Below are 106,911 nucleotides of genomic sequence, written 5' to 3'. Positions count from 1 at the left end.
ATGGGCGGCCACGGCGACACGATGGTTTCCATCATGGAATGCGTCTCTGTCGGCGGTATCCCGGTTTCTCAGCTCATGAGCAAGGAAAAGTTTGCTGAACTTGCAAAGCGTACCGCTGGTGCAGGTGGCGAAATCGTGAACCTCCTCGGTCGCGGCTCCGCTTTCTACAGCCCGGCTACCTCCGCTATTCACATGGCTGAAGCTTACCTCCTCGACAAGAAGAGCGTGTTCTCTTGCGCTGCCAAGCTGAACGGCGAATACGGCGTGAACGGCCTCTACTGCGGCGTGCCGGTTGTCGTTGGTGCAAACGGTGTCGAAAAGATTCTTGAAGTCAAGATGAGCGCCGAAGAAAAGGCTGCATTCGACAAGTCTGTCGAAGCTTGCAAGAAGAACGCTGAATGGGTCGACGCTCACACGTAATAAGCCCCCCGCGATTGCGCGGCTCTATCACGTTAAATAAGAACTAAAAATCCCTCGGTTAGACCGAGGGATTTTCTGTACATTAAGACTGTCTTCAAGGCTGTGGTCCGGGTCGCTGCGCTGACCTCATTCTTGATTCCTGACACCTGTTTCTGCTAGAACTCAAAATCTACGGCGCGGCGTTCGGTCACGACTTTCTTCACGAAAGAGACGATGGCCAAATGCTCGGGATGGTTCTGGTAGATGTCGAGGGCTGCCTTGGTGTGGAACGTCGTATCGAGGGCGACGTCGTATTCAATGTCACCGTTGCCGGTTTCTGCCTTGTTGAAGTTCAGGCCCGATTCGATGCTCAGAAGGCCGGGAATCTTTCCTGCAAGGGCGTGGAATGCATCGACCATCTTTTGACCGTTCTCCTTGGCGGAGGCGCCTTCGGCTTCGGCTTTCAATTTCCAGAATACAATGTGACGGATCATTTTTTCCTCTTTTGGTTGTAAATTTGTTTATAAAGTTCCAGTTGGCGCTTGAAACAGTCGTTCCAGCTGAATTTTTCGGCATAGGCGCGAGCTTTTTCTTTCATCGCTGCCATGTCGGAGTGATAAAGTTCTACGATGGCGTTGGCGAGCGCCTGCGGAGTGCGTTCCCTGAGGACGATTCCTGCTCCCGATTCGGTGATGTGTTCGGCGGCGGCCCCGGTTGAGGCTCCAATCTGGGCGTTTCCGCAGGCCATGCTTTCAAGAATCGAAAGCCCGAAGGTTTCCCAGCCCGAAAGGGCGAGTCCCAGGTCGACGCTTGCGTAATGTCTAGCCATTTCGTCGATGGACGAGATGAATCCTGCGTACTCGATATGCTTATACTTTTCGACGGCGTCCTGTACTTGCGGCAGGTACGGCCCCGTACCTGCAAAGATGAGTGCCGGTTCGCATCCGAGTTTTTCGCAGAGAATGGGGTAGGCGCCGAGTAAAAGTTCGATTCCCTTTTCTTCGCAGAACCGGTGCGGGAAAAATATCGTGAGTCTATCGGGGTTGCCGTCTTTCAGTTTTTGCACCAGGGCGTCGTCGCGCTTGGCGGGTGAAAACATCTGGATGTCGCATCCGAGCGGAATCCAGTGGCTTGTCGGGAGCTTGTGTCTGTCGAGCCTCCTCAGGACTTCGTTGCAAGAAACCTGGATGCCGTCGAAACGTCTGAATTCCTGCCGTGCGTACCAGAAGGCTGCGTTCTTGCAGAAATTCCCCAACGCCTTGCCGAACTTGTTTGCAACGGGGCGCTGCACGTAGGTCACCGGAAAGTCTGCGTGCCAAAAACTCAGCAAAACGGCTTCGGGGACAATTTTTTTTGCGGCCCTGCGGACCATGGTCGGGAGCAGGTAGGGTGACCCCACCTCGATGACCTGGGGCTTGTATTTTTTGAGAATCGGCTCGATTTGCGAAGGTCTCCAGATAAAGCGGTATTCCCACTTGCCCGGAAAACGGTAGGCTTCGACATGCTCGATAATCAGGTTTTCGCTCTTTTTCTCGGTATAGGTCTTGGAATCCGGCATCACGAAAACCGAAAGCACGTCCGTTTCGGCGGCTCCTTTCGAAAGGTTCTCGTAAAAGGCCATCTTTTGCAGATGGTAACGACGGACGCCTCCGCCCGAAGGACTCCAGAAGTTGTTGAAATCGACAATGGTAAACATGGCGATTAGTCGATGGAGTTCCAGGGCTCTTCTTGCATTTTGTTCGAAAGCTGATCGATCAAAAGGTTTCCTTCGTAAAGCTGGTTGCTGCCGAGGCGCTTGGAATCGACCGTGAGGAAGAGGTTTCCACCCTTGGATTCCAGCCAGTAGATGGCGTCGGCATCGCGCAGGTAGGCGCGCGGCCCTACAAGGCCCTGTTCCGAATCAATCAGTTCGCCTCCGACAAAGATGGGAATATCGAGCGCCTTGTACAGGTCCAAAATGACTGAGGAGCGGCGTTCATGGATATCCGAAAGGTCGATATGGTCGGAAACCTTCAGGTGGTCGATGCCGTCGATAATGACGACCAGGTTCGGGTGCTCGCGGACTTCTTCTTTCAGCGTATTCAACAGTTCGTGGTTGTCGAATGCGGGTTGGTCTTCCCAGATTTCAAGGCGGTTGCCCCGCACGTAGGCCATCAGGTCGCGGGTTGCTTCCAGAATCTTTTGGTTCACCGCTTCGTCTTCGCTTTGTTTGCGTACGGTCAGTACCGATTCGCCAATCAGCATCGCGACGAGCCTGTCAAAAATTTGGCGGCGCGGAGTTTCAAGGGCGATGTAGATCAGCTTTAGTTTCGGATTGCTTTGGAGCAGGTCCAGGGCGAAGCTAGAAAGGAGCGTTGTCTTGAGACCGAACGGTTTGGACGAAACGTAGAAACAACCAGATTGGATACCGTCGATTTCCTGCGTGAGTTTCGGAAACGTGTTCAGCGCATAGCCCACGCTTACGTCTGGGGGGCATCCCATGGCGGTGTCGAAGTTTTCCTTGATGTCTTGCAAAAGCATGGAGCGGCGGTGGGTGTGAACCGTATCTTCTTCGGTCTGAGCCACCAGCGAAATAAGCTGGTCGGCGCCGTTCTTGCGCACTACTTCGTCTACTGTTTCGCCCTTCGGAAGAACAATCGACTTGAACTTCAGATCGAGTTGTTCTGCCATTTTCAGGTATTTCTGGATGCGGAATTCCTGCTCCCGTCTGTCCTGTTCGCGACGCAAGATGACGGTTACCGATTCGGCCCCGCAAGCTTTCAGCTTGTAGAGGTGGCTCAGGCTAATTTCCTGGTACAGCGTCGAAACGACTCCGGGAATACCGGCGAGGTCGGCGGTAAGAGCATCGAAGAATCCTTCGACAATGACAGGCTTTTCGATGTCTGGCTGAATGTTGAAGGGAATGTCGCTTGGTCCCGATGCGTACGAAACATAGGTGTGCGGACTGTCGGAATCGTCCAGGACGCGTCCGTAAACGGAGTGGATTAGCCCCTTGGAATTGCGAGCGGGAATGGTGATGCGCGGTTCGTGGTAGGCTTCGAGGTTATCCAGGTAGAAACTGATCTGGTGGCGTTCGATACCCGACATCATGCAGTAGCTGATAAAGGGTTCCGGGTCGCCGCTGTAGTAGCCGAGTCCGTAAAGCTGGGCCTGTCCAATGTTCCAGCCGCGTGCCGCCAAGAATTCAGCCGAAGAGGGGCTCTTGCAGGCGGCCCAGTGGCAGTAGCGCACGAAGTTTTCGAGTACCTTGGATTTTTCCCCGCCGATTTCCTTTATCCACGGATGTTCTTCCTGGGGTTGAGTATCGTGGTCCTGCTCCAGTGAACCTAAAAAGTCGACCGCCTCGGCCCTTGCCGAAGGTTCGTCCATTCCGTTGAATCGGCTGCGCATCACGAATTCGACCAGGTCGCCTTCGCTTCCGCACTGTAGGCAGCGGTAACGCCAGTAGCCAAGTGCATCGTAAAAGAACAGCGATGTTTCTTCGGGAGAATGGAATGGGCAACATGCAATCAGGTTCCTGCCCCAGCGGCTTAGGGGAATCCCCAGCTGGCGCGGATGAGTTTTCGCTCGCATAATGATTCCTGCATGTTCTTGATCGATAAGCATAAGGACCCTCGTATTTTCTAGTAGATAATCTAGTTTTTTTTTACTTTTTAGACTATGATTATTCTCGGGATTGACCCCGGTTCCATAACAACCGGCTATGCATTTTTAGAGACGGACGAAAAAAAAGTTCGCGTTCTTGAATATGGGGTGCTTCATGCACCGGCGGCAAACGCACTTGAAGACCGCTTGCTGCATATTGTATCGGAATTGGAACGCCTGCTCGATAAATACCATCCGGTGTCGCTTGGCATGGAAGGTGTCTTTTTTGCAAAAAATGCGCGGAGTGCCCTGGTGCTTGGGCATATTCGCGGGGCCATTCTCGTAGCCTGCCGCAAACGAGGACTCAGCTATAGCGAATACAGCCCGCGTGTAGTTAAACAGGCGATAACGGGTGATGGCGGGGCTTCCAAGGAACAGGTGGCGAATATGATTTTTGCCCGCCTGGGAATAAACGGTGGCGACCTTCCGCTCGATGCTTCCGATGCCTTGGCCATTGCGTGGACCCATGCGAACCCGTCGCCGTTGAACGATGCCGTGTCGCAGGTGATCGGCAAGAAAAAGACGGTTTCCCGGAAAAAGAAGGCAACGACAAAACTGTGGCTTGATTTGATCGAAAAGATGGGAGGGCATGTTTGATGAATTTTGATATACCGGAAAAGGCCCGCGCTTGCTATGGTTTGCGACCGGTAGACTGCTCCGATTTTGTAGAAGTCGACGGCTATATTGTAGACAAAGGAATTCTTGGAGACTTTAACAAGTTGAAGGAATCGTTTGCCCGCGAAGGTTTTGCGCTACGTATTGAATCGGCTTACCGCCCCTTTGAACGGCAGCTTTCGATTTGGAACCGCAAGGCAAGCGGCGAACTCAAACTGCTTTCCGCCGAAGGACTCCCCATGGAGCGCCCTGCAGACGAAGAGCAGCTGATGTATGCCATCCTCACGTGGTCGGCGCTCCCTGGAGCAAGCCGTCACCATCTCGGAACCGACCTCGACGTAGTTGACGCAAATGCCTGTCCGGTCGGTTACGAGGTCGAATTGACGCCCGCTGAATGTGACGGCATGTTCCGCCCCTTTCATGAAAAGCTCACGGAACTGATCGGGGCGGGGGAGTCCTTCGGCTTCGAGCGCGTCTTTGTGCCTGGCCGTGGAAAAATTCAACCCGAAAAATGGCACATCGCGCATCTGCCTACGTCGCGGAAATACCTTGAAGAATTTTCGCTGAAGGACCTCCGCAGCATCTATGAGAAAACCGATATCGCCTGCAAGTCGGCGCTGCTTGATAACTTGGACAAACTTGCAAAGGAATACATCTACCCCTATTTTATTTAGAACTTAGATTCCTATGCGTTCCTCTCTCCTTCTCCCTTTTTCTGAATACGGTCGCTCTGCTCTCGGAACGGCGCTTCGCTATATTCCCTGTACTGGCCCGTGCAGTCTGTTGGTTATCGCTGGAATCCACGGAGAAGAACCCGAGACAACGTTTCTCCTGAGTCGTTGCCTCCGTGCATTCGATAACCCGTTCAAGTCCGTGGCCTTTGTCCTTTGCGCAAATCCCGACGGCATGACGCTTGGCACCCGTTGTAACGCGAACGGGGTAGACCTGAACCGCAACTTTCCGACATCCAACTGGAGTGCCGAGGCGGTTTACTGCAGGTCCGTTCTGGAAGCTCCTCGCGATACAAGGCTTTCTCCGGGTATCGCTCCTGCGAGTGAACTCGAAACGGTAGCTCTGCTCAACCTCATTGAAAAACTTTCGCCCGACACCATCCTTTCGATGCATGCACCAATCGCTTGCGTCGATGCTCCCGAGCGTACTCCCTTGGTAGAGTCCCTTTGTGAAACGTTCGGACTCCCGTGGCGGCCCGATATCGGTTACCCCACGCCGGGTAGTCTTGGAACCTGGTGCAAGGAAACTTGTCTCCCCGGCAAACAAAAAAGTCCAGAGTGCATTACCCTGGAACTTCCTCGAATGTCGCTAGAAGCGTTATTTGACCGCTACGGCGAGAATTTTATTTCCCTTCTTTCGCTTCTTCGATAATCTTCTTGCGCTGCACAAGGCCCATGCCAAAGCCTACGACCAGGTAGGTGGAGCAGAGGACCAGCAGGTATTCGGTGATGAACGGGATCTTGTCCGAAATGAACATGAAACCGCAGATGTAAGTAATCACAATCAGGATTGCCTGGCCGATATTCAGCAGCTGATTCTTGCGGGGCTGGAGCTTGGGGAGGAAAAGCGGGCAGACCATCAGGATGCCGGTCACAAGCATCACGAATACGGGCAGGAACATCTGGACCCCGTTCGGATCGTCAAAGAATCCGTGCGACTTGAGATGGACAATCAGGATTGCGTTGATTGCTCCGGCAAAGGTAGATGGAAGTCCGGAAAAGTGATGATGGTAGGTGTCGCTGTCGCAGGCGTTGTACTTTGCAAGACGCATGGCGGCGCAGAGAACGTAAATCGAGAAGGTTACAATCAGGAGGGCACCGTTTGCCTGGAACCAATCCGGGGAAATGGTCTTGTAGGCAAAGAAAATCGTAAAGGCGGGAGCAAGGCCAAATGCAATCAGGTCGGCAAGGCTGTCAAACTGCGCTCCGAATTCAGAACTTGCGTTCACGAGTCTTGCTGCAAAACCGTCGAGTTTATCCAGCAGAACGCTCAACAAAATGAAATAGGCTCCGGTGCGGATAGGGTCGGCGCTTGTAAAAGACGTGAATGCTCCGGTTACCCAGCATATCGCAAATACACCGAGCAGAAAATTCATGCTAGTAAAAGCGTTCGGCAAAATAAAACGAGACTTACCCATAGGGTCCTCCACTAAAAGTGTCGCGCTAAAAATAGATTATTTCTGGCTTCGAGGGGGTGGCTGTATAAATGAAAAATTAAAAATGAAGAATGAAATATGCTCATTCTTCATTTTCGTTGCGAAAAAACTCTACTTCGCGGGCTTGATGCTCCAGAGGGCCTTTACGCCGGCGGCAACGACCAGACTCTGCGGAGGTGCGTAGGGATTTTCTTCGGTGGGGAAGTTTTCCCAATGCTTGGTCGAGAACTGGTAGTATTGCGTGGGGCGGTACATCACGGGGAGAACCGGGATGGTTTCCATGAAAATCCGGTTCAGTTCGCGGTAGGCATCCGCCAGTTCCTTTTCGTTCGAAAGGGTAGGAATCTTCTGGATTAGTTTGTCTGCGTCGTCGTTCTTGTAGCGGCCCTGGTTCGCAAATGTTTCTTCACCGGTGGGCTTATAGGCGGCAGATCCCATCACCTGTTCAAAGCGGTTCCACGGAGAGGCGGCAGAAAGTTCTGCGGTCTGCGTCTTCATGGCGAGGTCGAAGGTCCCAAGGCGCAGGTCCTTGTCCCATTCGCTGTAGTCGACGAACTTTTCTTCGGCCGAGAAACCGACTTCGTGCAGGGAGCCGACGATCACCTTGATCGCATCTTCCCAGTCGGTCCAACCTTGCGGACATTCGATAGAGAAACTGCGGACGGGTTCACCCTTCTTGTCGAGCAGTTTCCCGTTTTCGTCCCAGCTGTAGCCTGCGCTACTCAAGATAGATTTCGCCTTTTCGATGTCGTAGGAGTAGCCGTATTTTTCGGCATCTTCCTTGTTGAAATACTTGGATTCAGTGCCGAAAGGCAAGATGAACCCCGGCTGGATAACCGGTGTGTAGTTGGAAACCGCGCGAGACTTGATCTTTTCGAAGTTGATGGCATGCATCATGGCGCGGCGAAGCGCGACATCGTTAAAGGGCGGACGTTGGTGCGCAATGAAAAGGGTCGTAATAGAGCCCGGCTGGTGGTAGGGCTCGTTTCTGCTCCAGGCACGGATGGAGTCCTTGGACTTGTCCCAGATGCGCGGCAGGAACACGGACGAAATGTCCAGGTTGCCCTTGGTCATAGCGCTGTTAAAGTGGTTGTTTCCGTTGTAAAGGGAATGAATGATGTACTTGGGGGCGGCTTTCTTTCCACCGTACTTGACGTTTCCCCAGTAGTTGTCGTTGCGTTCCAGTACAATCTGGTCGGGAGAATAGGTCTTGATGTTATACGGTCCTGAAACCACCGGTACCGAATCGTTCTTGAACTCGGTGATGCGGTTCATGTCGTAACCCTTGCCGGACTTTGCCCCTTGGATGAGCGGCTCGAAAACGGATTTGGGAAGAATGGATGTTTCGGCGAGTGCGTTCAAAAGGATAAGGGGGTTCTTGGTCTTGCCAAAGTAGAAGGCAATGTTGTTGTCGCCTTCGCTTGTAACCTTGCTCAGGAATTTCCAGTTGCCATGGCGCGGCGTCGGGAGCAGGGAGTCAATCTTGAAGGTGTAGAGGACGTCGTCAACCGTAACCGGGGTGCCGTCGCTCCACTTGGCGCGCGGATCGAGGTGCACCGAAATCTTGTCGTCGCTAATGGTGTAGCGGTCGGCAAGCATCGGTTCCAGCTTACCGTCGAGCTGGTTGTAGACCAGCAGGGCTTCGTAGGTGATTCTGCAGTTTCCGTCAATCGGGAAGTTCGGATCGTGATCCAGCGGATTAAACGTAGAAGGAGGAGCCCAGTCGAAACCTCCGATATACAGAGTCTCGCTGCGGTCATATTCCGATTGGGTCGATCCGTCGGACGACTTGTTTTCGTCTTTACAAGCTACAAACGTGGCAACCCCTGCTACAGAGAGACAGACCGCTGCAATCCAATAAATCTTGTTCATTTTTTTTACCAAATTCATCCTCTTTCTTCCCTGGGGATACAACGATAAAATTTAGTGTGTTTTTAATAAAAAAACCACCAAATTTTATTTACAAGGGCTAAAATTTACAGCTAAAAGGGGTATGTTTAGAAAATTTATAATGAAAATCCGTACAAAAGACGCTTAGGCGATGCGCTAAAGAGTGTTTTGTTCATAATGAATGGTGTTCCGGCTCCGCCCGGTGTACTGAATTTTCGTTCGACCTTGCCCGTCTTTAGGGAGATAGCGACCACTTCGTTTCCTTGGTCAATCCATGCAAAGCCATCTTTTACGAATGGCTTCGGAAAAATGGAATTCCTGCTCTTGAATTTCCACAAAGGAGTCCCTGTTTCTGTATAAAGTAATATGGACTGGTCGGCAAGTCCTATCATGATCATTTTCTGACCTTGGCCTTGAACGGCTTGTAGCGAAGAAATGGATTCGTCCATGATAATTTGGAGCGGAGGGGCTTCCCTGCGCAGTTGGTTGAACAGGTATAGGCGATTGTTTCCCGAGGCTACCGCAACAATGGAGTCGGTGCTGATCATCTGCGTTACCTGTCCGGGGAACCTGCGCGATGAATTTTCCTTGACCGTTCCGGCTTCGTCATCCAAGGCGACTAATTCTCCTTCGAGGTTGCAGGCGTAAAGGTTCTTGTTTTCATGGGTGAGCAGGAAGGGGACTGCAAAAATCTTGCGGGACCAGGCGAGCTTGTTGTCGGGTTTCAAAATCTTGAGCAAGAAACCGTTCCACGTCGAAACGTAGATTGCGCTTTCGGTCACTTTCGTTTCGAACGCTTTTCCCGGCAACTGTATGGTAAGGGCGTTTCCTTCGCGGTTCAAGTCGTAAATGGACAAGTTGTACCCCGAAGCGATGGCGAGAGTGTTTTCGTCGTTGTCTATCGCCGGGCTGTTGTCGAGCGTTCCGATTTTCTTGTACCACCGGAGTTCGCCGTTTTCGGCGTTGATGCAAATGAGGCGCCCTGCCGACGGGTCGATGGTGTAGAGGTATTTTTTTCCACTGAAGAATTGCGGGTAGAGCGTCTTGGGGGAAATGGGGAGCTGGCGGACAAATTTAGCTCCGATGACCTTGCTGTATCGGTTTAGAATAAGCGAAGTCACCTGAGGGTTGCTTATGGAATGGCGGACTGCTTCTGACCAAGCCTTTTGTTTTTCGTGTTCATTGCCATTCTGGTTTTCGAGATACAGGGCCTTGAAGAACCATCCCTTGGCGTTTCCCGGTTCGAGCTTGAAAAGCGAGTCGAGAATAGGGGGGAGCTCTTCCCAGTCTTCGTTTTCGGTAACGCTTGCCGCAAGCCCCGCATAGACTTCTGATTGAAGCTTCTTTTTCCCGTAATAACGCGGGGAAAGGGCGGTGAGCTTGTTGTCACCAAAATCAAGGTAGATGTTGCCGTTCGTGTGGATGGGAGCGCGTTCGATAGGCTTTGCAAAATTGAAATGCCACAGCGGTACTAGGGCCGTATCGACAGCCGTAATGGCGCCCTCGATTGAAAATAGTCCGAGCGTTCCCATGGCGAGGGGGTAAATGAACGAGGCCTCGCTGCGGACAGCCACCTGAATGAATCCAGATTTCTTGTCGATGAGCGACATCTTGCCCGATGCTTCGAGAAGGGCGATGCTGTTTTCAAAGGGCATCATGCTTTCGACTTTGTTGACGGGCTGTTTCCATAGGGGCGTCATGCGTTGTTTCGGAAAATAGCAGTACAGGAAATTTCCCGAAATCAGGTACAGGAATCCCTTGTCAATCAGAATGTTCTTGATGACGTCGAACTGGGCGAGGGTTCTCTTTTCAGAGCCGTCTTCTGAAGAAATAAAATGCAGGGCGTTGTCGGTACAGTTCAGGATAAATTCGCTCGTGAGAGGGTAGAAACCTTCGGGAACGCATCCGCTATATTTGTCTGCAATCTGGGCTTGAATGCCCTTGCTGTTCAGAAGGATAAGGTCGCGTTCGGTTTGGACGGCAATCTTGTCGCCTTGGGCGTAAAGCTGAATGAGGTTTGTGATCGGGTAGCTTCGATTGGGCTTGTTTGCAAAAAATGAGCGGAAGACGAGGCTGTCCTTTTCTGCGGATTGGAACCAGACTCCTTGAGGGTCGATGTTGAAAATCTGGATTCCTGCGGGTAGGTCGCTAGCCACGTTGACAAGGGCGTTATCTTCTATTTTTTGAATGGTGCCGTCGCGGAGCAGCAAATAGGTGGGGTTATTTCCAAATGTCTTTGCAATCTTGCTTTTGAGGTGGAGCGGAGCGCGGACAAGATTTTCGGCATTGTTGCTGGTGGTGGCTTCCCTTTCCGAAAGCCAGTAGGCCTTGGCCGTTTCCGAGGTGCGGTTCAGGCTTTGATTGTAGTAGAAGTTTGCGGAGGTCTTGTTTCCCGAAAGGTCCTGAATTTTTCCGAGGTAGAAATAGGCCTTTTCCTTGTCTTCTTCGTCTCCCTGGTTGGCGGCGTTTTCCAGAATTTTGATTGCCTCTGAAATTTCGCCCTTCATTTCGAACATGTAAAGGGCTTCCTGGATGTTGGCTTCCATCTTTTCGGCGAAAGCAAGTGACACAAGCCCGCATAACCACACGAGTAAAGTTACCGTGCTCAGAGGATGAAACTTATGGAAAACGTTAAGGCTCATTTTTATTCGTTTCAGTCATTCTCGACCGAAGGGTGGGTATCCAGTGCTGGATTCCGTCCCCTCTTCGAGGGTCTAGGATGACGCTCCTATTTTACGCATCAAACTTATATCCTGCTCCTCTTACAGAGATAATGATTTTCGGATCGGCGAGGTCGTCCTCGATTTTACGGCGCAAGTTGGCGATGTGGTTATCTACCGTGCGCGTCGAAGGCATGTTCTCGTCGGTGTAGCCCCAGATTTCCTTGAGCAAGTCTTCGCGCAGAATGACTTCGCCGCGGTGTCCCCAGAAATACTTGAGAATCAGGTATTCGCGGGTGGTGAGGTCCAGCGGAACGCCGCCCTTGGTGGCTTCGAATTTCTTGACGTCGACCTTGATGTTTGCAAATTCCAGAACGTCGGGAACCGCAACGGCCGTGGCGTTGTTCTGCGGCTCGATGCGGCGCTTGAAGGCTTTCACGCGGGCAAGGAGCTCCAGAATCGAAAACGGCTTGGTGACGTAATCGTCGGCACCCATTTCAAGGCCTGCCACCTTGCTCGTTTCTTCGGTCTTTGCCGTGAGCATAATGATGTAGGTTTCCGGGTGCTTGTTTCGGATATAGCGGCAGACTTCGAATCCGCTCTTTTTCGGAATCATCAGGTCCAGTAGCACCAGGTGCGGCTGGTAACTGTCGGACTTTGCAATCGCCTCTTCACCGTCGCAGGCCGTTTCTACGGTGTAGCCTTCCATTTCGAAGTTGTCCTGTAGCCCCAGACGGATAATTTCTTCGTCTTCTACAATCAGGATTTTGAAATTCTGTGACATAGTTATTCTGCCTTTTTAAACTTGACGGTGAATGTAGAGCCTTTGCCCGGTTTGCTGTTGAGGGAAATGGTTGCCTTGTGGGTTTCCGCGACCCTTTTCACGGTGGCAAGCCCAAGCCCCGAACCCTTGGTGCTTCGGGTCATTTCGTCGCCCACCCGGTAAAAATCGTTAAAGATGTTCTTCTGTTCCGACGAGGGAATCCCGATGCCGGTATCGGCGACCGAGAATACAATCCAGTCGTCTTCGCTTTTTACGTTGACGGTAATGTCGCCGGGCGCCTCGGTGTACTTGATGGCGTTGTCAATCAGGTTCTGCACAAGGCTGTAAAGCGCCGTGTAGTCGCCCATCACAAATACGTTGGGTTCAAAGTGCGTGTAGAAGGTGAGTCCCTTTTCGACGCCGATATCTTCGACCGCATCGAAAACTTTCTTTGCGCAAATCGAAAAGTCTAGCTTTTCCCACTTGAATGCGCCTGTCCCGTGTTCCATGCGCGTGTAGTTGAGAATGGCTCCAATCAGGTTCTCGAGTCTCGAAGCCTCTTTTCCGATAAGGGTTGAATATTCCTGCACCTTTTCGGCCCGTTGCATACGGCCGCGCGCCATCATCTCGGCAAACATCTTGATCGAGGTAAGGGGAGTCTTTAGCTCATGAGAAACGCTCGAAAGGAAGTTTGTCTTCATCGAAAGCAGCTTGCGTTCCTGCGTAATGAAACGGAACATAAAGAAAGACCCGAATATGACGGTGATGAGGGCAAAAAGCATTAGCCCGTACATCAAGAACATCCGGTGCCTGGTTTCTTTGCGAATGTCCTGCATGTCCTTTTCGTAGAGTGTGAATTCCCAGTCGAGAGCCTCAGAAATGCTGTATTGCTCGATAATGGGGGCGTTTTCGGGAATTTCACCCAGAAGAACCTTGTTGTTGTTTTCGGTAATGGAAAAGGGAATGTTCTTGAAACTCTGGGTAACGTTTTTGAGCCTGCTTAAAAGCCTGTTCCTGTAGGTGTTGGGGTCTATTTTTGCGATAACCACCTGGTCTCCGGAAAGGTACGGATACGACATTTTGAACAAGGTAATGTCTTCGCCATTCAGGTAGAGAATGCCTTCCTTGTTGGTGGCGTCATCGTCGAAAATTTCCTGGAACAGTTCCTTGTGCTTATGCAAAATGTCCATGTACCCCAACTGGCGGTTGAAGTTTTCGCGCAGGTTCCAGAAAGCCTCTCGCTTGTCCTGGCTGAGTTTTTCGAATGAAAGAATTTGCGTGAATGCCGATTCGAAGAAAAACTTAGAGGACGAGATGTCGTCGATGTTCTGGTCGTCGAGGAACTTGGCGAGTACCGAAAGACAGTATTCCTGAGCTTCCTCGTGCCTGTGTTCCTTGACAAGAATCTCGAAATGCAAGAGGTTCACGGCGCGGGTAAGGTCGGCGTGGAGATACCCCTGCGGGTGGTGCATGCTTTCGAGCAGCTCCAGAAGCTTTAGGGTCTCGGCGTATTTCTTGGACTTGTAATAGAAACGGATAAGTCCGAGGATATTCTGGATGCGTTCTTCGCTAGACTCGAAAAAGAAGTGCGAAGGCGAAAGGCTCTTGCCCCGCTGGTTCAGGTAGATTTTTCGTGAAACGCTGTCCTTGAGTCCCCGTCTCTCTTCTTGGAAAAGCACCTTGTCTTGGATGGTGGCTGTTCCGGAAGGAAAATCGGGCGACTTGAAAAAGTTTCGCGAAGACAGGTCCGGGTAGACCAGTTTGCCCTTGTTGAATAGGAAAATGGCCTCGATTCCTTCGACGGACTTGAATTCGGTGGCATGCCCGAAATCGAGAAGCCCCTGCGGCTGTTCGTAAAGAAACAGGGAGGCGGCCTTGGTTTCCTGGTATATCTTCGAAAGTTCTTTGTCTATGGCGTCTGAAACTTCGCTCTGGAACGAAGAAAGGTTCTCGTCGAAATTCTTTTGCGCCAGAAAAATTTCGTTCTGGATATTCCTGAACGAAAGAATCGACAAAATGGCCGTAGGAAGGACAATCCCGCCGGCAAACAGAAGGACGAATAGCAGATTATTTCGCGAAACCTGCATTGCCGGTCCTTACTTCGGAATTGCCCATCACCAAGGGATTGGGTTACTTTACGATGTTGGCTCGGTGCGTGACCGAAACTTTATGGCCGACTTCAATGCGACGGCTGTTGGAATAGAGCTCGCGAATGAGGACGGACGATTCGTTGTCTCCGGCGCGTGCAATGACTCCACGGCCCAGAAGGCGCGGAGGAAGCGTAGCGTCGGTGCGGTCTTCTTCCCAGATGGCGACTGCATCACCCGTGTTGTAGCCCTGGGCGGCGCCTTTGTCGACCAGCACGTAGGAATACGTACCGATGATAAGCATCGGGTCCATGGCGTAACGGATCATGGCAAGAGAATCCATACGGGCAACGGAATCAGCCGTGTATCCTGAAACGTTGATCGATTTCAGGGGCTGCTTCATTCTTGCCTTTGACTGGTTGATCTTGATTTCGCGGAAGCTGGTGACGATCTTTGCCCTGGAAAGGGTGTCACCAATGGCGGTAATCTTTGCTATGCCACTCAAGCGAAGCAGGGCGTACTTCGCAAAGCCGTGTCCCTTTGCGGCGGGAACTTCGATGGGCTTTGCGTCCATGATTTCGATCAGGTCGCCTTTCTTGAGCTTGTCGTTATTCTTCTTGCCGATTCCCACGACGACTTCGGATTCAGGAATGTGGATAATGGGTTCCTTCTTTTCGCCGGAACGGATCGAAACGAACCTTGCATCCTTCTTGATAGAATCGAGCGTGTAGATTTCGGGGGCGTGCAACTGGTAGTAGCCGTTGAAAATCTTCGGAGCCGGACGCTGCTGGTAATAGTAGGCGTCTTGTACCTTGGGCTTCTTCTTGTTGTTCTTGTCCTTGTCGCGGAGGTTCCCGAGCATGCTTTCGAAGTCGGAATTGCGTTCGTCGCCGTTGTCGCAGCCAGCGTTAGTCACGGAGTAACCCTTTCCCTTGGGGAGGGCGGAGTCCGAAACGGCCGCGTTACAGGGGTACTTGTTGCGTTCGACCTGGATGACGTTTCCTTCCTGGATGCTGTCGCCCAGATAAATGGAGTCGCCCGGGTAAATCCAGTGCGGATCCTGAATGTGACGGTTGTTTTCCCAAAGGTCTGGCCAGGCGAAGGGGTCCTTGAGGAATTCGTCACTCAGGTCCCAAAGGGTGTCGCCTTCCTTGACTATATAGGCGGAGGCGATCAAGGCGGAAAGTCCCAGACAGATGGATGCACATTTTAAAAGTCGCATAATAATCCTTTACAGGCTGATTATACCCATAATTTAACCTTTTCTTTGCTTAAAAGTAGGGGCTTTTTGGCTAAAATGCGGAATTTCTTGCGTTTTTTGCGCAGAAACGCGTTCTTTGGGGCGCTGAATGGTTCTTGAACGCTGCTTTTGTGCGGGGTTCTGGCCTAGAATTCCTACCCGGTCGGGCACGAACAGGAACATCACCTCGAATTTGCCGCTACCCGGTTCCAGGTAAAGCGGAATGTTCTTGCGAAGCATGTAGCCTTCGTTCCTAAATTGCCTAATAGTCCTTGCTGCCACTTCGAGGTTCGAGGTCTGCAAGAGAATTCGTTCGGGGCGTGAAAAGGCGACTGCCTGCGCGACTCCCTGGGCAAGGGGTTCGTCACCGGGCAAGTTGAAGTAGAACGTCCACCGTCCTTCGTTTTCGGGCTTGCCGAAGAATTTCGGGAAAAATTCCTGCTCCACGTGGCTGCGGACAAATTTCATGTTGTCGTCCACGGTATTGCGGGCATTCAGGCGCGAAGACATCATGGCGTATTCGCGGCAGTCCATCGAAACGACCCGCTTGAACTTGCTTGAAAGCGATGCGCTGACAAAGGAACTTCCGGAGTAGAATTCAAAGAAACAGTCTTCGGAATTGGGGTGGATAGCATCTTCTATCCGTTTCGGAAGGTTCATCCATGCATCGCGGATTCTAGGTGTCCAGTCAAGCACGTGCATGCTGATACCGGTTTCTCCAATCGGCATAAAGTCGCTACCGAAGGCGCTTTTCGCCTCGACCTTCATCGGAGTGGTTCCGGCTGGGTCAAAGGGAAGGTCGGGCATGCATTGAATGTGGTGGCAACTGATGACCTCGGGACAGTTTCTTTGAACAAAATCTATGAAGGTCTTGTAGCCGTGAGCGGAAAAACGCCCCTTCAGGTTCACCTGGACAAGCATGGCGTAGCGCCCGTCACCAATGGCGCGGAACCAGATTTGGCGAAGGGCCTTGCTGAAAATGTGCAGGTGTTCCTTTTTGAGTTGCTGGAATACGCGGGTGACAAGTTCCGGGGCTTCCATGTCGCGGGCGGGGGCTTCTATGGTAAGCGACTCCTGCTTGCCGCGATAGGTCTTTAGAATGCGCCAGTCGGCGTGTTCCGGGTTTGCATCGGCTGTAAACCATGCCTGGAATTTTCCGGGGATGCGTTCGTTTTCGGCCCATGCCGCAAGTTGCTGCTTGATATCCTCGAAGGAAAGCGTTACCTTGCATACCGGCTTTTCTTCTTTCGGGGGTTCTGCCTGTGGCTTCCCCTGACGTACGTTGTTTATGCGCGGACTGTTACTTCTTTTTCTAAAATCGTTTCTCATTTTTTTCACTTTTAATTAAACCAGGAATCTCGGGTAGATCCACGAGCATTCTCTTGCAAGCATCTTCGGGAATTCGCGGAAGGTTCCGTTAATCTGGTAAAGGTTCAGGCTGCCTTCCACTGGCGAAAGCTTAATCAGCGAGTCGGCACGTGCTTCGAGGTAGGGGTATTCGTCCAGGTTACAGGACGACACCACGGCGCACCCTGTGAGGGCGATAATCGTGTCGACCATCTGCATCAGGATCTGGTGCGGAGCCCCGTTCAGTCGGGTGGATTTCGGATTGTGCAGCACGGCCGAAATCGGGTCGATAATCACCACGCGGTAATCGTGGTTTTCGAGTCGCTTTGCCCCCTGGATACGCTTTGCAATCAGCTGGGCGGTTTCGATCGGCGAAAGTGCCGTTCCGCGCAGGTTCAGGAAACCGAATTTCGGGGTACTCGCGTTCAGGTTGCGCTTGCCGCCAAGTAGGTACAAGCGGTTCAGGAAAACGGATTTTGTCAGTTCAAAATTGATAAACAGGACGTCGCTCGACGAGGTCGTATTTCCGAACCAGTCTTCGCCATAGCAAATGGAAAGGCCTAAGTCCATTAGCGCAAGGGACTTTCCGCTTTTCGGAGGTGCCGTGAACAGGAAAAATTCACCTGCGCGGAGCATATTTTCGACAATGGTCTGGTCTTTCTTCGGGGCTTCCTCGGTGTCGCTTGCAAGTTCTATAAGCGGCTTTCCGTCAAGGGAGTATTCCACCCATTCTTGCCATTCCTTGAAGTTCTTGGCGCCTTGTTCCAGGCCAATCAGGTACTGCTGCTTGCCTCCGCGGAGCACACCCGGCATACGCACCATCATGTGCGGGTTTCGGTTGCTCGGGTCTACCTTGAACCCCTGCGAGTCGAGCGTCTTGAAAAGGAAGTCGACGCGTTCGTTGTATTCTTCTTCGTCGTTTGCAAAAATCTTGACCCAGGCTTGCACGGAGTTTGCACCCGTATTCACGAGAGCGGCACAGGGGAGGTTCAGGGCCTTGTAGTAGGCGAGCTGCTTGGCCAAAGACATCTTTGGGTTGTCGACGACCACGTAGCGGAAATGGTACGATTCGTCGGAGGTGTCTTCGCCACCCTTGACCGCGTTGATGCAGAGGAGCGCACCTTCGGGGCTGTCAAGACTCTTCATGATTTTCTTGATGGAGTCGTCTTGCCCGATGATGTTAGAAACAAGTTCTTCGGTGCTTTCGGGAGTGTTCGATACCTTGAAGGCGATGGTTTCGTCGGGGTCGAAGGTTGCTTCCAAAAGTTTTGCGAGGTCCTTTCGCCAGTCTGCGGCGGGCCATGGAATCGAAAGCGCTTCGGGGTCAATCTTGAAGTTCTGCAACAGTTCCAGGGACTGCGTATCAAGCCCCATGGCAAGCATCTGTTCCATCGAAATCATGTTTGCCGAAAGCGGCGTAATGATTGGCATGGCAACGGTTTGCGGGGTGCCGGGGGCGTGAGCCTGGGCAGGTGCAGCCCCTTCTGCGGGGGCCTGTGTTGCTGCGGGGGATTCTTCGGGGCGTTCCGAGGAGCGTTTTTCGGCAGAAAATGCGCGGCGGAGAGTCTGTTCGACTTCTTCTCCGTCCATACCGTCGTCACGGGCCTTGCCTCCTAGTTGGAAGCTTGCGTCCATGAACGTCCAGCCTTCTTCCATGGCGGCAACGCCGGCCTTGTAGAGCTCTGCCTTGAGTTCGTTTGGGCTGCTGAACGTGTTTTTTAAGAACAGGTTAATGGTCTTTTTTGCGTTTTCCATAGGCGCCTCGGTTTACTATATACCACCGAATGTAGCTTTTTTTTACAAAAATAGACAAAAAAAATAGAAAAAGACCTCTGCGTAGGGCTTTTGGGGAAAGATTATGTGCTAACAAACTATTCCAGCTTGGATTATTGAATGAGTGTGATTTTAAGCATTTCGTAAACTTTTTGCTTGACAATGCATTTTTATTTGTTTATAATAATGTTATGAAACTCAAAATTTACATCATCCCTAATGGAGGCTTAATATGAAAAAGATTCTCACTGCACTCGCCGTCGCTGCTTTCCTTGCTGGTTGCGCAAGCACCCCGCAGGAAAAGTCTGCTAGCGTTCTTATCGAAATGCAGATGAAAAAGACTAACCTGGTCAAGAAGGACCATATTCCGGCTGGTCTTGGCATTGGCGTTTCTAAGGACGAACAGATTGCTTTGGAAAAGGCGGACCAGAATGCTCGTGTTGATCTTGCCAAGGAAATCGACGTCCACATGAAGGCCTTGACCAAGAACTTCAAGGAAGAAGTGGGTGGCGATGTCGCTGAACATTTCCAGTCTGCTTCCAAGACGGTCGTGGATACTCGCCTGAATGGTGCGACCCTTACCGACGTGAAGATTGAAACCACCGATGACGGTCAGTTCAAGATTTACGGCATCATGACGCTCAACGTGGACCTCGTGGCCGAATACCTGAAGTCTATTCAGGATACCGATGCCGCAAACGAAGCGATGAAGAACAAGATTCGTGCTGCAGCCGAAAAGGCCTACGCCGAAATCGATGCTGAAACCGCTAAGTAAGGCGCCAGACGCGTTTGCAAAACAGTGAACAAGCAACTTGTTCACTGTTTTTAACTTCGCGCAACTACGAGGTCCGACAGGGCCGAAGCAATCTCTAGTTGCATATAAAAGGTAAAATGATGAATTCTAAACTGGTCTGTATTTCTCTTGTGTCGTTCGGGTTAGCTCTTTCTGGGTGTGCATCCAAGGAAGTAACTCAAAACCCACCTCCGCCACCGGCCCCGAGGGTTCCTGTATCGCAGGAACTGAATGTGCTGGTCTGCCCCGAGGGTGAACTGCGCGGTTCTGGACTTGCAGGGGATTACGACCAGGCCTTGAACTATGCGGTCACGCAGATTGCAACCCAGATTCAGAGCTCCGTTGTTTCGACAAGCGCGATGCAGGCCAAATCAGATGTTTCTGCCGATGGAAAAGAAAGCGTAACATCTTCTTTCGACAGAAAGTCTACGGTGACTGCCGAACTGCGTAACCGTCAGGATGTCAAGGTTCTTGAAACCATTGCACACGACGGTGTCGTAGGGGTGGTCGCCTGTATGTCTAAGAGTGATGCGGCAAAGCCCTACCGCGAAGAATATCAGAGTGCCCGCGATGCCTTGGTTTCTTCGGTGGCGGTGCTTACCATGACGACGCACCCGTTAGACAAGTTCAGCAATTACGAAAAGATGACGGCGGCTTATGCGAAGTACAGGGAATCCCTTTCGGTGTTGCAGTCGCTCGGCTTTAACGAAACTTCGGCTGAAATTGAAAACAATTATGCAAAGGCCGTAGAACACTTTATTGAATTTAAAAGCAAGTACAAGATTTATATAGACGGCGCCATCGAAAGCGAAGAAGGAAAAATCCTCTTTGAACAAATCTCGGGCGACGTGAAGGTCCAGAGTCTGGAAGATTCCTGCGAGGTGGGCCTGGTGCTTGAACTTGAAGTTTCCGCTCCTACCTGTAAGGAAGGCGGTCTTGGCGTTTCTTGCTCCGAGGTGGTGGCGCTGAACGGAAAATCTTGCCGTGGCGAAACCTACTTTACCCTGGGTGGTTCGCTCAAGGGAGTCGGTCGCAAGGACGAAGACGAAGCGAAAGAAAAGCTTTTGAAGAATGTGGCGCGGAATGAATTTGTTGCCGAATGGAAAAAGGAAATCGAACGCTGGATTGTGAGGTAGAGTGTATGAAGATCTTTTTGAAAACGTCATTGCGAGCTTGCCGTAGGCAAGCGTGGCAATCCATAGTTGCAATCCTGTTCTTTGCGCTTTCATCGTTTGCTGCAGACGCCTCTGCAAAGTCCGTAAAGATTCCGCTTCCACCCGCCATTTCGGATTCCCTTCCGTGGTTTGCCGTTTTTGAACTTCAAAACGAAAATTCCCCCTTTACGCGTAACCATCTGAGTAAACTAGCTTCTTCTTCGGAGCGGGTTGCCTTGGTTTATTATGCAACGTGGTGCATTCCTTGTCGCGAAGGCCTTCGCCAAATTTCTGAAAATGCGGCGGCTCTTGCCGAAGCCAAGACGAAAATTGTCCTGGTGAATGTCGGGGAGCGTGAAAAGGATGACATCACGAGATTCTTGAGTAAATTCCTGCTCGAAAAGACCCCTGCGGTCATAGATCCGTTCGGACGCATGACCGAAGGTTTTGGACTGATGAAAGAAGGCGAGAACATTGACCTTCCGCGAACGATTGTCGTGGACAAGTCGATGCATCCGAGCTTTATGATTGGTGCCGAGGGCGCCGATTATATTCAAATACTGAAGGGTGAATTATGAAATTGGTGAATACGATATGTAAGTCATGGCGAGGTAGGGCAGAAACGTCATTGCGAGCTTGCCGTAGGCAAGCGTGGCAATCCATAGTCGCATTCCTTTTTCTGGCATTCCCCGCGCTTGCTACTCATGTGGCTGTTCTTGAAACGACCGCCGCAAAGGGCGTGATTACTCTCGAAGAAAAACAGTACCTTACGGACGTTCTGCGTTCCGAGGCCGTGAAGGCGCTCCCGGCCGAACAGAACTACACGATTATGACCCGCGAAAACATCAGTATGATGCTTCCGCCGGGCAAGGCTGTCGAAGATTGCGAAGGCAGTTGCCTTGTGGAAACGGGTAAAAATATTTCGGCAGACTACATTGCCCAGGGGCATGTGGGCCGCTTTGCCAATAACCTCACGATCACGGTGGAACTTTACGAAACTGCCGGGAACAAGCTGATGGGAAGCTTCAGCACCAAGGCTCCCGATATCGAATCGCTCGAAGTGGAAATTCGCCAAAAGTCGTTTGGACTTTTCTCCAAGATTACGGCGTCTTCTTCGGGTAAAATTAACTTGCAACCGTCTTTGACCGACGGTATCGGTGCTGAATCTGAACTGACGGTTACGATTGACGGCGAAACGCAAAGGAACGGCCGCAAGTATGGACGCGGAGAATGGAAGTTCTCGCCGGGACCGCATTATGTGGAATTTAACCACCGTTGCTACGAAACGCAAAAGTTCAAGGTGAACGTGATGAGCTCCAAGACGATTCTTGTAGATAACGTCATGGAACCTACGAAGGGAAATATTACCATTCAAACCGAATATAAAAATGCTCCTCGCACAGTGAATTTGTATGTGAATGGAACGAAGCTTGGAACGACTCCTTATACGGGAACGATTCCTCTGTGTGCCCGAGTGGAAGTCGGTGAAGACGACTATCGCGAAATTGTCCTAGTCAACTGGGTCGACAACAAGGCCGATATGATTCACGGAATGCTCAAGGTGAAACCTACTGCCGAAGAACTCCGTGCCGATTCCATTAAGGCTGCAGAAGAAGCCAAGGCTCGCGAAGCGGAAATGGCTGCCCAGGCGGCAGAAGCGGCGCGCCTTGCTGCCGAAGCGGATAAAAAGAAAATGAACATTTCTAAGCCGGTTTCTATAGCTTTGTTCGCTTTGGGATTGGTGAGTGTCGGTGCCGGTGTGTATGAAAACAAGATTATGAATGACAATCGCAAAAAATACAACGATGTCCGTTCGGAAAATCCTTCTGATTACGATGATGCGTGGAAAAAGGCCGACCAGGCGAAAACGATGCGAAATATTTTGTATGGTGCTGGCGGCGGCATGATGGCTGTCGGAACGTTGGTGTTCTTTGTGTTCTAGGGGGCGTGAGATGAAATTAGAATTTATGAAATTGAAATTCGAAACGGGTCTTCGTATGTCATTGCGAGGACCGATAGGGACGAAGCAATCTCTAGTAGCATTCATTCTCTTGGCATTCCTCCTTTCCGCCTGTAGCTCTCTCGGTGAACGCGATAACCCGACTGACCCCGAGGCTGACAATTACAATGCCGCTATCTTGAACGGTTCTTCTGCGGGGAGCCTGGTGACATCTTCGGCTAGCGAAGAGTCTAAATCGACTCGAAAGTACCTGAATCCAGAAATCACTTATGGTGAAATTCAGGACGAACGTGACGGACAGGTGTACGCGACCGTTTCTATTGGTTCTTCGGTCTGGCTTGCCGAAAATATGAACCTTTCGGGTTTTGGCGTTTGCTACGACGATGACCACTCGCTTTGCCGCAAGTACGGACATCTGTATAACTGGTACGAGGCGACGGAAATTTGCCCAGAAGGATTCCACTTGCCGACCAAGGCGGAATGGAACGAAATTCAGGGGAATGTCGCTCTGTTGTCGCTCAAGGGTTGGGCTCTTGATGATGGCGCCGTGGGTGGTACCGATGAATACGGGCTTGCTTTGCTACCGGGCGGCTTTGGCACTGGAAATTCCGAAGACGGATTTTCCTATGAAGGGGCGTCTACCGACGCGATGCTTTGGACGGCTACCGAATTCAAGAGCGATAGCGCTTATGGCATTTTTGTGAATTCAACGCAAAGGGAAACTCTCCGCCATGCGAGAAATAGCTATATGGCTGTTCGTTGTGTAGGGGACAAGGGAACTGAATTGATTATCCCGTCCAGCGATTCATCTGGCGAAGATAATACGGACCCCGAAAGTAGTAGCTCCGATAAGTCCAAGAACAGCTCAAACAGCTCCGGTAAGAACAGCTCTAGCAGCGCGGGTAAGGGCAAAAACGGCATTGTTTGTGGAGACCTGTGGTGCGGAGCAAGGCATGAATACACCGTCAATACGGGATATAAAGATGGCGGATACTGGGTGGTGTACAAGGACGATGGAAATGGTGGAGATTCCTATTTTGAATGGCTTGCCGAAGATGTCTTGTATCCTGACATGTCTGCAAATATTGATGATTGCGATGGAGTGTGCGGGATTGCACACATGGGGTTCAGTTACGACTACCCGTATGTTGATGTAGGCTTTGCTATAGACGAAGGTAATTCCCCTGTCGATATTTCATCTTGGGACGGTATATGCGTTGTCTATGATGCCGAACAAGATTTCTATGCTTCGTTCCAGCCTGACGAACCTTTCCAAATAGAGATGGAGTATGACGATTATGTGTACTTGATGAAAAAAGGAACGAATGTGACGGTCGATATTCCGTGGACTGAATTTGATCAGGCCGGATGGGGTGTGGCTCGTGACCGTGACGAGGTGCTTTCCAGGGTGGCGGCTATCGTATTTGTGTTCAAAGGTTATGGTTATGGAGAATCCGTTTCTTTCAACATCAGGTCTGTTGGACGTCTAGGAACTTGTAAGTAAGGAGGGTGTGACTATGAAATTCTGTTTAAGACTCCTCTTGATTTTTGCAGTGGCGCTTCTGTGGAACGCTTGTTCGGATTCTTCGGGGTCCGGCGAAACGATTGAAATGACGGTGGCCGCGAATGTTGAAGTGGTCAAGGACAAAAAGTCGTTGCCATCTTGTACGAGTGATTTACAGGGGCAGGAATATTATGTTACTAGCGAAAACGCCATTTACGCCTGTATCGACAAGGCGTGGGTAATGACATCGAAGGTCAAGGAATGGGAAACGTATGCATCTATGGTGTGTACGACAAAACCGCTCAAGGACAATTCCGGTGTACAAATCCTTTGTGGCGATTCCCTGGTGGCAAAGATTTACAACGGTGAAAAAGGTAAAACGGGCGTTAAAGGCGAAAAGGGTGAAGTGGGCGAAAACGGTGCCGACGGAGCGGATGGCGCAAAGGGCGATCAGGGTGATAAAGGCGAACCTGGCGAAAAGGGTGTCGCCGGTAAAGATGGCGAGAACGGAATGAACGGTAAAAAGGGCGCTCCGGGCGAAGACTGCTCCGTAGAAACCCTTCTTGAGGACGATAGTACCGGAGTGCCGGTGCCAAGAGGCCTGACGATTACCTGTGGATCCACGGTAAGAGATATTTATAACGGCAGCGATGGTGTTGATGGTGAAGATGGATCCAATGGTGAAAATGGTGAACCAGGAAGCGATTGCTATGTAAGAGAAATTGATGGAGGCATAGAGCAATATTGCGACGGTAATTTCGTCAATACGGTTTACAATGGAAGAACCGGAGAAAATGGCAGCAATGGCGATGATGGCACGAGTTGTCACCTGGAAACCATGGAAGTGATGGGACTCAGGGTGATTTGCGGTGTGGACTCTATCGGAACGCTTTTCAGCGCCATTAACGGCGTAAACGGCAAAAATGGCATCGATGGAACGAGCTGCTATGCGGTAGAAAACGAAGACGGTAGCGGCTATACGATCATCTGTGGTGGCAATTTTGCTACCGCGGGATACGAAAAGCCCTCTTGGCAGTTCCTGAACCCCGATGTAGAATATGGAACGTTTGTCGATAGCCGCGACAATCAGATTTATAAGATGGTGAAAATCGGCTCGCAGGTATGGATGGCCGAAAACCTGAACTATGCGGATAGCGTAAATTATCCAAGCATGAAAAAACGTTCGCGCTGCTATGTAGATAATGCGGATTCCTGTGCGAAATATGGTCGCTATTACAGCTGGGCTGCAGCAATGGACTCCTTGAATACGGGTTGCGGTTATGGTAAAAACTGCTCGCCGACATACCCGGTACAGGGCGTTTGCCCCAACGGTTGGCACCTGCCGACCAAGGCCGAGTACGAAACGCTTGTGGAGGCTGTCGATGGGCGTGGAAATATGCTGAAGTCGATGAATGCGGGGTGGCCCGAAGCCTCCGATGATTATGGGTTTTCTGTGACCCCGACTTCGGGCTTTGATGTGACTGGAGAGCCTCATCCTGATTATTGGGGTGTTGACGCTAATGTGTGGTCTGCAACACAGTCCAGTAAAACTGGTGCCTATTACCTGTACTTTGTTGATTATAGAAATGTTGCTGAATTATGGGATGGAGATGGTGAAAAAAATATTGCACGTTCAGTCCGTTGCCTAAAGGACGATTCCCAGATGACAACGGTGGTGCAGCTGACAAACGGCAAGAACGGCAAGAATGGTACGAACGGTATTGATGGCAAAAATTGCTCTATCGAAAAGAATGACGATGGCTACACGTTTGCCTGTGGCGGAGATTATGTGGGGACGGTGACCGAGAAACCTTCGTGGCAGTTCCTGAATCCTGATTATGAATATGCGATGTTTGTCGATGGCCGCGACAACCAGGTCTACAAGGCGACAAAGATCGGCTCGCAGGTGTGGATGGCCGAAAACCTGAACTATGCCGATAGCGTAAACTTCCAAAGCATGAAAAAACGTTCACGCTGCTATGCAGATAAAGTGGATTCCTGCGCGAAATATGGTCGCTATTACACCTGGTCTGCTGCAATGGACTCCTTGAATACGGGGTGCGGTTTTGGAAAAAAATGTTCACCGACTTACCCGGTGCAGGGCGTTTGCCCCAACGGTTGGCACCTGCCGGCCAAGGCCGAGTACGAAACGCTTATCGAGTTTGTGGATGGGCAGGGAAATAGGCTGAAGTCGAAGAACGCGGGGTGGCCCGAGGCCTCCGATGATTATGGCTTCTCAGTGGCACCGACGGGGACTGCTTCGATGAATGGAGGATTCAACTATTTTGGAACTGACGTTAATATGAATACCGCTTCGCCGTCGAGCGAACCGGGCCCCTATTTCTTGTACTTAGTTGATTATAGAAATGTTGTTGAAATATGGGATGGATATGATGAGGATTATGAAAAAGATATCGCAAGGCCTGTCCGTTGCCTAAAGGACGATTCCTCGATGGAAACCATGTATCAGATGACAAATGGCTCTGACGGAAAGGATGGCAAGAACGGCACTGACGGTAAGAATTGCTCTGTCAACAAGAATGGCTATGGCTACGCGATTACCTGTGGCGGAGATTATGTGGGGCCTGTGACCGAGAAACCCTCGTGGCAGTTCCTGAATCCTGATTATGAATACGCGATGTTTGTCGATGTCCGTGACAACCAGGTTTACAAGGCGACTAAAATCGGCTCGCAGGTATGGATGGCCGAAAACCTGAACTATGCGGATAGCGTGGCGATGCCCTCTCTCAAGGGGAATACGGCTTGTTACCCGGATAATAAACCTGAAAGTTGTAAAACGTATGGTCGTCATTATTCTTGGGCGGCGGCGATGGACAGTGTAAATACTGGGTGTGGATACGGAACGAAATGCCTTTCGGAGTATCCAATACAGGGGGCATGTCCCAGCGGTTGGCATGTTCCGACAAACGATGAATGGAACACCTTGATTGATTTTGTGGGCGATGATGCGGGGACCAAGTTGAAATCGGCTCTTTTCAACGATGGCTCCAATATTTATGGTTTTTCTGCATTTGCTGCAGGAAACTGGGATGGTAGCAATTTTAGCAGTGATGCAACGGAATATGCCGATATTTGGACCTCTACTCCTTATAGCAGCAAAAGTGGTTCCGCGTATTACAGGTATTTCTCGGGTAGTGACGTTGGCTTGCAGGACCGTTCCAAACTTGGTGGCATAAGCCTTCGTTGCCTAAAGGACGATTCCTCGATGGAGACCATGTATCAGATGACAAATGGCTCTGACGGAAAGAATGGATCCTCTTGTGTCACGGAACCCACGGCAGATGGTTCTAAGCTCAAGGTGATGTGCCCGAAGGAATCGGGTGGCGTAATCGTATATGATTCTGTTGGCGTAATTACCAATGCCGCCGAAGGTACGTATTGTGCCATGGTGCCTGTTTGGAATGCTCCAAAAGACTCTCGTCTGATGTGCGGACTCAAGAAAGGTGACCCCAAACCGGAATATGCAAAAATTCCGTGGTCCTATATGAATCCGCTGATAAAGTATGATGTCTTTATTGACGAACGCGATGGTCAGCCCTATAGAAGCGTGACGATTGGAACGCAAGTCTGGATGGCGGAAAACCTGAATTATGCGGACAGCGTAAAGACTCCGAGCCTAAAGAATCGCTCCTGGTGCTACAATGATTTGCTAGGCTATTGCAAAACACGCGGACGTTTGTACTCTTGGGCGGCTGCCATAGATTCAGTCAAACTCTATGATAATGGTGAAGGAATTATTTGTGGAGATGGCAAAACTTGTACGCTCCCGGAGAGAGTTCAGGGAATTTGTCCAGAGGGTTGGCATCTGCCTAGCAGGGGTGAATGGGAAACGCTTTATGCTGCTATGGGTAAACAAGAGAGTAGTATGCAGTCCATGAACTATAGCGAATGGTATTATGCTAAAGATAAGTACGGCTTTTCTGCGGTTCCTGGTGGCTACGCATCTTCCGGTGGCTTTGGAAATGGGGAGTCTGTAGCGTACATTTGGAGCTCAACTGAATCTACTAATCGGGGGGCCTATCTATGGCGATTGGCATTCAACTCTGCCTATATTCAGGGTGATGATAAAAATGAAGGCTTCTCCGTCCGCTGCGTTCAGGACTAATTTAACGAGGTTATGCTTATGAAAAAGTGCGTGAAAATTTTTGCGATGCTCGCTTCTGCGGCAACCTTGTTTACGGGATGCCTCGAAAGTTCCAGCTCTAACGAAGCTACATTAGAAAAGTTGTCGATTAAGTCGGTGAAGTCTTTGAGCGCCTTGCCTACTTGCGACAACAACAATGTCGGCGAAGAAATCTATGTAGAAAAGGAAGAGGCTTCCTATGTATGCGTGAACAAGAAATGGCTTGCCTCGGCAACCGTGAATACGCATAATGTCAAGGTGTCTACCTCTTGTACCACCGAAGGTGTTGCCGATGGTTCTGGCGTGAAAATCGTTTGCGGAGGCGATTCCGTAGGCGTTGTGTTGAATGGTGCCCGTGGTGACCAAGGGGCTCAAGGTAAGAAAGGGGAGTCGGGACAACCGGGTGCCGATGGCAAAGCCGGTGAAAAGGGCGATAAGGGTGATAGGGGCGACCGTGGTGAAACGGGTGATTCCGGTAAAAATGGTGAGAACGGAGACACTGGCGCCAAAGGCGATCCGGGAGCGGGCTGCACCGTAGAAGCGCTTACGGACAATAGCGGCCTCAAGCTTATTTGCGGCGGCGATTCCGTGGGGGTGGTGCTCAACGGAAAGAATGGAAAGAACGGCAAAGACGGAAATCCGGGTGAACCCGGTGAGCCGGGAAGAAGCTGCGTTATGGAAACCCTTGAAGATGGAACGGGGCTTCGCGTGCTTTGCGGTGGCGATACGTCGGCTGTGATTCTGAATGGTATCGATGGCACCAATGGTACAAATGGTGAAAACGGAACGAGTTGCACGGTAAAGCAACTGAAAGATAAGTCGGGCTACAAGTTGCTCTGTGACGGGGATTCTGTGGGCGTTATCAAGAACGGTACGAACGGAGAAAACGGAACGGATGCCAAAAATGGAACGAGCTGCACGGTAGAAAAGCTAGAGTCGGACGGTTACAAGATTCTTTGTGCAGGGGATTCTGTAGGTGTTATCCGGAATGGCGAAAAAGGTACAGACGGCTTGGATGCTAAAGACGGCGTTAGCTGTACGGTGGCTCAGTTGAAAGACGAATCGGGTTACAAGATTCTTTGTGATGGCGATTCTGTGGGTGTTGTGACGAATGGTAAAAATGCCGAGAACGGTACAGATGGCCGCGATGGCGATAGCTGCACTGTTGCTGAACTGAAAGATAAGTCGGGTTTCAAGGTTTTGTGCGGTCACGATTCTGTGGGAGTGGTGAAGAACGGCTATAACGGTTATAACTGCGAGACGACTCCGCTTGCTGACAATTCTGGCTACAAGGTGGAATGCAACGGCGATTCTATCGGCGTGATTTTGAATGGCTACAGTGGCACTAACTGCACCATGGAACCCCTTGAAAATGGCCTTGGCCTAAAGGTGATGTGCGGTGGCGATTCGGTGGATGTGCTACTCAATACGCTTGGAACTTGCACCGAATGGCGCGAAGGAATTCTTGAAACGGTCAACTCCGTGGATTATGCTTGCAGCGAAGGTGACTGGATTGCGCTTTCGGCCTGTGCAAGTGGAAATGTTGGTGTGGTTGAACTTTACGGCGCTCATTTCTATACCTGCACTGCTGGCGGCTGGGTTTCTTCGACGCCTGTGGAATACGACACCTATGGGGTGGCTTGCAGCAAGGAAGGAACCGTAAAGACGGGTAAGGTAAATAAGAAGATTTATTACTACTGTAACGGTACGGCCTGGCGTGAAGCGACCGACATTGAATACGATACTAACGGAAAAGTTTGCGATACCGATGCCAAGGCTACAGTCGTTGCGGGCAAGGTGAACAAGGACGCCTATTACTACTGCACGGGAACAGAATGGCGCGTGGCGACCGAACTGGAATATGCCACCTACGGTTTCCCTGCCGATACTACTGACGGAGCACTGAAAAAGAGCGACGTTAACGGGAAAAAGTACTTGTACGATGCCGAAGATGAACAATGGCGTGAGCCCTCGTATATAGAGGCTGTGCTTGGCGGTTGTAACGAAAATAACAACAAGGTGGTCGATCACATTACGACGACTTACTATATCTGCTACGGCAATGAGTCGCGTAAATGGTATAAAGCTGCAATGACGGACTACGATTTGTATGAGCGAATTTGCACCTCGGATAACGAAGGCGAGGTGATTCGTGGAAACGTGACCGATACGGCCTACTATATTTGCAGTAGTGGTAAGTGGAAGACGGCTACCATAAATGAACGTAATGTTTATGGAAAAACTTGCACCGGAGACGGCGCGATTGTTCCGGGTGAGGTTGTGGATTCCATTAAGTACGTGTGCGATGGAGGGAGTTTTAGGGAGGCCACCGTGCGTGAACTTGAATTAGGACTGGGTTGCACCTCTTATAATCAGGAGGCTACGCGTGAAGAACATTATGGAAATGTTTGGTATGCGAATAATCTGTGTACTATGGTAAAATCTTCTCCGACATGGAGAATTACGGACTTTGCCGAAGAAACGGGATGGAAGTACGGCACGATGACGGATTCTCGTGATAAAAAGGTTTATAAGACCGTTGTCATTGGCGAAGGTGCTGATGCACAGACCTGGATGGCCGAAAACTTGAACTATGCGGATACGGCAAGTAACAGAACTTTAGGGAGTGATACCAGTCGTTTGTCTTGCTATGGCAATGATTTGGAAAATTGTAATAAATACGGTAGGCTTTATTCGTGGGCGGCGGCGATGGACAGTGCCAATTATACGGATGGATGCGGATATGGAAAAACCTGTGTCGTAGAAAACCAGATGAAGGGGTTGTGCCCCAAGGGCTGGCATGTGCCGAACAATAGTGAATGGGATCGTCTGTTCATAAATATTGGCAAGTTGGCGACAGAATCTAGGTGGGAAAAGAAACTACTTGAAGTGGGAAAGAACCTCGCCGGAAAGATGTTAAAGTCGACGTATGATTGGAATTTCTACGATTACAATGGTGTTGTTTCGGGGGATGATCTCTTGGGCAAGGATGTCGTTGGCTTTACGGCGCTTCCGGGTGGCTATCAGAATGGCTTGAAAGGAGGCTTTTCTAGCTTGCTTGAGGTTTGCCCCTTCTGGTCTTCTACAGAATATGGAAGTGGCTATGCCTATTTCTTGGATTTGTACAGTCATACGAAGTATGTGAATTTTTCATACGGAGATAAGAATATCCTTAGGTATCTCCGTTGCGTCAAGAATAAATGATTTTTATGGATGTTAAAAGTTTGTCAAGGAAGTCGCTTATGTTGAAATGCCTAAAATCCCTTGCGATGTTGATGCCTCTGGCTTTGCTTGCGGCATGTTCCGAATCCGCCTCTGACGAGGCGGTTAAAGTCATTGAAAAAGAACAACTCCAGGTGGCCGAGTCCTTCGATAACTTGCCCGCCTGTTCTGCCGAAAACGAAGGTGTCCAATTTTATGTGAGTGATGAACGTGTTAAGCGAATTTGCGTCGGTGGCGTATGGCGTTCCGTAGGGGGCTCTAGCCTAGAAACTGTCTACGAAACGGTCAAGTGCCATACGGAGACTCTTGCGGACTCGAGTGGCGTAAAGATTGTTTGCGGGAGTGATTCCGTGGGCGTTGTGCTGAACGGCTTGCAGGGTGAGCAAGGCTTGCAAGGCGAACAGGGTGATGCAGGAAAAGATGGTGCCGATGGTGCAAAGGGGGTAAAGGGGGATCCGGGCGATAAGGGACCGGATGGTTATGCCGGAAGCGACGGCGAAAATGGTCTCCCCGGTGAACGCGGAAGCAAGGGAGATGATGGTAGCTATTGCTATATGGAAAGGGACTATGACGAGAATCTTAATGTCTTTTGTAAAAATAGCTCGGGTTCCTGGGTGCAAATGGGGACGATTCTGGATGGAGCTAACGGTTCCAATGGTGAAAATGCCGATGATGGAGATGATGGGGCCCCGGGAAAGGTGTGTTCTCTGAGCGAAGTCTATGATGAAAACGAAAACTTTATTGTAGGTGTTACGGTGTATTGCAACGGTGATTCCGTGGGCTTTATCAAGAACGGAAAAGATGGCACAAAAGGTACCGATGGTAAGAATGGAACCGCTTGCGTGACCGAAGAACTTGGTGACGGAAGTGGCTACAAGATTCTTTGCAATCATGATTCGGTAGGAGTCATTTTAAATGGAACAGATGGCAAGAATGGAAAGAACGGTGAAAATGGTACGACCTGCTGGATGGAACCCTTGAAAGAGGGAAATGGCAACAAGATTCTTTGTGATGGCGATTCCATTGGAGTTATCTTGGATGGCGAAGACGGCAAGGATGGAAAAAATGGCGAAGATGGGACGGCCTGCTGGATGCAAACCGTAGATAGTACCGGAAGCAAGATTATTTGCGACGGCGATTCCGTTGGTTTTATTTGGAACGGAACGAATGGTACAGACGGTCGAGATGGTGACGATGGCACGGCCTGCTGGATGTTACCTTTGAAAAATGGCAACGGCAATAAGATTCTTTGTGATGGAGATTCCGTGGGCGTTATCTTGAACGGAACAAATGGAACTGTTTGTACGATGAAGGCCTTGACGGACAAGTCCGGCTATAAGATTATCTGTGATGGGGATTCTGTGGGTAAGGTGGTGAACGGTACCGAGGGTTCCTCTTGTACGCGCGAACTGCTTTCGAATAAGTTGGGCTATAAGCTTGTGTGCAACGGCGATTCCGTTGGCGAATGGTACGACGAATTGGGGCTTTGTACGGAACTGAGGGAATCGGATATTGCAACGCAGAATGGCAGTTACTTTATCTGCCAGAGCAAGGTTTGGGCGACGGCTACGGTAGAACAGTACGACCACTATGGGCAAACTTGCACCAAGAGTGATTCTGGAACGGTGGTGCGTGGCGTGGTGCGTGATACGGCCTATTACTTCTGCAATGGAACAAAATGGAGTGTGGCAACGATTTTCCAGAGAAATACATACGGATTGCCTTGTAATAGGAATGGTGAACTTTTGAAAGGACTTGTTGTGGATACGGCGCAGTATGTGTGCGAAAAGGATACCTTCAGGGTGGCTTTGCAGTTGGAGCGAAACATTGGCCTTGGTTGTGTTTCTTATACGGCAGATGTACAACGAGATTCCGTATATAGTGCATTTGCTTACGGTGTATATGATTGCAAGAAAAAGTCTTCTACATCGTATGTGTGGGAACTGGGTAGCTATGAATACCCCGATACGGCAAAGTACGAAACGATTACTGATGAACGTGACAACAAGGTTTATAAAATTGTAAAGATTGGTTCGCAGACCTGGATGGCCGAAAACCTGAATTTCTCGGATAGCGTAATGTACCCGGGGCTTTTAGGCGGACGTTCGAGTTGTTATGAGGGCTTTGACCAAAAATGCGAAAAGTATGGTCGCCTATACCATTGGTCTGCTGCCATGGATAGTGCTGGGGTGTTCTCTACGAATGGCAAAAATTGTGGTCGCGAATCGATATGCACTCCGACCTACCCTGTGCGAGGTATTTGCCCCGAAGGTTGGCATTTGCCAAACAACGATGAGTGGAATACTTTGTTCGCTGCTGTCGGAGGTTCTTCGAATGCTGGCATACTGTTGAAGTCCAGGTTTGGATGGAATCTATATTCTAATAACACTCAATACCTTGGCAGGGATGTCTATGGTTTCTTGGCTCTCCCTGCAGGCAAGAAAGCTGGCGACAGTTACGTCGACGATGGCAAAGGCGCGTTCTTCTGGAGTTCTTCTGAGGAAGGTTACTATAATGCCTATAATCTAGGCATGGTCTACAGTAATTACGGAGCTTATTACGTCGGCGACACGAACAAGGGCGACTACGAAATTTCAGTCCGCTGCATAAAGGATACGGAGTAGTTAGGGGCTATTCCCTCAGATTCTTCGAATAAGTTGGCGAAATTTTCGCTGGAAATGAAAACGGCTTCCCGAAGGGAAGCCGTCATTTTATATAAAGTTGCTTCTGAGTTTTTGAGGCTCGAATTACTTGGACGGGTTGAAGGAATCCTTCAGGCCCACGGTGCGGTTGAACACCAGGTGACCCGGCTTGGAATCTTCGCTATCGAGGCAGAAGTAGCCCTGGCGCATGAACTGGAAGCGGTCTTCGAGCTTTGCGTTGGCGAGGCTCGGTTCCACCTTGGCCTGCTTGATGACCATGGATTCCGGGTTCAGGTAGTCGTGCCAGTCTTCGCCTTCGGGAACTGCCGAGGGGTCTTCGAGCGTGAAGAGGTTGTCGATCAGGCGTACTTCGGCGTCCACGGCGTGAGCGGCGGAAACCCAGTGGATGGTGCCCTTGACCTTGCGGCCATCGGGAGTTTCACCACCCTTGCTCTGCGGGTCATAGACGCAGTGAATGACCTTCACCTTGCCGTCGGCGTCCTTTTCGACACTCTTGCAAGTCACGAAGTAGGCGCCCTTCAGGCGGACTTCGCCTTCGGGTTTCAGGCGGAAGTACTTCTTCGGCGGTTCTTCCATAAAGTCGTCGGCTTCGATGTAGAGTTCGCCGCTGAACGGTACCTGGCGCGTGCCTGCGTTCGGGTCGTTCGGGTTATTTTCCACTTCGATCATTTCAACCTTGCCCGCTTCCCAGTTGTCAATCACGAGCTTGACCGGATCAATCACGGCCATCACGCGATTGGCGGTCTGGTTCAGTTCTTCGCGGATGCAGAAGTAGAGGAGGTTCACATCGACCATGGAGTCGGCCTTGGAAACGCCGATACGGTCGCAGAACTCGCGGATGGAACTCGGGGTAAATCCGCGGCGGCGGTAACCGCAAACCGTCGGCATACGCGGGTCGTTCCAGCCCATCACGGCCTTCGTCTGCACCAGTTCCAAAAGCTTACGCTTGCTCATCATGGTGTAGGTGAGGTTCAGGCGGGCAAATTCAATCTGCTGCGGGCGATTGTCCAGGCCCAGTTCAATCAGGAACCAGTCGTATAGCGGGCGGTGCGCTTCGAATTCCAGCGTACAGATGGAGTGGGTAATGCCTTCGATCCAGTCGCTAAGCGGGTGCGCAAAGTCATACATCGGGTAGATGCACCACTTGTCGCCGGTACGGTGGTGGGTGCAGTGCTTAATGCGGTAGATGACCGGATCGCGCATGTTCATGTTCGGGCTAGAAAGGTCCACCTTGGCACGGAGGCACTTTTCGCCGTCGGCATACTTGCCGTCGCGCATTTCGCGGAAGAGCTTCATGTTCTCTTCGACGCTGCGGTCGCGGTAGGGGCTCGGACGGCTCGGCTTGCCGGCGTCGTTGCCGCGGTATTCCTGCATCTCGTCGCGGGTCAGGTCTTCCACGTAAGCCTTGCCCATTTCGATGAGCTTTTCGGCAAAAGCGTAAATCTGGTCGTAGTAGTCGCTTGCGAAGTATTCGCCGCCCTTCCATTCAAAGCCGAGCCACTTCACGTCTTCGCGGATGGAGTCCACGTATTCCACGTCTTCTTTAGTGGGGTTCGTGTCGTCGAAGCGGAGGTTCGTGACGCCACCGAAGTCCTTGTACTTGTTTGCCGTACCGAAGTTCAGGCAGATGGACTTGGCGTGTCCGATGTGGATGTAGCCGTTCGGTTCAGGGGGAAAACGGGTGTGCACGTTCTTGCGCTTGCCCGTGGCGAGGTCGTTTACGATAATGTCCTGTACAAAATTCGAGGATTCGGGAATATCCATGGTGGTTTCCTTTGAAAATTTACGGCATAAATTTAGAAAAAAGATATGCTCGGTACTTTTACGATTGTGTACAAAAATCTTGAAAAAATACAGATTGCCCGAGTGAATCTTGTTTATTTTTACATTAGATTGTTTGGCGGATTGGACCGCCTCTAAACCAAAGGATGGATTCATGATTGACGTTAAGGGCAAATGGACCTTGATTACCGGCGGCTGCCGCGGCGTAGGCCGTCTTACCGCTATCGAAATGGCAAAACTCGGTGCAAACATCATTTTGCAGGGGCGCGATAAGGCTCACGCGGAACCAGTGATTGCCGAACTCAAGAAATACGGTGTTGAAGTTCGCGCCGTGGGCTGTAACCTGGAAAGCGAAGCTGAAATTGATGCCGCCCTCGCCGAAATCGATAGCTGGGGTGTCCAGGTTGACCTGGTGTTCAATAATGCGGGACTCATGAGCCATTACTTTAGCGACTACCTGACCAATACGATGGATGATTTCCACCATGCCATGGCGGTGAACTTCTTTGCTCCGGTAAAAATTGCCTACCACTTCTTGCCGGGGATGATCCAGCGTGGCTTTGGCCGTATGCAGCTTACCACAAGCGGTATCGCCAATGAACCGGAACTGATGGGATATGCCTGCGCTAAGGCTGCTTTAACGAAGTTTGTTAAAGATTTTGCGTGTAAATTAAATGGAACGGACGTGATGATGAACGTGATGGATCCGGGGTGGTTGCGTACGGATCTCGGTGGCCCGAATGCCCCGAACGCTCCCGAAAGTGTGATTCCGGGTTCCATGGTGTCTGTGCTTCTGGACGACAAGAAGAGCGGCCGCTGGTTCAGCGCTCAGGAATTTACCGGTATGACCCTTGCCGATGCCGTTGAAAAAGGTAAGTCGGTAGAATAAAATCGGCAGTCCTAATAGATGTCATTCCCGACTTGGTCGGGAATCTCCTTTCCTAGATGCGAACGACTATTGCAAATCTCGTTGCAATATTTCGCACTTTTCCTTCTTCCATTCCTCGAAGGTATCGTCGGCGATGTGCTGCTTGGCTTCGCGCATCAGGTGCAGGTAGAAGTGTAGGTTGTGGATGCTTGCGAGCGTAAACCCGAGCGATTCTCCTGCATGGTGCAGGTGACGCAGATAGGCGCGGCTAAAGTTTCTGCAACAGTAACAGTCGCAATTGGGGTCGACCGGCTTGTCGAATTCTTCGGCATGGCGGGCGGCCTTGTAGCGTAGAACGCCTTCGCTTGTAAAGAGCATTCCGTTGCGGGCGTTGCGGGTGGGCATTACGCAGTCGCACATGTCGACTCCGCGCTCGATAAGTTCGAGCAGGTTCCACGGTGTTCCTACGCCCATCACGTAGCGGGCGTGGTCCTGCGGCAAGATGTCTGTGCAGAAGTCGGCAATTTCGTACATGGTTTCGGTGGGTTCGCCCACGGAAAGGCCCCCCATGGCGTAGCCATCGGGGCCGAGTTCGGCGATGCGTTCAATCGCTTGCTTGCGCAGATCTTTGTGCATGCCGCCCTGAATGATTCCGAAAAATTGCTGGTCGTAGCCGTGAATGGGCGGGTGTTCCTTAAGCCACTGCATGGCTTCGGCGGTCCACTTGAGCGTGAACTTGAGGCTGTGTTCGGCTTCCTTAGCGGTGCTTGGGAACGGGGTACATTCGTCGAGCGCCATGATGATGTCGGCGCCGATTTCGCGCTGGGCGTTCATTACGCTTGCGGGGCTGAAAAAGTGCTTCGATCCGTCGAGGATGCTCCTAAATTCAACGCCTTCGGGGGTGATTTTGCGAAGATCCTTGAGGCTCCATACCTGGAATCCACCGCTGTCCGTAAGAACGGGACCGTCCCAGCCCATGAACTTGTGGATGCCGCCCGCTTTTGCGATGCGGGGCGTGGTGGGGCGCAGATACAGGTGGTAGGTATTGGCGAGAATGATTTCTGCCTTGATGTCCTTCAGCTGGGCGGGAGTGACTGCCTTGACGGTCGCTTCTGTACCTACCGGCATAAAGATGGGGGTTGTCACGTCGCCGTGATCGGTGTGGACGACGCCCAGTCGGGCCTTGGATTTTTTCGATGTCTTTAAGAGTTCAAAGCGGTTCATTCTTTAGTGTCGGTAGGAAGTATGCGTTAAGGTAAAAGATAGATTTATTATCCGCAGACGATTTTTCCGATGGCGATGATTGCGGCGGTGCGCGCCCGGAGCCGTGTGTTTCCGAGTTTCATGGCGTGGACCGCCCCGTTGCTGAAATTCTTGATGGCCTCGATTTCTTTCGGGGAAAATCCGCCCTCGGGGCCCACAAGGAGCGTCGTGGGGGAGGCTAGGGTTTCGAGGGCGGGAGCACTTGTCCCGTCGATGTCGCAGAGGACAAGGTCGCCCTTGTAGCTTTTGAGCCATTCCGAAAATTCGATGGGGCCTTCGATGTGCGTCATCCAGGGCTTTTTCGACTGCTTGAGGCTCACGAGACTCTTGAGTTCGGCGCGGCGAACCGTCTTTTTCAAGTCGGAATTCTTCGGTTCCTGCGAAAAATCCGTACGCAGAAAAACGATGCTGTCAATTTCTGTCTGCGCGGCGTGAAAGACGACTTCTTCCAAGGCGTCGTCCTTGAGGCAGGCGATCCCGAGCGACACCTTGGGCCGCGGATCCTTTGCTTCGATGACCTCGTCTACCCGAACCACACACGCTTTTGCGTCGGCAACTTCGATGACGGCATCGGCGAAATGCCCAAGTCCATCGGACAACTGCAGCGTGTCGCCCGCACACGCCCTGCACACGCGCACGGCGTGGCTACTCTCGTTTTCGTCCAAGGTAATGGTGCCGACCGAAATCAGCGGGCAATAAAAGCGACTATCAGGTGTCTTCATAGCACAAAAATAAAAAAGTTATTGCTTCGTGATGCTTCGGGGGCGTTACGGGGGGAACCCCCGTAGTGAGGGTAGCGAAAGACTTGCGCCGAAGTTAAGGCCGACTGCGAGATTTGTGACGAATGAGCCCCGGTGTAACCGGTTAGCGAGTGAGTGCAAATATCGTAAGGAGGCCTGCGCTGGATTTGGCAAGGCTTTCGCGAGGGGGAAACTTCCCCCTTCGGCAGGCTCAGGGACCTTATTCAACTAGAGATCCTTCGACTTCACTTCGTTTCGCTCAGGATGACACGCTCGAGTCATTTCCTACCGTCTGCTAATTACTATATTCATTCATATGACGAAACGCACTCCCGTAAAAGCTGTTGTGTTTGATCTCGACGGTACGTTATACCTGAGTGGTCGTCCGTACCCCAAGGCCGTCAAGACTGTCTGCCGAGTGGCGCGTCAGGTGCCCGTCTACTACCTGAGCAACAACACCAGCAAGTCGCCCGTGTTCTACGAGAACCGTCTCAAGGTCATGGGGCTTCCGCTGTCCGACGATGCGATTATCTCGGCCTTGTACCATTCGCTCGACGCCATTCACGAAGAAGGAATCAAGAACGTTTTCTTTTTCGCGAATCCCGAAGTCACGGAGTGGTTTGCTGCGCAGGACCCGACGCTCAACCTGCATCCTGATGTCGCCGACACCGAACTGGTGCTGATTGCCTACCATAACAGTTTTAACTACCGCGAGCTTTGCGAACTTTCGTTCCGCGTGCAGCGTAAGATTCCTTTCTGGGTCACGCACACCGACTTTGTCTGCCCCGATGCAAATGGCCCCGTGCCCGATATCGGAAGTTTTATGGCGCTCCTCAAGACGGCCTACGGTGTAGAACCCGAACGCAGTTTCGGTAAGCCCAACCCGGCGATGCTTTCGGGGCTTTTGAAAAAGTACAAGCCCGAAGAAATCCTGTTCGTGGGTGACCGCCTCTATACCGACTTTGAACTTGCCAAGCGCAGTGGCTGCCGGTTCGTGCTTCCGCTCTGTGGCGAAACAAAACAGCATGATCTTGAAAAATTATTTGACAAACCGGAGTTTATTGTCGATATGGTAAGTGATATCGACTTTGAATCCTTTTTCAAGGGTGAAATCTGATTTAAAACGGAGAATATATGATTCGTAAAAAAATGGAACTGTCTCTTGCTAAAATGATGGGTGCTGCCACCCTCGCGCTCGGTTCGACTTTTGCGATGGTTGCCTGTAGCGATGATTCTAGTTCGGGGACGTTTGATTTGGACGAACCCTTTGAAATTGTGCTTTCCAAGGCGAAATATTCCTATGACGAAGATAATTCTTCGTTTGTGAAAATAGTTCCGGTTTGCAAGACGGGAACGCTTGGTAATTTGGTCGGCCCCGACGACAAGGGCGCCGAATGGGATACGGTGACCTACAAGGTGACTGAACGCAAGGGCGTCGTTACTGCCAAAAAGGGAAAGAAGGAAGTCGCGAAGTATAGCTATGACGGCGAGTCGTTCCCTGTTGGATTCTGGGGCAACAGCGAAGAGGACGGCCTGAAAATTCTGAGCGGCCTTCGCCTCGACGATGACGATATCGTATCGATGGTTTCTCAGTATAACGGCAGCTGCTTTATGAAGGATTACTACGCCTTGTTCCGCAAGGGCAATTCCGCACTTGAAGAAGTGGATCAGTATCTCACGGACTTCTATAATCTTTTCAAGGCTCCGCGTGATACTTCTACCAACGAAAAGAAAATGCTTGCGGATATTCGCGTGGGTTCCTGCGAAGAGTTGACTATCTATGATGGACTCGTTTCGGTGGAGGTCTCGGATCTTAAGGAATCTTCGGGCAAGATTACGATTTCTTACGAAGATGATGAATGCCCTGTGACGTTCAACCTGCGCTATGCGATCAACCAGGAAGACTGCGAAGCCGCGTTCGAAGACTTCCAGAATGACCGTTATGCCGCCAAGAAATTCAATTTCGACACTTATGCAAACGATATCGTTTACGACGAATATTGCGTTGCCCAGTTGGTCCTGGATCTGAAGCGCGACAAGAAGATCCCGCTTGCAAAGTGGGTTCCTGTGGTTGATGACGAGGCCAAGGCTCAAGCGAAGTCTTTCGCCCGCGGTCTTGTGAACCTGGTCCAGGCGGGCTTTGCTCGTTAGATTTCTTTTGCGGTTAAAGCAACCTATTCATGCTTCACGTCTTTAGACATGAAATCCGCCTGATTTTTAGGGATCCCAAATTTTGGATTCCCTTTATTATTCCGCCTGTGATTCTTGCGGCGAGTCAGGCGATTGCCGTCTCGCGGTATGGCGATCAGATTATGGAAGGCATGGAAGGGTATATGATGCTCCTGCTCGGCTGCCTCATGGCTCCGATGGGTTCACCCCTTGCGGCGGACAGCTTTGCGGGGGAGCGCGAAAGAAATTCTCTCGAACTTTTGCAGCTTGCGCCGATTGCTCCGGCAAGACTTTTTTGGGGAAAGCTATTTGCCGTGTTGCCTTTCCCGGTGGTGTTTTCGTTGCTGGCGGAAGGCGCCTTCTGGTTCGCTCACCCTGAAATTTCGACCACTGCGGCCGTGGCGTCTGTTCTGGGAGCCCTTTCGGCGGTTCTCTTGACGAGTTCCTTTTCGTTATACCTTTCGCTGCGCGTCAAGACGGTGCGTGCGGCGACTCATTTTTCGTTGATTTTTATCGTGCCGCTTTTGCTGCTGGTGCAGCTCGGTCACGAAATTTTCTTGCAGGACGTGTTTGTCCCTGTGGTCGTTCTGCTCATCTCTGTTGCGGTGTGCATCCTGGCCGTTGCGCTTGGGATGCGCAAGTTCGTAAGCCTGTAGATAGCTTGTAAATAAAGGGGGGGGCGCAGCGCCTGTGGTTACGGCTCGAAAAGGTGCAAATGGAGCTTTGTCTTTTGCTTGTTTTGCACTTTTTTTCCGAGGGCGTCAAACTGCTTGCCTTGAGTGTTTTGTAGGCGCTGCTGTGAACCTGTAGCACGGATTTTACTTGCAGGGCGTATGGCGGTGGTCGCGGATTCGCGGAGCACGACCGCGATGCTGTCGAGAATCGGGTTGCCCGTACCCTCGATGTAGTCGTGCGAGACCTCCCACACCATGATGCCTGCGTAGCCGTTTTCCTTGACCCAGCGGCTCTTGATGGCGGAAGAATGCGGGTCTTCGAAGGTGACGTAGCCGGTCGAAGATACGCCGTAGGGCTCTACGGAGACGCTGTCGAAATAGTATTCCCATTCGGGGTTTGTAACGATATCCTTGTAGGGGACTTGTTTTGCGGTTTTCTTGATGAAGTCGGTGCCGGGGCCTGTCGCTCCATCAAATTGGAATCCGAAAGAGGGAATGCCGAAGACCATCTTTTCGGTGGGGACTCCGCGGTTTTTCCAATAGTCGCGGGTTTCTTCCCACGACCAGGTGGTGTAGCCTTCGTGCGGGTAGAGCGGCGAATCGAACATGGCCTTGTCATCCCAGTCGCCGGTCATGTCGTAGGTCATGAACCCGAACCAGTCCAGATTTTTCACGAGGACTTCGGGCGTGAACCATTTGCCGTAATAGGGCGAGCAGGGGAGTGCCGCCGAAAGAGTCTTGCCCTGGGGGAGCGCTTCGCGGAGTTCGGAGAGCAACTTGCTGTAGGCGATGGTGTCTGCTTCGGGGACGGGGTTGTATTCCCATTCCCAGTCCATGTCGAGGCCGTCCAGGTTGTGGTCGGCCACGAACTGCACGAGGTTCGCGATAAACTTTTGGCGGAGATCATCGTCCGATGCGACGGGTACGAAGTTTTCACTTTGTCCGCCACCGCCGAGCGAAACGATCGCCTTGGTGCCTGCGGCGTGTGCGAGTTCGACCATTTCATCCAATGCCGTCGGGTCTTCTGCAGCGTCGCCTTTGAGCGAACCGTCGGTGTCCGGCGTAATGAAACTCCACAGCACGTGCGTCAACTTTTCGTATGGCACCTTGTCTACGGTGTAGGCCGGCTTGTGCCACTTTCCCCAGTCGGGGTAGTAGCCGATGAACAGCGGCTCCGCCCATGCCGAACAAATGCTGGCGAGAGTGAAAACGAAGGTGACAATAGGCTTCCGAAACATTGCTGTGAACCCCCTTTGGTAGAATACAAGTAGAAATATATAATCCGTGGGGGCGCTTGTCAATTTTACATTATTCCAATTTGGATTAGCGAAAATTTGCTGTTTTGGGCAAATTTGTGAGGTTGTGTATTTTTTTTTTGATAAATACCGTTCGTTTTGTAAATTTTTATGTTATTTTTAATTCAAAATAGAGTTTTGCTCTTGTTCTCTAACCGAAATCTCGAAAATTTCCAATGCATGAGGACAAGGCGAACGCTCACGTAGATACGTTTAACGGGCCACTTGTCGTGGCTCCTTTGGGCGTGTTTCGACAAATTGTGGAAACGTCATTGCGAGCATCGTAGATGCGAAGCAATCCATGTCCGCAGTGTTGTCGCCCTTTTGGGGCGTGGGTCGTTTGCGTTTATCATGCATAGGCATTCGAGAGCCTCGGTTAGGTAAATGCAGCGACTCGCGCCTTTTGCTTTCAAGCAAATTTTGGCACGGTTCCTGCCATACTACAAGAGTGAACTCCATAGGTTTTTAACAATGGAGGCTATCATGGCTTGGAACAAAAAACCGGAAACAAAAATCATCATTGAAAACTTGCTGAAAGCAGGCGTTGCTATCTCTAGTTGCGCGCTTCTGTTCGCTTGCGGTGGCGATAGCGGTAGCAGCAGCGCTCCAGAAAAAAACGAACTGGTTTCTTCTGTTGAAGACTTGGAGGCTTGTTCCAATGACCTAGAGGGTGATACCGTCTTTGTCAAGAAAGAAAAATCCGACTTTGTCTGTTTAAAGGGTGAATGGATAAATGTCGATTCCCTGAATTCTTACAATGACGAAGATGAGTCATCCTCTTCTACGTTGGAGGATGCCGAAGAATCTAGCAGTAGCACCGGCAAGAAGAAATCTTCATCGAGTTGTGAAGACTGCGAGGATGAAGTCAGCTCGAGTGGCGGTACGGATAAGGCGAAGTCGTCATCCTCCGTCAAGGATGAATCCTCGTCCTCTGATTCTGCGGAATCTTCATCTTCTCAATCCTCGCTTGACGGGGAGTCTTCTAGTAGTACCCTTACGAACGAGGAGAACAGTTCAGCATCTGAACTGCCTGGCATAGTTGAGATTAAGGACGTGTCCATTAGTGGCGTGTCGCAGAAAGGCCCTTTTGCAGTAGGTTCAGCGGTCAAGCTTTACGAATTGGACGGCGTGACCTATGCCCAAACAGGCAAGAGCTTTACTGGGAAAATTACTACGGACGAAGGCAAGTTCAGCGTTTCGAACGTGACGCTTGTGAGCCAGTATGCGTTGCTTGAAACGAGTGGGTATTTCCGTAACGAAATCACGGGAAGTAATTCCAAAGGACAGGTCTCCTTGAACGCTTTCACGGACCTTTCCGACCGCAAGACGGTGAACATCAACTTGCTTACGCACCTAGAATACGAACGCGCCATGTACTTGGCGCGTACGGGCATGGATGTAGCCTCTGCCAAAAAACAGGCTGCTACCGAAGTCCTGAAAGCCTTTGGCATCGAGGGTGAGTTTGCAAGTTCCGAAGATCTTGACATTTTCGGCAAGAGCGATGGCAATGCGGCGCTTCTTGCGTTAAGTGTGCTGACGCTCCGTGACTTGAACGAAACCGATCTTACCGAATTCTTGACCAAGTTCGCGATTGATATCGAAAGTGACGGAAGCTGGGATGACGAACAAACAAAGGCAAAAATTGCCGATTGGGCGGCTTCAAAAGACCTTGCGGGCGAATTAGCCCCTATCCGTAGCAACATCGAAATGTGGAATCTAGGAACGGTGCCCGATTTTGAAAAGTACGTACGTAACTTCTGGTACACGACCTACGGCCTTGGCGAATGCGATTCAAAAAATGAGGGCGAAATTCTCGCTGTAAAGAACGAGCATAGTTCCAAATATGGGACGCAGACTCGTTACATCTGTAAGGATGACGCGTGGGTTGAAGCGACCAATGTTGAGAAGGATTTTTATAAGTCTGGTAAAGATAAGGGCGTTGACGGAGAATTGTGGACGGGGCTTGTGACGGGAGAAAAATACAAATATGACGAAAAGCAGGGCGAATGGAAGATCGCGGATGGTTTCGATAAGACTTTAAATAATGCTTGTACAGAAAAACGTGAAGGAGCAATGGATAAGAATAAATGGGAAACTCCTTTCTACTGCACGGCAAACGGCTGGGTAAATATGACGGAGTGGAGGTGGGATATTCCGAAGGAGGCTCGCCTGAACCCGGAAATTACATACGGCACCATGACCGATGAACGCGATAATAAAGTCTACAAAACGGTGAAAATTGGTAACCAGACATGGATGGCTGAAAATCTGAACTATGCCGCTGGCGTGAAGACTCCGAGGGGCAGTTGGTGCGAATACTATCATGAGAAAAATTGTGCCGAAACGGCAGGTCGTCTTTACACCTGGAGTGATGCAATCGATTCCGCAGCCCTTTATGACGGTGGCAATGGTGTGGACTGCGGTTGTGGCAAGACTTGCTCTCTCCCGGCAAAGGTTCAGGGAGTTTGTCCACCGGGCTGGCACATGCCTACGAAAACGGAATGGGAAACTCTTTTTAACGAAGTTGGTGGGCAATCAACAGCAGGAAAGACTCTCAAGTCACAAACGGGTTGGGGCAGGACATTCGAGGATGCGTATGGGTTCTCCGCTCTTCCTGTTGGTAGCGACATTTGGAACCCAATCCCCCTCGAATACGGTAATGGAGTCGAGTTCTGGAGCGCCACTGAGTACAATAGCAATCATGCCTACTCCTGGATATTGGATGTAAGCGATAAGGTGATCCAAGACGATGACACCGGTAAAGGCTACGGTAAATCGGTTCGTTGTCTTCAGGACTAAACCGCACACCATAGGTCTGCACAGGGCCAAGCCACACAGTGGCACGGCCCTTCACTTCTTTTTCACCAAAACAATGAGGTATAAAATGGCGACATATTCAATCACGGCAATCATTACAAAAATTGATTCTGCAAATAAAGTAAGTATCAGCGGCGTTGGCAAACATCGCTATGAAAAATCAAAGGACGAGGTTTTTAACCTGTTGGAAGAAACTTCAACCCCGCAATCATCTAAAATTCTTAAACAGGATGAGATTTACTCCATTGCTAATCCCAGCGCTATAATGACAACGCTTCTTGCAATGGCAATGCTTAACAAGAAACCATTGAAACTGACTGTTGATGATGCGAATAATGCGCTTTCCATCACAAATGTCGAGGTGCCCTAATGGCAGCCTGTCACAATGTTTATTCCGTTGCTGACTATCTGGAAATTCTTAAGAATTTCTCGCGGTATGGTCTTGATGGTTGTCGCGATAATGTTCAAATCTATTTTCGGGGCGAGCCTGAGGATTATGGAGAAACAGCTGGGCAACCTGGAATTGCTCGAGGAAATCGGCTTGAAGGAGATAACGAGTCGGACTTATTTCGAGAATGTGAAAGAAGGCTTAGTCATGAATTCATAAACTGTAAGTCGACTTTTGAAAAATTGGTTTTGATGCAGCATTATGGAATTCCGACGAGAGTTCTTGATGTTTCTATAGATTCCTTGCAAGCTTTATTTTTTGCATTATATCACGATCCTAAATATCCCTATGATGACAAAAAGGATTCAGTCGTTTTGGTCTATGAGGTCCCGAAGGAATCGATTCGCAGCTGGCATTCCGATGTTGTAAGCGTCATTTCAAATATTGCAGTTTATCATTACGACGATCTTGATATAAGAGGCTTGTCAAATTCTACAGATGAATTCGAGCGAAAGGCTTTCAATGAAAATGATTCTATCAAGCACTTACTTCATGAAATTAGGGCTGAAAAACCTTATTTTGAATCATGGATAAAAAAGGATAATATGGAGTCCGTTTATTGCGTTCATCCTCTTTTAGATAATCCAAGGATTCGTTCTCAGCAAGGAGCGTTTTTGCTGTTTGGAATGGATGGCGATAAGCATCACTTGGCGACCTTAGAAACCAACAAAGGTCCCGAAATTCGTTTGGCTAAACTTCTTATTCCGTATTGCGCTAAGGCCCGAATCCGCGAAGAGCTTAATCTGCTTGGCCGAACCATAGACACGGTATATCCCGATTGGACTGGCGTATCGGATTATTTCTCCAGATTCTATGGCAAAAATCCAGAAGAATACTATCCCTGAATATGCATTAGTTTTTTTTGTGGGGGGCAGCTTAAAGCTTTTTTTCGCGAAGAGCCCTGCGTTTCTGAATTTCTTCTAACGGAATTTCTGACATATCAGAGATTTCTTCATCGGTCAACTTTCCGTTGGCGAGCATGGCATCGACCATTTCGAGCCGTGTTTCGAGTTGAGTCCTGATTTTGGCTCCGGCGAGGCGGCATTCCATTTCCTCTTTTGTAGTCATTTCTCTCTCCAGCTCGTTCAAGGTGCTATTGTCCAGGTTGTCGATCTTGATGCGGTCTAGAGCCTCGCTGACGATGGTGCTCCCGAAATTGGGCAATTCCTTGCCATCGCTGGCATGCTTGAGTACGTAGAGCCAAACGTCAACGGGGTCGACGATTTCATCAACGGTCTTGTTGAACCTGGGCAGGTTAACCATAATATACTTATTTTTCGCGGAAATGGTGTTGAAAATACCATTTTTCAGCGATTCCCTGCTGTAAATAGCCCATTCGTCGATATAATTTCCTACAGTCTGGGGCAATTCGAAGTCACAAATCCAAATGGACACGCTCTCAGGAATTTCGTAGCGCCTGTATTCCTTCTGTTCTCTGGAGAGGTTCTTGAATTCGTCCGAGTTTTCCATTTCCTGTTTGCCCTTGATAATCTGAAACGCCTTGTACAGTACGGTGCGGTCGATGAAAAAATCGTGCTCCGCCTTTTGCATTTCAATGTCCAGAAAGCGCCTGGTTCCCGTGGTTGCGAATGCATCCAAGATGACGTTTCTCTCTTCGGGAACCCTGAAACGGAGCGTATGGTCGAAAGAATAGCTGAGATCCTTGATTCGGTCGTCGCCTTGCAATTGCAAAATTCCGTCCAAGAAATCCTTGATTGCCGCCTTGCTTGCAAACAGATTCTTGAACCCCGTATCAAGTCGCGGATCAATATAGACTTGTCCTTTCAATTTTTCAGAAATGGATTTACTCATAATTACATCTTCGTTAATTCCAGGAGAGCAAATCTACAAAGGAAAAACGCCTATTTTCAAAAATGGTCGAATTTTGCAAACAAACTTAAGCCGAGCGTCGCGACAAAATGCTTGCATTTTGTCATGACCGAGGCGGTTGTTTGTTCTACAAACAACTGTTTGCAGCTACTAACAGGTTGTCAACGTAATTTTTGTTTACACTCCAAATAAGCCTATGAATTCTGTTTTTGCTTGGCTATCCGAGGTTTTTCGAAACTTCGTTGGATCAGTTGCGAAAATTTTACCGGTTTTTGTGTGCGCTGCATCACATTTTGGCTTCTTCTAGGGTTGCTTTTTGGTGGCGAAGTTATATTTTTGAAATATGCATACCATGAAATTCAATTTATGGGATGTATGGTTTTGTTGTGTCCTGGCGTGTGTGGTGGCATGCTCGGACAGCTCATCTGGAGCAAGTTCAGATGAAATCGAACCTGATGAAATTTCGTCGGGTTCACAAATTGGAATTGATGGCGAGGGGAATCCGGTTTCTGCGAATAGTTCTGCGGTGATAGACGATCCGCAAAACCCGCAGGGAAATTCTTCGTCTTCCAAGAAAAGCGATGGCTCGCACGATGGGCCTCTCCCTGGAGAAGACCCTGATATGGTTCCGGTCGATACGACGGTGCCGTTTATCGGTAATTTCCCGGTGATTTTCTCGGAGGTTTCTCCGTCGAATGCGAATTTCAAGGATAACGATGGTAATGACCCCGGCTGGCTCGAACTTTACAATACGAGTGATGCTCCGGTAAGTCTTAAGGGTATTGCTCTGAGTAATGACGCCAGGTTCCCGCGTCGGTGGGTGTTCGGTGATGCGACGGTTCCTGCGAAGGGGCACATGATCGTGTTCCTTTCGGGCAAGAACTATGCGGATTACATTGCTCCTTCTGATTCGGTCAATATGATTGGGACCGATTGCAGTTCCGAAGCTTCGGCTGGCAGTGGCTTTGGCATGATGCCGGGCTTTGACTTTGGCGGCGGCATGGGTGACTTTGGTGGCGGAGCCATCCCCGGTATGGGGGGTGATGCAGGTGCCGGAAACAATGGCGCAGGAGCTACGGGAGCCACAACGACATCGAATGCCGAAAACCTGCCGGGAAAGTCTTCGCTGTGCTTCAATGAAAATGGCGTAAACCAGGTGGGTGCCGTCATGAGGGTGGCGCAAGGGGGAACGTACACGCGGCTGGTGGTGAATTCCGGTGCCGCAAAACTCGGTAACGCCGACCAGCTCGTGATTCGCGGGTTTATCACCAAGACTCACAAAATTCGCGTGAATTTCAAGGAAGGCAACGATATTAGTGCGTGGACGGGCAAGAACCTTCGCGGAACGGGCGATTCATCGTCGGTGTACTACGTAAGGCTTGGCGACAACGCGACTGACCTTAAGCGTAACAATGTGACTGCTACGACTTTCGCGACGGAAACGCAGGGCTCTGAATCGACGACGATCAAGGTGACGTCTTATATTGCTCGCAAGCGCGGTCACGAACCGCACACGACTTTCAAGGCGGAAGACCAGGGCGGTGTGCTTTACTTGGTGAACGAAACGGGAATCCTGGATTCGGTGCGCTATTCCGCGGTGCCTACGGGGGCGTCCTGGTCTCGCGATGCGGCGGGTAACTGGGGTTTTGCATCACCTTCGCCATACGGCAACACGGTGGGCGAGGTGTTTGCAGTGCAGGCGCAGTCGAATGCGGTGAATATTCCGCCTTCGGGTTTCTATTCCTCTGCGGTGACGGTTTCTTTCCCGGCGGGTACGCGCTGCGAACAGGGTGGAGCGGAACCGACAGCGAATTCACCAACGGTAGAACAGGCTTTGACGATAAATGCGACTGCTGTGCTCCGCTGCCGCACCTATGCCGTGGGGTCTTATCCGAGCGAAGAAATTATTCGCACCTATGTTTTTGAAAGTCAGCCTTCGATCGCAACGTTGTTTGTGACTACCGATCCGCTTTCGATGTTCAGCCCCGATACGGGTCTGTATATGACGGGTAACGGAGCCGCGATGATGGATTCGAAGAAGGGAGCGAATTTCTGGAGCAACCGCGAACTTCCCGTTTACGTGGAAATGTTTGAACCTGGCTCTCCGAAAACTCCTGCGTTCGGCGTGATGGGCGACTACAAGATTTCGGGACAGTATAGCCGCGCGAAAGAAAAAAAGTCGTTCTCGATTACTTTGCGTGAAGAATATGGCGATAAACGCCTCAAATACACGCTGTTCCCGGATCACCCCGAGCTCAAAAAGTTCAAGGCGTTCTCGCTCCGTAATTTTGGAAACAACAGTGGTGACGACTATGTGCGCGACCGCATCGGAACTTCGATGACAGAAGGCCTGGATGTCGATTACCAACGTGGGCGTTATGTTGTTGTGTACTACAATGGCAAGTACTACGGTGTGCACGATTTGCGCGAACGTAACAACGAATACTATTACGAAACCAAGTACGGTCTTGATGCTTCGGATATCGACTTGATCGATGCTAATAACGATGCTTCTGCCGGTTCGGCGACCGATTACAAGGCGATGATTGAGTGGCTCCAGAGTAACGAACTTACGAGTGACGCCAACTATCAGAAAATTGCCGACCAGATTGATGTCGACAACTACATGAACTACATGCAGGCCGAAATGTTCGTGAATAATGGCGACTGGCCTCACAATAACATGAAAAAGTGGCGCGTCGCGAGCCAAAAGAGCAAATGGAAATGGTTCCTGTATGATGTCGATTTCGGTTTTGGCGCAGGCTACAATACGCAGAATAGTAACGTGTTCAGCTATGTAACCAATGCAAATGGTACGAACGGCATGGGCATGGGAATGGTGCCTGGCATGGGCGGCCAACAGCAGACGAGTGGCTCCATTTCGGAACACACGATTCTCATGATTCGCTTGCTTCAGAATGAAGGTTTCAAGAATGCTTTCATCAACCGCTTCTGCGTACTCTTGTCCATGAACTTCTCTGCCGATAGGCTTGTAAAGCGCATTGACGAATTGCAGTCGCAGGTGCAGGCCGAAGTGGCGCGTGATGTGGAATTCTGGGGCTATGATGCATCGTCTGTAAGCAGTAATCTTGAAACGATAAAGAACTTTGCGCAGACTCGCCAGGCGAAGGTCCGTGAACAGATGGAATCGTATTTTGCGCTGGGGTCATCGGTAGAAATGACGCTCACGGTGCAGGGCTCGGGCCAAATTGCCGTACATGACTTGCCGCTAGACCAAAGCTCGATGACGTTGAATTTCTATAGCGGTGTTCCCGTGACGCTGACTGCAGTATCTAATGCGGGGGGGGTGTTCATTGGTTGGAGCGATGGCGTTACTGATATTACGCGTACCGTCAACCCCGGCGAAATGACGACGATTACCGCAACATTTAAATAAGAATTTTTTTCTTTTTGCACCTAGAGCCTGCCTCCGGCGGGCTTTCTTGCTATTGCCCTAACCACCAACCCCTAACCACTATTTACTATATTTTAACTCGATGAAATTACCTGTCGTATGTATAGTTGGACGCCCGAACGTGGGCAAGTCCTCGCTTTTTAACCGAATCTTGGGGCGTCGTGCCGCAGTTGTTTCTGACCGCGACGGCGTGACCCGCGATAGGCATTACCAAACGGCCAATTACAAAGGCCATGAATTTACGGTGGTCGATACCGGTGGTTTCTTGCCGGACGATTCCATCGACGTGCTTGCCGACAGTGTGCGCACGCAGATTTTTAATGCTGTTGAAGAGGCTGACCTGGTGCTCTTTATGGTGGATGTCCGCGTGGGCATTACCAAGCTCGATGAACAGTTTGCCCGCATGATCCGCAAGCTCGACAAGAAGGTGATTCTTGTCGCGAACAAGAGCGAAAACGGTGCCGACCGTCAAGAAAGCTACGAGTTTCTGAAACTGGGCTTTGGACTTCCGCGTACTATCAGCGCACTTACGGGCTATGCCTGCCTTTCGCTCATGGACGAAGTCGTGGCTGTGCTCCCGACGCCTGTGCGTGGTGAACGTCGCGAAGAACGTCCGATTCGCTTTGCCATTCTCGGTCGTCCGAATGCGGGTAAGAGCACTCTCTTGAACCGTTTGCTGAACGAAGACCGCGCCGTGGTGTCCGATATTCCGGGAACGACGCGCGACTCCATTGACTGCGACTTTGCGGTCGATGGTGTTAAGTTCGTGGTGACCGATACGGCGGGCCTGCGCAAGAAGGCGAAGGTCGAAGACGAAGTCGAAATTTTCAGCAACATGCGTACGCTCGAAAGCATTCGTCGCTCCGATGTGTCGGTACTCATGGTCGACTGCACCCGCGGGCTTGAAGTCCAGGACTTCCGCATCATTACTGAAATTCGCAAGGCGGGCAAGGGCTTGGTGCTTGTGCTCAACAAGTGGGATATTTTCCCGGACAAGACCGAAAAGTCCTTTGACCACATGGTCAAGGAAATGCTCGAACGCGAACCGATGCTTGAATACGTGCCGATTATTTCGGCGAGCGCCAAGGAAGGTCAGCGCGTCAACCGTATTGTGCAGGCCATTCAGACGGTGTATGCCAACTGCCGCCGTGTGCTTGGCCGCGACCGCGTGGCAACCGCCTTCGCAAGTTTCCTGGAAAAGAATCCGGTGCCAAGCCAGAACGCCCGTGTGGTACAGCTCACTCGCGCCTGCCAGATTATGGTGGAGCCTCCTGTGATTGCCATTGAAACCCGCACACCGGAACTGGTGGCCGATTCTTACAAGCGTTACTTGCTCAAACAGTTTTACGAAGAATTCCAGCTGCAGGGTGCGCCCCTCCGCTTGAACTTCGACCAGAAATTAACCCTTAGAAAGGATGAAGATCTTGAACAGTTTACTGAGTCTTCCAATAGCGTACTTGCTGGGGTCAATCCCGAGCGCGATCTGGATCGCAAAAATCGCAAAGGGAAAGTCGTTCGACATTAGAGATTACGGCTCCAAGAATGCGGGACTCACCAATACGTTCCGCGTACTTGGCTGGAAACCGGCGCTCCCCGTGGTGCTGATGGACCTACTCAAGGGCTTCTTTGGACCGTGGATCGCCATTAAGATGTGCGAAGCCCAGGTGGCCGCCGGTGGTGCGGACTACTCCCATTGGGTGCCGCTTGTTGCAGGCCTCTTGGTGATTTTAGGACACAGTTTTACCTGCTTTGCCGGATTCCGTGGCGGTAAGGGCGTTCTCGCCGCTTTGGGCGTGTTCCTTGCGCTTTGCCCGATTACCGCGCTTTCTGCCTTTGGTGTTTGGATTATTTTCACGTTTGCATCGAAGTACGTGTCGGTGGGGAGCATTGCTGCCTGTGTGGCGCTTGCCGCTTTTTCGACAATGGGTTACCTGCAGTTGCCTTTCCCTCCGGAAAAGTTTAATGAAGGACTTTGGATTACCTGTCTTCTGGTTGCGGTTTTCGTGATTGTGAAGCACAAGGCTAACATTAAACGCCTAATGAACGGCACCGAGAACGGTTTTGGCAGCAAACGCAAGACTCCGAAGGCTTAATTATTGTAGATTATAGGAAAAAGTGATAGGCGAGGATTTATTATGAAGGTTACAGTTTTAGGTACAGGTGGTTGGGGACTTTCTCTTGGCCAGGTGGTGTACGAAAATAAGAATGAAGTGATGTTCTGGACCAATTCCCAGGCCGAAGTAGACTTGCTTTCTACGGAACACCAGTACAAGGATAAACTTCCGGGCGTTATCTTCCCGGCCGACTTTAAATATACAACCGATATGAACGCCGCCCTTGAAGGCTGCGATATGGTTTTGATTGTGGTGCCGAGCCAATTTATGGGCGGTGTCGCCAAGAATCTTGGCAAGTGGACTCCGGTCAAGGGCAAGGAACCGGTGGTGGTCTGTGCTACGAAGGGTATTCTCGAAGGCACGAACCAGCTCATGAGCGAAGTGCTTCTCGAAAACGTTCCTTGGCTCACCGAAGACAAAATGGTTGCCTTTAGTGGCCCGTCGCATGCTGAAGAAGTCAGCCGCCACATTCTAACGGCGATTGTTTCTGCTTGCGTGAACGAAGAATCCGCCAAGCTCGTCCAGAAGACCATGAGCTGCTCCTACCTGCGTGTCTACACTTCTACCGACATCGTGGGCGTGGAACTCTGCGGTTCCGTCAAGAACGTGATTGCTATCGCTTCTGGTGTGCTTTACGGCCTCGAAGCCGGTGGCAAGTACAAGATTGGCGACAATACTCGTGCCGCTATCCTCACTCGCGGTCAGGCTGAAATGTGCCGCCTCGGTAAGGCTCTCGGCGCAAAGCCCGAAACCTTTGCTGGCCTTGCCGGCATGGGCGACTTGATTGTGACTTGTCTTTCTCAGCACAGCCGCAACCGCTATGTGGGCGAACACATCGGTAAGGGCGAAACGATTGAACAGGTTCTTGCCGGTATGAAAATGGTGGCCGAAGGCGTACCGACTTGCAAGAGCACCAAGGCACTGGCTGATAAGCTTGGCGTCGAAATGCCCATTGTGAACGCTGTACACGCCCTCCTCTTCGAAGGCAAGAAGGTGGACGAAGTCATCAAGGAAATGTGGGGCCGCGAGCTCAAGGACGAAGTCTGGGGATAATTTAGAGCTTAGAACAGACGCGTTGTGTCATCCTGAGCGGAATCACGAAGTGATGAAGTCGAAGGATCTCTAAGCTTTACCAACTAAGTTCAACTATGGGTTGCAAATCTTTTAAGGTTTGCAACCCTTTTTATTTTCTACTTCCGACTAAAACTACTGCCCCTTGCAGAGCTTGGAACAGCAACGGAATGTAGCCCAAGAGCCCTGCAGAAAGTACGACCGGAGCAGGAATCCCTAAAATTCCCGTAAATAGGGCGACTTGAACGCCTTCGCGTACGCCGATGCCGTTTAGGGATATCGGGAGCATCGAAACTATTGTGGTGATGCTTGTAAATACGATAAGAATGCAGATGTCGATAGATTGCCCGACAGCCCTAAAGTAGGCGTAGGCCATGAACAGGGTCAAAAGTTGCAACCACAGGGAATCTAGAGACGACAAAAGAACCTGTTTCTTGTACTGCCTGTAAATAGACAGGCTTTTCTGCATTTTGGGAATAAGGGTTAGCTTGTTTAAGATGACGGCCGGTACGGGAACCTTGTCCGAAAAAAGGCAAAGGACCACAATTGCCATGCAGGCCAAAAGGGCGAACGTCATAATTAACGTATAGGTAAAGGGAATCTCGGCTTGATTCAAGGCGAAGGGGAGTGCTATGAAAAAGCACAGGAACATTGCCAAAAGCCCTTGGATGCGGGCAAGGAACACTGCCGAAATGGATTGGCTTGTCTGGTTGAATTTTTTACCGAAGGCGAGTGACTTTACGGCGTCGCCGCCAAAGCCGGTGGGCAACAGGTTGTTAAAGAAGTAGCCCATGGCCGTGTAGGCGTAGTAGGTCTTGAACGGAATTTCGGGACCTTGTACCGAAAGCCCTTTCCAGCGGTTTGCCTGAATCACCATGATCAGGGTCGCGGCCACAAGAGTCGCTAGAATCCAGGGGGTCATCCCGAGGTTCCAGTTTTCTGCAACGCTTGCAAGCGGAATCTTGTAAAAGATATAGGCGAAACCGCCCACGCTTACAAGAAGCTGGAATATCCGCTTGATAAAGAGCTTTGAAACAGTCTTATCGGTTGCCATTGGTTACAATAATAGCATTTTTGACAAATAAAAAATTATATTTGGACAAAAGAGGTTTTTATGTACCGGAATAAAGCGCGTTACGATGTGGCCATGTTGGTGCCGAAAGATGTTAAGAGTGTCCTAGAAATTGGTGCTGGCGCCGGATTGAACTATGTGATTTACCCGCAGGATTCCTACAAGGTCGCCATTGAACCCGAAAACAGGACCGATACGCATACCATCGACAAGGTTCCGGGTGGTTTCAACGAATACCATCACGTGTTTTACGAACAATACACCGAAGATAAAAAGTTTGATCTCGTGGTGATGTGCGATGTTCTGGAACACGTGAACGATCCGGTAGACCTGATTAACTTCTGCAAAAAGCACCTGAATCCCGAAGGTCACATTCTGGTGTCGCTGCCGAATTTCTGCTGTATCGAAAATTTGCTCAAGATTATTATTACCCGTGATTTCCGCTACTTTAAGCCGGACGAAGGTGAACATGCCTTGGGCGTGCTGGATATTAACCACAAGACATTCTGGACCAAGAAGAGCTTTGTCCGCTTTGCCAAGGAAAATGGTCTTGAAGTTGAAAAGATTGTGGGTATCCGTAAGCAGCTCAAGTTTATGCCGGGCCTTTTGAGCCATTCAAGCTTTATCCCGTTCCAGTACGGATTCCTGACCAAGCTGAAAAAGTAGGTTGTCTTAGAATTTGAAAATTACTTGATTGCAGCTACATCGGCTGCAATTTTTTGAATTTTGTCGGCAGAAGCTTTCCAATTGAATTGCCTGACCCATCCTTCTATTTCGTGATCGTATTTTCCCTTGTCGTTGATCGAATTTTCTAGGGTGTGCGCAATACTTTGGGGATCGCTAGGATCGAAGTATTTGGCGACATTTCCACCGACCTCGGGGAGTGACGACGTGTTGGAGCAGGCTACAGGCGTTTTGCATGCAAGCGCTTCGAGGACGGGAAGCCCGAATCCTTCGTAGAGGGAGGGGAGTACAAAGAGGTCTGCAAGATTGTAGAAGCAAACGAGATCTTCTTGGCTAACCATTCCTGCGTGGATAACCAGGTTTTCGATGCCAAGGTCACCTTCTATGGTGGCTTTCGTTCGCCCGTCGAAAGCTTTTCCTATAAGAACGAGCCTGCAATTTTCCTTGCCGTTCATTTGGGCAAAACCCTTCAGAAGGCCGTTCAGGTTCTTGTGGGGGAGCAGGTTTCCTACGTACAGGATGATTTTCTTGTCGCGGGGAATGTTGAACTTGTCATACAGGTAGTCGACTTCGTCTTTACTCTTTTGGACAAATTCATTTCCGGCGGCAAGGGGGATGACCGTTATTTTGGACGGATCCACCTTGTAAAAGCACAGAAGGTCGCGCTTGGTACTTTCCGATACGACCATAATGTGATTTGCTCGCTTGCAGACAAACCAGAAAATGAACTTGAAGTACCAATGCACAATTTTCATCGGCAAAAATTCGGGATAAACCAAATGAGTCAGGTCGTGGATGGTGACGATCATTTTGCCGCGGTAGAAAAGCGGAACGTTGCAGTGCGGAATGTGCAAGACATCGGGCTTTTCTCGGTAGAGCGCTCGGTACGGAAATTTCAGCTGTTCTTCGTAGCCATAAATGCTGCTGATAAAGGGAATGTGCTTGGGGATGTTGCCGTAGGGCTCAAGATTCTTGGGGTCGCCAAGAGCGATTGTATAGGCAACATCCTTTAGCCAATGCTGAATGCATGTTCCGATTCCGGTGCGGTTGACCATACGGGCGTCAATGGCGATTTTTAAATTCTTATTTCCGGTATTGCTCATAAAAATTGCTTTTTTTTGACGAAAAATACATTATTTTGCAAAACAGGTGCTTTTTATTGCATCTAAAATAAAAAAAATTGCAAATAAAAGGGATTTTTGTTATATTATTCTTACGAATAAGAATGGAGGACTTTATGAGTCAAAAAATGGTGAAATGGCTTTCGGCTTCTTTGGTGGCTATGGGAGCCTTTCTTTGGGGATGTTCCGAATCGGATCCGGCTCCAGATAAGATAATCTCTAACGATGATTCGGTATTCCAGAAAAACGACTCCAAGAATATGTGGGCTCGAATCGATGAATTGGGCATTGCCGGCTATTTCGATTCTCTTTCTCAAGACCAGGGGGCTCCCATTATCGGTGGCTCTGCCCTTGTGAATGGCCGTTGTGCCGCTCCGGCGCTTGCCATGGATGAAAATACCCGCTACTTGGACGAACTGGAATCGCTGTTTGACGAAGGCGAAATGGTCGAAGGTGTCTGCGGAAAAGCACTTAAGTTGCAAGATGGCCAGGTGGCCCCTCTCGGTGTGAACCTGATTGACTCCATGAAGGTCGGAACGGTAGAATTCTGGTTCCGCCCGAACGAAGACTTTTACGACAATGCACGAACCCTTATCGGTAACGATGGCGCCCGAATTCATTTCTTCTATAAAGATGGCGAACTCTATTTCCAGAAGAACCATCATAACTTGCATTACTATGTAAATGGCAAGGCAAAACTCAAGGACGATGACTGGAACCTGATTGCGGGCCAGTGGGGCGATGGTTATATGAGCGTGTGGGTTAACGGCAAGTTGATTGCCCATGTGGAACATGACAAGGGTTATGCTCCGGCTCAGCGCGGCATTCCGTTTGAAAACCTGGTGGTAATCGGTTACAAGTCTAGCTGCTGCATGGAAGGCCCCGGCCAGTATGCAGCAATGACCACTTCGGGTTCCTTCGACCAGTTCCGCATTTCCAATATTACGCGATACAAGATGGCTGATGATGCCGTTGTTGAACCTGATACTTTAAGTTCCGATACGGCTGTTGTTGATACTTTACCGAAGGATTCGTTGGTGGATGACACCTTGGTTAACGATACGATTGTTGACGACACGATTTTGAATATCGATACGGTGCCCGCGCCTTTGGAACAACCGTTGTGGTCGCTGTTGGCGGCTCAGGGATCGCGCTACTTTGAAAATGCTACGGTTCCGGTGGCATCGGCTGCCGTTAAGAAGTGTGTCGCACCTGCTCTTGTAATGGACGATTCCACTCTTTATCTAGATGAACTTGAAACGGTCTACCGTGAAGGTGAATCGGTCGATGGCGTTTGCGGCAAGGCGATTTCCTTGAAGAGTGGTGAAGTCGCTCCGACAGGAATCAATCTGGTCGATGCGATGGCTGCCGGTACGGTTGAATTCTGGTTCCGCCCGAATGACGATTTCTTTGAAACCGCCCGTACGCTCCTCGGCAACGATGGCGCCCGCGTGCATTTCTTCTACAAGAATAGCGAACTTTATTTCCAGAAGAACCATCATAACAAGCACTTCTTTGTGAAGGGTGCTGTAGAACTGAAGAAGGATTGGAACCTGATTGCCGGTCAGTGGGGCAACGGCTCTATGAGCCTTTGGGTGAATGGCGAAAAGGTTGCCGATATGGTTCATACAGAAGGTTACGAAGCTGCCAGCCGCAGTAATCCTTACGAAAACTTGTTCGTAATTGGATTTAAGTCGGACTGCTGCATGGAAGGTCCTGGTCAGAATGAAGCTATGACAACTTCGGGTGCGTACGACCAGCTGAGAATCTCGAATGTGGTTCGCTACAATTCTGAAGATCAGTCCTCGGTTCTTGAACCGGATACGACGATTGCTATGGATACGATTTTGACCCCAGTGGACACCACTGCGACGATTGATCCTATTACCTCTTCAAATTCTCATGATTCGGGTTATGTTGATTGGATAGACTATACAGACACGGAACGTTATCCGCTTGTCGTGTATGATTCTTTGGGTAGAGCGGCTATTTTTGGCATTCCCTTTGAAGATTCAAAAAAATAAAAAATCAGAACCTGTTTAAACCAAGTCCCGCATCGCTGCGGGCTTTTTTCTTAGGCTCCATTTACTAAATTGCAGTTATGGCTTTTGTTCACCTCCAGGTTCATTCCGAATTTTCTGTTTTACAGGCGTCCGCCCGTCTCGATGATATTTTGGCTGCCGCCGCCGATGAAAACGCCCCTGCCGTAGCCCTTACCGACCATGCGGCTATGTTTGGCGTCCTTGAAATACAGACGCGTGGAAAAGACATGAACAAGGGCCGTAAGGAAAAGGGGCTTCCGCCGGTCAAGACGATTTACGGGTGCCACATTTACGTGGACACTTCGAGTGCGAACCAGAAAGACCCGATTACCTTTGAACGCCTGACGCTGTTGGTCGAAAACGAAAAGGGCTACTACAACTTGCTCCGTATCGTGAGTTACCGTTACGAAGACGGCGACCGCTGGGCTGAAATTCCGTCTGTTCCCCTTTCCGTGGTTGAGGAACACAAAGAAGGTATTATTGCCATTGCGGGGGACTTTTTTAGCAAGTATGGCCAGAATGTGGCTGCCGGACGCAATAGCGTTGCCCGTGAATACATGGAAGCCCTCGACAAGATTTTCGATCACGACCATCTGTACATTTCGGTGTGCGACAATGGGGTTAAGCAGCAGGGCTTGCTGAATGAGTTTAATGTAAAATTGGCCGGCGAACTCGGGCGAGAAATTGTAGCTGTGGGCGATGTTCATTACATTAAGCCCGAAGATGCCCAGGCGCATAAGATTTTGCGCTGCATTGCGCTAAAGGAAACCCTGAACGGCTTTGATGACAAGCGCTTTCCGACGGACAAGTTCTATTTCCGCAGCGAAGCCGAAATGGTGGAACTGTTCGGGAATATTCCGGGCGCCATCGAAAATACGGTCAAGATTGCAGAACGATGCAATTACACGGTCAAGACCGGTATCGGCGATGAATTCTGGCCGCGATTCAAGATTCCCGAAGATTTTTTGGCCTCTGATGAATACCAGAACATCAAGGCGATTATGAAGGCGGAATACGACGCGGAATATCCGGTCGTACGCGAACGCGAACTCAAGGGTGTCATCAAGGACAAAAAGAAAAAGGTGACGGCGACCTATTGTGCAGACAAGGGAATTGCCGAAGATGCCCTGACCGATGCAGACAAGGCCGAAATTGAACGTTTGTCTCAGCCGGAATTTTTCGATGAGGACGACCAGAAAGCTTGGGACAAGAGTGTTCGCCGTTGGTGTAAACCGGGCGGCGATGCCGACATTTACATTACGCACCTTTGTAATCAGCGTCTCAAGTGGCGATTCCCGAAAGAAGACTTTAAGTTCCCTGCCCACGAAACCGATGTGGGCAAGCGCATGTACAAAGAAATCAACTGTATCCGCAACATGAACGTGGCGGGCTACCTGTTGATTGTGTGGGACTTCATTAACTGGTCCCGTGAACATGGGATTCCCGTGGGCCCGGGCCGTGGTTCTGCCGCTGGTTCTCTGGTCACTTACATTATCGGTATTACCGACATTGACCCGCTTACTTTCGATCTCCTTTTTGAACGATTCCTGAACCCCGAACGCGTGTCCATGCCGGATATCGATACCGATTTTGCGGACCGTGACCGCGGTCGCGTGATTCAGTACGTGACGGACAAGTACGGCAAGGAATGCGTGGGCCAGATTATTACCTACGGTATGCTCAAGTCCAAAGCGGTGATTACCGACGTGGCTCGCGTCTTGGGACTTCCGCCTGCCGAAGCAAAGCAGATTACCAAGCTGTTCCCGCAGCGTACCTTGAACTTTAGCCTAAAGCAGGCTTGGACGGGTAAAGACAAGAAGGGCAACAACCTGGAAGACGGTTACAGCCCGGAACCCTTGCAGGCGATGATTGGTAGCCGCGCCAGCTACCAGAACCTTTGGGATATCGCTAAAAAGCTCGAAGATTTGCCGCGCCAGACGGGTGTGCATGCTTGCGGCGTGGTGATTACGCCGACCCCGATTTATAACCTTGCGCCTTTGTACCGTGCTGCCCCCGAAGATACTCCGGTGGTGATGTATGACAAGCACTACGCCGAAGACATCGGACTTTTGAAGATGGACTTCCTTGGCCTTATCAACTTGTCGATCATTCAAGATACGGTGAGCATGGTCAAGAAGAATCGCTCGATAGAACTTGACATGGGCCACATTCCGCTCGATGACAAGGAAACGTTCGACTTGCTTGGCAAGGGAATGACGACGACGGTGTTCCAGTTTGAATCTCCGGGTATGCAGAAGTACCTGCGCGAACTGAAGCCGACGCGAATCTTTGACCTGATCGCTATGAACGCCCTGTATCGTCCGGGGCCGATTGACCAGATTCCGCACTTTATTGCCCGTAAGAATGGCCAGGAAGAAATCGACTGCTACCATCCTGATTTGGAACAGGTCCTCGGCGAAACTTACGGCGTGATTGTGTACCAGGAACAGGTGATGAAGCTTGCCCAGATTCTGGGCGGGTATTCGCTGGGTGGTGCTGACAATATTCGCCGTATCATGGCGAAAAAGATGCCCGAAAAGATGGCGAAGCTCGAACCGGAGTTCTTCAGAAAGTGCGAAGAAAAGGGCTACGACCATGACATGATTCAAAAGGTATGGAATGCGGTGCTTCCGTTCTGCGGATACGCATTCAACAAGAGTCACGCTGCGGCCTACGCTTACGTGGCTTACCAGACGGCATACCTCAAGGCTCATTACGGGCCTGAATACATGGCCGCTTCGATGACCTCGAAGATGGGAAAGACCGAAGATATCGTCACCATTATTTTGGAATGTAAGCGTCTCGATATCGATGTGGTTTCGCCGAATATCAATGCCTCGATGGGCGAATTTGTGGCAACTCCCGATGGAAAAATTCTGTTTGGCCTTGCCGGAATTCGAAATGTCGGTATCGCGGTTGTCGAAGATATTGTGGCCGAACGCGAACGTCGCGGCAAGTTTAAGGATATCTTTGATTTTTGCAAGCGCGTGACTGAATTCCAGGGCGAACAGAAGGAAAAGCGTCCGCCAATGAACAAGCGCTTGATTGAAAGCTTGATTATGGCGGGTGCCCTGGATGAACTGCCGGGAAGCCGTGCGGTGCTGATGGCGACCGTAGACCGTGCCATGGAAGTGGCGTCGAGGTTCCAAGAAGATAAGGACCGCGGACAGATGTCGCTTTTCGATATGGGCGGAAGCGCTCCTTCGATGGATAGCTCCGCTGAGGTCCTTGAAGAAGCCGAAGAATGGACGGCGATGGAAATGCTCAACAAGGAACGTGACGTTCTTGGCATGTTCCTTTCGGGCCATCCGCTCGATGAATTCCGTCCGGAACTGCAGGGGTTTACCTCGTGTTCCCTGGATGAAGAAGAACTGTCGCGCCATGTGGGCGGTACGGTTATTGTGGGCGGTGTCGTGACCAAGCTGCGTTCTATTGAAACCAAGAAGGGCGATACCATTGGTGTGGGGTCTATTCAGGATTTCCACGGCGACCTAGAAATGTTCTTTAAGAAGGACCTGTGGGAAAAGTTCCGCGATACGGTGGCGCTTGATGACCGAGTCCTTGTCAAGGGAACCCTGGAACAGCAGCGCATGGGCGATGGCGTACAGATTATTGTAGAAGAAGTCATTCAGCTGGATCGCGTGCGTTCAGATATGGTGAGCCATATTCACATGGTTCTTTATTCGTCGATGGTCGATGATTCGTTTAGCGATAAATTGCTCTCTGCGATGGAAAAGTACGAACCTTTCGAAGGGGAACGCGGTTGCGAAATTGTGGCCCATGTCGAAACGGAATCGGGAAATGTCCATGTGCTCACCCTGAAAAATAAAAAGGTGGTGTATACGCCCGAACTGTTGCAGTTCCTTCGTAAAGACCTGGGTGTCCTGAAAATTTGGGTGTCTAACCGCGCAAAACGGTAAAGGAATATGGCGTGTAAGCCGTACATTCTGATTTGCGCTGGAGAAGATTCCGGTGATGTTATCGGAGAACCCTTGGTAAGGGCGCTTCTTTCTGAAAATGCGGCCTTTCGAAATATTTTTGTTCAGGGGTCGGGCGGGCACCGGATGCAAGATGCGGGAATGATTCCCCTGGTTGATTTTGAAAATTTGCCCGTTTCGGGGTTTGGCGATGTGTTGCCCAGATATTTGAAACTGCGTCAGAGCTTTAGAATTCTAAAATCGGCTCTTGAATCGCCGGAATGCTTGGGGCTAATTGCGATTGATTATCCCGGCTTCAACATGAAATTGGTTAAACGGGCGGGGGAGTTGCATAAGCCAGCCTTATATGTGGCGCCTCCGCAGGTATGGGCGTGGAAACGCGGGCGTGCGAAAGTTCTTGCCCAAAACCCTTATGTCAAACTTGCGGTATTCTTTGATTTTGAAGAGCGGGCTTACGCAGAGGCTCTCTGCAACGTTGTGCGCGTAAAACATCCGTTCGTTAATTCGGAATTCGGAATTCGGATTTCGGAATTGTACATCGAGGAAAATACGTCATTGCGAGGGATCTCTGCGACCGCGGCAATCTCTAGTCAAAGCTGTCTGTTATTGCCGGGGAGCCGTAAGTCGCAGGCGTTGCGTAATTTGCCTGTTTACCTGAATACCGTCGCGAATCTGAATCAGCCTCCAGAGTCGGTCACGATCGCCTGTGCCCGCAGTGAACTTGTGGCGCCTATTCAAGAATTTGTCACTGATTTTTGTAATTTACATTGTTTAAAGAATCTTGCGAATGTGCAGGTGGTCGAGGTGCCGTCGGAAATATCAGCCCGAAGGGCGTTCTTTGGCAGCTATTTCTTTGCTCTTGCCTGTCCAGGTACGGCGACTTTAGAACTTGCCTTGTCTGGCATTCCGTTCGTTGTTTGCACCAAGCCGGATTTGCTGACTTATTGTCTAGGGCGAATTTTTATTAGGACAAAGTATTTTGCCCTGCCCAATATCATCTTAGGAAAACAGGTGTATCCTGAGTATATTCTTGGCCCTTTCCAACAATGTGCCTTGGCAAAAAAAATTGATGATTGCTTGAATGGAACGGAAAATGCTCACTTGCACGGGGCTGAAACCTGTAACCTGAAACCCGAAACCTCGAATCTTCACGCAAAACTCTCGGTGGGCAAAACGCTCGAAGGGCTAGCGCTTGAATTTCTTGGCCAATTCGTCGAGTGTAAAGCGCAGTAGCGTCGGGTGACCGTAGGGGGATTTGAGGGGCTCTTCGGTGAGCATCAGTTGACTTACGAGTGCGGCCATTTCTTCGGGCTTTAGCTTGTCGCCGGCCTGGTAGGCGTTCGTATTTGCCCAGGCTTTCGCGATGGTGTCTTGCACCTTTACCATGTCGCCTTCGCCTTTACCTTCGTCGCCGATGCTATCCAGAAAGTCCTTGACCGCCTTGATGGCGCGCGAAAGCGGGAGTGCGCTTGGAATCGCGCGTATCTGATAGGTTTCGCCGCCGAAATGTTCGATGTAGAATCCCAGATGCTTGAACTGATCCTCGACGCTTCGGAGTGCTTCGACTTCTATTTTGGAAAGGTCCAGAAGTTCGGGGAACAAAAGTTCCTGACTGTCGAGGGCTGAACCTTTTTTTAGAGTCTCTAGAGCTTGTTCATAAAGGACTCGCGAGTGTGCCGCATGTTGGTCGATGACTAAGAGCCCGTTGGAATCTTCACCTGCGATATAGGTGTTTGCAATCTGAAAAAAAGTCGGCGGAACCCACTGTGGTGTGGGGGCGGGCGTTTCGTTTACATGGCCTTCGAGCGAAATTACTTTGCCTGCTTCGGGCTGGCTGAACATGTCCTGTGCAAGGTCTTCGGCGGGGTGGGTCTCGCGATGTCTTTCGTAGTTAAAAGGCGTTGCCTGGCGGTTGGACATTTCAGGAATGTCGCCCGAGGATTCCTTTGTAGCAAAATCAGAGGGGCTTGGGGCAAAATTCGATGATGGCTTGTAAATCGGTTCTTCGAAGCCGTAGGGAACTTTGGGATTGTCTTGTACTTCGGTCGGTTTCGTTTGCGAAATGCCCGCGATTTCATCGCTTAAGTCGATGAACGGTGAATTCGACTCCATATTCTTTGTAAACGTATCGCGAATGGCGTGGGCGACAACCAAGAAGACTAGGTTCTGATTGGCGAAACGGACTTCCCTCTTGGCGGGGTGTACGTTTACGTCGAATTCCATATCCGGCATGTCCATGAATAGGACAGATACCGGTTTGCACTGTGCCCCGTAAGGTTCGTAAGCCTGCTGCACCGCTTTGCTGATCATCTTGCTTTCGATAGGGCGGTTGCGGATAAATAAAAATTGGTGGTTCCGCTTGCCGTTCGTTTCGGTGGTTGGGGAGATGTACCCCCAGATATGAACGCCCGCTTCGGTGTAGTCGACGGGAAGGAGTACCTTTGCGATTTTTGAACCGATTGCCTCGGCGATGCGGTTGCGGAGTTCTCCGGGAACTCCCGTGAAAACGGACTTGTCGCCGACTTTATAGTCAAAGCGAATTTCAGGATGTGCAATAGCGGTTTTTAGGACAACGTCAAAAATGCGCGTGCTTTCGGCAGTTTCGCTGCTTAGGAATGTGCGGCGTACGGGGGTGTTGTAGAATAGGTCTTCGACTAAGAATGTGGTACCGCGGCTTGCCTGAACGTCTTCTTTTCGAATAACGTTTCCGCCTTCCAAAACGAGTCGGCCACTGTCGCCTTCGTCTGTTGCACTTGTAATCGTTAATTTGGATACCGCGGCGATGGAGGCAACGGCTTCGCCTCTAAAACCGTTCGTCTGTAAGTGAAAAAGGTCGTCGGCGCTAAAAAGTTTAGAGGTCGTGTGGCGTAAATAACACAGGTCCAGGTCGGCGGAATTCATGCCCTTTCCGTTGTCGGTCACCTGGATTTTTTTCTTGCCACCTTCTTCGATTGTCACCTGAATTCGGGTGGCTCCGGCATCGATTGCGTTTTCAATAAGTTCCTTTACTGCCGATGCTGGGCGCTCAATAACCTCGCCTGCGGCAATTTTATTGATGATTTCATCGGATAAAACATGTATTTTCGCCGTTTTCATAGCCCAAATATAGCCTTTTGAACGAATATTTCGTATTTTTTGCTAAATTAAGAAGACAAATGGCTGAGTGGTATTTTTGGTATCATTCAAAAGAGTGAGGTATAAAGTGCTTTCAAATCTCTTCCTGCAGTTGACTCACATTGAGTTGCTTATCTCTTATCCGGTTAAGGACATCCTTACCCTTATCAAGCGGGATTCTCGCTTTAATGTCAAGGTGTTGAACGACATCTACTTTGAGGATTCTTTTGTTGACGAGGGCATCCACAGGTTGATGATGAACAACGTGGTGAACTGGCTGTACGAAAGGGGCGAAAATCCGGATGCTTTCGTGCAGCGCATTATAGACCGCTGTGCCTCGTTCGAGGCTGTTCCTGCTCGTAGCGTGCTTCGCTCTTATCTGCCTTACGTTTCGCAGTTCTATGCGACCGAGGATGTCCGTCAGCTCTGCCTCGACATTATCCCGAAGCGTTACCCGCTCCTTACGAATTCGAAGTTCCTCCGTCGTGACCTGGTGGATGGCTTCCGCAAGGAATATTTCTCTTATCGTTTCGATTCTCCGGGTATGCTCATCACGAACCCGATGCGGTGGTTCAACGGCCTGGTGCAGATCGGCACGATTCTTTTGAACACTCCGCCGTATGAACTGATTGAATACAAGGCTTCCCAGACGTCTTTTGTCGAAGCTCTTGAAAACCGAGTGCCGGCCGAAGTCCGCGATGATGGTTGCGTTTACGTGAACGGTCGCCAGGTCGGTAAGTATATGACGTTCGGCGATTGCCTTGAAGAATACGGTCTTGAATGGGAATTTGAAGCCGAAAAGAAGATGGCTTGTATCCGTGCTACCGAAGATGTCATCGACGAAAAGGTGGGCGCGGTCCTGATTCATAAGGGCTGCTATTACGGCGCACCGGCAAGCGTGGTCTACTTTGATTACAAGGCAAACGTTGTCGCTCCGGAACCGTTCAACAAGTTGATGAGCGCTGTGGTGAAGCAGGAATTCGATTCCTGGGAACCCATCCAGAAGGCTCAGGAACAGTTGCTCGAAGCGATGAACGACTCCGTGACGGTCATCTACTACAAGAGCGACGATTCTATTTCTGTGAACAACAAGCACCTGATGCGTAACGTGCCTGCCCGTATTCTTCGTAACCTGTTGCGTGAATACAGCGCCACGGGCCGTGAAGAATTCGAGAACCGTGAATTCAAGCGTGACTCCTCGATTTGCATGGACCCGCTGCGTCCGAATTTTGAAAGCCGCTTGAACCGCGTCATTGCTCACATCAACGGATCCGATGACCCGGAACATCCGTCTGAAGGCGTAAAGAGATTCTTCGAAATCGAACGCCATCGCCGCGGTGGATTCCGCTTTGTTCCGAAATGTAAGATTATTTTTCGCGAAGAGTAAACATCTAGTTACTTTGTGCGAGAATGTAATTGAAACGGATTAGGAAAATAAGTAATTTGGTAGTTCCGGATCGAAAATAAAAGGGTATATTTGTAATTGTGAAACGGTAGAAGGGTAAATCCTGAAACGACACTATCATTGCTCCCCTCCTGGTAGGTTCAAGGTTCCACATACCGATTCATATTTTCTCCTTCTTAGGAAAGGGTTCCCGCAAGGGAGCCCTTTCTTTTCTTTTGTCCCTTTAGGGACAAAAGAAAAGCCGGTTCAGCGGCTCGGATATGTCGATGCAAGCATCGACGCATCTCTCGCCTTGGGAACCGGTCTTTATTTAATTCGGCTGATGGCGTGTAAATAAAGCCAATTCAGCGGCTCGGATATGTCGATGCAAGCATCGACGCATCTCTCGCCTTGGGAACCGGTCTTTATTTAATTCGGCTGATGGCGTGTAAATAAAGCCAATTCTACGGCTCGGAAATGGCAATGCAAGCATTGCTGCTTCGCTCGCCTTACGAGTTAGTCTTTTTTATAACGCATTGATGCCACAAAACAAAGCATGTCCTATAGTAAAGCAATGGCACCGCGAAGCGGTGCCTGTAAGTTGAAACAAATTAAAAATCGAAATTAGCCGTGATGCTTATCGTGGTTGGGGCAGCCGCAGCCACCATTTCCATCGCAGTTTTCCTTTTTGCCCTGGCCACCGCATTCGCATTCGTGGTCTTCTTCACCGCACTTGCATTCGCCTTCGCCCTTGCCGCCACAGCAGCAGTGGTGTCCGGGATTCAGTTCTTCTTCGGTAGCTTCGCGAACGGAAACAACTTCAATCGCAAAGTTCAGATTTTGACCGGCGAGTTCGTGGTTTGCGTCAATGACTGCAGTCTTTTCGGAAACGCTCTTCACGCGAATCGGCATCGGGCCTGCGGGCGTATTGGCGTAGAACATCATGCCTGCTTCGACCTTTTCGACTCCCTGGAAAACGTCCAATGGAACTTCCTGCGTCATCGATTCGTCGTATTCGCCGTAGCCTTCGGACGGAATCACCTTGACGTCAAACTTGTCGCCCACGTTGTGGCCGACCATGGCCTTTTCCAGTCCGACAACAATCATGTGTGCGCCCTGGATGTATTGCAGCGGTTCGCGACCTTCGGAGGAGTCGATGACTTTTCCTTCGTCGGAGGTCAGGGTGTAGTGCATTTGGACAACGGTCTTGTCGGCAATCTTCATGGAAAATCCTTTTTTGTTTTTGCGGTGCTGTTCCGCGATAAGAATGGGTGTCAAATATAGAAAAAACGAATAGCAGATTAGTCTTTCTTTATTTCTATTGCGGGAATTAGGCGCACAATGTCGGTGCTGCCTTTTTTCTGAGTAAGTGTCGGCGGAAGCTTTTTTGCGAATCCACTGTACTTGAGGCGCTTTTCGTCGATTCCCTTTTTTACAAGGTAGTTGTATATGACTTCAGCTCTCTCGATTGCCACCTGTTCTGCATTTTCCGATGAAATGTCGCTTGCGCTACACTGGATTTCAAGTGTCATGGGGTGCTGGCGCATCATGTAGACGATGTCGTTTAGCGCGGTGTAGCTAGAATTGAGCAGGGTGGAGTCCGCCCCCTTAAAGCGAATGCGTCGGGCAATGTAATTATAGTTGAGCTTGGTGTTGATGGGGCAACCATGCGTGTTGATGGCTGCATTGGGGAGTGTTCCCGGGCATTGGTCCATCCAGTCTGCAACACCGTCCATGTCAGAATCCAGGGGGCAGCCGAGGCTATCGATCGGAGCGCCTTCGGGGGTTCCTGGGCATTTGTCGTTTTCATCGAATACGCCGTCTCCATCCAGGTCTATGCGGCATCCTTGCGCGTTTACGGTGGCGCCAAGCGGGGTTTCGTCACACTGGTCTTTGGCGTCGGGAACACCGTCCATGTCGCTGTCGATGGGGCAGCCCCACGGGTCCACCTTTTCTCCAAGAATGGTGTTGGGGCACTTGTCTAGTTCGTCGGGAATGCCGTCTCCGTCAAAGTCTAGCGGACATCCTGACTTGTCTACGGAAATTCCTTCGGGGGTGTTGGGGCACAGGTCTGTTGCGTTAGGAACACCATCGTGATCCTGATCCAGGGGGCAACCGTCTTGACCGACCCTTTCTGTTCTGGGCGTATTTGCGCACTTGTCGTTGTTGTCGTCAATGCCGTCACCGTCGGTATCGAGTGTACATCCGGTGGAGTCTACCGCAAAGCCTTTGGGGGTGCCGTGACATTTTTCAAGGTAGTCGGGTACGCCGTCGTGGTCGGAATCGAGGGGACAGCCGTTGTAGTCCACGGTAAGCCCGAATGGGGTTCCTGGGCATAAGTCTACGATGTTCAGGACTCCGTCCTGGTCTTCGTCTACAGGGCATCCGCGTTCGTTCACCTTGAGACCTTTTGCGGTACTCGGGCACATGTCTTTTCGGTCGATGACGCCATCATGGTCCTCGTCATTCCAGCTAAAGTCGAATACCTTGCTGAAGGTAATGGCTATAGTCAAATCGGGAGAGCCGTATTGCGTATACTGAATGGGCGGATCGGTGGACTGGAGCGTTACAGGGAGGCCGTCTTCGGTCTTTTTGTCGGTGAAGTAGCCAAGCCCGATGTCGCCCGAAATGGTGAGGGCGCTTTCGTAGGGCAGGTGAATTTTTAATCCGGGGGTCATTCGGAAAGGGCTGTTCAAGAAATCGTTGTGAGCATGTGTCGTATGCAAGGGGTATTCACCGGAGGCTTCAAGGATGACTGTTAGTCTCATCTCTGGGAATATTTCGAATCCGGCACCCCAAAGCAAGAAATTCTTGTTGTCTTCGATGGTCTTGAGAATTCCGCTATAGCCATTGAACGTTGCGTAATTCAGAATATCTATAGACAGGTGCAGGTTTCCTTCGGCGGCTAAGGTGTTTGCCGTATAGGCGTAGGCGTCTCCGTTGGTTGCTGTGTACCAGCGGTGCCTGGTGCGAAAGCCTTTTTCCTTGGAGCCTGTGGGAATGAAAATTTCGCCACTTAAACCAAGGTGAAACCAGTCGTTGATGGGAATGTTTGCCTTTGCCATCATCTGGAGGTCGCCGAGCGCAAGGCCCTTGAGGTTGTGTCCCCGGATTTCACCGTCGTAGTGGAACGGTAGCGTAAAGCCCATTTCGAAATTGTCGAGAAGCCCGAAGGAAAGGAATAGGTTCTCGTCATTGGAAGGGGTGTTCTTGTCGAGTTGGACTTTGCCTGCGTCTTCGTCGACGTAATGGCCTTCCATACTTAGGGCCTGTCCGTCGCTAACCATTTCAAATGCCCCTGAAACAAAAAGATGCCCCTGGGGGAGTGTGTTTGCCGACGGAACATGGATGCCGCTCGTCGAGTGCACGATTCCCACCTGCGCAAAGGCGGAAATAGAGAGTAGACTTAAAGCGGCAAACAACTTTTTCATATACAGAAATATAATATAGTAATCTGCCTCCTGACACCTGTAACCTAACCACTGTCTACTAATTACTATATTTTCCCGCAATGAACGAATCGAACGAAAAACAGGAATTGCCGTCCTGGCACCGCAAAACGCAAAAGGCTTACCGGATCAATCGGGTCATCATTATCTTGCAGATGATTGCTGCCTTTATTTTGGCGGGTGTCATTTGGTTTGGTGTAGAGCGCGTTGTCGGAAACTAGTCTATAATGGAATTTTTTGGTAGAAAGTGTTTGGATGAAGTCCCGCACCGTTATCGCAGGGGCCTTGCCGTAAAAGTCCTTTGCCTGGTCGCCCTGGTTTTGAACTTTGTCGGTTGCGCAAGCAAGCCTGTGGAGGTTGCTCCCGTTGTCGCTCCCGCCGTTGTGGAACAGGATTCCGTTTCGTTTGCTGAAAATGCGTTGAAAGAAAAAATTTCGGATTCTCTGTCGATTCGCCCTTCCTGGACCTATTATCAGTATGCGTTGCAGGCGATGGACAATCAGGAATGGCTCTTGGCGAGGCATTATCTGGATGAATCCCTGCGTCAGCTCGTTGCCGAAAAGTTTGATTCGACCTACAAAAATGTGAGTGAAAGCGAGGATTCCCTTTACCGGGTGTCGATGCCGTTACGCATTGTTCGTGCCTTGGATGAGGTGTACCCGAATGTAGCGGATCTCGGTGAAAATGCCGAAAATTTTGTGCGGAACGAGGTTTCGATCGAAGGGGTGGACGCCCTCGATGAAAGCGAGGCGGATAGCGCAGCCCTGCAAGTGATTGAAAGTTTCCTGGATACGCTGGATGTTTCGCAGTTCTCGTTGCCCGTTGTCTTTAACGACCGTGTGCTGCAAGAAATCTACTACATGACCAATGCGGCGCGTAGTTTTATGTCGGGATCGCTAAACCGAAAAACGGCGTACGATTCCTTGGTCTATGCGCAGCTGGATTCTGCTAATATGCCCCGTGACCTGATTTACCTTGCCTTGGTGGAATCGGGATTCAAGTTGAAGGCTTACAGCCGTGCGAAGGCTTCGGGGATGTGGCAGTTCATTCCCGAAACGGGCAAGCGTTACGGTCTTGAAGTGGATTACTGGGTGGATATGCGCCGCAATCCTGAAATGGCGACGATGGCTGCCCTTAAGTACTTAAAGCGCCTGCATAACGAATTTGGGGACTGGCTTTTGGCGATGGCTGCCTACAACTGTGGCGAAGGCCGCGTACGTAGGCTTGTCCGCGAAATGCAGGCGGATTCAAGTCGCGATTCAACGCTTCCGGTGTCTTACTGGGAACTGGAGCTTCCCAAGGAAACGATGCGCTATGTTCCCCGAATTTTGGCGGCGATGGTTATAGGGCATTATCCGGACCAGTACGAAATGTCGGTTGAAAAGACTTATCGCCCTGATTTTGACACGGTGACGGTCTTTGATTCTTTTCCGCTCGAAGAAGTCGCTAAACTCCTAGATGTCAAGGAAGATACTCTCCGGAGCCTCAATATGGAGCTAGTCAAGTGGTGTACTCCGCCAAATAGGGAATCGTATCTTTTGCGTTTGCCCGTAGGGACCCGTGCCGCTTTTGTCGAAGGCTATGACAAGATGGAAAAGAATAATTTCTCGAGCTGGCTACACCACAAGGTCCGCAAGGGGGAAAGCCTCGGCATTATTGCAAGGCAGTATGGAATCAAGGTTTCTGAACTGCAACAGGCGAACGATATGAAGGGCTCTAGAATTCGGGCCGGCCAGTCGCTTCTGATCCCAGTCAAGGTGACTCCGAAACCAAAATCAAGTGGCTCTAAGAAGCCGGAAAAGGTGCGCATCTATGTTGTCCAGCTGAGTGATAACCTGGCCTCGATTGCGCGCAAGTTCGGTGTGTCTCAGGAATCGCTACGGATTTGGAATTCCCTGGATGCGGCTGCCTTTGTAAGTGCGGGCGATACGTTGTTTGTCTCGAAACCGGAATTGAAACCTGCCGAAGAAATCAGCCGCCCCAAACTTGCGAAAGGCGAAAAGTACGTGACAAAGGAAGGGGACACCTACGCAGCCATTGCGAAAGCGTATGATGTTCCCGTTATCTTGCTTATGCAGGCGAACCAGGGCTTTACCCGTCGCCTGATGGTGGGGGATTCCCTCGTCATTCCTGAATACGTTCGTAAGCCCGCCGTGAAGAGTGTGAAGGTTGAGTCGCGTCCGAAGGCGGCCAGTGTCTCGAAGGGAAACTCTGAAAAGGTGTCTGTGTATGTGGTTCAGGCGGGCGACAACTTGAGCGTCATCGCCAGAAAGTTTGGAACGACTGTTGCCAAAATCCAGAGCCTGAACAATATGGGGAAGAACACGAATATCGATGTGGGGCAGCGCCTCAAGGTAAGTGGCGAACCCGAAGCGGAAACCAAGGTGCATACCGTAAAGAAGGGCGAAGGTCTCTGGGATATCGCCCGTCAGTACAAGGTGACGATAGAAGATATTGTCAAGTGGAACGACCTTAAAGATACGAAAATCAAGGCCGGTCAGCGTCTCAAAATTAAGCAGTAAAATCAGGCCTTAGAAGAGCGTGATTCCAAGCGATACGTAGGGACTGAAATAGGAGTTGATGTCGAGCATAAATTCGTCATCCTCCTTCTTTTCACCCGTTTTTCTTTCGAAATAGGTGTGGAAATATTCGTGGCTGTTCTTGACTCCTGCGGACAAGAAAAATCCGTGCAAGGCGGAACGGAACCCCGCGCCGTAGGTATAGCCGTAAAGAACCGGTGACAAAAACTGCGTGTCGTCGGCAAAGAATGTCTTTCCGACAAGGGCACCGCCGAAAGCGTAGAGCTTGAACATAAACTGGTGCTTGTAGCTATAAACGAGCGGAAGCGAAAAGTCGAGTGAAAACTGGAACAGGGCTGTATGAATCTGGTGCCGTCCATCGACATCAGAACTGTCGAAGGGTGCGTCGAAGAAGTCATCGAAAAGCGCCTCCATATCGGCGTAGACAGCCTCGCTGTTGCGCGGATGGTGGCTTACTCCCAGATACTGGTAGCCGGCCATCAGGTAGATGTCGAGCCATTCCGTTAGCGGCAGGCTTCCTGAGGCACCGTAGATGTAGGAATTGTCTATGGAAATATCGAATTTGTGCCCATGTACCTTGTAGTTGTAGGTGACGTTGCTCATCTTGATATTGTTGAATTCGACGTACGGACCGAAAGAGCCGCGGTCTTCGTATTCAAGATGTTCACTGTTGTCGGAAGCCGCCATGGTGGTATCGACAACGATTCTGTCTGCAAAGGAGAACGTGCAGAAAAGGGACAATAGCGTTAAAATTCTCTTTTTCATAACATAAATATAACATAAACAGGGGGGAGTTTCTTTTAGCGAAAATATGGATGGAAGCCGGTTTTCTAAATTTTCTGCCATGAAAATTGTATTTATGGGTACGCCGGAATTTGCGGCTTGTTTTTTGAAGCATCTCAAGGAATCTGATTTTGCGGACGTGGTCGCCGTGGTGACTCAGCCGGATAGGCCCGCAGGGCGCGGGCGCGTGCTTACGCCCCCGCCAGTGAAACAACTGGCTCTCGAATACGGGCTCCCTGTGTTGCAACCGACTGATTTGAAGGCGCCCGAATTCGAGAGCGCCCTGCGTGCTTTCGATGCGGACCTCTTTGTGGTGGTCGCCTATTCGATTCTCCCGAAGAATATTCTTGCTGTAGCTAAGTTCGGTGCCGTAAACGTTCACGGGAGTCTGTTGCCGAAGTACCGCGGAGCCGCTCCGGTGCAGCGCGCCATTGCCGATGGACTTAAGGAAACCGGCGTGACGGTGTTCCGCCTAGACGAAAAGATGGACCACGGTCCGATTCTTGCGCAGAAGACGGTGGTGATCGACCATCAGGATACGACGGCTAGCCTCCTGGAAAAGATGGTGGCTCCTGGCTGCGAAGCGCTGGACGATGCCATTCACCAGTTGCAGAACGGCTGTGAAAAGGACTTGTCGCAGGATCATGCGCAGGCTAGTGGCGCTCCGAAGCTGAAAAAGGAAGAAGGCCTGATTGATTTCAAGCTGCCGGCGAAGGTAATTCATGACCGCATTCGTGCCTTCAATCCGTGGCCGGGTGGCTATGGAAAGCTCGGTGGCCGTATGGTTTACTTGCGCAAGACGGACACGCCCGAAAACGGACCGAAACTTTCTCCGGGTGCGGTTGAATTTAAGGATAATCGCTTTTACGTGGGTACAGGCGAGGGCGTACTCGAAGTGATCGAAATTCAGGCCGAAGGCAAGAAGCCGATGCCTGTCGCCGACTTTATGCGTGGAATCCAGAAACGCGAAGGACTTTGCTTTTGCTAGATGAATCCTTGAAAGAACGCATGGAGGCCTTCCGTGTTCTTTTGCTTTGGCAAAAGGACGGAAACTTCATTAAGGAAAGCGGACTCTCGCCATTTGCGATGGAACTCGCGCTGGGGGTGTGCCGCAGACACTTGTACCTGCAGTATTTTGTGAAGTCGCTGGTGAAAAAGGCTCCTTCGCTTGAAGTCTGCACGGTACTGGAGCTTGGACTTTTCCAGATGTTCTTCACCGAGGTGCCGGACCATGCCGCCGTCGCGACGACGGTCGAGCTGATTAAGGCGGCGAGCCTTGGAGAAGGCTCCGCGCGGCTTGTGAATGCCGTGCTGCATGCCGCGCGGAGGTCCGGCCTCCCGCAGCTTCCTCCGCAGCGGGTTCGCCGCGTCTCTATAGAAAATTCCGTGCCGGAATGGCTGGTGCGTCGCTGGTTCGATATTTACGGCGGTGAACGCGCCGAGGCGATGGCAAAGGCAACGCTTGAACGCCCCGTGGAATGGCTTCGCGTGAATTTGCAGAAGGCGTCTGCTCCGGTGGTTGCCCAGAAACTGGGACTGACGGGGGCCTCGATTCTGTATGACCGTTACATCCAGGTGGGCGCCGGTGCAAAACTCAAGACCATTTTAGAGTCGGAGTCCTTTGCGAAGGGCGAATTCAGCCTGCAAAATCCCTCTGCCTACGAAGTCATAAAGCTTCTGGACTTGAAGTCGGGCCTCAAGGTGTGGGACGCCTGTGCGGCACCCGGTGGAAAGGCTGCTCTCATGGCCGAGATGGATGCTTCGCTCGATATTCTTGCAAGTGATGTCTCGGAATTCCGTGTGCTCAAAATGCGTGACCTTGTAGACCGCTTGGGCCTTACGAATGTCCGCGTGGAATGCCTCGATGCCCTCTCGTCTTCTGACAAACCTCTCTCGTCTCTCGTCTCTCGTCTCTCGTCTGAATTTGATCGAATTCTTCTTGATGTTCCCTGTAGCAATATGGGTGTTATCGCCCGCCGTCCGGAATCGGTCTATCGCATTACGCCGGAATCCATCAAGGAACTTGCTGAATTGCAGTACAATATTTTGACGGCAGCTTCGGCAAAGCTTGCTCCGGGTGGAATTCTCGTGTATGCAACTTGCAGCCCCGATCCCGAGGAAACGACCAAGGTCATCAATCGATTCGTGAAGGAATATCCTGAATTTGAAAAACGAGGTGAACCCGTTTATCCTGGTTCCGGAGATTCTCGTTTTGACGGATTTTTTGCCCAGGCCCTGAGCCGAAAATAGCGATTATGGATAAGTTAAAATTACTGATTTGGGGCATTTTCGTACTTGCTGTGAATTTGTTTGCAGAACCTTCGGCAAAACCAACCACAGAATCTCAAACGTCCTCCGACAACGCAGCGTCCGTAGAAGATATTGCTTTTTCTCACGTTTCCATTTCTATTGAAGGCGGCGAAGTTTATCCGTTTGGCGACTTGATCGATGCTGTAGATAATTCCTTTTATGGTGGGCTTGGTTTACGCTATGCCTATTGGGAAAATGTAGATGGCATCGTGATGATTCACTATACCTATTTTGAACCCCGCGAAGACAAAGTCCCTTACGACGGAGTTCATCAAGTGATGGGAAAAGTAGGGCTCGATTGGCGTTTGCCTCTGATTAGTCCTGTCGTTATTGGGGCAGGCTTTGCCTGCAACTGGACCCGTGCGGATTACGAAGAAGAGGACCGTCCCGAATTTTCGGATGTAGGGGGAACGCTTACCGATAACGAAACGGAATTCGGATGGTTTGCCCGGCTGAAGTTGAATTTCTTTAACCATAAAAAGTACCATGTCGGTTTCAATATCATGTGGGAAGAAATTTGGACACTCCCTAAACGTTCTGACATGCTTTATGCTGGACTTTATATTGAAAGGGATTTGTGGTAATGAAAAGATTTTCTTTGACAGTTTCCCTTTTGCTCGCCTTTGCGGCAGGTGCCTTGGCGCAGATTCACGTTGAAATGGAAGGCATGGAATATGAAACTCGTGCCGATGGAACTTTTTTGATTGGCGGCCCAACATTTGTTTATGACCGTATCCTGGGTGCCGGTGGTTTACATTCAGAAAGCGAACTTTGGTCCCCTTCTAAGTTGCGTGAGCGTCTGCTTTTTAATCGGATGTCGGGTACCCCTTCGTGGACTCCGCTCGAACCGGGAATCTGGGTGAAGACTGGCAATGAACTGGGTGATTTGATTTATCAGGATTTCATTACCGAATCCGATCGTCCCGCTAACCGAACTCCTATTTTGGAAGGTGGCTTTCGAACGCCTAATTTTAAGGGCCTGTGGGCAACGGGCCGCGTCTTTCAAGATGACCATTTCTGCAGCGGTGCCTATGGGTATCGTGTTAAAAGGGTAGATGGCAAGTTTTCGCACTTTGGTGCGAACTGGCCCCTTTTCAGTTCGGCGTACGGCGGAATCGGTTACACGAATTCTCTTGTGAACGCATCGGTGCTTGCGGGCGAAGAATATCTCTGGATTTATTCGGCGACGTCGCGCTGGATTCCGCTACATTATAAGCCCCGTGTTGAAGCCCGTGCCGACATCAAGGATTTTTACGTGACGGTTGCCTACGAGGATATTGAATATCAGAATAAGGTAGAAAAGGAAAAGGGATCTCGAAAAGAGGTAAACGGTTCTGTTTACTACAAGTGTGGCCGTAATTGTAGACAAGGCATTTTCCAGGTGTCGACAGGTCTTTCTTTCCGTACGGTGGAGGATGACGGTACGGTTTATACGGAACTTGAAGATGATCGCGTGGTATGGCCTTTTATGGAACTGCGTGTTCAACCCGCAACTCGCTTGACCGCCGATGTGATGTTCGGTATAAATGATCGCGACTGGCTTGTGCAGGATAGCGTTCAGTTGCATGCCCCCACTCCCGAAGACTTGGGCGTGGTTCTTGGCGTGAAAAACATTTCGGGTACGCGTCTGAATCCCTTGGCGGATACCCGCGAATTTTATGAAGATCGAATTATTGAGTTGACTGCTGATGGACAGATGAATCTCGTCCAGGGCTATGTTTCGTTCGTGGACACTTTAGGAAACGTCTCTCTCGGAGGTCGAGGAAGCTACTGGGCGGAATATGGGGCCGAAACTTTCGAAGTAGAGCGTTTTGAGGTCGTCGAGAAAAGTAAGTTGCAGGCCCGCTATGGCGATGTGTCTCGAATCAACGATTGGATTAAGGGTGCTACAGGAGAACTGTGGCTGAATGCCTGGTACCGCGATATGTTCAAGTTTAGCGCGATGGCGGGTTTTGAACGCATTGACGGCCCCGTTGAAAATGCGGAAGTGACGCCTGCCGAATTCTATACGGGCTTTACCGGAGACTGGCTCTTGAATGGATCCTTCAAGGTTTCGCATTCGTTGCGCTACCGCAGCGATGCCCAGTGGAATTTGCGTAGTCGCGATCCGATGGTGGTTAAGGGTGACTGGACCTGGGATGCTTCGTTCTCGCAGATGTTTCCGAAGTACGGCTTGACTTTGACGGGAACGCTGTTGCATGTGCTGGCCGACGAAGTGATGGAAACGGTGAACGGCGGCTATGACCGCATCCGCTTTATCTGCACGGCGAAAAAGACGTTCTAGTAAACGTATTTGCTCCTTGTGAATTTTTCTCCGCGATGTCATTGCGAGCCTCCTGCAAGGAGGCGTGGCAATCTCGTGTTAAAGAAGCGCTAGCGCCTTTAGGCAGAAGCTGTTCGCAAAAAATTCTTGAGCTTCTTCTCGCTCAATCCACTGAATTTCATGCGCCGTTTTTGCTTGTTTATTGCGAATGGGAGCCTTTCCTCTGAGCAGAATATGCAAAACGTCGCATTCAATTTTATGCACCGTGATGTTGTGCTTGATTTGTCCGATGCTTTGAACGGAGTTTATCTGGTCGGCGTTAACGTAGGTTTCTGCTTGCGCGGGGAGTCCCGTGGTGGCATTGCGCGGTGATTCGAAATGCGGCAAGGTAAACTGATTCTTGAAAAACTTTTGTCCGCCGTGGACCGCTAAAATTTTGTGGTCGGCACTTTCGATGACAAGGACGGTGCCGTGCCAGTCTTTTTGAATGTGCTTTTTGCTCGGTGGAAATTCGCTGACGCGGTTTTCGGCGAAGGCTATGCAGTCTCTGCAAAGCGGACAACTCGCACAGTCAGGATTCTTGATTTTGCAAACGGTGCGACCGAGCTCCATCAACGCTTCGTTATGCATGTACGCCTTGGGGGAATCTGCGATTTGGCGGGCGTATTCCCAATATGTCCCGGCGGACTCCTTCGAATCGGTCGGCAAGAAGTCGAGTGCATAAACTCTTGAAAAAATGCGCACCAAGTTGCCGTCTAAAATGGCTTCGCGCTGGTGGTAGGCGAGGCTTAAAATTGCTCCTGCGGTGTATGCCCCGATTCCGGGCAGCGCTTCCAGCTCTTTACGACTATCGGGCAATGAGGCTTTGCCTTTCAACGTCATCCTCGACGGATCCCCAGGTCCCTGAGCCTGCCGCAGGGTGGGGGCGTGGCAATCTCCAAGAGAATTGACTACAATCCTCGCTGTTTTCAGTATATTCCTTGCGCGGCTGTAATACCCGAGCCCTTGCCAGTAGCGGAATACTTCGCTTTCTTCGGCGGCGGCAAGTGTCTCTACATCGGGAAACCGCTCCATCCATCGAATGAAATATTCGCGTACGGTCGCCACTTGCGTCTGCTGCAACATGGTCTCGCTAATCCATACGGCATATGGATCGCGGCATGCGTCAAGGTCCTTTAAACGCCACGGGAGTTCCGCTGCGTTCTTCTTGAACCATTCGCGCAGTTTTTTTAAGGAGGTGTTGTCCATAGGGGGGGGATGAGCGGTTATGAGTTGCCCGTTGCTAGTTGTCTGTTCTCAGTTGTGATTCTTAAGTCACTATTGACAAATTGACTCTGATTACTGATCTCGGTTTACAAACCAACTCCGAATTCCAAATTTCGTTCTCCGAAATATCTAAGTTCTAAGCTCCAAGTTCCACAAACTAATAACTCTGAACTCTGAAATCCGAATTATCCTAACCACTGTTTACTAACTACTAAACTCTGACCACTCATAACCGACTACTCAACACTAACCACTAATTCCGTACGCTTCTCTTTTCAGCTTCCTGAAGAATTCGAACTGCGCCTTGGTCGAAGATTCCATGGTGTACTTGAGGCTGCGCTCGTGGGCGACCTCTCGCATCTTGGCGTAGGTGGCGGGTTCCTCAAGGTACAGCTTGCGACATTCTTCCAGGGCGTTCAGCCAGGCGTCTTCGTCAATCGGCAAAATGCGACCTGCGGCTTCGTCCATTACGATATCGTGCGGTCCGCCGTAATCGCTTACGATCGCGGGAGTGCCTGTGGACATCGCTTCGACCACCACGTTCCCGAAGGTGTCCGTAGTGCTCGGGAACAGGAAAAAGTCGGAATCAGCGTAAAGGCCGGCGAGCGTTTCTCCGCCCTGTTCGCCAGCAAAGTGTACGCTGCTATCACCTTCGAAGAATTTCTTGATTTCTTCGAGGTACCAGCCGTAACCCACATACATGAGTTCTACGTCATCGTGCTTGGCGGCAAACTTTTTCCAGACGCCATTCAGGAATTCCAGGTTCTTTTCCTTTGAAATGCGTCCGATGAAAGAGAAGCGTACCTTGCGCGCAGTTCCAACCTGAGTTGCGTTCGATTGTGCAAAGTCCGTTTGCGCGGCAGGAACTCCTGCTCCGTTGAACCTTTCCCAGGTGCCTTTGCCGCGTAAATCCTGTGAGAATTTTTCAAGCGGAAGTCCGCGGGGGAGAATCTGCACCTGGTTTACGGGCACTTTCAGCTGTGAAGTCAGAATATCCGCGTAGTCCTTGCAGGGGCTTACCACAGGGCGCGTCATGCGATAGAAAATCTTCATGAGCCAAAGCACAAAATGGAACATCCACTTGGCCTTCACAAGCGTCTTGGTGTAAGTCGGAACGTCGGTGCGGTAGTGGCTGAACACCTTGATGCCAGCGACTTTCGCACAAAAACAGACGAGCCATGCTCCGGGACTGGGCGTCTCGAATTCAATCAGGTCGACAGGGTAACGCTTGAGCAGGCGAAGCACCGGGCCGATGCGTGGAATGGCGAGTTCGCTGTTGGCGTATCCGAGCTGCTCCATGCTGAACATGCGGGGGAGCAAAAGACAATAGCTGTTTTCAACGACTCCGCAGGGGCGCGTGTTGAATGCGTTTCCTGCAAGATACGCCTGCATCCCATGGGCACGCATGTAGGGAATCACGTTTCTTAAGTTGTTCGCGATTCCGTTAGTCTCGTCGAGGTTGTCCGAATAGAACAGAATGCGTACATCGTTCGCGGGGCGTTGGCGGCGTTCCTTTTTTAGGTAACAGCGCAGCTTCAAAAGTTTGGGCAGATTCCAGAAAAGTGTTCCAAAGACAACCGGCGGAATCATGCCGGTACGCAGGTTTCCGGGGGGCTGATGCTTGAAACCGAACATCTTCTTGAAGGTGCTCGTGACGGTGCGTCCAAAGATGGCCGGACGCGAATCCAGTGAATCGGTCGGCTTAAGCTTTGTTGAATTTGACGCAGTCGGCATATTTTACTCCTTTGCCACCGAACAGGTCCAAGGCCGATCCGATGGTGAGGTCAATCGTTCCATTAGAAATTTGTTTGCAATGCTTGAGGTCTTCAAGTGACTTGGCGCCACCGGCGTAGGTGCAGGGGATGGGGCTGTGTTCGGCGAGGAACATAATCAGCTCGTCGTCCATGCCCTGCTGCTTTCCTTCGACATCGGCGGCGTGAATCAGGAATTCGTCGCAGTAACGCGAAAGGTCTTCGAGCGTTTCAGCGTTCACCTCGATGTCAATCAAGGTCTGCCAGCGGTTCGTGGCGATTTTCCAGCGGGGGCGTGCTTCGTCCGGATCGTCGATTTCGTCGTCGGGGACAAATTGCTTTTTCTTCGCAGAACTCACGCGCTTGCAGCTCAAGTCAAGCACCAGATGCTCCTTGCCGACCGTCTTGGAAAGCAATTCCAGGCGCTCACGGTCGAGCTTGCCTTCGGGAAAAATCCAGCTCGTCACGATTACATGAGATGCACCGGCATCCAGATATTCTTTCGCGTTCTCGGCAGTGATGCCGCCGCCCACCTGGAGTCCGCCGGGGTAGGCGGCGAGCGCAGTCTTAGCGGCTTCGGTGTTGCCCTTGCCGAGCATAATCACGTGGCCACCCTTGATTCCGTCTTTCTTGTAGAGTTCCGCAAACCAGGCGGGGGAGCGGTCCGTTTCAAAATTCGTCTTGAGGCCCGTGCCGCTGTCGGAAAGCGAGCTACCTACAATCTGCTTTACACGTCCGTCGTGCAGGTCTATGCAGGGGCGAAACTTTGTCATTAGTCTTTAACTCCGGTAATGCACCAGTCTATTTTTTTTCCGTGGCTTGCGTCGCTACGGCCCCTGTAAAAGAGGACTTCGCCGCCGGTGGCTATCTTGAAAGCCTTCTTTGCGAACCAGCCGTCTACTTTGTCCAGAAGACTTGCTTTTTCGAGCGTCTTTGCAACGTTAAACTTGAGTGTTGGAATGTCTGCGTCCTGCCATTCGAATGTCAGGTCGCCTTTTGCAAATTTTTTGCCGCTGTAGTCGCTGCCGTCTTCCTTGATTGTCTTGGGCTGTGCGACTTTCATTCCGGATTCGTTCTTGTAGAGGGCGTACCCGAAAGGTTCTCCACTTTTAGAAATCGAGACTCGCCCTGCAAATAGCGGGGTGCGTGCGTTTGTGCTGAAGTTGACCGAACGTGCCGCCATGTCGGTGGCAGCTTCAGTTTGCCAGGTCTGGTCCATGTAGGCGTAGCCCTTCACGGTAAGGGTGTCATCGTTGTAAGCGATTTTGCCTGCAACGCGACCGTAAGGAATGTGAACGTATTGTCCGAAACTTTCATTGCCGATTTTCCACACGCCGTTGCCAGGAACTTTTCCGACTTCGGCTGATTCAAAGGTCACGTCGACCAGAAATTTGCCACCCTTGTCGGCAGAAAAGAACACGCGGTGACCTTTGCCCGGCTTGTGTTCCATCGCGTATTCGTCGTTGATGTCGATGCTTGCCTTGGCTTTGTCTGCCTTAAGGCGTTCGGGCGGGTATTGGCGGCCAACCGTGTACGTCTTGCTCTTGAAATTCCAGAAGCTCATATCGCAGGTAATCTTTCTACCGGCGCCTGGAATGTGGAGCGTGGAATAGTTGATAAAGGCTCGGGTGCCGTTGTCGAAAACGAACTGGTAACTCCAGGTCTCGTTGTATTCCTTGACGCTGTTTGGGTGCGGCATGAAATCGTCGACGCTCACATTGCGAACCGCTCCTTGCGGCGCCACCACGTCGCCTGCAAACGCAAACGACGCGCAGAGTGCCACCATAATTGCGATGAAGGTTATTTTGTTTCTCATAAACGACTCATATTTGCAGTGTCATTTTTAATTCTTCATTATTACAGTCTCAGGTCCTGTCCCATGCCCATCTTCAGCTCGGTGCGGCGGCGGAGCACCATTTCGTTGAACAGGTCGGTAAGGCAGTCATCGATTCCGATCATCGGCTTCCATCCCATGCTCATCGCCTTTTCGGGGTTGCCAATCAAAAGCGGAATGTCGTTGCTACGTTCGTAACCGGGGTCAAAGCGGAAGTCAACGCTTACGCCCGCGATGTCGACGAGCATTTCGGTGAGTTCGCGGAAGGTGTACGACTTGCCACAGCAAAGGTTGTACACTTCGCCCGATTCCGACTGGTTCAAGAGCTGGATTATGCCGCGGGCCACGTCACGCACGTCAATCACGTCGCGGCTAATGTCGAGGCTGCCGGAATAGATAACGGGTTCGGTGCCGTAATATTTGATCTTTACAAGCTGGTACGTAATTGAGGGAATCACGAAACGGCGGCTATGGTGTGGGCCTGTAAAATGGAAGGGTCTCACGAATACCACGTGCAGCCCGTAGGCGTTCTTGAACTGGTTGCCCAGAAGTTCCATGCAAGCCTTGGAAGTGGCGTAGGGCGTGAGCGGGTTCGGTGCGTCCGTTTCCTTGTGCAGGTAGGTGAGCTGGTGGTCGGTGCGTCCGTAGATTTCGCTCGAACTCAAGAGCATGATCTTTGCCTTGGGGCAGTTCTGGCGGACGGCTTCGAGCAGGTTCTGCGTGCCGAGCAGGTTAATGTTCAGCGTTTCGTAGGGTTTCTTGTAGCTGAGTCCCACCGACGACTGGCTTGCCAGGTGGTAAATGTGCGTGGGCTGCACGTGCTGAATCACTTCTTGCATATGCTTGAAGTTCAGCAAGTCGCCGTTCAGGTATTCGACGCCTTCGACTTTCTGCCAGGGCTGCGGCTGTTCGTCGCTAAAACTGAACAAATCATGCGTCGTTCCCACGAGGCTCGACAAAATGTGGTACCCAAGGGCACCTGTTCCACCAGTTACAAGAATACTCATATTCACACACTCCTATAGAATTACTTAATAGCTCCCCAGCTTTGAGTAATGATATCTTTTTCGATGTTCACGACCTTTTCCACGGCTCCAATCTTCGTGGGAAGGATGTAAACACGTTTGCCCTTTTCTGCCTTCTTGTCAACAGCCATGGCGTCCCATGCGGCTTCCACGTCGATGTCGTATTTCTTCGGGAATCCGAGATCGTCCAAGAGTTTGTTCTGACGAGCTTCTTCTTCGGCGCTGATTTTACCGAGGAGAACTGCCGCGCGGGCGGCCACGCGCATGCCGAGCGACACGGCGATGCCGTGCGTGAACATGCTGTAGTGCGTCAAGTTTTCAATTGCATGCCCGAAGGTATGCCCGTAATTCAAAATAGCACGGAGTCCCGCTTCCTTTTCGTCGATGCCGACGACTTCTGCCTTGATGGCGCAGCTGCGGTAAATCAGGTGCTTCAAAACATCGAGGTCGTGAGCCTTGATTTTTTCGACGTTTTCTTCCATATAACGGAAGAATTCTTCGTCGTAAATCACGCCGTACTTTACGATTTCGGCAAGGCCTGCCAGGTATTCCGTTTCGGGCAAGGTGCTAAGGACTGCAAGGTCGCAGACCACCGCTTTGGGCTGGTAGAATGCGCCAATCATGTTCTTGCCTTCGGGGTGGTTCACGGCAACCTTTCCGCCCACGGAACTGTCGACCATGCTCAAAAGAGTTGTCGGAAACTGGATAAAGGGGATGCCACGCTGGTAGGTGGCAGCACCAAAGCCTGCCATGTCGCCGACCACGCCGCCGCTGAACTGCAACAAGCAACTCTTACGGGTGTAGCCGCGGTGGAGCATGAAGCTGAATAGCTGGTTCAGGTTGTGCAAGGTCTTGTTCTTTTCGCCGGCCTGGAACTTGAAAATCGGACAACGTCCGGCCTGGCCTCTCAGTTCGCCGAGCATCTGGCTCTGGACCTTGGCGATATTCGTGTCGGTGCAGACCAGGAACTCGTGGCTCGGTGCGAGTTTCAGGCATTCCAGCAGCACGCCCGCTTCGGGAATGATGTTCTTGCCGATAAAGATGGGGTAGCGTCCGCCGCTGCTCGGGCAAACGTCCAGTGCATGGCTGTTCCAGAAATTCAGAATGTAGAGGATTCGTTCGATGACGTGGTCCTCGGTGAATTCGTCGGAGCTTTCCACGCTGAAGTCGGCGTTCGCGTAATTCTTTTCGCGTTCCTTGAGCATCACCTTGATTTTTTCGAGGCGTTCTTCGTCGCTCAAGTTGGCAAGCAGGGGGCGTGTGTTCTTGCGGCCGATGCGTTCCGAAAGCACTTCGGGTTTTGCCCACAGACGAATGATGGTGCCGTTCTCGCGGATAACCTTCAGGTTGTCCGGCTGTGTGAGTGCGCCACCGCCCAAGGAAATAATGTGCGGGGTTTCTTTCTTGGCGAATTCGGCGACGACATCGCGTTCCATTTCGCGGAACTTGGCTTCGCCTTCCTGTTCAAAAATTTCGCTGATGGTCTTGCCTGCGCGTTCGACGATAACGGCGTCGGTATCCACGTAGGGGCGGTTGAGCCGTTCTGCCAGGGCGCGTCCGGTGCGGGATTTTCCGCTTGCCATGAATCCGGTGAAAAAGATGTGCTTGTTCATATTAGCCCTGCATTCCTTTACGCATAATCTGTGCGAGTTCGTCGTTCGTCTTGTTCTTGGTTTCTTCGGGGAACCATTTTCTAAAGCTTTCGATGCCCTGGTGCACCAGCATTCCTTCGCCGGTCACGAATTTGCACCCCTTGGCCTTTGCCATTTGCAAAAGCTTGGTCATGGGCGGCGTGTACACGATGTCCATCACGGCTTGCGTGGGGTGCAAGGATTCTTCGGTCAATGGCGATTGGTCTTCGTTTGGTGTCATGCCCACGGAGGTCGCATTGATGATGATTTCGATGCGTTGGGAAATGCTCGGGAATTCATCGAACGTGGCGACTTCAACCTGGGGCGCCTTGCCGTTAAAGAACTGGTTCAGGCTATCGGCGAGCGCTTGGCCTTTTTCGCGGCTGCGGCACACGATGGTGAGCCTGTTCTGCATTTCGGCAAGCGTGTAGGCGATCGCCTTGGCTGCACCGCCGTTTCCGAGGAGCGCGACCCTTTTGTTCGAGGGCTCAACTCCCGATTCCTGCAGGTTGCGGATGCATCCGTAGGGGTCGGTTGTCGTACCGCATAGAGTGCCCCCGACAACGCCGTCTTTCCAGTAGAGCGTATTCACGCTGCCGGTAAACTTCGAAATGTCCGAAAGTTCGTCTACAAGGTCCATCACGGGTGTCTTGTAGGGAATCGTGACATTTGCCCCGCAGAACTTCATGGCCCTAAAACCTTTGATGGCGTCTGCCAATTTTTCGGGTTCCGGGGCGTAGGGTAAATAGGCCGCATTGATGCCTAATGCTTCAAAAAGTGCATTATGCATCAGCGGCGACTTGCTATGACCAACAGGATGACCGAAAATGCAAAGTGTCTCGGTCTTTCCATTCAATATTAACTGGCTCAAAAAAACCTCTTTTTTTACAATATAAAGATATATAAAATTTTCAGGAAAAAAGGCTTTTTTCTCGTCGCAAACCCCGTAGGTGTGTGTCGATCCGTTTTTATGATGTTTTGGGGTGCGGGGGCATATAAAACGGGTTTTAGCCTTGATTTATACGCCTCTTTTTATTTTGTATGCAAACAAACGTGCTGAAAAATACTTCTGGGGGCGTATAAATTGTGGAAAAATGGATGATTTATATGCCCCACCCCTTAAAAATAGGGGCTCAAAATCGCTAAAAGTCCACTTCGGGCTGGCTTTCCCTTTTTCACAACGTTTTTTATGCAAAAATCCCGCTGCACTTGACTATGTTTTTCGATTTTTTACATTTGAGGAGGGGTAATTAACGGCTCGTGCGTTTTTGGGGGCGGAACAGCGGATAAAAAAGGTTATCAAAATGAAGACATTCTCTCAAAACAAAAAAGGCAACGTCATTGCGCGCTTGCTGAAAGCAAGCGCGGCAATCTCTACGTGCGTATTCTTCGTGGCCTGCGGTGGCGATTCTAGCAGCAGTGAGCCGGATTCAGGTGACGTACAGCAAGAGGATTCTTCAAGTAGCTCGGATACGGATTCCATTCCGACTTACAAGTCCGAAGACGATCTGCCCAACTGCTCTAAGTCTCGCAAGGGAAGTCTGGTCCTATTGAATGACGATGCCATGCTTTGCAACGATGGCAAGTGGCAAGATTTGGGAAATGCCTACGAGACAAGTAGCGACGTTCCTAAGTGCACTAAGAAGCGCGAAGGCGAAACGGCATTTGTTCTGGATGAATACCAGGCGCTGGTCTGTAATGACGGAAAATGGACCGAAGATGAGGATGTTGAAGACGTCGTGGTAAAGCCTGAGGCGAAGTCTTCATCGAGCGGCAAGTCCAACGCTAAGAGTTCTAGCAGTGGCAAAAACGAGTCCGTCAGCTCTAGCAGCGGCAAAGAAAAGGCGAATAGCTCTAGTAGCGAAAGCAGCGACGAGGAGGATCCTGAAGAATACGATGATCCGTGGGAAGAGGTGACAGGCTCGTTCACGGATTCTCGTGATGGCAAGACTTACAAGACCGTTCGAATGGGCGATCAGGTGTGGTTTGCTGAGAACCTGAACTACGACGACGGTCACGGATTGTGCCCGATGTTGGAGGCTGAAAACTGCGAAAAGTATGGGCGCCTATACAATTTTGAAGGGCGCGATGCAAAAATGTATACCTATTCCAGCTCTAATTATTTGTCACTTTGCCCTGAAGGTTGGCATGTCCCTGATTCACTGGAATGGAAAAAATTGATTTCGCATGTGACCTCGTTTAATGATGGCGAACCTGTCGGAGTGAGCCTGAAGACGACAACCGGTTGGTACACCGAAGGTGATACGGTAAACATTGAAGGAAACGGATCTCCAATAGGTAGTGAAGATTCAACACGAATCGGTGCGACTAGGGGAACAGACCGCTTTGGCTTTAGCGCACTCCCTGCGGGCAGCTGCTGGGATGTGGGCGACTGCTATGTTGGCGATGACACCCGCTTCTATTTCAAGGGGGAGCGAGGGTCGTTTGGTGGTAGTTACAAGCTCGCCTTCGATAAAGACGATTTGATCTATAGCGAAGATGGTGCTCATGGTTGGATTTCGGTGCGTTGTTTGCAGAATCCTGTTGTAGAAATAGATTCGATACCGACTGTTGATGTTGTAGATACCCTAGTCTGGATGGTTGAGGACCTAACACATAATGGTTCTGTCGAATTCCCGCTGCAAGATGCACTTTATGCCTGCCCAGCAGGTTGGCGCCTGCCTACGGAACGCGAATTGATGGATGTTGTGCAAATGTCAGGGAAAATAAACTATTCATTCGAACAGGGAAAAGAACTCAAATACTTTGCGACAAATAGCTATGGAAATGGAATATCTCTAACCTGTAGTGGCAATCGATTTATGTGCAACGTCGGTATTCTTAACTCCGATGACAAATCGGCTAGACGTGTTCGCTGTGTCTATGAGGATGTTCACATCACCGCTTCGAAATGCGAATGTACTTCGGAAGTAGATCCGTCAAACACGTCTGTCACCTGGAGTGTTTCCGGTTGCAAGAAAGGCAGTAATAAAATTTCTGGCTATTCCTGGGATTTCGGTGGCCAATCTGCTGGCGTAACGATTTCCGGTGCCCAGGCGACGAAAACGTTTGATGCGCTTGAGTCTGTGACTCCGCTGGTTAAAGTCAATAACAAGATGAAAGTGGGTGACGAATACGTTAATATTCCGCAAAGGCTGTCTTGCCCGACGGTTCGTGCAGGTTACACCGAGTCCGCTGTTATATTCACCAATGATGTGAGGGATAATGTAGAACTCGAAGGAGGTATAACTTATACTGCCGTATTGGATGGTGGATGCAGCGCTGGATATAGCTCTCCTCGCCTTACTTGTCAATATTCTAGTGGAGATCCCGCTACTGTTACCGTTGGGGACAAAAACTTCTCAGGATCGGGGTGGGTTATATTAGGCAATTTAGACTCAAGCATCTGTAATGAAGAATTCTCTATCTCGGTATCCGAAGATATGAGATGTAGCATTAGTTTTTAGTAAGATTGGGTATCTTGGCATAAACCGAAACATTTACTAAATTTGGCGCCTATGAATCCGAATGGCGCCATTATTGTTCAGAGTAATATGGAAATTATGGTGGAAGTTGATGCTCCCACCTACGAAGCTGCCCGCGACGCAATTGCCCCTTTCACCGAACTGGTCAAGAGCCCCGAGCATCTGCATACTTACAAGATTAGTCCCCTCAGCCTGTGGAACGCTGCTTCGACGGGGCTTCGTGCACTGGAAGTTCTGGAACGCCTCGAAGGCCAGAGCCGATTCCCGATTCCTGAAACCGTGGTGACTGAAATTCAGGACTATATGGACCGCTATGGTCTGTTGCGCCTTAAAAAAGAGGATGGCAAGCTGATTGTCGAATCCGACGACAAGTACATGTTTACCGAAATTTGCCACCTCAAGGAAGTGGAACCGTACATTCTCCAGTTTATCGATGACCTGCACGCTGAGGTGGATCCGGAACGTCGTGGCCACTTGAAAATGGCTCTCACGAATGCGGGTTTCCCGGTCGAGGACTTGGCTGGTTACACCGTGGGTGATCCGCTCCCGATTCACCTGCGTGAAACGACGGTGGGCGGAAAGCCGTTTGCCCTCCGCGATTACCAGAAAGAAGCTGCCCAGGTGTTCTACGCGAGCGGTTCCGAGAAGGGTGGTTCGGGCGTGATCGTGCTGCCTTGCGGTTCGGGTAAGACCGTGATTGGTCTTGCCACGATGGCTTTGGTACAAACTAAGACCTTGATTTTGACGCCGAATATTTCTGCCTCCCGTCAGTGGATTCGCGAAATTTGCGACAAGACGGACTTGACGCTCGACCAGGTGAAGGAATACTCCGGCGAAGTCAAGGAAATTGGCCCCGTGACGGTGGCGACCTACCAGATTTTGACTCAGCGCAAGCGTACCAAGAAGGCCGAAAACGAAAAGGCTGAATCGGACTTGGACGATTTGACTGAAGAAGAAGTCAAGAAGGAACTCGCGAATTTCCCGCTGTTCAGCCAGGAAAAGTGGGGCCTGATGATTTACGACGAAGTGCACTTGCTGCCGGCTCCGGTGTTCCGCCTGAGTACCGAAATGCAGGCCACTCGCCGCCTGGGCCTTACCGCGACGCTTGTGCGTGAAGACCACAAGGAAACCGAAGTGTTCAGCTTGATTGGCCCGAAAAAGTACGATATTCCGTGGCGTATTTTGGAAGCGCAGGGCTGGATTGCAACTGCCGACTGTAATGAAATCCGCATTCCGATGGAAGCGGAACTCAAGATGAAGTACGCGCTTGCTCCGGTGCGTGAAAAGATTACGCTTGCTTCCACAAACCCCGAAAAGACCGACATTGTGGAACGCCTGCTCAAGTATTTCGACAAGCCTGATGACCGTGTGCTGATTATCGGCCAGTACATCGACCAGCTCGAAGCCCTCTCCGAAGACTTGCAGATTCCGCTGATTACGGGTAAGACGCCGAACAAGGATCGCGAAAAACTTTATGCCGCCTTCCGTAACGGTAGCCAGAAAAACCTAATGGTTTCGAAGGTGGGTAACTTCGCCATCGACTTGCCGGATGCCAACGTGCTCATCCAGATTTCGGGTACTTTCGGTAGCCGCCAGGAAGAAGCCCAGCGCCTTGGCCGTGTGCTTCGTCCCAAGAGCGACGGCGGTGCAGCGCATTTCTACAGCATCGTGACGCAGGATTCCAAGGAACAGGAATTCGCCATGAACCGTCAGCTGTTCTTGACCGAACAGGGGTACGCTTACAAGATTATCAAGCGCGGCGACTGGGATATTCTGTGCCGTACCCCCGAAGAACTTGCCGCAAGAGCGAAAGCGTAGCTATAAGCTTCGTCTAGCGGCGTTGCTATACTCGCTTCTAGCTTCGGCTTTTTTGATGTGTCATCCTGAGCGGTGGCACTTTTTTAGTAAATTTACGTGCAATGTTATTCCGTTCGAGTTTGTTTGCTATTGCTTGCCTTGGGGCGTTTGCTTTTGCCTCTTCTGCAGTGGGGGATTCCCTTGCGGCTGATTCCGCTCATTACAATGGATATTTCCAGATTGGAACCGATTTCAATTTCGGCCTGAACGGAGGCCCCACCGATCCGACATTTGCCGTGGATACCGCCGAGTATTACGGCAAGAACTGGCGTGGGCTCCGTGTTCCGCTCGAAAATGGCCGCAGCTACGAAGAACATATCGAACCGTTCTTTATGCTGAGTTTCCGTGCGGGCTACGGGGATTTCCATTTCCTGATCGAAGCTCCCTTGCGTAAGGATATCGAGGCCTGGTACGAAAGCGACCTCAAGACGAATTTTACCTACAAACCGAGTGAACTCGACATTGGCGTTCCTATAAATGCTTATGTCCTGTGGAACAACCCCGTAGGCTATGTGCAGTTGGGCCGATTTGACCCGGACCTCAAGGTATCTCCGAACGACCTGACGATTGGCGGTGCTCCGTATCACGACGGTTTGCACTGGAAATTCAAGGCGGGCATTTTCCGTTACGACTATTTGCTTTCTTCGTTGAATGCATGGCTCTTTGACGATGTTCCCGGTGAACCGGACGCAACGGGGTGCCGCTACCCCGAAGGTTCCGAAGCGGCTGAACAGAAATGCCCCGAAAAGGGCAAGCAGGCGAGTAACCAGCGCGACCGCGTTTACGACGAAAACGTGAAAAATCTTGTGTATCACCGCATCGGTGTCGAGACGAAACATTTCTGGACGTATGTCATCGAAGAAAGCATGGTCGGTGGCAAGGATCTGGAATTCCGCTCCATGAATCCGTTCATGTTCTTGCACAACAATTTTGCGGGCGGCTACACCAAGGCCGTTACCTCGTTTGAAATAGGCTTCACTCCGGTGCAGGGCTCCAAGTTTTATGGACAAATTTGCATGGAAGACATCAATAGCCCCGTGGGTGAAGATGACGACAAGGGCACGAACCGAAGCATGATCAGCTACATGGCGGGCTACTATCAGGAATTCCCGACGCTCCGTTACGGAACTTTCTCGTGGCGATTCGACGCCGTGCGTACCGACCCGCTGCATGGCAATGGACGCCTCCCGCTGCTGGAATACTCGAGCCGCCGCCTTTACCGCAGCAACTACCGCGAACAGGATGACTCTGACTATGCCGACATGTACTTTGTCGATTATCCGATCGGTTACCGCCGCGGCTCCGACGCTCTTGACCTGTGGCTAGACCTCGGCTGGAAATGGGGACGGCATTCTGCCAAGATGACGCTCGCCTGGCTCCGCCAGGGCGACAAGGAGCTCTACACTGACTACGACATTGCCATCAAGGAAGAACATTCTCCGTCTGGAGTCAAGGAAACTCAGTACGTGCTCGATGCTCTTTACGCAATGCAGTACAACAGTTGGTTTGGTTTCTACCTCGGCGGCGGTTTCCGCAGTTACGAAAACCTGGCGCACGACAAGCATGAAGACGGCAAGGACGGCTGGATCCGCTCTGGCATCAAGATGACCTTCAATCCGGTCGACACGAAGTTTTAACCCCATTTGTCCCCCCTTTTCCTAAGTTCTGAGTAGTATTTTCTCTCGTCTATTACCTATATTATTCCTGAAAACTAAGGAGTTTAATTATGGCAGAAATCGGTACACCTCTAAGTTCTAGTGCAACCAAGGTCCTCTTTTGCGGGGCCGGCGAACTGGGTAAAGAAGTTATCATCGAAATGATGCGTCTCGGCGTCGAAGTCATTGCCGTAGACCGCTATGCCAATGCTCCTGGCATGCAGGTGGCTCACCGCAGCCACGTGATTAACATGCTCGACGGAGCAGAACTCCGCCGCGTGATTGAACTTGAAAAGCCCGACTATATTGTTCCCGAAGTCGAAGCCATTGCGACCGACACGCTCGTGGAAATGGAAAAGGAAGGCTACAACGTCATTCCGACGGCCAAGGCTACCAAGCTTACCATGAACCGCGAAGGGATCCGCCGCCTCGCTGCCGAAGAACTCGGCATCAAGACGAGCCCGTACCGCTTCGCCGACAATTTTGAAGACTTCAAGGCGGCCGTCAAGGAAATCGGTATCCCGTGCGTGATCAAGCCGGTCATGAGTTCCTCGGGCCATGGCCAGAGTGTCATCAAGACCGAAGCCGATATTCAGAAGTCCTGGGATATTTCTCAGCACGAGGGCCGCACGGGCCACGCCAGTCGCGTGATTGTCGAAGGCTTTGTGCCGTTCGATTACGAAATTACTTTGCTCACGGTTCGCCATGTGGCGGGCACGAGCTTCCTGGAACCGATCGGTCACCACCAGGTGGGCGGCGACTATCAGGAATCCTGGCAGCCGCAGCCGATGAAGCCGGAACTCTTGGAACAGGCCAAGGTGATTGCAAAGAAGGTGACCGACGCTCTCGGCGGTCGTGGCATCTTCGGTGTCGAGCTCTTTGTTTGCAAGGACGAAGTTCTGTTCAGCGAAGTGTCCCCGCGTCCGCACGATACCGGCATGGTGACGCTCATCAGCCAGGACCTCTCCGAATTTGCGCTGCATGCTCGCGCTATTCTCGGCCTGCCCATCCCGAACATCGCGTTCCACGGCCCGAGTGCCTCGAAGGCGATCGTGGTTGATGGCAATTCCGACCATGTGAAGTTTGGCGGCCTCGAAGAAGTGCTTGCTGAACCTGACACTGCGCTCCGCCTGTTCGGCAAGCCCGAACTCAAGGGCCACCGTCGCCTGGGCGTGCTGCTTGCTCGCCGCAACACCGTGGAAGAGGCCAAGGCGCAAGTCATGGCGATGCGCGAAAAAGTCAAGGTGACTCTGTAGTTGCATTAAATTTGTTTTCAACAAAAAGACGCGGCTTTATGCCGCGTCCTTTTCGTAATGTTTCGTAGCGCTAAAATCTGTGGCGCTAAGATGAGTGGCAATTTTAGATGGTGGCGACGCTCTTGACGTCTGCGCTGTAGTCCACGCCTTCGATGTCGAAACCGTTGGTAGCCAAGAAATCGTGGCGGTAGCCTTCAAGGTCGCCGACTTCGGCCAGGTTTTCCTGCGTGATGGTGGCTAGGCGCTTGTTGACTTCTTCCTGCACCTTCGGGTCGAGTTCCCAGTCGTCGATGCGGATCAGGTGGTTTTCGTCGGTCGGAACGGCGGCACCCGTGTAAAGGCGTTCGTTCATCAGACGTTCCATCTGCTCGATGCAACCCTCGTGCGTTCCCTGTTCCTTCATTACCTTGTAAAGAACGGAAAGGTACAGGGGGATAATCGGAATTACGGCGCTGGAACGAGTCACGAGTCCCTTGTTCACGGATACGTAGGCTTCGCCCTTCAGCTCTTTCTGGAGTTCGGCGTCGAGTTCGCGGGCGGTGGCTTCAAGATGTTTCTTGGCTCCGCCGATGGTTCCGTCGCGGTAAATCGCATGCGAAAGTTTCGGGCCGATGTAGGAGTAGGCGACTGTCTTTATGCCTTCGGCAAGAACGCCGGCGGCCTTGAGTTGACGTACCCAAAGTGCCCAGTCTTCGCCGCCCATCACCTTTACGGAATTCGCCGCTTCTTCTTCGGTGGCGCTTTCGGCGCTGATGGTGCTGATTTTTCCGGTCATGCAGTCGATGGTTGCTCCGGAGAAGGTTTCGCCGATGGGTTTGAGTACGCTACGGTAGAGCGTTCCGTTGTCCGGGTCCACGCGGACGCCCGAAGCGACACTGTAAACCAGCAGGTCGACTTTGCGGCCCATCTTGTTCAGCGTGTCGATGACGTTCTTGCGCATCTCATGGGAAAAGGCGTCGCCGTTAAAGGTCACGGCTTCGAGTCCGGCTTCCTTGGCGTATTTGTCGAATGCCATGTTGTTGTACCAGCCGGGAGTTCCCGGTTTTTGACGAGGTTCGTCGACCCCTTCTTTTTCAAAGGAAACGCCGATGGTGGCGGCTCCGAATTCGAATGCTGCAGAAATTCGGCTAGCGAGTCCGTAACCGGTGGAACAGCCCAACACGAGTACGGTTTTGGGGGAATCTTTCGGCGTGCCGCGTTCGGCGCGTTTTTTCTGGACGTATTCAATTTGGCGTTTGACGTCCATGGCGCAGCCCTGCGGGTGCGCGTTCACGCACATATTGCTGCGAATCATCGGCTCAATAATCATTTTCAGACCTTATTGTTTTAACTTTTTTACAAACCGCGCCAAATTTAGAAAAGAAGAGGGCGCTTTTGTAGGTCTTTTGGCCGATGTCCGATTCTTTTTGTAAGAAAAATATAATTTTGTAATGTTTTCGACAGTTTACTTACGAATGTGCTGAGCGAATCTTGAAAGCCATGATGGCGAATGCCCCGGCAACGTTCATACTTGCCTTGCGGCCTGCCATCGGGATTGTCACCTTCATGGTTGCTTCGGCCATGAGTTCCGGAGCGATTCCCAGTTCTTCGTTCCCGAGGATGATTAGGCCTTTTTCGGGCCACGTTACGTTGTTTATGCTCGGGATGTCTTCGCCGGTTTCAAGGGCGATAATTTCGTAGCCGTTTTCCTTGTGCCATTTTACGCAATCGAAGGGGTTTTCCCAACGCTTGATTGGAATCCATTCCTGGCATCCGCGGGCAGCACTTTTTACGGTCACGTGGTCGGGGCCGCAGCTGTAGCCGCTCAGGTGGACTCCTTCGAGTCCGAAACAGTCCGTGCTGCGAATGATGGAGCCGACATTAAAGGCGCTGCGCAGGTTATGCACCAGAACGGCAAACGGAAGCGGAGCTTCGTTCGGCGTTTCGCGGTCGCCAGGTTCCTGTTCCAGGTAAACGTCCCGTTCAAAGCCTAGGCCTGCACGTGTGCGGAACGTCTTGTATAGGTCGATCATTTGCGCCTGGTTTTTTCCGGTAAGGCGTTCACTTTCAGGGAGTTTCATCCATTCGGCGTAGGTCTCGAATTCACGCTTTGCACGGGGTACGTCGTCACCCAGTTGCAGAATGATAACGCGCAGCAATTCGGCCATACGTTTGGCCTTGGAAGTCTCTTTTGTCGCTAGGAATTTCTTTTCGGAAAACATGAAAAAAATGTAGAAAAAAGTATATTTTGTACGATGATAAAATTAGTTGGAATGTTGGCTTTAGCCCTGGGTCTTGGATTCATAGGATGCTCGAATTCTGAATTCAATTACGAATCGGAGGATAATCCCGATAATCTGGATTCCCTTTCGTTGGACGGCTTTGTGCGTGTGCGTTCCATGGGAAAAACGGTCACTTTGGGAACGGACGATGAGTTTGCTTCTGTAAAAGATCGCCCCTCAATGGAAGCTTCGTTTGACTACGATTTTCTAATCGGTAAACAGGAAGTGACTTGCGGTGATATGGGGCTTGCCTGTGCCGGAAAACTGCCCGCGACAAATGTCACTTACTTTGACGCCATTCTGTATGCGAATAAAATGAGCAAGTCGAATGGTTTCGATACGGTGTATTCCTATACGGGTTTGTCTTTTGACGGGGACGGAGCCTGTGTCGGAATGGACGGCCTTGTCTTTAATCCCCAAGTTCAAGGCTTTCGTTTGCCGACTGAAGCCGAGTGGATTTATGCGGCAGGACTCGATTGGCAACCGGAAAAGGGGTGGCACAACGGTAATTCGGACTTTGAACTCCATCCGGTTTGTACCTCCTATATCGATAAAAATGGAATTTGCGATATGGCGGGAAATGCCTTGGAGTGGGTGAACGATTTGTGGGTGCCGTTCCATTCTAAAGGGGTGGGTGATTTTGTCGGCGGAAAGCCTCTCGATGGTATTGAAGAACGCGTCCTGAAGGGGGGGAGCGTCCATAATGCTTCGTCTTCAATCCATTTGTACAATCGGGGAGATGTCTATATGGTGACCTCTTCGACCAAGGCTTCTTATGTAGGTTTTCGTTTGGCGTTTGGCGCCATTCCTAGTCCCTCGTATTTAGATGAAATGGGAAACGAAATACAAATAAATTATTCGCTCTTGGTAAAGTCCAGTGCTGTCAAAAAATTTGTAGATAAGCCACTTTCCAAGTTGGTCTTTAGAGAAGATGTGCATGGCAATTTGGCTTATGTCGACTTTAACGATGCCTATGTTTCCGTGGTCGAAATGAATACGGGGGTGTCGGCATACCATCCGGATATTTCGCCGGACGGTAGATATGTTGCCTTCTGTACAGGACTTGAGGGTGTTTCGGGCCCGTCAAAGGTTTATGTCCGTCGACTATCCGAGAATGATACTCCGGTAGAACTTCCTGCCGAGTCTGCCGCCATTCCTCGTTTTCGCGTCCTTGAAAATGGGGATACGGTCATTGTGTATGTGAGCGATGCTGGCAATAATAAGGATGATGCTGCGTTCAAGAGTCGCCAAACATGGCAGGTGCGTTTTTCGAATGGAAAATTTGGAAAGCCCAAAAAATTGTTCGACGGAGCCTATCACGGTGGAGTTTCAAAAGACGGAAAATTGGCTGTGACGGGATCTCAGTTGTTGCGCGCTTCTGTAGATGGTTCAGAACGGGTTTGGTATGGGAAAAATCAGGCTTGCAATGTGTCCTTGAGTCAAGGTGGGGCCGATAAAACGCTTTTCTTGGATTTTGGTGCGAAAATGGGACGTGATTTTGTCGGTGCGACTTATAGAACTCACGAACGTGCTTTGATTGCGAATCGTACCGGAAAGTTGATTCAGTCCGTTTCTGCTCCGAAGGGATTTACGTTTGATCATGTCGAGTGGGTGAACGGGTCGGATTCACTTTTTGTGGCGACACTTGTCGATGCAAATGGCGCTCATCGAAAAATTGTGCTTGTCAATGCGAATACCTCTAAAATGCTTTCGCTTGTCGAAGGCACGGAAGTTTGGCATCCTGCTTTTTGGGCTCATGAACGTAACGCCAATGTGCGTTGGGATTACGATAGCCTGGGACTTTATTATTCGGAAAATGGACAGGCGACGCAATTCTTGGCGCAGCGAATTCCTCTCTTGTGGATGTACCGCGATTCGGCGGAAGTGGTGTGTCTAGGAAATTCACACATGCAGATGGGGGTTGCTGCAAACCAAATGAGTTTGTTTGCAATCAATTTAGCGGCGGTTCCCTGTGATTTGCATTGCGTGGAAGAACTCTATGAAAAATATGTTTCGCCTCAGGTGACAAATCTTAAGTACCTGGTGATTGGACTCGATTTTGATTTGTGGGGGGAGTACGAACCGGGAGAAAGCATGGCCTGGAACAAGGGGGAGGCTCCTGGTTTTGTGTATGATGCAAATCATGAATTCTGGCGAGAGGGAGTGGATAGTTTGTTTGTTGCCCGCGTGTCTGAAATTGCGGAATCCCGTAGGGGTTTTGCTTCCGTACGTTCGAATAGGGGCTGGACAAATGGCTTTTGTGTTTTGGATTGGTTGTCGAACGGAAAAGAATTTGCAGAAGTCCTGGTGGATAGCGCCTGGAGCGATGACAGTCGTCGCTACGAGTCTAATTTCGCTGAACTAGACCGGATTTTGAAAATCGCGGAGCAACACAATGTTGTTGTGGTTGGCCTCATTTTCCCGTTGAGCCCGTATTACCAAAATACAGGCAGCTATGGGCGACATGGAATGCGTCGGTCCACGGCAAAAATGCTCCAGGAACGTTTAGAGAAACTGAGTCTGGAAAATGAAAATTTTGTGCTGATGGACGAAAATAAGATGGGAAAACACGATTACCTTGGCGATGTCGCTTATGACTACGATCACTTGTGTTGGAGGGGCGCGGGAGTGCTTACCATGCGCCTCGATTCGTTACTGAAAACGCTCGAAAAAAGTCCTCGGTAAAGGCGCTTAAGGGGGTGCTTTTTAAGGTGTATTTCGGGCCTCTTTTTTATTAAAATCTGATGCCTTAAACCTGAGGCCTGCCCCCTTTTTTTCTATCTTTTATCTTACATGCAAGACTACCCGAAGACACGTGTCCTCATCGCAAATGATGACGGAATCCAGAGTGGCTATATGCTCGCTTTGGCGTGTGCGCTTGTCCCTTATGCGGATGTGTGCGTTTTTGCGCCCGAAACGGAGCAGAGCGGGGTAGGTCACGCCTTTACAGTTCGGCGCGGACTTTCGGTCAAAAAGGTGAAGGTTGCGGAGAATGTTGCGATCGAGGCGTATTCGATGTCTGGGACTCCCGCCGATTGCGTAAAGTTTGCGGTGGGTCATTTTGCAGCCTATGGGCTTACCACCGAGGGGGGTGGTCCGGGGCTAGACCAGAGGCCGTTTGACGTGTGTTTTTCGGGTGTCAACCTCGGTGAAAATTCCGGCGTGTCGTCGCTTTATTCGGGCACGGTCGCAGGAGCTCGTGAAGCGGCTCTTTGGGGTGTGCCGGGCATTGCGCTTTCGCTCCGAGGCACAACCGCCAACATGCTCGAAACGGCGAAGGAATTTGCCGTGAAGGTGGTCAGGGACCGTCTGTTCGAACGGATTCCCGTAGGCGTTTTCTGGAACGTGAATTTTCCAAAGGCTACCGCCGAAACCTTTAAAGGCTTTAAGGCTACCAAGATGGCTCTTGGAATGTTTACTGACCACTACTCCCACGAAAATGGACTGTGGCAACTGGATGGCGATAAACTGTGGGATGAACAGCCCAAGGATAGCGACGACTATCTGTTGAATCAGGGCTACGCGACGATTACGCCCCACCGTATCGACCAGACCGACGAAGAAAGTTTAGAAGTAATAAATGAAATGATAGAGGAAAACTAATGTCAGAAGAATTGGTACCAGGTTCGCAAATCAGGTCCTTGATTGAAAAGGACATGCAGGATTGCTACTTGCGCTATTCCATGAGCGTGATTGTGGCTCGTGCACTCCCTGATGCGCGTGACGGCTTTAAGCCGGTGCACCGCCGCGTGATGTACAGTATGCATAAGCTCGGCGTGGTGCCGAACAAGCCGACGGTGAAGTCCGCCCGTATCGTGGGTGACGTGATCGGTAAGTACCACCCGCATGGCGACTTTGCCGTGTACGAAACCTTGGTGCGTATGGCACAGGATTTCTCGCTGCGCTACCCGCTGGTGTTCGGTCAAGGTAACTTCGGTTCTATCGACGGTGACGGCGCTGCCGCTATGCGTTACACCGAAGCCAAGATGAACAACATGGGTGCGCTCATGTTGGAAGATTTGGAAAAAGATACCGTGGACATGGGCCCGAACTTCGACGAATCTTTGGAAGAACCGAAAGTTTTGCCGTCTGCTCTCCCGAACATGCTCGTAAACGGTACCACCGGTATCGCCGTGGGTATGGCGACTTCCATGGCTCCGCATAACCTCCGCGAAATTGCAAACGCCATTCATGCGGTGGCTGAAAATCCGGACATTTCTGGCGAAGACCTTTTGCAGTACGTGTCCGGTCCGGACTTCCCGACCGGTGGCGTGATTTGTGGCCGCGCGGGCATCCGCGATGCTTATTTGACGGGTCATGGCCGCGTGCGCGTGCGTGCCCGTACCGAAATCGATGTGGATAGCCGCGGCAAGCCGCGCATTGTCGTCTCCGAAATTCCTTACATGGTCAACAAGGCCGAACTCTGTAAGAAGATTGCAGAACTCGTGAAGGACAAGCGCGTCGACGGCATTACGGACATTCGTGACGAATCTAGCCGCGAAGGTATGCGCATCGTGATCGAAATGCGCAAGGATGTGGTCGCCGAAGTCGTTTTGAATAATTTGTTCAAAAACACGCAACTGCAGACCACCTTCAGCATTTACAATTTGGCGCTCGTCAACAACCTGCCGAAGCTCCTGACGCTTAAGGAACTCATCCAGGTTTATGTGGATCACCGCTTGGAAGTGATTACGCGTTCCACGCAGTTTGACTTGAACAAGGCCGAAGCCCGTCTCCACATTATCGAAGGCCTGCGCATTGCAACGCAGAATATCGACGAAGTGGTGCAGATTATCAAGTCGAGCCCGACGACCGAAGCCGCGAAGACCTCTTTGCAGAACCGCTTTAACCTCGATGAAATCCAGTCGCAGGCTATCGTGGACATGCGCCTCGCTCAGCTTACCGGCCTGAATATCGAAAAGTTGGAAGCCGAATACAACGAACTCGTTGCTACCGTTGCCGACTTGAAGGACATTTTGGAAAAGCGCGAACGCCGCGTGAAGATTATGCTCGACCGTCTTGACGCCATCGTGGACAAGTGCGGCGACGATCGCCGTACCTCTATCGAAGACGCTGTCGATGACTACGATTACGAAGACCTGATTGCCGAAGAAGAACAGGTGATTACGCTCAGCCGCGAAGGCTATATCAAGCGCTTGCCGATTGATACCTTCAAGGCGCAGAACCGCGGCGGTAAGGGCATTATCGGCGCTACACTCAAGGAAGAAGACAACGTTGAACAGATCTTTACCGCAAGCACTCACAGCTACTTGTTGGTGTTCACGAACAAGGGTCGTGCTTACTGGACCAAGGTCTACCGCTTGCCCGAAGGAACCCGCAACGGCAAGGGCCGCCCGATTATCAACTTCATCGGTCTTACCGAAGGTGAAAAGGTGCAGGCAATTGTGCCGGTGCGCAAGTTCGGTGGCTACTTCTGCCTCGTGTTTGCGACCAAGAAGGGGGTCATCAACAAGATGGACCTCACCTTGTTCAGCCGTCCGCGTAAGGCCGGCGTGAACGCCATCAGCCTCGACGAAGATGATGAATTGGTGAAGGTTCAGCTCGTCGGCATGAGCGCCGAAGAATTCAACGCCAGCCAGGCTGCCGAAGGCGAAGAAGCCGATGCTGAAGCCGAAACACAGGCTGCCGAGGCCGCCATCGCCGAGGAATCCGAAGACGCCGAAGATATCGAAGGTCGTCCGATTCCGAAGGACTTGCTGATGCTTGCGACCAAGAACGGTCAGGCCGTGACCTTCCCGATCAGTTGCTTCCGCGCCATGGGCCGCGGCACGCACGGCGTGAAGGGTATTACCTTGGCCGAAGGCGACGAAGTGATTTCTCTGTTGTGGCTCAAGGCCGGCAACAAGATCGTGACCATCACCGAAAACGGCTACGGCAAGCGTAGCGAACCTTCGACTTACCGCATTACCCGTCGCGGAAGCAAGGGCGTTCGCAACCTGAACGTGACCGACAAGGTCGGCGCAGCCGTGTTCGTGGAAAGTGTCGCTGACGACTATGACTTGATCATTACCAGCCGCGAAGGCCAGGTGATTCGTATCAAGGCTGCCGATATCCGCCTCACGGGCCGTAACGCCCAGGGTGTCAAGGCGATTAGCCTGCGCGAAGGCGATGTGGTGCAAGATGCTACCGCACTCCCGAGCGTCGAGGATATCGAACAGGATAGCGCCGAGGCTAAGGAAACCTTCGACAAGGTCGAAGGCGTGGAAGTCGACGACGATTCTGTCGAAAAGATCGAAGACTCTCCGGAACAGCAGATCGGTGTTCCTAGCGAAAGCGAAGAGCAATAGGATAAACTGAAGCTTGTTCTAGATCAGCTTCAAAACATTAATCCCTGCTGCATTCTGTTGCAGCGGGGATTTTTTGCTTTATAAAAGAATGTTTTTATGGGTTGTCTAAAAAAGAGTCTTTTTGAAATTGCCAGAAAAAGGGAATATTTTACCTGTTGTAGCTGTTGTAAAAGGTTACAACGGAATTATCCAGTAGTGCTTGACAACCTATGTAGAATAGTATAAATTAAAAGAGAGTATAAATAACCCCTTGAGAGGAAAAGTATGAGTGTAAAAAATTTTTTAACAACAGCCTTTGCCATGGTCGCAATTTCGTCATCCATTTCCTGGGGGCAGACCACTCTAAACTGCTCTAATGGCACGTCCCAGAAGTTTGGTAGCGGCGCAGGCTATGATTACGAACTCTGGAGCCAGAATGGTGCCGGTAACGCAACTATGACGCTTAACCCAAGCACCGAAAATGGTGGTGCTTTCGAAGTTGAATGGAGTGGTACTATCAACATGTTGGCCCGTTCCGGAAAGCGTTGGGGGGCTAACTCCACTGTTACCGTACAGAATGTGGGTAATATTACCGCCGAATTTGAAGTGGAATGGAACTCCTCTGACAACGTGAAGTATGTCAGTGTCTATGGCTGGGGCTATTACGACAAGCAGGACATTCCCAGTGGTGGTTTCAGCGATGAAATTGAATACTATATTGTCCAGGATCGCGGAAGCTACAATCCTACCTCGGGTGGTAAAAAGTGGGGTTCTGCAAAGATTGATGGTATTGACTACGATTTCTATACTACCGACCGTATTAATCAACCTTCTCTTTCGGGTACCAGCACCTTTAAGCAGTATTGGTCCATCCCGTCGAATACGAGCCAGCATCGCACCAAGGGTACCATTTCTATTTCCAAGCACTTCAGCGAATGGGCTAAAGCGGGTATGAAGATGGGTAGACTGTATGAAGTTGCTTCCATGAAAATTGAATCCTACACCGGAAATACGGGCTCTGCAAGGGGTTATGCTAAAGTTAAGAAGAATCTGCTGAAAATCGGTGGCAGTGCCGATGAACTTGGCCTCAATGTAACTGCATCTCCGGCTGCTGCAGGTACTGTGACAAAGAGCCCGAACGCTAACTATTATGCTCCAAACACAATTGTACAGCTCACCGCCAAAGCCAACGAAGGCTGGAAGTTTGTGGGTTGGGAAGGTGCTACCGGTTCTACCGAAACCATTTCTGTAACCATGGACAAGGAAAAGTCTGTGGTCGCCAAGTTTGAATTGGTTGGCGAAACTACAGTGAACCTTCTTAAGGATGGTAATTTCCCGAGCGGCAGCGTGATTTCTACAAGCCAAGATGCATCTTGGTTCCTGGGTCAGGGTACAAACTGGGGTAACTCTGCTGCAAAGACTTCTGTTTCTGGTGGCACGGCTACGGTTAACGTTACCACTATTGGTACAGAAACTTACCAGCCGCAGCTTGTTCAGTACAATCTGGCTCTTGATAAGGGCATGAAGTACAAGTTGTCCTTTAAGGCTAGCGCTGATGTAGATCGCAAGATTGAAGTTAATTTCCAACAATCCGTAGACCCCTGGGGTTCATACGCCACTAAGGAATTTGACATCTCCACTACGGAAAAGGAATACACATTTATCTTTGCTATGGAAGAAGATACTGATGAAGCCGCTCAGTTTGCCTTCAACTTGGGACAAGCTACAGGTGCAGTCAAGATTAGTGACGTCAAGCTGGTCTTCACCACTGCTTCCGAAGGTGAAGACCCGCAGGCATTGGCTGCAGCTAATCTGCGCCTGAATGTCGCTGGCAAGACGCTCCAGGTGTTCGACATGCAGGGCCGTATGCTCGGTAAAGTCGATGTCGCAAACGGCGCCTCTATTGCAGAAGCTCTCTTTGCCAAGTTCCAGAAGGTTGGAATCTACATGATCAAGCAGGGTAGCAAGTTCCAGACGGTGCGCGTAACCCGCTAATACTTAACATCCAATGCTCCTATATAGTGGATGAAGGAGATGCCCCGCGAACGCGGGGCATTTCTTGTTAATACCTTTAGGTATGAAGTCGGCGCTGAACCTCTCCTTGTTTTAGAACGTTTTTCGTTAAGAGAATCTACGCTGCATTTGGAAAAGGAAGGTCTTAGGAGGGGCATAGCCTCTCCTTGTCTAAGGAAAGATTCTCGTTAAGAGAATCTTTCATAAAGTGCGTCTCTTTCGACCGGTTCGAGCCCCTCATTTAAGATAAGGCTCTTCATGCGTTCGGGGCTCATGCCCACGGGAACCGTGGCGCCGGCGGCGTGCGTGATTTTCTCTTCGATAATCGTCCCGTCCAAATCCGATGCGCCGGCGTGGAGCGCCTTCATCGCGGTTTCAATTCCCATCTGAATCCAGTAGGCCTTGATATGCGGGAAATTGTCGAGGAAAAGTCTTGCAACGGCGACCGTCCGCAGAATGTCTTCTTCGCTGGTGATGTTCGGAACAATCTTATGCAGCGCATTATGTTCCGGGTGGTACACGAGCGGAATGAAGGCGAAAAATCCCGGTGCTTCATCTTGCAAGTCGCGCAACATCTTCATGTGCGCAATGCGGTCCTCGATTTTTTCGATGTGACCGAATAGCATCGTCGCGTTTGTCGGAATACCGATCTTGTGGGCGGCGCGGTGAACATCGAGCCATTCTTCGCCGGTTTCCTTTCCGGGGCAAATCTGGTCGCGCACGTCCTGCACCAAAATCTCGGCTCCTCCTCCGGGGAGTGCGTCGAGTCCCGCCTCTTTAAGCGTCGACATAATCTGTAGCGGAGTCTGTTCCGAAATCTTTGCGAAATGGCAAATCTCGACGGCAGTAAAAGCCTTCAGGTTCACCTTCGGAAATTCTACGCGCAGCTTGCGAAGCATTTCGATGTAGTAGTCGAAGGGGTGGTCGGGGTGGAGTCCACCGACGATGTGCAACTCGCGGGCACCACCGGCAATCGCCTCGGCAGCCTTGTTTCGGATGGTGGGGTAGTCCCAGTCGTAGGCGGTAGGAGAATCCTTCTTTATCTTCGAAAACGCGCAGAACTTACAGTGCAACACACACACGTTGGTGTAGTTGATCTGACGGTTGTTCACCCAGTATACGGACTTGCCGTGGCGGCGTTCCTTTTCGGCGTCGGCGCGTGCGCAAAGTTCGTCGAGCGGTGCGTTTAAGAATAAGTCTAAAGCTTCGGATTCAGTAAGGCGTGACATAATACGAGGTAAATTTATAAAATGCAGAATGAAAAGAAAATCCCTGCTGATGCGAAAGTCAAAAAAAGAACCCGTCCTTGAAAGGACGGGTTTCTTTTAGTAGCGGGGGCAGGACTTGAACGCTGCGACCTTCGGGTTATGAGCCCGAC

Annotated in this window: 73 protein-coding genes and 1 pseudogene; 42 read left to right on the top strand and 32 right to left on the bottom strand. The window is 50.8% G+C overall.

The window, feature by feature from the left end:
• Positions 1-420: pseudogene (locus tag Q0W37_RS07675) on the top strand (malate dehydrogenase); the annotation flags it as partial.
• A 155-nt stretch (positions 421-575) separates the two neighbouring features.
• Here Q0W37_RS07675 and Q0W37_RS07670 read toward each other — a convergent pair.
• The 3 genes from Q0W37_RS07670 to Q0W37_RS07660 are packed head-to-tail and all read right to left on the bottom strand — an operon-like array spanning position 576 to position 4,005.
• Positions 576-893, bottom strand: coding sequence for a Dabb family protein (locus tag Q0W37_RS07670; protein ID WP_297700333.1), 318 nt, complete (start codon positions 891-893; stop codon positions 576-578).
• Complete coding sequence (locus Q0W37_RS07665; RefSeq protein ID WP_297700331.1) at positions 890-2,095, bottom strand: glycosyltransferase; 1,206 nt, start codon at positions 2,093-2,095, stop codon at positions 890-892. The genes Q0W37_RS07670 and Q0W37_RS07665 overlap by 4 nt, the downstream gene beginning before the upstream one ends.
• Positions 2,096-2,100: 5 nt before the next feature.
• Complete coding sequence (locus tag Q0W37_RS07660) at positions 2,101-4,005, bottom strand: CHC2 zinc finger domain-containing protein (RefSeq protein ID WP_297700329.1); 1,905 nt, start codon at positions 4,003-4,005, stop codon at positions 2,101-2,103.
• 54 nt (positions 4,006-4,059) lie between these two features.
• Between Q0W37_RS07660 and ruvC the strand changes: the two genes are divergently transcribed.
• From ruvC to mpaA, 3 genes are read left to right on the top strand one after another with little or no spacing between them, the layout of a single operon-like run.
• Positions 4,060-4,641, top strand: a complete 582-nt coding sequence (gene ruvC, locus Q0W37_RS07655) for a crossover junction endodeoxyribonuclease RuvC (protein WP_297700327.1) — start codon at positions 4,060-4,062, stop codon at positions 4,639-4,641.
• Positions 4,641-5,333 carry a M15 family metallopeptidase gene (locus Q0W37_RS07650; RefSeq protein WP_297700325.1) on the top strand — a complete coding sequence of 231 codons (693 nt, stop codon included), beginning with the start codon at positions 4,641-4,643 and terminating at the stop codon, positions 5,331-5,333. The genes ruvC and Q0W37_RS07650 overlap by 1 nt, the downstream gene beginning before the upstream one ends.
• Positions 5,334-5,346: 13 nt before the next feature.
• The gene (gene mpaA, locus Q0W37_RS07645) at positions 5,347-6,042 is read left to right on the top strand and encodes a murein tripeptide amidase MpaA (protein WP_297700323.1); all 696 of its coding nucleotides are present in this window, start codon (positions 5,347-5,349) and stop codon (positions 6,040-6,042) included.
• Here the strand turns inward: mpaA and Q0W37_RS07640 are convergent.
• The 8 genes from Q0W37_RS07640 to Q0W37_RS07605 all read right to left on the bottom strand — a co-directional run bounded on the left by Q0W37_RS07640 (position 6,014) and on the right by Q0W37_RS07605 (position 18,568).
• A complete protein-coding gene (locus Q0W37_RS07640; RefSeq protein WP_297700322.1) occupies positions 6,014-6,808 on the bottom strand; it encodes a CDP-alcohol phosphatidyltransferase family protein in 795 nt (264 codons plus the stop codon). The two genes, mpaA and Q0W37_RS07640, sit on opposite strands and share 29 nt — an antisense overlap.
• 129 nt (positions 6,809-6,937) lie before the next feature.
• Positions 6,938-8,698, bottom strand: a complete 1,761-nt coding sequence (locus Q0W37_RS07635; RefSeq protein WP_297700320.1) for an ABC transporter substrate-binding protein — start codon at positions 8,696-8,698, stop codon at positions 6,938-6,940.
• A 134-nt stretch (positions 8,699-8,832) separates the two neighbouring features.
• Complete coding sequence (locus Q0W37_RS07630; protein ID WP_297700318.1) at positions 8,833-11,286, bottom strand: hypothetical protein; 2,454 nt, start codon at positions 11,284-11,286, stop codon at positions 8,833-8,835.
• 163 nt (positions 11,287-11,449) lie between these two features.
• Positions 11,450-12,160 carry a response regulator transcription factor gene (locus Q0W37_RS07625; protein ID WP_297700317.1) on the bottom strand — a complete coding sequence of 237 codons (711 nt, stop codon included), beginning with the start codon at positions 12,158-12,160 and terminating at the stop codon, positions 11,450-11,452.
• Positions 12,161-12,162: 2 nt separating this feature from the next.
• Positions 12,163-14,226 carry a HAMP domain-containing sensor histidine kinase gene (locus Q0W37_RS07620; protein WP_297700315.1) on the bottom strand — a complete coding sequence of 688 codons (2,064 nt, stop codon included), beginning with the start codon at positions 14,224-14,226 and terminating at the stop codon, positions 12,163-12,165.
• A gap of 43 nt (positions 14,227-14,269) precedes the next feature.
• Positions 14,270-15,448: a LysM peptidoglycan-binding domain-containing protein gene (locus Q0W37_RS07615; RefSeq protein WP_297700313.1), complete on the bottom strand. Its 1,179-nt coding sequence runs from the start codon at positions 15,446-15,448 to the stop codon at positions 14,270-14,272.
• 33 nt (positions 15,449-15,481) lie between these two features.
• The gene (locus tag Q0W37_RS07610; RefSeq protein WP_297700311.1) at positions 15,482-16,795 is read right to left on the bottom strand and encodes a hypothetical protein; all 1,314 of its coding nucleotides are present in this window, start codon (positions 16,793-16,795) and stop codon (positions 15,482-15,484) included.
• 15 nt (positions 16,796-16,810) lie between these two features.
• Positions 16,811-18,568, bottom strand: a complete 1,758-nt coding sequence (locus tag Q0W37_RS07605; RefSeq protein WP_297700310.1) for an AAA family ATPase — start codon at positions 18,566-18,568, stop codon at positions 16,811-16,813.
• Between the two features lie 250 nt (positions 18,569-18,818).
• On the opposite strand from Q0W37_RS07605, the gene Q0W37_RS07600 reads away from it, so the two are divergent.
• From Q0W37_RS07600 to Q0W37_RS07565, 8 genes are all read left to right on the top strand, one after another.
• Positions 18,819-19,361 (top strand): hypothetical protein, encoded by a 543-nt coding sequence (locus Q0W37_RS07600; RefSeq protein WP_297700308.1) that lies wholly within the window; start codon positions 18,819-18,821, stop codon positions 19,359-19,361.
• A 116-nt stretch (positions 19,362-19,477) separates the two neighbouring features.
• Entirely contained in the window at positions 19,478-20,515 is a 1,038-nt protein-coding gene (locus Q0W37_RS07595; protein WP_297700306.1) for a hypothetical protein, read from the top strand.
• Positions 20,516-20,520: 5 nt separating this feature from the next.
• A complete protein-coding gene (locus Q0W37_RS07590) occupies positions 20,521-21,111 on the top strand; it encodes a TlpA disulfide reductase family protein (protein ID WP_297700304.1) in 591 nt (196 codons plus the stop codon).
• 128 nt (positions 21,112-21,239) lie between these two features.
• Entirely contained in the window at positions 21,240-22,475 is a 1,236-nt protein-coding gene (locus Q0W37_RS07585; protein WP_297700303.1) for a hypothetical protein, read from the top strand.
• Positions 22,476-22,485: 10 nt separating this feature from the next.
• Positions 22,486-23,997, top strand: coding sequence for an FISUMP domain-containing protein (locus tag Q0W37_RS07580; RefSeq protein WP_297700301.1), 1,512 nt, complete (start codon positions 22,486-22,488; stop codon positions 23,995-23,997).
• A gap of 13 nt (positions 23,998-24,010) precedes the next feature.
• Complete coding sequence (locus tag Q0W37_RS07575) at positions 24,011-28,123, top strand: FISUMP domain-containing protein (RefSeq protein WP_297700299.1); 4,113 nt, start codon at positions 24,011-24,013, stop codon at positions 28,121-28,123.
• Positions 28,124-28,135: 12 nt separating this feature from the next.
• Positions 28,136-31,345, top strand: a complete 3,210-nt coding sequence (locus Q0W37_RS07570) for an FISUMP domain-containing protein (RefSeq protein ID WP_297700298.1) — start codon at positions 28,136-28,138, stop codon at positions 31,343-31,345.
• 38 nt (positions 31,346-31,383) lie between these two features.
• Positions 31,384-33,987, top strand: a complete 2,604-nt coding sequence (locus Q0W37_RS07565) for an FISUMP domain-containing protein (RefSeq protein ID WP_297700296.1) — start codon at positions 31,384-31,386, stop codon at positions 33,985-33,987.
• A 123-nt stretch (positions 33,988-34,110) separates the two neighbouring features.
• Here Q0W37_RS07565 and Q0W37_RS07560 read toward each other — a convergent pair whose 3' ends face one another.
• Positions 34,111-35,790: a glutamine--tRNA ligase/YqeY domain fusion protein gene (locus Q0W37_RS07560; protein ID WP_297700293.1), complete on the bottom strand. Its 1,680-nt coding sequence runs from the start codon at positions 35,788-35,790 to the stop codon at positions 34,111-34,113.
• A gap of 172 nt (positions 35,791-35,962) precedes the next feature.
• Between Q0W37_RS07560 and Q0W37_RS07555 the strand changes: the two genes are divergently transcribed.
• Complete coding sequence (locus Q0W37_RS07555) at positions 35,963-36,697, top strand: SDR family oxidoreductase (RefSeq protein WP_297700291.1); 735 nt, start codon at positions 35,963-35,965, stop codon at positions 36,695-36,697.
• A gap of 66 nt (positions 36,698-36,763) precedes the next feature.
• Here the strand turns inward: Q0W37_RS07555 and tgt are convergent, their stop codons facing one another.
• On the bottom strand, positions 36,764-37,900 hold the full coding sequence (gene tgt, locus Q0W37_RS07550; RefSeq protein ID WP_073317409.1) for a tRNA guanosine(34) transglycosylase Tgt: 1,137 nt from the start codon (positions 37,898-37,900) through the stop codon (positions 36,764-36,766).
• Between the two features lie 47 nt (positions 37,901-37,947).
• A complete protein-coding gene (locus Q0W37_RS07545) occupies positions 37,948-38,661 on the bottom strand; it encodes a 16S rRNA (uracil(1498)-N(3))-methyltransferase (protein WP_297700289.1) in 714 nt (237 codons plus the stop codon).
• A 334-nt stretch (positions 38,662-38,995) separates the two neighbouring features.
• Here Q0W37_RS07545 and Q0W37_RS07540 point away from each other — a divergent pair, with 334 nt between their 5' ends.
• From Q0W37_RS07540 to Q0W37_RS07530, 3 genes are read left to right on the top strand one after another with little or no spacing between them, the layout of a single operon-like run.
• Positions 38,996-39,796, top strand: a complete 801-nt coding sequence (locus tag Q0W37_RS07540) for an HAD hydrolase-like protein (protein WP_297700287.1) — start codon at positions 38,996-38,998, stop codon at positions 39,794-39,796.
• Positions 39,797-39,813: 17 nt separating this feature from the next.
• A complete protein-coding gene (locus tag Q0W37_RS07535; RefSeq protein ID WP_297700286.1) occupies positions 39,814-40,830 on the top strand; it encodes a hypothetical protein in 1,017 nt (338 codons plus the stop codon).
• Between the two features lie 29 nt (positions 40,831-40,859).
• On the top strand, positions 40,860-41,504 hold the full coding sequence (locus Q0W37_RS07530) for an ABC transporter permease (protein WP_297700284.1): 645 nt from the start codon (positions 40,860-40,862) through the stop codon (positions 41,502-41,504).
• Positions 41,505-41,542: 38 nt separating this feature from the next.
• Here the strand turns inward: Q0W37_RS07530 and Q0W37_RS07525 are convergent, their stop codons facing one another.
• Complete coding sequence (locus Q0W37_RS07525; protein WP_297700282.1) at positions 41,543-42,760, bottom strand: glycoside hydrolase family 18 protein; 1,218 nt, start codon at positions 42,758-42,760, stop codon at positions 41,543-41,545.
• Between the two features lie 540 nt (positions 42,761-43,300).
• On the opposite strand from Q0W37_RS07525, the gene Q0W37_RS07520 reads away from it, so the two are divergent.
• From Q0W37_RS07520 to Q0W37_RS07510, 3 genes are all read left to right on the top strand, one after another.
• A complete protein-coding gene (locus Q0W37_RS07520; RefSeq protein WP_297700281.1) occupies positions 43,301-45,616 on the top strand; it encodes a fibrobacter succinogenes major paralogous domain-containing protein in 2,316 nt (771 codons plus the stop codon).
• 85 nt (positions 45,617-45,701) lie between these two features.
• On the top strand, positions 45,702-46,004 hold the full coding sequence (locus Q0W37_RS07515; protein ID WP_297700279.1) for a hypothetical protein: 303 nt from the start codon (positions 45,702-45,704) through the stop codon (positions 46,002-46,004).
• A complete protein-coding gene (locus Q0W37_RS07510) occupies positions 46,004-46,927 on the top strand; it encodes an FRG domain-containing protein (RefSeq protein WP_297700277.1) in 924 nt (307 codons plus the stop codon). The genes Q0W37_RS07515 and Q0W37_RS07510 overlap by 1 nt, the downstream gene beginning before the upstream one ends.
• A gap of 31 nt (positions 46,928-46,958) precedes the next feature.
• Here Q0W37_RS07510 and Q0W37_RS07505 read toward each other — a convergent pair whose 3' ends face one another.
• On the bottom strand, positions 46,959-47,894 hold the full coding sequence (locus Q0W37_RS07505) for a PD-(D/E)XK nuclease family transposase (RefSeq protein WP_297700275.1): 936 nt from the start codon (positions 47,892-47,894) through the stop codon (positions 46,959-46,961).
• A 370-nt stretch (positions 47,895-48,264) separates the two neighbouring features.
• Between Q0W37_RS07505 and Q0W37_RS07500 the strand changes: the two genes are divergently transcribed.
• The 4 genes from Q0W37_RS07500 to Q0W37_RS07485 all read left to right on the top strand — a co-directional run bounded on the left by Q0W37_RS07500 (position 48,265) and on the right by Q0W37_RS07485 (position 54,494).
• Positions 48,265-51,309, top strand: a complete 3,045-nt coding sequence (locus Q0W37_RS07500) for a CotH kinase family protein (RefSeq protein ID WP_297700273.1) — start codon at positions 48,265-48,267, stop codon at positions 51,307-51,309.
• A 100-nt stretch (positions 51,310-51,409) separates the two neighbouring features.
• Positions 51,410-52,852: a ribosome biogenesis GTPase Der gene (gene der / locus Q0W37_RS07495; RefSeq protein ID WP_297700271.1), complete on the top strand. Its 1,443-nt coding sequence runs from the start codon at positions 51,410-51,412 to the stop codon at positions 52,850-52,852.
• Positions 52,785-53,420 (top strand): glycerol-3-phosphate 1-O-acyltransferase PlsY, encoded by a 636-nt coding sequence (gene plsY / locus Q0W37_RS07490; protein ID WP_297700269.1) that lies wholly within the window; start codon positions 52,785-52,787, stop codon positions 53,418-53,420. The genes der and plsY overlap by 68 nt, the downstream gene beginning before the upstream one ends.
• Before the next feature lie 42 nt (positions 53,421-53,462).
• The gene (locus Q0W37_RS07485) at positions 53,463-54,494 is read left to right on the top strand and encodes an NAD(P)H-dependent glycerol-3-phosphate dehydrogenase (protein WP_297700267.1); all 1,032 of its coding nucleotides are present in this window, start codon (positions 53,463-53,465) and stop codon (positions 54,492-54,494) included.
• A 130-nt stretch (positions 54,495-54,624) separates the two neighbouring features.
• On the opposite strand, the gene Q0W37_RS07480 is transcribed toward Q0W37_RS07485, so the two are convergent.
• The gene (locus Q0W37_RS07480) at positions 54,625-55,566 is read right to left on the bottom strand and encodes a lysylphosphatidylglycerol synthase transmembrane domain-containing protein (protein ID WP_297700265.1); all 942 of its coding nucleotides are present in this window, start codon (positions 55,564-55,566) and stop codon (positions 54,625-54,627) included.
• A 60-nt stretch (positions 55,567-55,626) separates the two neighbouring features.
• Between Q0W37_RS07480 and Q0W37_RS07475 the strand changes: the two genes are divergently transcribed.
• On the top strand, positions 55,627-56,250 hold the full coding sequence (locus tag Q0W37_RS07475; RefSeq protein ID WP_297700263.1) for a class I SAM-dependent methyltransferase: 624 nt from the start codon (positions 55,627-55,629) through the stop codon (positions 56,248-56,250).
• A 20-nt stretch (positions 56,251-56,270) separates the two neighbouring features.
• Here the strand turns inward: Q0W37_RS07475 and Q0W37_RS07470 are convergent, their stop codons facing one another.
• Positions 56,271-57,371 carry a glycosyltransferase family 1 protein gene (locus Q0W37_RS07470; RefSeq protein ID WP_297700261.1) on the bottom strand — a complete coding sequence of 367 codons (1,101 nt, stop codon included), beginning with the start codon at positions 57,369-57,371 and terminating at the stop codon, positions 56,271-56,273.
• 134 nt (positions 57,372-57,505) lie between these two features.
• Here Q0W37_RS07470 and Q0W37_RS07465 point away from each other — a divergent pair, with 134 nt between their 5' ends.
• The 3 genes from Q0W37_RS07465 to Q0W37_RS07455 all read left to right on the top strand — a co-directional run bounded on the left by Q0W37_RS07465 (position 57,506) and on the right by Q0W37_RS07455 (position 64,602).
• Positions 57,506-59,413 (top strand): LamG-like jellyroll fold domain-containing protein, encoded by a 1,908-nt coding sequence (locus Q0W37_RS07465; RefSeq protein ID WP_297700259.1) that lies wholly within the window; start codon positions 57,506-57,508, stop codon positions 59,411-59,413.
• Between the two features lie 77 nt (positions 59,414-59,490).
• Positions 59,491-63,351 (top strand): DNA polymerase III subunit alpha, encoded by a 3,861-nt coding sequence (dnaE, locus tag Q0W37_RS07460; protein ID WP_297700257.1) that lies wholly within the window; start codon positions 59,491-59,493, stop codon positions 63,349-63,351.
• A 6-nt stretch (positions 63,352-63,357) separates the two neighbouring features.
• On the top strand, positions 63,358-64,602 hold the full coding sequence (locus Q0W37_RS07455) for a hypothetical protein (protein WP_297700255.1): 1,245 nt from the start codon (positions 63,358-63,360) through the stop codon (positions 64,600-64,602).
• On the opposite strand, the gene mutL is transcribed toward Q0W37_RS07455, so the two are convergent.
• A complete protein-coding gene (gene mutL, locus Q0W37_RS07450; RefSeq protein WP_297700253.1) occupies positions 64,555-66,465 on the bottom strand; it encodes a DNA mismatch repair endonuclease MutL in 1,911 nt (636 codons plus the stop codon). The genes Q0W37_RS07455 and mutL overlap by 48 nt on opposite strands.
• A gap of 106 nt (positions 66,466-66,571) precedes the next feature.
• Here mutL and Q0W37_RS07445 point away from each other — a divergent pair, with 106 nt between their 5' ends.
• Positions 66,572-67,870, top strand: coding sequence for a hypothetical protein (locus Q0W37_RS07445; protein WP_297700251.1), 1,299 nt, complete (start codon positions 66,572-66,574; stop codon positions 67,868-67,870).
• A gap of 621 nt (positions 67,871-68,491) precedes the next feature.
• Here the strand turns inward: Q0W37_RS07445 and Q0W37_RS07440 are convergent.
• Complete coding sequence (locus tag Q0W37_RS07440) at positions 68,492-69,091, bottom strand: peptidylprolyl isomerase (protein ID WP_297700249.1); 600 nt, start codon at positions 69,089-69,091, stop codon at positions 68,492-68,494.
• A gap of 77 nt (positions 69,092-69,168) precedes the next feature.
• A complete protein-coding gene (locus tag Q0W37_RS07435) occupies positions 69,169-71,298 on the bottom strand; it encodes a thrombospondin type 3 repeat-containing protein (RefSeq protein WP_297700247.1) in 2,130 nt (709 codons plus the stop codon).
• A gap of 80 nt (positions 71,299-71,378) precedes the next feature.
• Between Q0W37_RS07435 and Q0W37_RS07430 the strand changes: the two genes are divergently transcribed.
• Both Q0W37_RS07430 and Q0W37_RS07425 read left to right on the top strand, forming a co-directional pair.
• Positions 71,379-71,537: a hypothetical protein gene (locus Q0W37_RS07430; RefSeq protein ID WP_297700246.1), complete on the top strand. Its 159-nt coding sequence runs from the start codon at positions 71,379-71,381 to the stop codon at positions 71,535-71,537.
• A gap of 30 nt (positions 71,538-71,567) precedes the next feature.
• Positions 71,568-73,838 carry a LysM peptidoglycan-binding domain-containing protein gene (locus Q0W37_RS07425; protein ID WP_297700244.1) on the top strand — a complete coding sequence of 757 codons (2,271 nt, stop codon included), beginning with the start codon at positions 71,568-71,570 and terminating at the stop codon, positions 73,836-73,838.
• A gap of 9 nt (positions 73,839-73,847) precedes the next feature.
• Here the strand turns inward: Q0W37_RS07425 and Q0W37_RS07420 are convergent, their stop codons facing one another.
• Positions 73,848-74,621 (bottom strand): hypothetical protein, encoded by a 774-nt coding sequence (locus Q0W37_RS07420; protein ID WP_297700242.1) that lies wholly within the window; start codon positions 74,619-74,621, stop codon positions 73,848-73,850.
• A gap of 79 nt (positions 74,622-74,700) precedes the next feature.
• Between Q0W37_RS07420 and fmt the strand changes: the two genes are divergently transcribed.
• From fmt to Q0W37_RS07400, 4 genes are read left to right on the top strand one after another with little or no spacing between them, the layout of a single operon-like run.
• Positions 74,701-75,627 (top strand): methionyl-tRNA formyltransferase, encoded by a 927-nt coding sequence (gene fmt, locus Q0W37_RS07415; RefSeq protein ID WP_297700240.1) that lies wholly within the window; start codon positions 74,701-74,703, stop codon positions 75,625-75,627.
• Positions 75,615-76,889 (top strand): transcription antitermination factor NusB, encoded by a 1,275-nt coding sequence (locus tag Q0W37_RS07410; RefSeq protein ID WP_297700238.1) that lies wholly within the window; start codon positions 75,615-75,617, stop codon positions 76,887-76,889. Before fmt ends, Q0W37_RS07410 begins: the two co-directional genes overlap by 13 nt.
• A gap of 5 nt (positions 76,890-76,894) precedes the next feature.
• A complete protein-coding gene (locus Q0W37_RS07405; RefSeq protein ID WP_297700236.1) occupies positions 76,895-77,533 on the top strand; it encodes a hypothetical protein in 639 nt (212 codons plus the stop codon).
• A complete protein-coding gene (locus Q0W37_RS07400) occupies positions 77,533-79,233 on the top strand; it encodes a hypothetical protein (RefSeq protein ID WP_297700234.1) in 1,701 nt (566 codons plus the stop codon). The genes Q0W37_RS07405 and Q0W37_RS07400 overlap by 1 nt, the downstream gene beginning before the upstream one ends.
• Positions 79,234-79,311: 78 nt before the next feature.
• Here the strand turns inward: Q0W37_RS07400 and Q0W37_RS07395 are convergent, their stop codons facing one another.
• The 7 genes from Q0W37_RS07395 to aroE all read right to left on the bottom strand — a co-directional run bounded on the left by Q0W37_RS07395 (position 79,312) and on the right by aroE (position 87,590).
• Positions 79,312-80,460 (bottom strand): A/G-specific adenine glycosylase, encoded by a 1,149-nt coding sequence (locus Q0W37_RS07395; protein WP_297700232.1) that lies wholly within the window; start codon positions 80,458-80,460, stop codon positions 79,312-79,314.
• Between the two features lie 264 nt (positions 80,461-80,724).
• Positions 80,725-82,212, bottom strand: a complete 1,488-nt coding sequence (locus Q0W37_RS07390; RefSeq protein ID WP_297700230.1) for a glycosyltransferase — start codon at positions 82,210-82,212, stop codon at positions 80,725-80,727.
• Positions 82,181-83,002: a phosphoribosylformimino-5-aminoimidazole carboxamide ribotide isomerase gene (hisA, locus tag Q0W37_RS07385; RefSeq protein ID WP_297700228.1), complete on the bottom strand. Its 822-nt coding sequence runs from the start codon at positions 83,000-83,002 to the stop codon at positions 82,181-82,183. Before hisA ends, Q0W37_RS07390 begins: the two co-directional genes overlap by 32 nt.
• On the bottom strand, positions 83,002-84,045 hold the full coding sequence (locus tag Q0W37_RS07380; protein WP_297700225.1) for a hypothetical protein: 1,044 nt from the start codon (positions 84,043-84,045) through the stop codon (positions 83,002-83,004). Before Q0W37_RS07380 ends, hisA begins: the two co-directional genes overlap by 1 nt.
• Positions 84,046-84,086: 41 nt before the next feature.
• A complete protein-coding gene (locus tag Q0W37_RS07375) occupies positions 84,087-85,070 on the bottom strand; it encodes a GDP-mannose 4,6-dehydratase (protein ID WP_297700223.1) in 984 nt (327 codons plus the stop codon).
• A gap of 20 nt (positions 85,071-85,090) precedes the next feature.
• Entirely contained in the window at positions 85,091-86,701 is a 1,611-nt protein-coding gene (gene aroB / locus Q0W37_RS07370) for a 3-dehydroquinate synthase (RefSeq protein ID WP_297700221.1), read from the bottom strand.
• A gap of 1 nt (position 86,702) precedes the next feature.
• Positions 86,703-87,590: a shikimate dehydrogenase gene (gene aroE, locus Q0W37_RS07365; RefSeq protein ID WP_297700219.1), complete on the bottom strand. Its 888-nt coding sequence runs from the start codon at positions 87,588-87,590 to the stop codon at positions 86,703-86,705.
• A gap of 433 nt (positions 87,591-88,023) precedes the next feature.
• Here aroE and Q0W37_RS07360 point away from each other — a divergent pair, with 433 nt between their 5' ends.
• The 4 genes from Q0W37_RS07360 to purT all read left to right on the top strand — a co-directional run bounded on the left by Q0W37_RS07360 (position 88,024) and on the right by purT (position 94,972).
• Positions 88,024-90,186, top strand: a complete 2,163-nt coding sequence (locus tag Q0W37_RS07360; RefSeq protein ID WP_297700217.1) for an FISUMP domain-containing protein — start codon at positions 88,024-88,026, stop codon at positions 90,184-90,186.
• 51 nt (positions 90,187-90,237) lie between these two features.
• Positions 90,238-92,022: a DNA repair helicase XPB gene (locus tag Q0W37_RS07355; protein ID WP_297700215.1), complete on the top strand. Its 1,785-nt coding sequence runs from the start codon at positions 90,238-90,240 to the stop codon at positions 92,020-92,022.
• A gap of 119 nt (positions 92,023-92,141) precedes the next feature.
• A complete protein-coding gene (locus Q0W37_RS07350) occupies positions 92,142-93,698 on the top strand; it encodes a hypothetical protein (protein ID WP_297700213.1) in 1,557 nt (518 codons plus the stop codon).
• 89 nt (positions 93,699-93,787) lie between these two features.
• Positions 93,788-94,972, top strand: coding sequence for a formate-dependent phosphoribosylglycinamide formyltransferase (purT, locus tag Q0W37_RS07345; protein ID WP_173351855.1), 1,185 nt, complete (start codon positions 93,788-93,790; stop codon positions 94,970-94,972).
• A 103-nt stretch (positions 94,973-95,075) separates the two neighbouring features.
• On the opposite strand, the gene fabV is transcribed toward purT, so the two are convergent.
• The gene (gene fabV, locus Q0W37_RS07340) at positions 95,076-96,281 is read right to left on the bottom strand and encodes an enoyl-ACP reductase FabV (protein ID WP_297700211.1); all 1,206 of its coding nucleotides are present in this window, start codon (positions 96,279-96,281) and stop codon (positions 95,076-95,078) included.
• Between the two features lie 139 nt (positions 96,282-96,420).
• A complete protein-coding gene (locus Q0W37_RS07335) occupies positions 96,421-97,119 on the bottom strand; it encodes a TrmH family RNA methyltransferase (protein ID WP_297700209.1) in 699 nt (232 codons plus the stop codon).
• Positions 97,120-97,206: 87 nt separating this feature from the next.
• Here Q0W37_RS07335 and Q0W37_RS07330 point away from each other — a divergent pair, with 87 nt between their 5' ends.
• The 4 genes from Q0W37_RS07330 to Q0W37_RS07315 all read left to right on the top strand — a co-directional run bounded on the left by Q0W37_RS07330 (position 97,207) and on the right by Q0W37_RS07315 (position 105,515).
• Positions 97,207-99,918 (top strand): TIGR02171 family protein, encoded by a 2,712-nt coding sequence (locus Q0W37_RS07330; protein WP_297700207.1) that lies wholly within the window; start codon positions 97,207-97,209, stop codon positions 99,916-99,918.
• Between the two features lie 108 nt (positions 99,919-100,026).
• The gene (gene surE, locus Q0W37_RS07325; RefSeq protein ID WP_297700205.1) at positions 100,027-100,836 is read left to right on the top strand and encodes a 5'/3'-nucleotidase SurE; all 810 of its coding nucleotides are present in this window, start codon (positions 100,027-100,029) and stop codon (positions 100,834-100,836) included.
• On the top strand, positions 100,836-103,541 hold the full coding sequence (gene gyrA, locus Q0W37_RS07320; protein WP_297700203.1) for a DNA gyrase subunit A: 2,706 nt from the start codon (positions 100,836-100,838) through the stop codon (positions 103,539-103,541). The genes surE and gyrA overlap by 1 nt, the downstream gene beginning before the upstream one ends.
• Before the next feature lie 264 nt (positions 103,542-103,805).
• Entirely contained in the window at positions 103,806-105,515 is a 1,710-nt protein-coding gene (locus tag Q0W37_RS07315; RefSeq protein WP_367186256.1) for a glycoside hydrolase family 11 protein, read from the top strand.
• A gap of 206 nt (positions 105,516-105,721) precedes the next feature.
• Here Q0W37_RS07315 and mqnE read toward each other — a convergent pair whose 3' ends face one another.
• On the bottom strand, positions 105,722-106,762 hold the full coding sequence (mqnE, locus tag Q0W37_RS07305; protein ID WP_297700201.1) for an aminofutalosine synthase MqnE: 1,041 nt from the start codon (positions 106,760-106,762) through the stop codon (positions 105,722-105,724).
• Between the last annotated feature and the right edge of the window lie 149 nt (positions 106,763-106,911).

Origin of the sequence: uncultured Fibrobacter sp., assembly GCF_947166265.1 — a bacterium.
Classification (GTDB): domain Bacteria; phylum Fibrobacterota; class Fibrobacteria; order Fibrobacterales; family Fibrobacteraceae; genus Fibrobacter.
The sequence above is the reverse complement of the archived record's forward strand: the minus strand, read 5'-3'. Positions and strand labels throughout refer to the sequence as shown.

Excerpts from the sequence above, each read along its gene's own strand:
- Q0W37_RS07635 (WP_297700320.1), bottom strand. The coding sequence starts at position 8,698 with ATGAACAAGATTTATTGGATTGCAGCGGTCTGTCTCTCTGTAGCAGGG.
- Q0W37_RS07530 (WP_297700284.1), top strand. The coding sequence starts at position 40,860 with ATGCTTCACGTCTTTAGACATGAAATCCGCCTGATTTTTAGGGATCCC.
- Q0W37_RS07355 (WP_297700215.1), top strand. The coding sequence starts at position 90,238 with ATGAATCCGAATGGCGCCATTATTGTTCAGAGTAATATGGAAATTATG.
- Q0W37_RS07570 (WP_297700298.1), top strand. The coding sequence starts at position 28,136 with ATGCTTATGAAAAAGTGCGTGAAAATTTTTGCGATGCTCGCTTCTGCG.
- Q0W37_RS07360 (WP_297700217.1), top strand. The coding sequence starts at position 88,024 with ATGAAGACATTCTCTCAAAACAAAAAAGGCAACGTCATTGCGCGCTTG.
- Q0W37_RS07465 (WP_297700259.1), top strand. The coding sequence starts at position 57,506 with ATGAGTCAAAAAATGGTGAAATGGCTTTCGGCTTCTTTGGTGGCTATG.
- Q0W37_RS07615 (WP_297700313.1), bottom strand. The coding sequence starts at position 15,448 with ATGCGACTTTTAAAATGTGCATCCATCTGTCTGGGACTTTCCGCCTTG.
- Q0W37_RS07650 (WP_297700325.1), top strand. The coding sequence starts at position 4,641 with ATGAATTTTGATATACCGGAAAAGGCCCGCGCTTGCTATGGTTTGCGA.
- mpaA (WP_297700323.1), top strand. The coding sequence starts at position 5,347 with ATGCGTTCCTCTCTCCTTCTCCCTTTTTCTGAATACGGTCGCTCTGCT.
- Q0W37_RS07485 (WP_297700267.1), top strand. The coding sequence starts at position 53,463 with ATGAAGGTTACAGTTTTAGGTACAGGTGGTTGGGGACTTTCTCTTGGC.
- Q0W37_RS07665 (WP_297700331.1), bottom strand. The coding sequence starts at position 2,095 with ATGTTTACCATTGTCGATTTCAACAACTTCTGGAGTCCTTCGGGCGGA.
- Q0W37_RS07600 (WP_297700308.1), top strand. The coding sequence starts at position 18,819 with ATGAAAAAGATTCTCACTGCACTCGCCGTCGCTGCTTTCCTTGCTGGT.
- aroB (WP_297700221.1), bottom strand. The coding sequence starts at position 86,701 with ATGAACAAGCACATCTTTTTCACCGGATTCATGGCAAGCGGAAAATCC.
- Q0W37_RS07660 (WP_297700329.1), bottom strand. The coding sequence starts at position 4,005 with ATGCTTATCGATCAAGAACATGCAGGAATCATTATGCGAGCGAAAACT.
- Q0W37_RS07375 (WP_297700223.1), bottom strand. The coding sequence starts at position 85,070 with ATGAGTATTCTTGTAACTGGTGGAACAGGTGCCCTTGGGTACCACATT.
- Q0W37_RS07595 (WP_297700306.1), top strand. The coding sequence starts at position 19,478 with ATGATGAATTCTAAACTGGTCTGTATTTCTCTTGTGTCGTTCGGGTTA.
- Q0W37_RS07575 (WP_297700299.1), top strand. The coding sequence starts at position 24,011 with ATGAAATTCTGTTTAAGACTCCTCTTGATTTTTGCAGTGGCGCTTCTG.
- Q0W37_RS07395 (WP_297700232.1), bottom strand. The coding sequence starts at position 80,460 with ATGGACAACACCTCCTTAAAAAAACTGCGCGAATGGTTCAAGAAGAAC.
- Q0W37_RS07565 (WP_297700296.1), top strand. The coding sequence starts at position 31,384 with ATGTTGAAATGCCTAAAATCCCTTGCGATGTTGATGCCTCTGGCTTTG.
- Q0W37_RS07535 (WP_297700286.1), top strand. The coding sequence starts at position 39,814 with ATGATTCGTAAAAAAATGGAACTGTCTCTTGCTAAAATGATGGGTGCT.
- Q0W37_RS07380 (WP_297700225.1), bottom strand. The coding sequence starts at position 84,045 with ATGAGAAACAAAATAACCTTCATCGCAATTATGGTGGCACTCTGCGCG.
- Q0W37_RS07525 (WP_297700282.1), bottom strand. The coding sequence starts at position 42,760 with ATGTTTCGGAAGCCTATTGTCACCTTCGTTTTCACTCTCGCCAGCATT.
- gyrA (WP_297700203.1), top strand. The coding sequence starts at position 100,836 with ATGTCAGAAGAATTGGTACCAGGTTCGCAAATCAGGTCCTTGATTGAA.
- mqnE (WP_297700201.1), bottom strand. The coding sequence starts at position 106,762 with ATGTCACGCCTTACTGAATCCGAAGCTTTAGACTTATTCTTAAACGCA.
- Q0W37_RS07405 (WP_297700236.1), top strand. The coding sequence starts at position 76,895 with ATGGATAAGTTAAAATTACTGATTTGGGGCATTTTCGTACTTGCTGTG.
- Q0W37_RS07475 (WP_297700263.1), top strand. The coding sequence starts at position 55,627 with ATGTACCGGAATAAAGCGCGTTACGATGTGGCCATGTTGGTGCCGAAA.
- Q0W37_RS07670 (WP_297700333.1), bottom strand. The coding sequence starts at position 893 with ATGATCCGTCACATTGTATTCTGGAAATTGAAAGCCGAAGCCGAAGGC.
- Q0W37_RS07470 (WP_297700261.1), bottom strand. The coding sequence starts at position 57,371 with ATGAGCAATACCGGAAATAAGAATTTAAAAATCGCCATTGACGCCCGT.
- Q0W37_RS07625 (WP_297700317.1), bottom strand. The coding sequence starts at position 12,160 with ATGTCACAGAATTTCAAAATCCTGATTGTAGAAGACGAAGAAATTATC.
- Q0W37_RS07500 (WP_297700273.1), top strand. The coding sequence starts at position 48,265 with ATGAAATTCAATTTATGGGATGTATGGTTTTGTTGTGTCCTGGCGTGT.
- der (WP_297700271.1), top strand. The coding sequence starts at position 51,410 with ATGAAATTACCTGTCGTATGTATAGTTGGACGCCCGAACGTGGGCAAG.
- Q0W37_RS07430 (WP_297700246.1), top strand. The coding sequence starts at position 71,379 with ATGAACGAATCGAACGAAAAACAGGAATTGCCGTCCTGGCACCGCAAA.
- Q0W37_RS07560 (WP_297700293.1), bottom strand. The coding sequence starts at position 35,790 with ATGGATATTCCCGAATCCTCGAATTTTGTACAGGACATTATCGTAAAC.
- Q0W37_RS07435 (WP_297700247.1), bottom strand. The coding sequence starts at position 71,298 with ATGAAAAAGTTGTTTGCCGCTTTAAGTCTACTCTCTATTTCCGCCTTT.
- hisA (WP_297700228.1), bottom strand. The coding sequence starts at position 83,002 with ATGACAAAGTTTCGCCCCTGCATAGACCTGCACGACGGACGTGTAAAG.
- Q0W37_RS07545 (WP_297700289.1), bottom strand. The coding sequence starts at position 38,661 with ATGAAGACACCTGATAGTCGCTTTTATTGCCCGCTGATTTCGGTCGGC.
- Q0W37_RS07520 (WP_297700281.1), top strand. The coding sequence starts at position 43,301 with ATGGCTTGGAACAAAAAACCGGAAACAAAAATCATCATTGAAAACTTG.
- tgt (WP_073317409.1), bottom strand. The coding sequence starts at position 37,900 with ATGAACCGCTTTGAACTCTTAAAGACATCGAAAAAATCCAAGGCCCGA.
- Q0W37_RS07315 (WP_367186256.1), top strand. The coding sequence starts at position 103,806 with ATGAGTGTAAAAAATTTTTTAACAACAGCCTTTGCCATGGTCGCAATT.
- Q0W37_RS07515 (WP_297700279.1), top strand. The coding sequence starts at position 45,702 with ATGGCGACATATTCAATCACGGCAATCATTACAAAAATTGATTCTGCA.
- Q0W37_RS07480 (WP_297700265.1), bottom strand. The coding sequence starts at position 55,566 with ATGGCAACCGATAAGACTGTTTCAAAGCTCTTTATCAAGCGGATATTC.
- mutL (WP_297700253.1), bottom strand. The coding sequence starts at position 66,465 with ATGAAAACGGCGAAAATACATGTTTTATCCGATGAAATCATCAATAAA.
- Q0W37_RS07400 (WP_297700234.1), top strand. The coding sequence starts at position 77,533 with ATGAAAAGATTTTCTTTGACAGTTTCCCTTTTGCTCGCCTTTGCGGCA.
- Q0W37_RS07640 (WP_297700322.1), bottom strand. The coding sequence starts at position 6,808 with ATGGGTAAGTCTCGTTTTATTTTGCCGAACGCTTTTACTAGCATGAAT.
- Q0W37_RS07505 (WP_297700275.1), bottom strand. The coding sequence starts at position 47,894 with ATGAGTAAATCCATTTCTGAAAAATTGAAAGGACAAGTCTATATTGAT.
- purT (WP_173351855.1), top strand. The coding sequence starts at position 93,788 with ATGGCAGAAATCGGTACACCTCTAAGTTCTAGTGCAACCAAGGTCCTC.
- Q0W37_RS07330 (WP_297700207.1), top strand. The coding sequence starts at position 97,207 with ATGATAAAATTAGTTGGAATGTTGGCTTTAGCCCTGGGTCTTGGATTC.
- Q0W37_RS07440 (WP_297700249.1), bottom strand. The coding sequence starts at position 69,091 with ATGAAGATTGCCGACAAGACCGTTGTCCAAATGCACTACACCCTGACC.
- Q0W37_RS07610 (WP_297700311.1), bottom strand. The coding sequence starts at position 16,795 with ATGAGAAACGATTTTAGAAAAAGAAGTAACAGTCCGCGCATAAACAAC.
- Q0W37_RS07420 (WP_297700242.1), bottom strand. The coding sequence starts at position 74,621 with ATGAAAAAGAGAATTTTAACGCTATTGTCCCTTTTCTGCACGTTCTCC.
- fmt (WP_297700240.1), top strand. The coding sequence starts at position 74,701 with ATGAAAATTGTATTTATGGGTACGCCGGAATTTGCGGCTTGTTTTTTG.
- Q0W37_RS07605 (WP_297700310.1), bottom strand. The coding sequence starts at position 18,568 with ATGGAAAACGCAAAAAAGACCATTAACCTGTTCTTAAAAAACACGTTC.
- Q0W37_RS07335 (WP_297700209.1), bottom strand. The coding sequence starts at position 97,119 with ATGGCCGAATTGCTGCGCGTTATCATTCTGCAACTGGGTGACGACGTA.
- Q0W37_RS07455 (WP_297700255.1), top strand. The coding sequence starts at position 63,358 with ATGGCGTGTAAGCCGTACATTCTGATTTGCGCTGGAGAAGATTCCGGT.
- Q0W37_RS07540 (WP_297700287.1), top strand. The coding sequence starts at position 38,996 with ATGACGAAACGCACTCCCGTAAAAGCTGTTGTGTTTGATCTCGACGGT.
- Q0W37_RS07590 (WP_297700304.1), top strand. The coding sequence starts at position 20,521 with ATGAAGATCTTTTTGAAAACGTCATTGCGAGCTTGCCGTAGGCAAGCG.
- ruvC (WP_297700327.1), top strand. The coding sequence starts at position 4,060 with ATGATTATTCTCGGGATTGACCCCGGTTCCATAACAACCGGCTATGCA.
- Q0W37_RS07555 (WP_297700291.1), top strand. The coding sequence starts at position 35,963 with ATGATTGACGTTAAGGGCAAATGGACCTTGATTACCGGCGGCTGCCGC.
- Q0W37_RS07620 (WP_297700315.1), bottom strand. The coding sequence starts at position 14,226 with ATGCAGGTTTCGCGAAATAATCTGCTATTCGTCCTTCTGTTTGCCGGC.
- dnaE (WP_297700257.1), top strand. The coding sequence starts at position 59,491 with ATGGCTTTTGTTCACCTCCAGGTTCATTCCGAATTTTCTGTTTTACAG.
- surE (WP_297700205.1), top strand. The coding sequence starts at position 100,027 with ATGCAAGACTACCCGAAGACACGTGTCCTCATCGCAAATGATGACGGA.
- fabV (WP_297700211.1), bottom strand. The coding sequence starts at position 96,281 with ATGATTATTGAGCCGATGATTCGCAGCAATATGTGCGTGAACGCGCAC.
- Q0W37_RS07580 (WP_297700301.1), top strand. The coding sequence starts at position 22,486 with ATGAAATTAGAATTTATGAAATTGAAATTCGAAACGGGTCTTCGTATG.
- Q0W37_RS07390 (WP_297700230.1), bottom strand. The coding sequence starts at position 82,212 with ATGCCGACTGCGTCAAATTCAACAAAGCTTAAGCCGACCGATTCACTG.
- Q0W37_RS07510 (WP_297700277.1), top strand. The coding sequence starts at position 46,004 with ATGGCAGCCTGTCACAATGTTTATTCCGTTGCTGACTATCTGGAAATT.